66 protein-coding genes (1 of these 66 running past the window's edge) are annotated in these 82,593 nt (G+C 66.5%); 43 read left to right on the forward strand and 23 right to left on the reverse strand.

Annotated features, from left to right (window positions below):
- From ACTHN1_RS12625 to lpxC, 12 genes are all read left to right on the forward strand, one after another.
- Positions 1 to 1,405 carry the 3' portion of a peptidoglycan D,D-transpeptidase FtsI family protein gene (locus ACTHN1_RS12625; RefSeq protein WP_440471291.1) on the forward strand. Its footprint begins 464 nt before the window's first position, so 1,405 of the gene's 1,869 nt are visible here — the last part of the coding sequence; the start codon falls outside the window, past its left edge; it ends in the stop codon at positions 1,403 to 1,405.
- Positions 1,402 to 2,886: a UDP-N-acetylmuramoyl-L-alanyl-D-glutamate--2,6-diaminopimelate ligase gene (locus tag ACTHN1_RS12630; protein WP_440471292.1), complete on the forward strand. Its 1,485-nt coding sequence runs from the start codon at positions 1,402 to 1,404 to the stop codon at positions 2,884 to 2,886. Before ACTHN1_RS12625 ends, ACTHN1_RS12630 begins: the two co-directional genes overlap by 4 nt.
- Positions 2,883 to 4,250 (forward strand): UDP-N-acetylmuramoyl-tripeptide--D-alanyl-D-alanine ligase, encoded by a 1,368-nt coding sequence (locus tag ACTHN1_RS12635; RefSeq protein ID WP_440471293.1) that lies wholly within the window; start codon positions 2,883 to 2,885, stop codon positions 4,248 to 4,250. The genes ACTHN1_RS12630 and ACTHN1_RS12635 overlap by 4 nt, the downstream gene beginning before the upstream one ends.
- Positions 4,240 to 5,325: a phospho-N-acetylmuramoyl-pentapeptide-transferase gene (gene mraY / locus ACTHN1_RS12640; protein WP_440471294.1), complete on the forward strand. Its 1,086-nt coding sequence runs from the start codon at positions 4,240 to 4,242 to the stop codon at positions 5,323 to 5,325. Before ACTHN1_RS12635 ends, mraY begins: the two co-directional genes overlap by 11 nt.
- A complete protein-coding gene (ftsW, locus tag ACTHN1_RS12645; RefSeq protein WP_440471295.1) occupies positions 5,325 to 6,647 on the forward strand; it encodes a putative lipid II flippase FtsW in 1,323 nt (440 codons plus the stop codon). Before mraY ends, ftsW begins: the two co-directional genes overlap by 1 nt.
- Positions 6,644 to 7,726, forward strand: coding sequence for an undecaprenyldiphospho-muramoylpentapeptide beta-N-acetylglucosaminyltransferase (gene murG, locus ACTHN1_RS12650; protein ID WP_440471296.1), 1,083 nt, complete (start codon positions 6,644 to 6,646; stop codon positions 7,724 to 7,726). The genes ftsW and murG overlap by 4 nt, the downstream gene beginning before the upstream one ends.
- A gap of 105 nt (positions 7,727 to 7,831) precedes the next feature.
- A complete protein-coding gene (gene murC / locus ACTHN1_RS12655; RefSeq protein ID WP_440471297.1) occupies positions 7,832 to 9,301 on the forward strand; it encodes a UDP-N-acetylmuramate--L-alanine ligase in 1,470 nt (489 codons plus the stop codon).
- Positions 9,298 to 10,263, forward strand: a complete 966-nt coding sequence (locus ACTHN1_RS12660) for a D-alanine--D-alanine ligase (protein WP_440471298.1) — start codon at positions 9,298 to 9,300, stop codon at positions 10,261 to 10,263. Before murC ends, ACTHN1_RS12660 begins: the two co-directional genes overlap by 4 nt.
- Positions 10,263 to 11,090, forward strand: a complete 828-nt coding sequence (locus ACTHN1_RS12665) for a cell division protein FtsQ/DivIB (RefSeq protein WP_440471299.1) — start codon at positions 10,263 to 10,265, stop codon at positions 11,088 to 11,090. The genes ACTHN1_RS12660 and ACTHN1_RS12665 overlap by 1 nt, the downstream gene beginning before the upstream one ends.
- Complete coding sequence (ftsA, locus tag ACTHN1_RS12670; RefSeq protein WP_141455691.1) at positions 11,087 to 12,322, forward strand: cell division protein FtsA; 1,236 nt, start codon at positions 11,087 to 11,089, stop codon at positions 12,320 to 12,322. The genes ACTHN1_RS12665 and ftsA overlap by 4 nt, the downstream gene beginning before the upstream one ends.
- A 232-nt stretch (positions 12,323 to 12,554) precedes the next feature.
- Positions 12,555 to 13,784 carry a cell division protein FtsZ gene (ftsZ, locus tag ACTHN1_RS12675; RefSeq protein WP_440471300.1) on the forward strand — a complete coding sequence of 410 codons (1,230 nt, stop codon included), beginning with the start codon at positions 12,555 to 12,557 and terminating at the stop codon, positions 13,782 to 13,784.
- 239 nt (positions 13,785 to 14,023) lie between these two features.
- Positions 14,024 to 14,941: a UDP-3-O-acyl-N-acetylglucosamine deacetylase gene (gene lpxC / locus ACTHN1_RS12680; RefSeq protein ID WP_440471301.1), complete on the forward strand. Its 918-nt coding sequence runs from the start codon at positions 14,024 to 14,026 to the stop codon at positions 14,939 to 14,941.
- Between the two features lie 183 nt (positions 14,942 to 15,124).
- Here the strand turns inward: lpxC and ACTHN1_RS12685 are convergent, their stop codons facing one another.
- On the reverse strand, positions 15,125 to 15,598 hold the full coding sequence (locus ACTHN1_RS12685) for a DciA family protein (protein ID WP_440471302.1): 474 nt from the start codon (positions 15,596 to 15,598) through the stop codon (positions 15,125 to 15,127).
- Positions 15,599 to 15,606: 8 nt separating this feature from the next.
- On the opposite strand from ACTHN1_RS12685, the gene ACTHN1_RS12690 reads away from it, so the two are divergent.
- The 3 genes from ACTHN1_RS12690 (at position 15,607) to ACTHN1_RS12700 (ending at position 20,829) form a co-directional block, all read left to right on the forward strand.
- A complete protein-coding gene (locus ACTHN1_RS12690; RefSeq protein ID WP_440471303.1) occupies positions 15,607 to 16,557 on the forward strand; it encodes a peptidoglycan DD-metalloendopeptidase family protein in 951 nt (316 codons plus the stop codon).
- A gap of 160 nt (positions 16,558 to 16,717) precedes the next feature.
- Entirely contained in the window at positions 16,718 to 19,456 is a 2,739-nt protein-coding gene (gene secA, locus ACTHN1_RS12695) for a preprotein translocase subunit SecA (RefSeq protein WP_440471304.1), read from the forward strand.
- Positions 19,457 to 19,869: 413 nt separating this feature from the next.
- Positions 19,870 to 20,829, forward strand: coding sequence for a Nudix family hydrolase (locus ACTHN1_RS12700; RefSeq protein ID WP_440471353.1), 960 nt, complete (start codon positions 19,870 to 19,872; stop codon positions 20,827 to 20,829).
- Between the two features lie 150 nt (positions 20,830 to 20,979).
- Here ACTHN1_RS12700 and coaE read toward each other — a convergent pair whose 3' ends face one another.
- The 4 genes from coaE to pilB all read right to left on the reverse strand — a co-directional run bounded on the left by coaE (position 20,980) and on the right by pilB (position 25,825).
- Positions 20,980 to 21,609: a dephospho-CoA kinase gene (gene coaE, locus ACTHN1_RS12705; RefSeq protein WP_440471305.1), complete on the reverse strand. Its 630-nt coding sequence runs from the start codon at positions 21,607 to 21,609 to the stop codon at positions 20,980 to 20,982.
- Positions 21,610 to 21,792: 183 nt separating this feature from the next.
- The gene (locus tag ACTHN1_RS12710; RefSeq protein WP_440471306.1) at positions 21,793 to 22,656 is read right to left on the reverse strand and encodes a prepilin peptidase; all 864 of its coding nucleotides are present in this window, start codon (positions 22,654 to 22,656) and stop codon (positions 21,793 to 21,795) included.
- A gap of 3 nt (positions 22,657 to 22,659) precedes the next feature.
- Complete coding sequence (locus ACTHN1_RS12715) at positions 22,660 to 23,925, reverse strand: type II secretion system F family protein (protein WP_440471307.1); 1,266 nt, start codon at positions 23,923 to 23,925, stop codon at positions 22,660 to 22,662.
- Between the two features lie 160 nt (positions 23,926 to 24,085).
- The gene (pilB, locus tag ACTHN1_RS12720) at positions 24,086 to 25,825 is read right to left on the reverse strand and encodes a type IV-A pilus assembly ATPase PilB (protein ID WP_440471308.1); all 1,740 of its coding nucleotides are present in this window, start codon (positions 25,823 to 25,825) and stop codon (positions 24,086 to 24,088) included.
- A gap of 215 nt (positions 25,826 to 26,040) precedes the next feature.
- Between pilB and ACTHN1_RS12725 the strand changes: the two genes are divergently transcribed.
- The 3 genes from ACTHN1_RS12725 to ACTHN1_RS12735 are packed head-to-tail and all read left to right on the forward strand — an operon-like array spanning position 26,041 to position 29,411.
- Positions 26,041 to 26,892 carry a glycosyltransferase family 2 protein gene (locus ACTHN1_RS12725; RefSeq protein WP_440471309.1) on the forward strand — a complete coding sequence of 284 codons (852 nt, stop codon included), beginning with the start codon at positions 26,041 to 26,043 and terminating at the stop codon, positions 26,890 to 26,892.
- A gap of 24 nt (positions 26,893 to 26,916) precedes the next feature.
- Positions 26,917 to 28,140 carry a glycosyltransferase gene (locus ACTHN1_RS12730; protein ID WP_440471354.1) on the forward strand — a complete coding sequence of 408 codons (1,224 nt, stop codon included), beginning with the start codon at positions 26,917 to 26,919 and terminating at the stop codon, positions 28,138 to 28,140.
- On the forward strand, positions 28,137 to 29,411 hold the full coding sequence (locus tag ACTHN1_RS12735; RefSeq protein WP_440471310.1) for a lipopolysaccharide biosynthesis protein: 1,275 nt from the start codon (positions 28,137 to 28,139) through the stop codon (positions 29,409 to 29,411). The genes ACTHN1_RS12730 and ACTHN1_RS12735 overlap by 4 nt, the downstream gene beginning before the upstream one ends.
- On the opposite strand, the gene ACTHN1_RS12740 is transcribed toward ACTHN1_RS12735, so the two are convergent.
- Genes ACTHN1_RS12740 through ACTHN1_RS12750 form a run of 3 tightly spaced genes read right to left on the reverse strand, consistent with a single transcriptional unit; the run spans position 29,344 to position 32,234 of the window.
- Positions 29,344 to 30,510 carry a glycosyltransferase gene (locus tag ACTHN1_RS12740; RefSeq protein ID WP_440471311.1) on the reverse strand — a complete coding sequence of 389 codons (1,167 nt, stop codon included), beginning with the start codon at positions 30,508 to 30,510 and terminating at the stop codon, positions 29,344 to 29,346. The genes ACTHN1_RS12735 and ACTHN1_RS12740 overlap by 68 nt on opposite strands.
- The gene (locus ACTHN1_RS12745; protein WP_440471312.1) at positions 30,507 to 31,406 is read right to left on the reverse strand and encodes an FkbM family methyltransferase; all 900 of its coding nucleotides are present in this window, start codon (positions 31,404 to 31,406) and stop codon (positions 30,507 to 30,509) included. The genes ACTHN1_RS12740 and ACTHN1_RS12745 overlap by 4 nt, the downstream gene beginning before the upstream one ends.
- A gap of 6 nt (positions 31,407 to 31,412) precedes the next feature.
- Positions 31,413 to 32,234, reverse strand: coding sequence for a class I SAM-dependent methyltransferase (locus tag ACTHN1_RS12750; RefSeq protein WP_440471313.1), 822 nt, complete (start codon positions 32,232 to 32,234; stop codon positions 31,413 to 31,415).
- A gap of 110 nt (positions 32,235 to 32,344) precedes the next feature.
- Here ACTHN1_RS12750 and ACTHN1_RS12755 point away from each other — a divergent pair, with 110 nt between their 5' ends.
- Complete coding sequence (locus ACTHN1_RS12755; RefSeq protein WP_440471314.1) at positions 32,345 to 33,442, forward strand: glycosyltransferase family 4 protein; 1,098 nt, start codon at positions 32,345 to 32,347, stop codon at positions 33,440 to 33,442.
- 2 nt (positions 33,443 to 33,444) lie between these two features.
- Here the strand turns inward: ACTHN1_RS12755 and ACTHN1_RS12760 are convergent, their stop codons facing one another.
- The 5 genes from ACTHN1_RS12760 to ACTHN1_RS12780 form a co-directional block, all read right to left on the reverse strand.
- Positions 33,445 to 35,406 (reverse strand): hypothetical protein, encoded by a 1,962-nt coding sequence (locus ACTHN1_RS12760; RefSeq protein WP_440471315.1) that lies wholly within the window; start codon positions 35,404 to 35,406, stop codon positions 33,445 to 33,447.
- Between the two features lie 90 nt (positions 35,407 to 35,496).
- The gene (locus ACTHN1_RS12765) at positions 35,497 to 35,859 is read right to left on the reverse strand and encodes a pilin (RefSeq protein WP_440471316.1); all 363 of its coding nucleotides are present in this window, start codon (positions 35,857 to 35,859) and stop codon (positions 35,497 to 35,499) included.
- 792 nt (positions 35,860 to 36,651) lie between these two features.
- A complete protein-coding gene (locus ACTHN1_RS12770; protein WP_440471317.1) occupies positions 36,652 to 37,089 on the reverse strand; it encodes a pilin in 438 nt (145 codons plus the stop codon).
- A gap of 557 nt (positions 37,090 to 37,646) precedes the next feature.
- Positions 37,647 to 39,059, reverse strand: a complete 1,413-nt coding sequence (locus tag ACTHN1_RS12775; RefSeq protein WP_440471318.1) for a sigma-54-dependent transcriptional regulator — start codon at positions 39,057 to 39,059, stop codon at positions 37,647 to 37,649.
- A gap of 163 nt (positions 39,060 to 39,222) precedes the next feature.
- Entirely contained in the window at positions 39,223 to 40,839 is a 1,617-nt protein-coding gene (locus tag ACTHN1_RS12780) for a sensor histidine kinase (RefSeq protein WP_440471319.1), read from the reverse strand.
- A gap of 190 nt (positions 40,840 to 41,029) precedes the next feature.
- On the opposite strand from ACTHN1_RS12780, the gene sucC reads away from it, so the two are divergent.
- The 4 genes from sucC (at position 41,030) to ACTHN1_RS12800 (ending at position 45,395) form a co-directional block, all read left to right on the forward strand.
- Positions 41,030 to 42,196 carry an ADP-forming succinate--CoA ligase subunit beta gene (sucC, locus tag ACTHN1_RS12785; protein WP_141455713.1) on the forward strand — a complete coding sequence of 389 codons (1,167 nt, stop codon included), beginning with the start codon at positions 41,030 to 41,032 and terminating at the stop codon, positions 42,194 to 42,196.
- 26 nt (positions 42,197 to 42,222) lie between these two features.
- Positions 42,223 to 43,095, forward strand: a complete 873-nt coding sequence (sucD, locus tag ACTHN1_RS12790; RefSeq protein WP_440471320.1) for a succinate--CoA ligase subunit alpha — start codon at positions 42,223 to 42,225, stop codon at positions 43,093 to 43,095.
- A 265-nt stretch (positions 43,096 to 43,360) separates the two neighbouring features.
- Positions 43,361 to 43,735: an endonuclease domain-containing protein gene (locus ACTHN1_RS12795; RefSeq protein ID WP_440471321.1), complete on the forward strand. Its 375-nt coding sequence runs from the start codon at positions 43,361 to 43,363 to the stop codon at positions 43,733 to 43,735.
- Positions 43,736 to 43,757: 22 nt separating this feature from the next.
- Entirely contained in the window at positions 43,758 to 45,395 is a 1,638-nt protein-coding gene (locus tag ACTHN1_RS12800; protein ID WP_440471322.1) for an NAD+ synthase, read from the forward strand.
- A 250-nt stretch (positions 45,396 to 45,645) separates the two neighbouring features.
- Here the strand turns inward: ACTHN1_RS12800 and ACTHN1_RS12805 are convergent, their stop codons facing one another.
- A complete protein-coding gene (locus ACTHN1_RS12805; protein ID WP_440471323.1) occupies positions 45,646 to 46,527 on the reverse strand; it encodes an outer membrane protein assembly factor BamD in 882 nt (293 codons plus the stop codon).
- Between the two features lie 110 nt (positions 46,528 to 46,637).
- Here ACTHN1_RS12805 and rluD point away from each other — a divergent pair, with 110 nt between their 5' ends.
- Genes rluD through ACTHN1_RS12825 form a run of 4 tightly spaced genes read left to right on the forward strand, consistent with a single transcriptional unit; the run spans position 46,638 to position 49,300 of the window.
- Positions 46,638 to 47,612, forward strand: coding sequence for a 23S rRNA pseudouridine(1911/1915/1917) synthase RluD (gene rluD, locus ACTHN1_RS12810; RefSeq protein ID WP_440471324.1), 975 nt, complete (start codon positions 46,638 to 46,640; stop codon positions 47,610 to 47,612).
- Positions 47,609 to 48,361, forward strand: a complete 753-nt coding sequence (pgeF, locus tag ACTHN1_RS12815; protein ID WP_440471325.1) for a peptidoglycan editing factor PgeF — start codon at positions 47,609 to 47,611, stop codon at positions 48,359 to 48,361. The genes rluD and pgeF overlap by 4 nt, the downstream gene beginning before the upstream one ends.
- The gene (locus tag ACTHN1_RS12820; protein ID WP_440471326.1) at positions 48,346 to 48,891 is read left to right on the forward strand and encodes a DUF4166 domain-containing protein; all 546 of its coding nucleotides are present in this window, start codon (positions 48,346 to 48,348) and stop codon (positions 48,889 to 48,891) included. Before pgeF ends, ACTHN1_RS12820 begins: the two co-directional genes overlap by 16 nt.
- A complete protein-coding gene (locus ACTHN1_RS12825) occupies positions 48,881 to 49,300 on the forward strand; it encodes a thiol-disulfide oxidoreductase DCC family protein (RefSeq protein WP_440471327.1) in 420 nt (139 codons plus the stop codon). Before ACTHN1_RS12820 ends, ACTHN1_RS12825 begins: the two co-directional genes overlap by 11 nt.
- 288 nt (positions 49,301 to 49,588) lie before the next feature.
- On the opposite strand, the gene ACTHN1_RS12830 is transcribed toward ACTHN1_RS12825, so the two are convergent.
- Positions 49,589 to 52,012: a TonB-dependent receptor plug domain-containing protein gene (locus tag ACTHN1_RS12830; protein WP_440471328.1), complete on the reverse strand. Its 2,424-nt coding sequence runs from the start codon at positions 52,010 to 52,012 to the stop codon at positions 49,589 to 49,591.
- A 313-nt stretch (positions 52,013 to 52,325) separates the two neighbouring features.
- Between ACTHN1_RS12830 and ACTHN1_RS12835 the strand changes: the two genes are divergently transcribed.
- Both ACTHN1_RS12835 and ACTHN1_RS12840 read left to right on the forward strand, forming a co-directional pair.
- On the forward strand, positions 52,326 to 52,799 hold the full coding sequence (locus ACTHN1_RS12835; RefSeq protein ID WP_440471329.1) for a DUF3574 domain-containing protein: 474 nt from the start codon (positions 52,326 to 52,328) through the stop codon (positions 52,797 to 52,799).
- Positions 52,800 to 53,081: 282 nt separating this feature from the next.
- Positions 53,082 to 54,659 carry a hypothetical protein gene (locus ACTHN1_RS12840; protein WP_440471330.1) on the forward strand — a complete coding sequence of 526 codons (1,578 nt, stop codon included), beginning with the start codon at positions 53,082 to 53,084 and terminating at the stop codon, positions 54,657 to 54,659.
- A gap of 60 nt (positions 54,660 to 54,719) precedes the next feature.
- Here ACTHN1_RS12840 and ACTHN1_RS12845 read toward each other — a convergent pair whose 3' ends face one another.
- A complete protein-coding gene (locus ACTHN1_RS12845) occupies positions 54,720 to 54,992 on the reverse strand; it encodes a GIY-YIG nuclease family protein (protein ID WP_440471331.1) in 273 nt (90 codons plus the stop codon).
- 114 nt (positions 54,993 to 55,106) lie between these two features.
- On the opposite strand from ACTHN1_RS12845, the gene clpB reads away from it, so the two are divergent.
- The gene (gene clpB / locus ACTHN1_RS12850; protein ID WP_440471332.1) at positions 55,107 to 57,692 is read left to right on the forward strand and encodes an ATP-dependent chaperone ClpB; all 2,586 of its coding nucleotides are present in this window, start codon (positions 55,107 to 55,109) and stop codon (positions 57,690 to 57,692) included.
- Positions 57,693 to 57,822: 130 nt separating this feature from the next.
- Positions 57,823 to 60,081: an EAL domain-containing protein gene (locus ACTHN1_RS12855; RefSeq protein ID WP_440471333.1), complete on the forward strand. Its 2,259-nt coding sequence runs from the start codon at positions 57,823 to 57,825 to the stop codon at positions 60,079 to 60,081.
- 18 nt (positions 60,082 to 60,099) lie between these two features.
- On the opposite strand, the gene ybaL is transcribed toward ACTHN1_RS12855, so the two are convergent.
- Complete coding sequence (ybaL, locus tag ACTHN1_RS12860; protein WP_440471334.1) at positions 60,100 to 61,788, reverse strand: YbaL family putative K(+) efflux transporter; 1,689 nt, start codon at positions 61,786 to 61,788, stop codon at positions 60,100 to 60,102.
- A 145-nt stretch (positions 61,789 to 61,933) separates the two neighbouring features.
- On the opposite strand from ybaL, the gene ACTHN1_RS12865 reads away from it, so the two are divergent.
- Positions 61,934 to 62,329: a DUF4087 domain-containing protein gene (locus ACTHN1_RS12865; RefSeq protein ID WP_440471335.1), complete on the forward strand. Its 396-nt coding sequence runs from the start codon at positions 61,934 to 61,936 to the stop codon at positions 62,327 to 62,329.
- Between the two features lie 99 nt (positions 62,330 to 62,428).
- Here ACTHN1_RS12865 and ACTHN1_RS12870 read toward each other — a convergent pair whose 3' ends face one another.
- On the reverse strand, positions 62,429 to 64,810 hold the full coding sequence (locus ACTHN1_RS12870; RefSeq protein ID WP_440471336.1) for a TonB-dependent receptor plug domain-containing protein: 2,382 nt from the start codon (positions 64,808 to 64,810) through the stop codon (positions 62,429 to 62,431).
- A 288-nt stretch (positions 64,811 to 65,098) separates the two neighbouring features.
- On the opposite strand from ACTHN1_RS12870, the gene abc-f reads away from it, so the two are divergent.
- Positions 65,099 to 66,973: a ribosomal protection-like ABC-F family protein gene (abc-f, locus tag ACTHN1_RS12875; protein WP_440471337.1), complete on the forward strand. Its 1,875-nt coding sequence runs from the start codon at positions 65,099 to 65,101 to the stop codon at positions 66,971 to 66,973.
- A gap of 22 nt (positions 66,974 to 66,995) precedes the next feature.
- The gene (locus ACTHN1_RS12880) at positions 66,996 to 68,261 is read left to right on the forward strand and encodes a cation:proton antiporter (protein WP_440471338.1); all 1,266 of its coding nucleotides are present in this window, start codon (positions 66,996 to 66,998) and stop codon (positions 68,259 to 68,261) included.
- Here the strand turns inward: ACTHN1_RS12880 and ACTHN1_RS12885 are convergent.
- On the reverse strand, positions 68,258 to 69,130 hold the full coding sequence (locus tag ACTHN1_RS12885) for a LysR substrate-binding domain-containing protein (protein ID WP_440471339.1): 873 nt from the start codon (positions 69,128 to 69,130) through the stop codon (positions 68,258 to 68,260). The two genes, ACTHN1_RS12880 and ACTHN1_RS12885, sit on opposite strands and share 4 nt — an antisense overlap.
- 100 nt (positions 69,131 to 69,230) lie before the next feature.
- Between ACTHN1_RS12885 and bla the strand changes: the two genes are divergently transcribed.
- Positions 69,231 to 70,124, forward strand: a complete 894-nt coding sequence (gene bla / locus ACTHN1_RS12890) for a class A beta-lactamase (RefSeq protein ID WP_440471340.1) — start codon at positions 69,231 to 69,233, stop codon at positions 70,122 to 70,124.
- A gap of 82 nt (positions 70,125 to 70,206) precedes the next feature.
- A complete protein-coding gene (locus tag ACTHN1_RS12895; protein WP_295383250.1) occupies positions 70,207 to 70,515 on the forward strand; it encodes an FmdB family zinc ribbon protein in 309 nt (102 codons plus the stop codon).
- Between the two features lie 49 nt (positions 70,516 to 70,564).
- Here ACTHN1_RS12895 and ACTHN1_RS12900 read toward each other — a convergent pair whose 3' ends face one another.
- Positions 70,565 to 71,515 (reverse strand): DUF3011 domain-containing protein, encoded by a 951-nt coding sequence (locus ACTHN1_RS12900; RefSeq protein WP_440471341.1) that lies wholly within the window; start codon positions 71,513 to 71,515, stop codon positions 70,565 to 70,567.
- 141 nt (positions 71,516 to 71,656) lie between these two features.
- On the opposite strand from ACTHN1_RS12900, the gene aspS reads away from it, so the two are divergent.
- The 3 genes from aspS (at position 71,657) to ACTHN1_RS12915 (ending at position 74,338) form a co-directional block, all read left to right on the forward strand.
- Positions 71,657 to 73,417: an aspartate--tRNA ligase gene (gene aspS / locus ACTHN1_RS12905; protein ID WP_440471342.1), complete on the forward strand. Its 1,761-nt coding sequence runs from the start codon at positions 71,657 to 71,659 to the stop codon at positions 73,415 to 73,417.
- 118 nt (positions 73,418 to 73,535) lie between these two features.
- On the forward strand, positions 73,536 to 73,814 hold the full coding sequence (locus ACTHN1_RS12910) for a DNA primase (protein WP_440471343.1): 279 nt from the start codon (positions 73,536 to 73,538) through the stop codon (positions 73,812 to 73,814).
- Positions 73,815 to 73,816: 2 nt separating this feature from the next.
- Complete coding sequence (locus ACTHN1_RS12915) at positions 73,817 to 74,338, forward strand: N-acetyltransferase family protein (protein WP_440471344.1); 522 nt, start codon at positions 73,817 to 73,819, stop codon at positions 74,336 to 74,338.
- A 9-nt stretch (positions 74,339 to 74,347) separates the two neighbouring features.
- Here the strand turns inward: ACTHN1_RS12915 and ACTHN1_RS12920 are convergent, their stop codons facing one another.
- The 3 genes from ACTHN1_RS12920 to ACTHN1_RS12930 are packed head-to-tail and all read right to left on the reverse strand — an operon-like array spanning position 74,348 to position 77,081.
- Positions 74,348 to 75,502: a metallophosphoesterase gene (locus tag ACTHN1_RS12920; protein WP_440471345.1), complete on the reverse strand. Its 1,155-nt coding sequence runs from the start codon at positions 75,500 to 75,502 to the stop codon at positions 74,348 to 74,350.
- 41 nt (positions 75,503 to 75,543) lie between these two features.
- On the reverse strand, positions 75,544 to 76,545 hold the full coding sequence (locus ACTHN1_RS12925; RefSeq protein ID WP_440471346.1) for a FecR family protein: 1,002 nt from the start codon (positions 76,543 to 76,545) through the stop codon (positions 75,544 to 75,546).
- A complete protein-coding gene (locus ACTHN1_RS12930) occupies positions 76,542 to 77,081 on the reverse strand; it encodes an RNA polymerase sigma factor (protein ID WP_440471347.1) in 540 nt (179 codons plus the stop codon). Before ACTHN1_RS12930 ends, ACTHN1_RS12925 begins: the two co-directional genes overlap by 4 nt.
- A gap of 209 nt (positions 77,082 to 77,290) precedes the next feature.
- Between ACTHN1_RS12930 and ACTHN1_RS12935 the strand changes: the two genes are divergently transcribed.
- From ACTHN1_RS12935 to ruvC, 4 genes are all read left to right on the forward strand, one after another.
- Entirely contained in the window at positions 77,291 to 80,341 is a 3,051-nt protein-coding gene (locus ACTHN1_RS12935; RefSeq protein WP_440471348.1) for a TonB-dependent receptor domain-containing protein, read from the forward strand.
- Positions 80,342 to 80,416: 75 nt separating this feature from the next.
- Positions 80,417 to 81,139: an esterase/lipase family protein gene (locus tag ACTHN1_RS12940; protein WP_440471349.1), complete on the forward strand. Its 723-nt coding sequence runs from the start codon at positions 80,417 to 80,419 to the stop codon at positions 81,137 to 81,139.
- A gap of 38 nt (positions 81,140 to 81,177) precedes the next feature.
- The gene (locus ACTHN1_RS12945) at positions 81,178 to 81,897 is read left to right on the forward strand and encodes a YebC/PmpR family DNA-binding transcriptional regulator (RefSeq protein WP_440471350.1); all 720 of its coding nucleotides are present in this window, start codon (positions 81,178 to 81,180) and stop codon (positions 81,895 to 81,897) included.
- A 132-nt stretch (positions 81,898 to 82,029) separates the two neighbouring features.
- Positions 82,030 to 82,551, forward strand: coding sequence for a crossover junction endodeoxyribonuclease RuvC (gene ruvC / locus ACTHN1_RS12950; RefSeq protein WP_440471351.1), 522 nt, complete (start codon positions 82,030 to 82,032; stop codon positions 82,549 to 82,551).
- Positions 82,552 to 82,593 lie beyond the last annotated feature (42 nt).

Consider the following 82,593-nt stretch of genomic DNA (forward strand, 5'->3'; position numbering starts at 1 on the left):
GCAGCGCGAGTTCCGCCGCTTCTATCCGCAGGGCGAAGCGATGGCGCACGTGCTGGGCTTCACCAACATCGACGATCGCGGCCAGGAAGGCCTGGAACTGGCGTTCGACGAATGGCTGCGCGGCAAGGCCGGCGCCAAGAAGGTGATCCGCGACAACCGCGGCCGCATCGTCGAGAACGTCGATCTGGTGCGCTCGGCGCAGCCGGGCAAGGACCTGACCCTCAGCATCGACCGCCGGATCCAGTTCCTGGCCTTCCGCGAGCTGCGCAACGCGCTGATCGAACACCAGGCCAGCAGCGGCTCGATGGTGATCCTGGACGTGGCCACCGGCGAAGTGCTGGCGATGGTCAGCCTGCCGACCTACAACCCGAACGCGATCGGGCAGGTGGGCGCCGAGACCCGGCGCAACCGCGCGGTGACCGACGTGGTCGAGCCGGGCTCGACGATGAAACCGATCACGGTGTCGGCCGCGCTCAAGGCCGGGGCGGTGACCCCGAACACGCTGATCAACACCTCGCCGGGCTACATGTCGCTGGGCCGCTACACGATCCGCGACGTGCCCCGGAACAATGGCGTGCTGACCGTCACCGGCATCATCACCAAGAGCTCGAACATCGGTTCGGTGAAGCTGGCCGAGAAGCTGCCCAACGACTACTTCTATTCGGTGGTGCGCAGCTTCGGCTACGGCAGCGCGCCCGGCAGCGGGTTTCCGGGCGAGGCGGTCGGCATCCTGGCGCCGCCCGCGCGCTGGAACGGTCTGCAGAAGGCGACGATGTCCTACGGCTATGGCCTCTCGGTCACGCCGCTGCAACTCGCGCGGGCCTACGCCGCGCTAGGCAACGGCGGCCGCCTGGTGACGCCGACCTTCGTCAAGGGCGAGCACCACGACGCGCCGCAGGTGCTGGATCCGGCCATCGCCCGGGAAGTCGTCGGCATGATGGAAACCGTCGTCACCCAGGGCGGCGCCAAGCGCGCCGGCGTGCTGGGCTACCGCGTCGCCGGCAAGACCGGTACCGCGCGCATGGCGTCCGGTGGCGGCTACGCGCGCGGACGCTACGCCTCGCTGTTCGCCGGCCTGGTGCCGGCCAGCAACCCGCGCTTCGCCGCGGTGGTGGTGATCAGCGATTCGCAGGAAGGCGGCTACTACGGCGGCCTCGTGGCCGCGCCGGTGTTCCACAACGTCATGGATGGCGCGCTGCGCCTGATGGACGTGCCGCCGGACGACATCGAGACTTGGCTGGCCGTGCAGGCCAAGGCCGAGGGCAAGCTAGCCGGCGGCAAGCCCGCCGCCGCCGCCGCCACCGCCCTGCCGGCGAGCCTGGACGATGCCGCCGACATCACCGACTCGCCCACCTTCGACGCGCCGCCTCCGGTCGCCGCGCAGGGCACGGGAGGCGTGCGATGAGGCGCATGATGGCCCTCGCCGAACTGCTGCCCGACGTGGACGTGCCGCGCGACATCGTCGTGCGCGGCCTGGTCCAGGACAGCCGCGCGATCGAGCCGGGCGATGCCTTCGTGGCGATTGCCGGTTTCGGCGCGCATGGCCTGAACTTCGTCGATCAGGCCCGGCAGAAGGGCGCCAGCGCGATCCTGTACGAACCCCCGGTTCCGGCCGGCATGGAAGTTCCGGGCGATGCCATCGCCGTGCCGGGCCTGCGCGCGCGGATGGGCGCGATGGCCGATCGCTTCCACGCCTTTCCTTCGCGCGACATGAAGGTCGTGGGCGTCACCGGCACCAACGGCAAGACCTCCACGGTGCAACTGTTGGCGCAGGCCTGGCATATCCGCGGCACGCGCTGCGGCAGCGTCGGCACGCTGGGCGCCGGCATGTACGGCGAAGTCGTGCCGACCGGTTTCACCACCCCGCTGGTGCTGCAGATGCACGCACTGCTGGCGCAGCTGCGCGACGCCGGCGCCAAGGCGGTGGCGATGGAGGTCAGTTCGCACGCGCTGGATCAGGGGCGGGTGGACGGTATCCATTTCGATGTCGGCGTGTTCACCAATCTCACCCGCGATCATCTCGACTACCACGGCGACATGGCGACCTACGGCGCCGCCAAGGCGCGCCTGTTCGCATGGCCGGAACTCAAGGCGGCGGTGATCAATCTGGACGACGAGTACGGTCGCGTGCTTTATCCGCACCTGCCACCCGCGGTGCAGGGCGTGGGCGTGAGCTCGCGGGGCCAGGAGGCGGCCACGCTGCGCGCGGAAGCGCTGCGCCTGGACGCTTCCGGCATCGCCTTCGATCTGGCCGCGGCCGGCGAATCGCACCCGGTGCAGTCGCGCCTGCTGGGGCGCTTCAATGTCGACAACCTGCTGGCGGTGGCCGGCGTGCTGTACGCGCTGGGCGAAACGCCGCTGGAAATCTCGCGCACGCTGTCGCGTCTGCAGCCCATCCACGGCCGCATGAACCGGCTGGGCGGCAACGCCGACGAGCAGGGCCGCCGCCTGCCGCTGATCGTGATCGATTACGCCCACACGCCCGACGCGCTGGAACAGGCGCTGGCCAGCCTGCGCGACCACGTCGCCGGCCGCCTGATCTGCGTGTTCGGCTGCGGTGGCGAACGCGACACCGGCAAGCGTCCGCAGATGGCCGCGGTCGCCGAGCGGCTAGCCGACCGCGTATTCGTCACCGACGACAACCCGCGCAACGAGGACGGCGACCGCATCGTCGCCGACATCATGGCCGGCTTCGCGAAGCCCGACGCGATCACCGTGCTGCGCGATCGCCGCCAGGCGATCGAACGCGCGGTCGGCGAAGCGGACGAGGACGACATCGTCCTGATCGCCGGCAAGGGCCATGAGCCGTACCAGGAAATCAATGGCGTGAAGCATCCGTTCGACGACACCGCGGTGGCCCGCCAGGCGCTGGAGGGACGCGCATGAAGCGCCTGCCGCTCTCGCTGCTCGCCCACTGGGCCGGAGGCGAACTCCAGGGCGACGACGCCGTGGTGGACGCGATGACCCAGGACACCCGCGCCCTGCAGCCGGGCAGCCTGTACGTGGCGCTGCGCGGCGAACGCTTCGATGGCCACGACTTCGCCTACGACGCGGCCATGCGTGGGGCCAGCGCCGTGCTGGTCGAACATGCGGTCAAGGTGGATCTGCCGCAGATCGTGGTCGGTGACAGCCAGCTGGCGCTGGCCCGGATCGCCGCCGGCATCCATCAGGATCAGTCGGGCAAAGTCGTCGCCATCACCGGCAGCAACGGCAAGACTTCGGTCAAGACCCTGTTGGTCGCGATCCTGCAGCGCGCTGGCGTGACCTATTTCAATCCGGGCAACCGCAACAACGAAATCGGCCTGCCGCTGGCCGTCATCGATGCGCCGGACGACGCCGATTTCGCGGTCTACGAAATGGGCGCCGGCCAGCCGGGCGACATCGCCTACCTGACCGACATCGTCGCCCCCGATGTGTCGCTGGTGAACAACGTGGCCGCCGCCCATCTGGAGCGGATGGGATCGCTGCTGGGCGTGGCCGAGACCAAGGGCGCGATCTACGACGCGCTGCCCGCGTCCGGCACCGCGGTCATCAACGCCGACGATGCGTTCGCCGAGTATTTCGCCGAGCGGGTCGCCGACCGCCGCATCCTGCGCTTTGGCCTGGAGGCCAGCGCCGACGTGGGCGCGCGCGATATCCGCGCGGACGCGGCGGGTTCGCGTTTCGTGCTGGTCACGCCGCAGGGCGAAGTGCCGGTCGAGCTGCACCTGCCGGGCCGCCACAACGTGCTCAACGCGCTGGCCGCGGCGTCGCTGGCGCTGGCCTGCGACGTCTCGCTGGCGACGATCGCCGAGGGATTGGCCGCCGCCCAGCCGGTGGCGGGCCGCCAGATCGCGCACACGCTGGGCAACGGCGCCGTGTTGATTGACGACAGTTACAACGCCAACCCGGGTTCGCTGGCCGCGGCCATCGACGCGCTCGCCAGCGCGGGCGGCGAAGCGTGGCTGGTGCTGGGCGACATGCGCGAACTCGGCGCCGACGCCGAGGCGCTGCACGCCGACGCCGGCAGCCGCGCCCGCACCGCCGGCATCCGCCGCCTCTACACGCTGGGCCCGCTCAGCCAGCACGCCGCGCAGGCGTTCGGCGACGGCGCCCGCCATTTCGACACACACAAGACCCTGGCCGAAGCGCTGCGCGCCGATCTCCATGCCGGCGTGCGCTGCCTGGTGAAGGGTTCGCGCGGCAGCGCCATGGACAAGATCGTCACGGCGCTGCTGGCCGAAGGGGAGGGGAAACCGCATGCTGCTTGAACTCGCGCGTTGGCTGCAGAGCCTGGAGAATTTCTTCGGGCTGTTCGGCTATCTGACCTTCCGCGGCATCCTGGCCGCGCTGACCGCGCTGTTCCTGTCGCTGTGGTGGGGACCGGCGGTGATCCGCCGCCTGGCCCAGTTCAAGGGCGGCCAGCCGATCCGCCAGGATGGTCCGCAGACGCATTTCTCCAAGGCCGGCACGCCGACCATGGGCGGCGGCCTGATTCTGATGACGGTGCTGGCCGCCGTGCTGCTGTGGGGCGACCTGCGCAACAAGTACGTGTGGGTGGTGGTGCTGGTGATGCTGGCGTTCGGCGCCATCGGCTGGTACGACGACTGGATCAAGATCGTCCGGCGTGATCCCAACGGCCTGAAGTCGCGCTGGAAGTACCTGCTGCAGTCCATCTTCGGCCTGGCCGCCGGCCTGTACCTGTACCTGTACGCCGACGTGCCCGCGGCGACGACCTTCTATGTGCCGTTCTTCAAGTCGATCGCGTTGCCGCTGGCGGGCATCGGCTTCGTCGCCATCGCCTACTTCTGGATCGTCGGTTTCTCCAACGCGGTCAACCTGACCGACGGCCTGGACGGCCTGGCGATCATGCCGACCGTGCTGGTCGCCTGCGCGCTGGGCATCTTCGCCTACGCCTCGGGCAACGCGGTGTTCTCCAACTACCTGCAGATCCCGCAGGTGCCGGGGGCGGGCGAACTGGTGATCATCTGCGCGGCCATCGCCGGCGCCGGCTTGGGCTTCCTCTGGTTCAACACCTATCCCGCGATGGTGTTCATGGGCGATATCGGCGCGCTGGCGCTGGGCGCGGTGCTCGGCACCATCGCGGTGATCGTCCGCCAGGAACTGGTGCTGGTGATCATGGGCGGCATCTTCGTCATCGAGACGCTCTCGGTGATGATCCAGGTCGCCTCGTTCAAGCTCACCGGCAAGCGCGTGTTCCGGATGGCGCCGATCCACCATCACTTCGAACTGAAGGGGTGGCCGGAGCCGCGCGTGATCGTGCGCTTCTGGATCATCTCGGTGGTGCTGGTCCTGGTCGGACTGGCCACGTTGAAGGTGCGCTGATGAACGAGCGCGTGCGCCAGGCAACGCGACTGGAGGCCATCGGTGGCCGCTACGACCCGTGGCTGCTGGGCGCGGCGCTGGCGCTTGCCTCGCTGGGCGTGGTGATGGTGGCATCGAGTTCGATCTCGCAGACCGCCACGCCGTTCTATTACCTGGTCCGCCACCTGATGTTCCTGGCCGGTGGCCTGGGCCTGGCGATCTGGGCGATGCGGACCGAACTGAAGACCGTCGAACACTACAACCAGCTGTTGCTGCTGGGCTGCGTGGGCCTGCTGCTGCTGGTGTTCGTGCCGGGGCTGGGCGTGAGCGTGAAGGGCGCGCATCGCTGGATCAACCTGGGTGTCTCCAATTTCCAGGTGGTCGAAGCGGTCAAGGTCTTCTTCATCGTCTGGCTGGCCAGCTACCTGGTCCGTTTCCGCGACGAGGTCAACGCGACCTGGATCGCGATGCTCAAGCCGCTGGGCGTGGTGGTGGTGCTGGTGGCGCTGCTGCTGATGCAGCCCGACTTCGGTTCGTCCTCGCTGCTGCTGGCGATCACCGCCGGCATGCTGGTGCTGGGCGGCGTCAACATGCCGCGCATGTTCGGCCCGGTCCTGGTCGGCCTGCCGGTGCTGGCGGTGATCGCCATCGCCGAGCCCTATCGCATGCGCCGGCTGACCTCGTTCGCCGATCCGTGGGCGGATCCGTTCGGCTCCGGCTACCAGCTGACCAATGCGCTGATGGCGATCGGTCGCGGCGAATGGGCCGGCATCGGCCTCGGCGGATCGGTGCTCAAGCTCAACTACCTGCCGGAAGTGCATACCGACTTCATCTTCTCGGTGATCGGCGAGGAGCTCGGTTTCGCCGGCATCTGCCTGGTGATCGGCCTGTACGCGCTGCTGGTGGGCCGCGCGTTCTGGGTGGGCCTGCGCTGCGTCGAGATGCGTCGCCATTTCGCCGGCTACTGCGCCTTCGGCATCGCGCTGTGGATTGGCCTGCAGAGTTTCGTTTCGATGGGCGTGAACCTGGGGCTGCTGCCGACCAAGGGCCTGACCCTGCCGCTGATTTCCTCCGGCGGCTCCAGCGTGCTGATGACCTGCGCCGCCATGGGCCTGCTGCTGCGCGTTTCCTATGAACTGGAGCGCGCGCAACGCCAGGTGGCGCTGCGCGGGGAGCTGCAGGCGGGCGGGGATCCGGTCGCCGCATCGGCGGAAGCGCCGGTCGCCGCGCCGATGCCGGCAGCCTCCGCCGCGTCGCCGGCAACGCCGGAGCCGGCGCCAGTGCGCGGCACCAGTCGCCTGCGCCAGCGCATCGAGCCGATCTTCGGCGGGAGGACCGCATGAGCGCGGCCCAGCCCGTGATGATCCTGGCCGGCGGCACCGGCGGCCACATCTTCCCCGCGCTGGCGGTGGCCAAGGTGCTGCGCGCGCGCGGCGTGCCGGTGACCTGGCTGGGTGCCGACGGCGCGATGGAAACCCGCCTGGTGCCGCCCCACGACATCCCGCTGGACACGCTGCCGATCGCGGCCCTGCGTGGCAAGGGCAAGCTGGCGCTGCTGGGTGCGCCGCTGCGGGTCGGTCGCGCGATTGCCGGCGCCATGCGCCTGCTGCGCGCGCGGCGTCCGCGCGCGGTGGTCAGTTTCGGTGGTTTCGCCGCCGGTCCGGGGGGCGTGGCCGCGCGCCTGCTGGGCATGCCGCTGCTGGTGCATGAGCAGAACCGCGCGCCCGGTTTCACCAATCGGGTGCTGGCGCGCTTCGCCCGCCGGGTCCTGAGTGGCTTCCCGGGCAGTTTCGCCACGGGCGAGGAATACGTCGGCAACCCGGTGCGCGAGGAGATCGCCGCGGTGGCGCCGCCGCTGCAGCGCATGGGCGGCCGGCAAGGCCCGCTGCACGTGCTGGTGCTCGGCGGCAGCCAGGGCGCGCGCGCGCTCAACCAGGCGGTGCCGCGCGCGGTGTCGATGCTGGGCGCGGAAGTGGCGGTGGAGATCCGCCACCAGTGCGGCGAAAAGATGCGCGATGAAGCGGTGAAGGCCTATGCCGACGCAGGCGTGTCCGCGAGCGTGGAGGCTTTCATCACCGACATGGCGGCCGCCTACGGCTGGGCCGATCTGGTGGTCTGCCGCGCCGGCGCGTCCACCCTGGCCGAGCTGTGCGCGGTCGGTGTCGGCAGCGTGCTGGTGCCGTTCCCGCAGGCGGTGGACGACCACCAGACCCGCAATGCCGAATTCCTGGTCGAACGCGACGCCGCCGTCCTGCTGAAGCAGGACGACTACCTGGCCGAACGACTGCATGGGGTGCTGAGCGATCTCGCGCAGCATCCGGAAAAAAGAACCGCCATGGCAGAGGCCGCGCGCGGCCTGGCCAGGACCGATGCGGCCGACCGCATCGCCGACATCATTCTGGAGGAAAGCCGTGATTCGTGATTGTGGATTCGGGATTCGCAACAGCGGCGCCGCCGGCGGTGCCCGCGCGTGCGCGCGCATGAACCCCGGATCGCGGATGTCGAGTCGCGGCACCGGAGGTGCCCCATGATGGCCGCCGCACGCGAACGCCGCCTGCAGCACACCGGCAACCTGGCGCGCGAATTCCGCCGCGTCCACTTCGTCGGCATCGGTGGATCCGGCATGAGCGGCATCGCCGAAGTGCTGTGCACGCTGGGCTATGAAGTATCCGGCTCGGACAACGCCGACAATGCCGCGACCCGCCGGCTGACTTCGCTCGGCGCGCGGGTCATGCGCGGCCACAACGCCTCCAATGTGCTGGGAACCGACTGCGTGGTCGTGTCCAGCGCGATCAAGCACGACAACCCGGAACTGATGGAAGCCCGCTCGCAGCGGATTCCGATCGTGCCGCGCGCGGCGATGCTTGCCGAACTGATGCGCTTCCGCCGCGGCATCGCGGTGGCCGGCACGCATGGCAAGACCACCACCACCAGCCTGACCGCGGCGGTGCTGAGCGAAGGCGGGCTGGATCCGACCTTCGTGATCGGCGGCCAGCTGCTGGCCGCCGGCGCCAACGCCAAGCTTGGCGATGGCCAGTGGCTGGTGGCCGAGGCGGACGAAAGCGATGGCAGCTTCCTGCGCCTGAATCCGCTGATCTCGATCGTCACCAACATCGATGCGGATCACCTGGAGAACTACGGCAACGATTTCGAGCGGGTCAAGGCCGCGTTCGCCGAGTTCCTGCAGCGGCTGCCGTTCTACGGCCTGGCGGTGCTGTGCATCGATGATCCCGAGGTCGCCGCGCTGGCCGCGGAAACCCCGCGCCACGTGATGACCTATGGCTTCGCCGACAATGCCGACGTGCGTGCCGAGGATGTCGCCCAGGAAGCCGGGCGCATGCGCTTCACCCTGCGCCTGCCGGAGGACGTCAGCATTCCGGTGACGTTGGCGTTGCCGGGTCGCCACAACGTGCTCAATGCGCTGGCCGCCGCCACCGTCGGCTGGCAGCTGGGGGTGTCGCCGGAGAACATTGCCGCCGCGCTGGAAAAGTTCGCCGGCATCGGCCGCCGCTTCAACGATCTGGGCGAAGTCGCCACCGCCAATGGCGCGCGGGTCCGCCTAGTCGACGACTACGGCCATCACCCGAAGGAACTGGCCGCGGTGTTCGCGGCCGCGCGTGGCGGCTGGCCGGACAAGCGCCTGGTGGTGGCGTTCCAGCCGCACCGCTACAGCCGCACGCGGGATCAGTTCGACGCGTTCGCCGCGGTCCTGTCGGAAGCCGACGCGCTGGTGTTGAGCGAGGTGTATCCGGCCGGCGAGGCGCCGATCGCCGGCGCCGACGCCAAGTCGCTGGCGCGCGCCATCCGCGCGCGTGGCCGCAACGAACCGGTGGTGGTGAGCCAGGTCGCCGACCTGGTCGACGTGCTGCCGGACGTGCTGCGCGACGGGGATCTGCTGTTGCTGATGGGCGCCGGCGACATCGGCCACATCTCGCAGCAGATCGCGGCGCATGGTTTCGTGGATCCCAACAGCGCGAAGGCGCAACAACACTCATGAGCAAGTTTTCGTTCCCGCCGCCACGCGTCACCGACCCGGCCCGCTTCGGCCGCGTCGCGGTGCTGCTCGGCGGTACCTCCAGCGAGGCCGAGGTTTCGCGTGATTCCGGCCGCAACGTGCTGGAGGCGCTGCGCTCGCGCGGCATCGACGCCACCGCCGTGGACGGCATTCCCGCGTTGGCCGAGGCGCTGGTGCAGCGCCGGTTCGACCGCGTGTTCAACATCTTGCACGGCCACAAGGGCGGTGGCGAGGACGGCATCGTGCAGGGTCTGATGGAAGCCTTCGGCATGCCGTACACCGGCTCGCCGGTGCTGGGCTCGGCCCTGAGCATGGACAAGGTGCGCACCAAGCAGGTGTGGTTGTCGCTGGGCCTGCCCACGCCGCGCTACGTGCGCCTGCTGAAGGGCGACGACGTGCATGCGGGCGCGCGCGAGTTGGGCCTGCCGGTGATCGTCAAGCCGGCCAACGAAGGCTCCAGCGTGGGCGTGACCCGGGTTTTCCAGGACAGCGATCTCGACAGCGCGGTGGAACTGGCCGCCCGCTACGACGGTGAACTGCTGATGGAACAACTGGTCGAGGGCGACGAACTGACCGTGGGCATCCTCGGCGACGTCGCGTTGCCGTCGATCCGGATCGTGCCCAAGGGCCAGTGGTACGACTACCACGCCAAGTACGTGGCCGAGGACACCCAGTACCTGTGTCCTGGCCTGGAAGGCGACGACGAGGCCGAGATCCGGCGCATCGCACTGGCCGCGTTCCGTGCCGCCGGATGCCGTGGCTGGGGGCGCGTCGACGTGATGCGCGATCGCGCCAGCGGGCGCTTCTACCTGCTGGAAGTGAACACCGCGCCGGGCATGACCAGCCATTCGCTGGTGCCGAAGGCCGCCGGCCAGGCGGGCCTGGATTTCGCCGATCTGTGCTGGCGCATCCTGGAACAGACGCTGCCGGAGGTGGACGGCTGATGAACGCCGTGCTGCGCATCCTCGCCTGGCTGCTGGCCGTCGCGCTCGTCGCGCTGCCGGTGGTGGCGGTGGTCAACGGCTGGATCGGCGCCGATCGCTGGCCGCTGACCCGGCTGCGCCTGCACGGCGAATTCGAGCGCGTGGAGCCGGCGCAGCTGCGCTCGGTGGTGCTGCCCTACGCGAAGCGCGGTTTCTTTGCGGTCCGCCTGCAGGAAGCCCAGGACGCGGTGGAAAAGCTGCCCTGGGTCGAGCGCGCGGAAGTGCGCAAGCGCTGGCCGGACGTGATGGAGATCAGCATCGTCGAGCATCGTCCGTTCGCGCGCTGGGGCAAGGACCGCCTGCTGTCCGAGCATGGCCGCCTGTTCCCGACCCCGAAGGCGCTGCAGGCACTGAAGCTGCCGCAACTGGGCGGGCCGGATTCGCAGGTGCAGGAAGTGATCGCGCTGTACAACGAGGCGCGCCAGCTGTTCGCGCCACTGGGCCTGAGCGTCGAAACGCTGGTCATGGATCGTCGCGGCAGCTGGACGCTGACCCTGGGCAACGGCACCGAAGTGGTCATCGGTCGCGCCGATGCCCGTCCGCGCCTGAGCCGCTTCGTGCGCATGCTCCCGCAGATCCTCGCGCGCCAGGGCCAACCGCTGGTGCGCGCGGACCTGCGTTACACCAACGGTTTCGCGCTCAGCTGGGGCGCGGCGAAGCCGGGGCTGGAAATCGGGGACTCGGGAGCGCGCGTGGCAAGCCCACCGTTGGCGATGCATCGCCTGATGCCGGTTCCGGTTCTTTCCAATCCCCCATCCCCCCTATCAAATCTCGGTTTTTCGACATGAATCGCAAGGGCGACAAATCGCTGATCGTCGGTCTCGACATCGGCACCTCCAAGGTCACCGCACTGGTGGGCGAGTACGCCCCCGGCAATCCGATCGAGGTGATCGGCATCGGCTCGCATGAATCGCGCGGGTTGAAGCGGGGCGTGGTGGTCGACATCGAATCGACCGTGCAGTCGATCCAGCGCGCGGTCGAAGAGGCCGAACTGATGGCCGGCTGCGAGATCCGTTCGGTCTACGCGTCGATTTCCGGCAACCACGTGCAGTGCCGCAACTCGCCGGGCATCGTGCCGATCCGGGATGGCGAAGTGACCTGGGGGGATCTGGATCGGGTGCTGGAGGCGGCCAAGGCCGTCGCCATTCCCGCCGACCAGAAAATCCTTCACGCCATTCCGCGCGAGTACAAGCTGGACAACTCGCAGGAAGGCATCCGCAACCCGGTCGGCATGACCGGCGTGCGCCTGGAAGTGGACGCGCACCTGGTGTTCTGCGCGCAGTCCGCGGCGGCCAACATCAGCAAGTGCGTGCAGCGCTGCGGCCTGCAGATCGATGATCTGATCTTCTCGTCGCTGGCCTCCAGCGTCGCGGTGCTGACCAGCGACGAGCGTGAACTCGGCGTGGTCCTGGTCGATCTGGGCGCGGGCACCACCGATCTGGCGGTGTTCATGCAGGGCGCGATCTGCCACACCGCCTCGCTGCCGATCGCCGGCGATCAGGTCACCAACGACATCGCGCACATGCTGCGCACGCCGACCCCGGAAGCCGAGCAGATCAAGGTGCGCTACGCCTGCGCGCTGGCGCAGCTGGCCACCGCCGAGGAAAGCATCCAGGTGCCGAGCGTGGGCGATCGTCCGCCGCGCCGCCTGCCGCGCCATTCGCTGGCGCAGGCCGTGCAGCAGCGTTACGAGGAAATTTTCGAGATGGTCCAGGCCGAACTGCGCCGCTCCGGTTTCGAGGAGCGGGTGCGTGCCGGCATGGTCCTGACCGGCGGCGCTTCCAAGATGGAAGGGGTGGTCGAACTGGCCGAGGAAATGCTGCAGATGCCGGTGCGCGTGGGCATCCCGCAGCACGTCACCGGCCTGGGCGAAGTGGTCGGCAATCCGGTCCACGCCACCGGCGTGGGCCTGCTGCTGATGGGCAGCCAGATCGAACACCCGCGGCGGCCTTCACTGCCGACGGGCAAGGCGGGCAGCTGGTTCAAGAAGATCCAGAACTGGTATCGCGGGGAGTTCTGAAGACCGGGATGGATGATTCGGGATTCGGAACTCGCAAAAGCGGAAGAGAGCAAAGAGCGGAGTAGCGGAAAGAAAGCGGCAGGTAGAGACGAATTGCAGTAGTGCGGTACGCAACAACCACTAAAACACAACAACTCGCTGGTAGAGGACGAGGGCTGAAGGAACCGGAAGGCAGTTTTTTCCGAATCCCCGATCCCGAATCCCCGATCCCGGCTCAAAGAGGACAACGGACATGGCACATTTTGAACTGGTTGAGAAGATGGCTCCGAATGCGGTGATCAAGGTCATTGGCGTGGGCGGCGGCGGCGGCAACGCCGTGGCGCACATGGTCAACGGCAGCGTGGATGGCGTTGAGTTCATCACCGCCAATACCGATTCGCAGGCCATCAAGAACTGCGGCGCCAAGCTGCAGCTGCAGCTCGGCGGCAACGTCACCAAGGGCCTGGGCGCGGGCGCGAATCCGGAAGTCGGCCGCCAGGCCGCGCTGGAAGATCGCGAGCGCATCATCGAGGCGCTGGACGGCGCCGACATGGTGTTCATCACCGCCGGCATGGGCGGCGGCACCGGCACCGGCGCCGCGCCGGTGGTGGCGCAGCTGGCCAAGGAGATGGGCATCCTGACCGTGGCCGTGGTCACCAAGCCGTTCCCGTTCGAAGGCCGTCGCCGCATGCAGGTGGCGCTGAAGGGCATCGAGGAACTCAGCCACCACTGCGACTCGCTGATCACCATTCCGAACGAGAAGCTGATCACCGTGCTGGGCCGCAACGCGACCATGATCCAGGCCTTCCGCGCCGCCAACGACGTGCTGCTGGGCGCCGTGCAGGGCATCGCCGATCTGATCGTGCGTCCGGGCCTGATCAATGTCGACTTCGCCGACGTGCGCACCGTGATGAGCGAGATGGGCCTGGCGATGATGGGCACCGGTCACGCCCGCGGCGATGACCGCGCGCAGGCCGCCGCCGAAAGCGCCATCCAGAATCCGCTGCTGGACGACGTCAACCTGTCCGGCGCCAACGGCATCCTGGTCAACATCACCGCCGGTCCGGACTTCACCATGGCCGAGTTCGACGAAGTGGGCCGCACCATCGAAGGCTTCGCCTCCGAGGACGCGACCGTGGTCGTCGGCACCGTGCTGGATCCGGACATGCAGGACGAAGTGCGCGTGACCGTGGTCGCGACCGGCCTGAACCGCGCCGTCGCCCGCCAGCCGGTGGGCCGCGGCCTGGATCGCGAGCCGGTGCGCGCGCCGATCAAGCTGGTCCGCGACGCCACCACCGGTCTGCCGGCGTTCGACGCCATGGCCAACGTCGATCCGGTGGCCGATGCCGTCGGCGGCCTGGGCCTGCGCCGTGGTTCGGCGGCTCCGGCCACCGCGTCCGCGCCGTCCTCGGCGCCCGCCGCGGCCGACCTGCCGTCGGACTACCTGGACATCCCGGCGTTCCTGCGCCGCCAGGCGGACTGACCTTCGCCTTCCGAATCACCCTCCCGCCGGTCCGGGGGAGGGCGCGGTACCGCCATGTCCTTCGCTGCCGGGCCAGTCCGGGCCCGGCAGCCCTTTCCGACCCTGCGGGGGAGGGGACCGGCCAGTCTCGCGCGGCATTGTTTCAGCCGTGGGACAAAGCAATTCTTCCGTTAAGATTCAGCTAATTGCGTGCTATTCTCGCCACCCTTGGTCAGCACCTTCACCTCGGTCCCCCTCCGATGGCCCAGCAACGCACCCTCAAGAACGTGATCCGCGCCACCGGCGTCGGCCTGCACAGCGGCGAAAAGGTTTACATGACGCTGCGTCCGGCCCCGGTGAACACCGGCGTCGTGTTCCGGCGCGTGGATCTGGATCCGGTGGTGGAAATGCCGGCCAGCGCCGAACTGGTCACCGAGACCACGCTGTGCACCGGCCTGAGCTGCGACGGCGCCAAGGTGCAGACGGTGGAGCACCTGATGTCCGCGCTGGCGGGCCTGGGCGTGGACAACGTCTACGTGGAACTGTCCTCGGCCGAGTTGCCGATCATGGACGGTTCGGCCGGCCCCTTCGTGTTCCTGCTGCAATCGGCCGGCATCATCGAACAGAACGCGGCCAAGCGCTTCATCCGCATCAAGTCGCCCATCGAGGTGACGGAAGGCGACAAGGTCGCGCGGTTCGAGCCTTATGACGGTTTCCGGGTCGGCTTCACGGTCAAGTTCGACCATCCGATGATCCCGGCATCGCAGTCGCGGGCGGAAGTGGAGTTCTCCACCGGCGCCTACATCAAGGAAGTGTCGCGGGCCCGTACCTTCGGCTTCATGCGTGATCTTGAATACATGCGCGAGCGCAACCTGGGCCTCGGCGGCTCGATGGACAACGCGATCGTGCTGGACGAGTTCCGCGTCCTCAATGACGACGGCCTGCGTTATGCCGATGAATTCGTCCGCCACAAGATTCTCGACGCGATCGGTGACCTGTACCTGGCCGGACGCCCCATCCTGGGCGCCTACGAGGGCTACAAGTCCGGCCACGCGCTCAACAACAAGCTGGTGCGCGCCCTGCTGGCCCGGCCTGAAGCCTGGGAAGAAGTGACCTTCGAGGACGCCGGGCACCCCTCGCCGGTGCTCTACGGCACGCCGGCGACCGCGGCGGCCTGACCACCCGTCCATCACCCCGATCGCTTTCATCTGAAACCGTATCCGCGAGGATGCGACGGAAGCGCATTGTCATTTGTGTGATTCAGGTCAAATTTCAGTCCTGAATTTAACTTATTCCTAACTTCCGTCTAACGACCCGGGCCGCCATGCCCGGTACCATGCCTTGCCTTCGCGTCGCGGGACCTAGCGCTTTCGCCCGCCGCGCCGGTTGTCAGGAGCAGTACCTCCTCCGGCGGAGTCCGGAGATTCCAAGGACGCCAGGACAGCCGCAAGCGCTTTACGTGAGGCTTCCGGAACAGGTGGTGCCGCGGTTTCTGCCCGGGGATTCGGGTGGAGCGGGGCGGTTGTTGTTTTGACGGCCACTTCGGTGACCGTCAGTCCGACGGATCGGGCGGCATCAAGCAGTTCGACGGAGGCGAGCCGGAGTTTGGCGCGCCAGACGGGGGAGTCGACGATAAAAACGAGCCGTTCGCCGGCCACATTCGCCAGACGGCAATGCGGGGCCAGGGCGGGCGGGAGACAGGGGCGGAGTTGCTGTTCCAAGGCGTCGAGCCAGAGCGCACGACGAACCGGGTCGGCGGCAGCGTCCGTCAACGCGGCCTGGAGGGCCGGTTGCGGAGTGCTTGCGCCACGCGGCTTGGACTTCGAATCAGACATCGGTATCTATGGCTTTTCAAAACATCGTAAACAATTCGCGCGCCTGGTGGGCCCAACACCTCGCCGGCCCCGCCTACAAGGCGCGCAGACTGGTCCACGCAAGACCGCTCACCGCCGCCTCCTGCCTGCTCGCCATCGGCCTGATTGCCGGTCTGGCCGGGCGCAGCGCCATGGGCATGGCCCAGGTCTCGCTGCTGCAGGCCAAGGCCGATCGCCAGGATGCCGAGCTGGAACAGGTGCGCCGCGGCGCCCAGCAGGAAATCAATGCGATGGCCGCGCGCCTGGGTGAACTGCAGGCCCAGGCCAACCGCCTCAACGCGCTCGGCGACCGCCTGACCCGGATGGGCCAGCTGCAGGACGGCGAGTTCGATTTCGAGGAGCCGGTGGGCGTCGGTGGCAACGACGCCGTCTATGACATGTCGCCTGCTGAACTGGACCAGGGCGTGACCCAGCTGGAGCGCCAGTTCGCCGCTTCCGGCCAGCAGCTGTCGGTGCTTGAAGCGCTGCTGTTCAACCGCGAACTGGACAAGAACGCGACGCCTTCGCGCATGCCGATCGCCAACAGCTACATCACCTCTGGCTTCGGCGGCCGCGCCGATCCGTTCGGCGGCGGCGGGCAGTACCACAAGGGCATCGATTTCAAGGCCAGCGTCGGGGACCCGGTGCTGGCGGTGGCGGACGGCGTGGTCAGCTTCGCCGGGATCAAGGGCGGCTACGGCAACGTGGTCGACGTGGATCATGGCAACGGCTACGTCACCCGCTACGCGCACAATTCGCGCCTGGTGGTGAAGGCCGGCGATCTGGTGCGGGTCGGCCAGGAAGTGGCCAAGGCGGGTTCGACCGGCCGCTCGACCGGCGCCCACGTGCACTTCGAGGTGTGGGAAAACGGCCGAGTGGTCAACCCGCGCAAGTTCCTCGGTGACGGCCCGACCCCGGTCGGGAAGATCACGCGGGGCTGAGCCGCGGCGGGGAAGGTCCGGCAGGGTTGATTCCCCCGGGGGCGCCCCAAGCTACAATACGGTGTTGCCAGACAGGGCGCATAGCGCCCTGTTTCGTTTTGGGGTCCCCGCCCGGGGATTCGCGGCGGCCCCCGACGCTCATTTCCAACCGGTTCCTTACATGATCAACAACTTGCTTACCCGTGTCTTTGGCAGCCGCAACGAACGCCTGCTGAAGCAGCTCCAACGCAGCGTCGGCAAAATCAATGCCCTGGAACCGGAGATGGAAAAACTCTCCGACGACGAGCTCAAGGCCAAGACCCCGGAGTTCCAGAAGCGCATCGCGGACGGCGAGCCGCTGGACAAGATCCTGCCGGAGGCCTTCGCGGTCTGCCGTGAAGCCAGCCGTCGCGTGCTCGGCATGCGCCACTACGACGTGCAGTTGATCGGCGGCATGGTGCTGCACCTGGGCAAGATCGCCGAAATGCGCACCGGTGAAGGCAAGACCCTGGTCGCGACCCTGCCGGTCTACCTCAACGCGCTGGAAGGCAAGGGCGTCCACGTCGTCACCGTCAACGACTACCTGGCGCGCCGCGACTCGGCCTGGATGGGCCGCCTGTACAACTGGCTGGGCCTGTCGGTCGGCGTGGTCTACCCCGGCATGCCGCACAGCGACAAGCACTCGGCCTACGCGGCCGACATCACCTACGGCACCAACAACGAATTCGGTTTCGACTACCTGCGCGACAACATGGCGATGGCCAAGGAGGACCGCTTCCAGCGCGGCCTGCATTACGCCATCGTCGACGAGGTCGACTCCATCCTGATCGACGAAGCGCGCACCCCGCTGATCATTTCCGGGCCGGCCGACGAATCCCCGGAGCTGTACCTGCGCGTCAACCAGATCGTGCCGAAGCTGACCAAGCAGGAAAGCGAGGAAGGCGAGGGCGACTTCTGGGTCGACGAGAAAGGCAAGCAGGTCCATCTGTCCGAAGCGGGCATGGAGCATGCCGAAGCGCTGCTGCTGCAGGCCGGCATCCTGAAGGACGAGGAAGACAGCCTCTACGGCGCCAACAACCTCACCGTGGTGCACCACCTCAACGCCGCGCTGCGCGCGCACGCGATCTACCAGCGCGACGTGGACTACATCGTGCGCGACGGCGAAGTGGTGATCGTCGATGAATTCACCGGCCGCACGCTGCCGGGCCGCCGCTGGTCCGATGGCCTGCACCAGGCGGTGGAAGCGAAGGAAGGCGTGCCGGTCCAGCGCGAGAACCAGACGCTGGCCAGCATCACCTTCCAGAACCTGTTCCGCATGTACAAGAAGCTGTCCGGCATGACCGGCACGGCGGACACGGAAGCCTACGAATTCCAGAGCATCTACGGCCTGGAAGTGATCGTCATCCCGACCCATCGCCCGACCGTGCGCAAGGATTCGCCCGACCAGGTGTTCCTGAACCGCAAGGGCAAGTTCAACGCGGTGCTGGCCGACATCCAGGACTGCTACCAGCGCGGCCAGCCGGTGCTGGTCGGCACCACCTCGATCGAAACCTCCGAGATGCTGTCGGAGTTCCTGACCAAGTCCGGCGTCCCGCACGAAGTGCTCAACGCCAAGCAGCACGAGCGCGAAGCGCACATCGTCGCCCAGGCCGGTCGCTCCGGCGCGGTCACCATCGCCACCAACATGGCCGGCCGCGGCACCGACATCGTGCTGGGCGGCTCGCTGGAAGCCGAGCTGGAGCAGCTGGCGGAAGATGCCAGCAGCGCCGATCGCGAGCGGGTCAAGGCCGAATGGCAGCAGCGCCACGAAGCGGTCAAGGCCGCCGGCGGACTGCACATCATCGGCACCGAACGCCACGAGTCGCGCCGTATCGACAACCAGCTGCGCGGCCGCTCCGGCCGCCAGGGCGATCCGGGCTCGTCCCGCTTCTACCTGTCGCTGGAAGACAACCTGATGCGCATCTTCGCCTCGGACTGGGTCCAGAAGGCGATGAAGCTGATCGGCATGAAGGAAGACGACGTGATCGAGGATCGCCTCGTCAGCCGCCAGATCGAGAAGGCGCAGCGCAAGGTCGAGGCGCACAACTTCGACATCCGCAAGAACCTGCTGGATTTCGACGACGTCAACAACGACCAGCGCAAGGTCATCTACGCCCAGCGCGACGAACTGCTGGAAGCCGAGTCGGTGAAGGACAACATCGATGGCATCCGTGGCGACGTGGTCGCCGAAGTCGTGGCCCGTTTCGTGCCGCCGAACTCCGTTGACGACCAGTGGGACCTGGCGGGCCTGGAGCGTGAGCTGGCCGATGAAATGGCGCTGGCCCTGCCGGTCTCCCGTTGGCCGAAGGAAATCGAGGAGCTGGATGCCGAGGCCATCGAACGGCGCGTGCAGGAAGCGATGGATCGCCACTTCGAGGAGAAGGAAACGGTCATCGGCGGCGAGACCATGCGCGCGCTGGAAAAGCACATCATGCTGACGGTGCTGGACAAGAACTGGAAGGAACACCTGGCCCGCATGGATTACCTGCGCCAGGGCATCCATCTGCGCGGCTACGCGCAGAAGCAGCCCAAGCAGGAGTACAAGAAGGAAGCCTTCGAGCTGTTCTCCGAGATGCTGGAGCGGGTCAAGCGCGAAGTCGTCACCCTGCTGGCGCGCGTGCGCATCCGCACCGAGGAGGAAGTGGCGGAACTGGAAGCGCAGGAGCGCGCGATGGCCGAGGCCCAGGCCCGGCAGATGCAGTTCCAGCACGCCGACGTGGGTGGTTATGGCGCCGACGAGGAAGCCGCGCAGGCCCAAGCGGCACTGGCCGGCCGGCCGATGGCGATGCCCGCCGACGCCGGCCCCAAAGTCGGCCGCAACGATCCCTGTCCCTGCGGCAGCGGCAAGAAGTTCAAGCACTGCCACGGCCAGCTGGCCTGAACCCGGCGGTGAGGTCAAAGAAACAGGCGCCCATGAGGCGCCTGTTTTTTTGGGGAATCGAGGTGTCGCCTTGCCCCGTCCGTCTTCGTCATCGCGGAGAAGGGCGGGAGTGCGTCGATTCCGGTCCGCCCTTGGAAGACTGCAGCAGGTTGGTCGTCATTCCCTTGCGTCGATGCGGCCAGCGGGCTGGTGGGGAGTTGAGTGGGCGGTGCTGGGCGAGGCGACCTGACAGGGTCGCAGCGGCGACCGAGCGCACGCCGACCCGCTGTCCCTTCCCCCGCATGCGGGGAAGGCGCCGAAGGCGGATGGGGGCGAGCCCGGAAAACGTCCCCGCGCGCTTCGCCTCCTCCTCCGCCTCCCGACATGACCCACCGCATTTGCATTTGCGCGGAAATACCCGGCAAGCTTCGGCCATGTCCTCCGAACCTCTGCGATCCATCCATGTCGTCGCCGGCGTCATCACCGATGCGCGCGGTCGTATCCTGCTGGCTCGGCGCACCGAAGGCCGGGATCTGGCCGGGCGCTGGGAATTTCCCGGCGGCAAGCGCGAACCAGGCGAAACCGAGGCCGAGGCGCTGATCCGCGAATTGCAGGAAGAACTGGGGATCACCCCCGAGGTGGGCGAGCCCATCATCAACGTTCCCCAGCAGTATCCGGACAAGCGCCTGCGACTGGACGTCCGCCGGGTGCTGTCGTGGAAAGGTACGCCGCGTGGGCACGAAGGCCAGGCCCTGGCCTGGGTGGCGCCGGAAAAACTGCCGCGCTATGCCATGCCGCCGGCCGATCGGCCCGTGGTCGCGGCCCTGCTGCACCCGGACCGGTATCTGGTGACGCCGTCACCGGCGGAGGTGACGGATGACGCCTGGCTGGCCGCCCTGAGACGGAGTCTGGCCAGCGGGCAGGTCCGTCGGATCCAGTTGCGCATGCCCGGCGTGGAGGAAGGCAGGCGCCGGCGATTGGCGCAGGCTGCCGTGGATGCCTGCCGCGCGGCGGATGTGGATGTCCTGATCAATGCGGACATCCGCCTTGCCCGTGAACTCGGCACCGGTGTGCATCTGCGGGCGGCGCAGTTGCCGGAGCTTTCGATCCGGCCCTTGCCGGATGACCAGCACGTGGCCGCCTCCTGCCATAACGCCGAGGAACTGCGTCGGGCCGAAGATCTCGGCTGCGACTTCGCGGCACTGGGCAGCGTGCGCGAAACCGCCAGCCATCCAGGGGGGAACCAATTGGGATGGGAGGGCTTCGCGCGCCTGCGCGAAATCGTATCGTTGCCGCTCTACGCCATTGGCGGCCTGCACGCGGATCACATCGGCGAGGCGCGCCAGCATGGCGCGCAGGGTATCGCGGCGATTCGGGGTCTCTGGGGCGGGTAGAGGGTTCGGGTGTCGGGGTTTGCCCCCATCCGCCTTCGACACCTTTCCCCGCGCGCGGGACAGGGAGAATGGCGCGCGGGTGTGGAACCCGGGGCGGGCGAAGAAAATCAGGCGCAGCAGTCGTGCGCGAACGGAGCGGCGGTTTCCTGCCTAGCGGGCAGGTTCAGTGATGGCGGTCGCCAGATGGCGATAACGGGCGTCGAGCTCGCCGACCGCGCGCTCCAGATGGGCGATGTCACCATCGTTGACCACGACGTCGTCGGCCAGCGCCAGGCGCTGATGCCGGCTGGCTTGCGCATCCAGCATGCGTTCGGCGAGCGCCGCATCGATCCCGTCGCGGAGCATCAGGCGTTCCTTCTGTACGTGACGCGGCACGTCGACGACCAGTATGCGCGCGAGCCACGGGTAAGCGGCCCGGCCGCCCCCTTCGCTCAGCAGGGGAATGGTGGCGATGGCGTACGGACTCTCGGCCGCCTGGCAGAGCGCCTGCATGCGCTGGCGGATACGCGGATGGAGAATGGCTTCCAGCGCCCGCCGCTCCCCTTGGTCGCCGAACACGCGCGCGCGCAGGGCGGCACGATCCAGCCGGCCGTCGGGTCGCAGCATCTCCGCGCCGAAGCGGGCGACAACCTCGGTCAGCGCGGGCTGGCCGGGCTCGACGATTTCCCGCGCCACCACATCGGCGTCCGCGATGCCCACGCCGCGCGCCGCGAAGGCCCGCTCCAGTGCGCTTTTACCCGACGCCACGCCGCCGGTCAGTCCGATCACGTATTCGCTCATGCGCGCATTATTGGCTGCAACGCCCCGTAATAGAACGGAGCCCGCTCCACGCGTCATGGCCGCCGGTCAAATCCGGCCTGCACGGGCATTTCCTCCCCCCGTGTGCGGGGGAAGGTGCCGAAGGCGGATGGGGGCATTTTCGGAAGCGCGAATCCGGCGGCCGGCAGACCCGCCGCCACGAGGCTACTTGAGGCCGGCGAAACGCAGGTAGGCGTCGATGAGGTCCTGGCCCCAGAAGAATACCACCCAGCCGGCAACGGCCAGATAGGGTCCGAACGGGATGGGGGTCGCCCGGTCGCGGCCCTTCGCGGCCAGCCAGACGGAGCCGATGATGGCGCCCACCAGCGAGGACAGCAGGATGGTCGGCAGCACGCCCTTCAGACCCACCCATGCGCCAATGGCCGCCAGCAGCTTGAAGTCGCCGTGGCCCATGCCTTCCTTGCCGGTCAGCTGCTTGAACAGCCACCACACCGACCACAGCGAGACATAACCGGCAATCGCGCCCAGCACGGCCGCCTTGGGCACCATGTAGAGGTTTTCCAGGCTGGCGATCAGGCCCAGCCACATCAACGGCAGGGTCAACTGGTCCGGCAGCAGCCGGGTGCGCAGATCGATGCCCGACAGTGCCACCAGGAAACAGCTGAGCAGCGCGGCGCCGAAGCCCTGCCAACCGAAACCGAAACGCCAGACCGAAGCGACCACAAGCAGCGCGGTCAGCAGTTCCACCAGGGGATACTGCGCTGAAATCGGCGTCTTGCAGTAGCGGCACTTCCCACGCAGGGCGAGCCAGCTCACCAGCGGAATGTTCTCGAACCAGGCCAGCTTGTGCTTGCAGTGCGGGCAATGCGAGCTCTCGACCACGATGCCGGGCGGCGGCGGGTCGTAGATTTCCGGCTCTTCCAGAATCTCGCGGGCATCACGCCGCCATTGCCAGTCCAGCTTGCGCGGCAGGCGCAGGATGACCACGTTGAGGAAGCTGCCCACCATCAGGCCCAGGCCGGCCGCGATGGGAAAGCCCAGGCCGGGGTGTTGATCCAGGAATGCCACGTCTTATCCGACCGTCATCGCCAGCTTGAAGATGGGCAGGTACATGCCGATCACCATGCCGCCGACCAGAATGCCGATCACCACCATGATGAAGGGCTCGATGAGGCTGGAAAGGGCATCGACGGCATTGTTCACTTCCTGCTCGTAGTACTCGGCCACCTTGAACAGCATGGTGTCCAGCGCGCCGGCCTCTTCGCCGATGGCGGTCATCTGCACCACCATGTGCGGGAACAGCGCGGTCTGCTTCATACCCATGTTCAGCGGGTAGCCCACCGCCACGTCGTCGCGCATCCGGTGCACGGCCTTCTCGTAGACAGTGTTGCCGGTGGCGCCGGCGACGGTGTCCAGCGCCTCCACCAGTGGCACGCCGGCCCTGAAGGTCACCGCGGTGGTGCGGGCGAAACGCGCGATGGACGAATTGTGCATGATCTGGCCGACCACCGGCACCTTGAGGATCATGCGATCCATGAAGTGCTGGAATGCCGGTGAACGCTTGAAGGCGAACACGGCCGAGATGATACCCCCCAGCGTCACCAGCAGGATCAGCCACCACCAGGACACCATGAAGCGGGAGGCCGCGACGATGAGCTTGGTGAAGGCCGGCAAGTCGGCGCCGAAACTCTTGAAGGTCTCCTCGAACTGCGGCACCACGAAGATCAGCAGGATGGCACTGACGAGGATCGCCACCGCGATGACCATCGCGGGGTAGAACAGGGCCTTCTTGATCTTGCCCTTCAGGGTTTCCAAGTTTTCCTTGTAGCTGGCGATGGTGTCCAGCACCGTTTCCAGCACACCGGCGCCTTCGCCGGCACGGACCAGGTTGCGGTAGAGCTCGTCGAACTGGACCGGGTGCTTGGAGATGGCCTCGGTCATCGAGGAGCCGCCCTCGATGTCATTCCGGATCTGCTCGACCATCTTCTTCATGCGCGGGTTTTTCTGCCCGCCGCCGATGATTTCCAATGAGGTCACGATGGGCACGCCGGACTTCATCATGGTCGCCATCTGGCGGCTGAAGAAGGCGATTTCCTTCGGACTGATGGTCCGCCCGGTGGAGCCGAACAAGGGCTTGGGCTTGACCTTGACCACGTTGGGGGTGATGCCCTGCTTGCGGAGCTCGGCCCGCAGCATGTTGGCGTTCTTGGACGCCTGTTCACCCTTCATCTTGACGCCGCGCTTGTCGACCCCCTCCCAGACGAACAGGCTGAGCGGGTTCTCCCGGGGCGCCGTGGCGGTGGCGGTCTTCTTGGCGGCGGAGCGGCTGATGGCCATTGGATATCCCCGTCCGGTTTCCCCGACCGGACTTCATTCCGCATGGTAGCGGTTTACGGCGTGAAGGGAACTCCCCCGGCCTGTGACGCGGGGCAGGGTTTGGCGTCCTGCTTCCGGCAACGGAGGAAGCGGGACAGGCATCCGGGCATCCGGGTCCGGCTCAATCCTTGGTGACGCGGTTGATCTCGGCCAGGCTGGTGACGCCGTTGCGGACCTTCATCAGCGCCGATTGGCGCAAATCGCGAACCCCCGCCTTCTGGGCGGCCTCGGCGATCTGCAGGGCGTTGCCGCCTTCCAGCACGATCGAGGCGATTTCGTCCGACATCGGCATGACCTGGTAGATGCCGGTGCGGCCCTTGTAGCCCTCGGTGCATTCCTCGCAGCCGACCGCGTTGTACAGGGTGAAACCCGCGCTGATCTCCTCCTCGCTGAAACCCTCCGCGATCAGGGCGTGGTGGGGGAGTTCCTCCGGACGCTTGCACTTGGGGCACAGCCGGCGCGCCAGGCGCTGGGCGATGACCAGGGTCACCGAACTGGTGATGTTGTAGGGCGCGATGCCCATGTTCATCAGGCGGGCGATGGTCTGCGGCGCATCGTTGGTATGCAGGGTGGACAGGACCATGTGGCCGGTCTGGGCGGCCTTGATGGCGATCTCGGCCGTTTCCAGATCGCGGATTTCGCCGACCATGATGATGTCCGGATCCTGGCGCAGGAAGCTGCGCAGGGCGGCGGCGAAGGTCATGCCGCGCTTGGTGTTCTGCTGGACCTGGTTGACGCCGGGCAGGCGGATTTCGACCGGGTCCTCGACCGTCGAGATGTTGCGGACCTCGTCGTTCAGGATGCCCAGCGCCGTGTACAGCGACACCGTCTTGCCCGAGCCGGTGGGACCGGTGACCAGCACCATGCCATAGGGTTTGTGGATGGCGTCCTCGAACAGCTTCTGCTGGTCCTTCTCGTAACCCAGTTTGTCGATGCCCAGCTTGGCGGCGCTGCCGTCGAGGATACGCAGCACCACCTTTTCGCCGAACAGGGTGGGCAGGGTGCTGACACGGAAGTCGACCTGCTTGGTCTTGCTCAGGTTGAGCTTGATGCGGCCGTCCTGCGGTACCCGCTTCTCGGCGATGTCCAACTGCGCCATCACCTTCAGGCGGGCGGCGATGCGCTGGCTCAGCTTGACCGGCGCCTTGGCGACCTGCTTGAGGATGCCGTCGATGCGCAGCCGCACCCGGTAATCGGTCTCGTAGGGCTCGAAATGAATGTCGGACGCGCCGCGTTTGATGGCGTCGATCAGCACCTTGTTGACGAACTTGACCACCGGGGTGTCGTCGCCCTTGGCGTCCACGCCGCTGTCGTTGCCCGCCAGTTCGTCGTCGTTGCCGACTTCGAGGTTGTCCAGGCCTTCCTCGTCGTCGCCGCCGAAGGCGCCGCTGAGGTTGCTGCTGGCGTTGATCCACTGCTCCAGCGCCCGGCGCAGGGAATCGTCGTCGATCAGGATGGGTTCCACCACCAGATTGGTGTGGAACTTGATCTCGTCCAGCGCGTGCATCTTGTTGGTCGGGTCGGAGACCCCCACGAACAGCTTGCTGCCACGCTTGAACAGGGGCAGGACCTGGTGCTTCTGCAGCAGTTCCTCGCTGACCAGCTTGATCGCGTTGTGGGCGGTATCGAAATTGGACACGTCCAACAGCGGCATGCCGAACTCGATGGCATTGGCGGCCGCCATCTGGGGCGCGGTGACGAGCTTCTTCTCGACGATCCACTGGGCCAAGGGCACACGGGCATCCGCGGCGCCGGCCATCGCGGCCCGGGCGGCGGTCTCGTCCAGGGCCCCGTCCTGGACCAGGCGGCGGGCAATGCCGGTGATGCCAACCAGATTGGCGGAACTGACGACGGCGCTCATGGCTTGGACTCCCTGACCTGTTGCGGCAATGTCCCGCAAAAAGCGGGCCAGCGGGCACTTTACCGCAACGCCCTTGAAACCGTCCCCGTTCGCCGGCCCGGAGGGAGGCAATTGGTCACAACCTGACGCAGCGTGTCGGCCCGCGGCCGCCCGGGCATCACGGTGGAGAATGTGATTGCAGTAAGCTGGGCGGGGGAAAGCAGCCTGGGGTGGAAATGAGGATCAGTGTCGTGTTGCCGGCCAAGAACGAAGCCGGCGGTTTGCCACGGACGCTGGAGCGCCTCCGCGAAGTCCTGCCGGAAGCGGAAGTCATCGTCGTGGACGATGGTTCCACCGATCAGACCGCGGCCCTGGCCGCCGGCCTGGGCGCGCGGGTATTGAGCTCCCCCTACTCCATGGGCAATGGCGCGGCCATCAAACGAGGGGCGCGTGCCGCCACCGGAGATGTCATCGTCTTCATGGACGCTGACGGGCAGCACGACCCGGCCGACGCCCGAAGGCTGCTGGACAAACTGGCCGAGGGCTACGACATGGTGGTCGGGGCACGGAACTGGGAAGGACAGGCAGGGGTCAGCCGTGGCCTGGCCAACACCTTCTACAACTGGTTGGCGAGTCGGATGACCGGGGCGAGGGTCCGGGACCTTACTTCAGGTTTTCGGGCGGTAAGGGCGGACAAGTTCCGCGAATTCCTGCACCTGCTCCCCAACGGCTTTTCCTATCCGACCACCAGCACGATGGCGTTTTTCCGCAGCGCTTACTCGGTTGCCTACGAACCTATCCCGGTGGCCAAGCGGATTGGCAAAAGCCATATTCGGATTTTTCGCGATGGCGTCAGGTTTTTGCTCATTATTTTCAAGATCGCGACGCTGTACTCACCGCTGAAACTCTTCGCACCCGTTGCCGGGGCGTTCTTCATGCTCGGGCTTGGTTACTATCTCTATACCTTCATTACCCAGCATCGATTCACCAACATGAGCGCATTGCTGTTCAGCGCCTCTGTAATCGTGTTCTTGATCGGATTGATTTCCGAGCAGATCACTGCCCTCAACTATCGTCGCGACGCATAGCAGGGCGTCCGGCTTCTTATGAACATGACGAAGGGCGGCCTTCCCACATTGCTTGTGCTGGCGTCCACGTACCCCCGCTGGTCAGGTGATCACGAACCTGGGTTCGTGCATGAGCTCAGTAGGCGACTCACTGATCGCTTCCGAGTGATTGCACTGGTGCCGGGAGCACCGGGAGCCCGTGACCGGGAGATTCTGGATGGCGTGGAAGTACATCGCTATCGATACGCGCCGCGAGCGTGGGAAACTCTGGTCAATGACGGCGGGATAGTGACCAATCTTCGCCGTTCGCCATGGAAAGTTCTACTGGTGCCTGGATTCGTCCTCGCGCAGGCCTGGTACGCATGGCGTCTAACGCGAAAGTCGACCATTGATGTCATTCATGCGCATTGGCTGCTACCCCAAGGGATTATCGCCTGGTTCCTAGCGGGTGCATGGGGAAATCAAAGGCCCTACGTGGTTACTTCACATGGTGCCGATCTATATGCTTTGCGTGGGAAAGCCATGGATGCCTTGAAGCGTATGGTGTTGCGTAGAGCGGCATGTGTGACAGTCGTCAGCCGAGCTATGCGTGATTCGATTGGGCGACTGGAAAGCAATATAGGCGAGGTCCAGGTAATGCCGATGGGGGTTGACCTGGCAGAGCGTTTTACGCGAGATGAAAGCACCGCTCGGTCACAAAATGGAGTCCTCTTCGTTGGCCGGCTCGTAGAAAAGAAAGGACTCCGCTTCTTGATTGAAGCGATCCCGCACGTATTGAAGAGAGTGCCTGACGCATCCTTGACCGTCGTCGGCTTCGGTCCGGAGGAGGAGGCCATCCGCAAGCAGGTCGAAGAACTGGGCATCTCAGGTAGGGTCTGCTTTGTAGGCGCCGCGTCGCAGCAGGAATTACCATCATTCTATCGACGAGCGAAAGTCCTTGTAGCTCCGTTCGTTCAGGCAAATTCCGGCGACCAAGAAGGGTTGGGATTGGTCGTGGTAGAAGCCATGGGATGCGGATGCCCGGTAATTACTTCAGACCTTCCCGCGCTCCGCGAGGTAGGGACTTGCTTCTCGGGCTTTGTGAAATTACCACCCGGTGATCCGCTGAAGCTGGCGGATGCCTTGATTCATATGCTACAGACTGACGCCCAGTTGGACTTTCCCGATATATCTAAATTTGACTGGAATGCAGTGGCATCGGGTTATCGAAAAGTTTTGGATGCCGCAAGAAGGAGCCGGACCACCAGCAAGACAGATCTGCCCACATGAGAAAGAAGTGGTCCTTTGAGCCGGTTGGCATGCGTTGGTTCCGGCCGCCCGGGGCATTGGCACGTGGGACGTTGGGTGTGACCGCATGGAACGGCGCGCGGATTCTGGTTCAGCTTATCTGGATCGTAATGGCCGCGCGCTTGCTTGGCGCAGACGGATATGGCCTGTTCTCGGGTATCGCCGGATTAGCCGTGACGATCGGAGGCTTCATCGGGCTGGGTATGGGCTTGCGGATGTACCAGGATGTTGCAAGAGAACCAACCCTATTCGCGACGCGCTGGTCACAAGCGTGTAGTGGCATGGTCTTGAGTTTCCTGCCGTTGGGAGCGTGTTACTTGCTGCTCTCCGCAGTGATTTTTCCAGGACTGGACTGGGGAGTTCTGCTACTGATTGGAGGCGCTGAGTTGTTGGGAGCGCCGCTCGTGTCGCTGGTTGCATTCGCGTATGCGGCAAAGGGAAGAGTAGTGTTGGCGGCAGCCGTCCCAGTGGCCATGGCAGGTGCACGTGTACTAGCCGTCGTCGCAATGATGGCGATCCAGCCGCATCCTGATCTGCGGAGCTATGCATGGTTGCATGTGCTAATGACGGGTACTGCGGCCTTCTGCATGTTGATCGGAGCAGCGAGATTACTGGACGCACATTGGCAGCCATCGCGCTTGAGTTGGTCCGATATCAAGTCAGGTCTCGGATTCTCCAGCTTGTGGGCGAGTGGTCTTGCCTTTGGTTCATTCGATAAGACACTTGCGTTGAGATATTCGAGCGCCGTGGAGGCCGGCACCTATGCAGCGTCTCAGCGCTTCGCCAGTATTGTGGCCATGCCAGTTGAAGCTCTGGTTTCTGCGGCGCTGCCGCGCCTGTTCCGTGACGGTGCAGGCATGCGCGAGCACCCCAGATTGCTCCCCATGTTGTTTCTCGCAACATTCACATACGGTATGGCTGCGGGAGCCTGCCTGTGGTGGAGCGCGGGAGCATTAGTCTGGGTACTGGGGCCTGCTTTTGAATCCACCATCGGGGTGACGAAAATTCTGGCGCTGTACGTTCCGCTCTATTGCATGCGTATTCTGGCTGCCCACGTTCTGCTTTCGCGTGGAGCCGTCAGGTATAGGGTAATGTCCGAAATCATTGCGATAGCAACGATGGCACTGACCATGAGTCAGTGGGTGTCACGAGACGGCGCCATGGGAGCGGCGAAAGCCATCCTCGCTACGGAGTTGACTCTGGTGCTTCTGTTTTCGTTCGGGATCTACCTGCGCCGACGTTTCCCGCATTAAGGGAATTTGCGACCTCGGCATAGGCATCAACTGCCCGAGCTAGGTTGAATTCATTTGCGCGTCGGCGAAGGTCTGGCGGAGAGAATCGGATCTCGCCTGTCACCGCTCCCAACAAGGCTGCCACCAGTGCATCCATATCGCCCGGCGGGACAAGTTGACCATACTTTCCGTGAGCGATGACCTCGGCAGGGCCATCGGGGCAATCCGTGGAAACCACTTGAGTGCCGCAAGCCATGGCTTCGACCAGAACGTTGCCGAAACCTTCATAGTCAGAGCAGAGGGCGAGAACCGTGGATGCTTTGATGTATGGCAGGGGATTGGGAGAAAACCCGACCAGTTTGCAGTGCTCGGAAAGCCCATTTCGCTCAACGCTGCGCTGAGTCGGAACCACCTGATCGCCGGTGCCGACAATGAGCAGGCGGCAGTCCACGTGCCGGCGTACCCGGACGAAACTTTCTAGCAAAAGGTCGAGCCGCTTCTCCAATGACAAGCGACCCACGAAGACAATCGTGGGTAGCCGATGATCGGGCCACGGCCATGGGACGGCTTGTCTGATCATGTCGTCGAAGGTTGGCAGGACGATGGGGTTGTGGATTACCCGTATGGATTCCGGCTCCAGGCCCAATTCAATCTGCATGTCATTCGCGACTGCGTTCGAGACAGCGATCAACTGATCAGCTCTCGGATAGAGGTGTCGCATAAGGAACGATAGCACTTGTAGTTTGAGACGCCGCAGACCCCGAGCAAGGCGGCGAGGAGCCGAGAGTGAAAGATGTTGAGTCACTACGACCTTAGTCCGGAGACGAAGTATCTTTCGCAGCAGGACCATGACACACGCGAGGTCGTTGGCAGTTGTGAAGACTGTTGCAGGCCGCTTGCTGGTAAGCATCCTGGCAAGCCTATACGGAAAAAATACCCGGCCATCGGTCGCTATTTCACGGAAGGCAACGCCTGCTGGTAGTTCTGCTGCAGAATTGGCAATTCTTCGTCCAACCCAGATCTCAACAGTATGGCCACGACGTGATAGCTCGGTAGCCAGGTTCAGTTGAACCCGTTCCAGCCCGCCATGTTCCAGTCGGCTGAGGAGAAGAACGATCATTGCTGAAGCGCCTTAAGCTCATGTCTCCAAGGCGGAGGAACGGCCAGGACATTCTGGTACTTGGCCAAGTCTGCGATGGTCAAAATATCGAGCTTTCCTTTCCAGCCGATGCGGTAGGTCTCATATCCAATCCCATGCAGAAAGCGAAGAATGTCATGGGCTTCATAACCGGCGACATTGGCCGATTCTTGTTGGACTTCGATGATGATGAGAGGTTGGTATTTCTGCAGTGTTCTTCGGGAACCCAATAGGCATGGAAGTTCGGCGCCTTCGATGTCAATCTTGATCAGATCTATGCGGTTGAGCTCGGCGGACTCTACCAATTTGTCCAGCGTCGTGATCTCAATTTCCTCGATCGCCTGCTGATGAACGGAGCTTCCGTAGATGCTTCCGAGACCAGCATGGTCGTCACCCTGAATACCTTGGCCACAGGATTCAAAGATGGGTACTCTGGCACTCCTGTCGGATAGTCCCATCCTGTGTAGCGTGATCTGACCGAGATTGTTGCTTCTTGCATGTGATTGAAGAATGTCAGCAACGGCGCTCAGCGGTTCGAATGCATGTACCTGGCCACGCTTCCCCACGCGGCGGGCGGATGCCAAGGCGATTTCCCCAACATTGGCTCCAACGTCGATAACTGTCATTCCTTCGCGAAGGAATTTATCGAGTAGCGCTACAATCTCTCTGCTGTAGTAGCCCATCCAGAAAATTCTACGCTGCATGTGATCCGACAGGCTGAGCTCCATGGAAAGCTCACCGTCGAAGTCGTCAATGCGAACTTTTGCTTTGGAATGGCGGAATGTCCGTCGTAGCATTGACGACGCCAAGTGTGACCGCCCCCCGAACGAGAGGGCGAATCCAAGCCTCCGAAGTGCTAACAGCATCTTCTCATTCATGATGGATCAACGCTCGTTCGAGCGAAGGAGGTATATCGTGCATGAGGAACCAAGATATCCAGACAGTTTGATTCTGGTTGAAATTTCAATCCGATCGGTCATCACATTCGACATCGTATAGAAGAGGTGATTGGGTTCCATTCGTGCGACCACGAACCCATTCCGTTGAAAGGTCCTCTTCCACCAGTGGCGCGAGAAATACCAGGCCTCGGTCAGTACGTTGCCCCGCTCGCCATGTCGTGTAGGGAAGAGAGTCGCCAGCCATTCATTCAGATTGGCTGGCGTGCGCGGAACGTCCGGTTGCCGCACGGCGGAATCATCTGATTGCGCAGTGTGAACACCTCGCTGGAAAGCTCGCTTCAACAACCAGAGATAGTGCGCAGGCAAGCTCCATAGTCTGCAGGCCGTACTGGGAAGGACATGAATCGCGATACCTCCAGGCGCAAGTACTCGTCGCGTTTCCGCTAGGAATTCATCGATATGCGCTACATGCTCAAGCACGTTGGAGGAAAACACGATGTCAGCCGAATGATCGGGCATTGGAATGTTTATTCCGTCATACTCCTGAACCATATGGACGCGTGCGTCCCGATAATGACTATCGGCGAGATCGATGGCGACGACATCGTATCCGGCGTCATGCAGTTGGGCGGCCTGTTGCCCCGTTCCCGCCCCAATTTCAAGCACCCGATATCGTCTCGATGAGGAAGGGGACGGAAAGTGGCGCATGGCCGACCCAAGCTCATGGGTGCGAATGAGGGCGAGGGCACGCAGGTGCCCTGGATTGGGTAGGCGGCCGGGTGGTGGCTCATTGGTGTAAGCAGGCATGGGCGCCAAGAGGTCTATGGTGGTATCGCACCAGAGCCGCTAGATTACTGAATCGGAAGATGGCCTGACCAGTGCGTTAAGGAATCTTGGAGTTCGGAGAACAAAGCGGCATGCGGATTCTGGTGCTGACAAAACGGCAATATACGGGCAAGGATTTGCTTGCCGAGCGGTATGGGCGAATTTTCGAGATTCCGGCCGCACTTTCCCGTCGAGGGCATGACGTCCGGGGAATCGCGCTGAGCTATCGAAACCGTGGTCAGGAGGATTTCGCATGGCCGGATCTTCCAGGCATGCGCTGGCGTTCCGTAGATGCATGTCCTCAGGGGGTTCTCCGCTACGCGCGAGTACTGGATGATTGGACTGAGGATTGGCGGCCTGACGTGATCTGGGCAAGCTCGGACATGCCGCATGCTGTGCTCGCCGAGCGATGGGCGCGGACACGACAGGTACCCTTGGTCCTGGACTTGTATGACAACTACGAGAGTTTTGGGCTTTCGAAGTTTCCTGGATTGAAGGCGGCCTTCCGCCGTGCCTGTCGACGCGCTCAAGCTCTTACGGTGGTAAGCCATGCGTTGAACGGTTACATATCGTCCTCCTATGCGCTGAGCTGTCCAGTGACAGTGCTCCAAAACGGGGTCCGGCTGGATCTCTTTCAACCACGAGATAAACGCGCCAGCCGTGTCGCCATTGGGTTGCCGGTAGAAGCGCGCGTCATTGGGACGGTAGGGGCCATCTCAAGTAGACGGGGTATCGAGATGATGTTCGAGGCTTTTATGGAAATGGCCGATTCAGATCCGGAACTGTGGTTGGTCCATGCCGGGCCTGTGGACGCTGCCATTGCGAAGAGATATCGGCATCCACGCATTCGCGATCTTGGCGTGCAGCCGGCCGATCAGGTTCCACAGATACTGGCTAGTCTGGATGTAGCAATAATTTGCAACCGCGACTCTGATTTTGGCCGTTATTGCTTTCCGCTGAAGCTTCACGAGATTTTGGCGATGAAGATACCATTCGTAGCGGCAGCAGTTGGGGACGTGGTCGAAGTAATGAGTCCGTATCAGCAGCTTCTCTTCGCGCCCGGAGATGTGACGCAATTGAAAAGCCGCATCGCTATGCAATTGCGAGATCCATTGGTGCCAGGATTGAAGGCTCCGGGTTGGGATGATTGCGCCGATTCGCTGGAAAAAGTGTTGAAAGACGCGATGTGATTTTACTGGGAAGGAACGGCATGTGAGGGACTAGAAGCGCTACTTGCGTTCTTCGCACGACTTATCTCTTGCCTCAGCCATCTCAAATGACGTTGTTCTTCTTCGTTGTTTTCCTCGGAGCGGGCTAGTGCTTCCTGAAACGTTACTTCTGCGGCATCGATTTTGCCGACTGCCAGTTGCGCCTGGATGAGTGGAATGGCTACCGGCGTCTGCGCCTTCGAATGCCATGCGAGCTGGCCCTGGACCATCGCGTTGGTCCAGTCCTGGTCCCGCGCATAGAAGCTGGCTGCCTGGTATCGCAGGCGTGATTTTTCACGAGAAGCATCAGGTTGATACTTCGCGCGGTCCGCCAGTTTTGCAAGCGCGTCGCCGATCATCCCGTCGGTTACGGCGCCGCAGCCTTTCTCGCGGGTGGCTTCATAGATGGTATCGAAGGGCTGAACCTCGGCAAGCGTCAGTGGTAATGGTGTTTGGTTGACAAAGGCTTCCAGATCAAAGGGGCTGCCCTGATGTCGATATACACACCCCACAAACAATCGGAATGCGTATCCCATTGACCGATTGCGCGGTCTAGGAGAGGCAAGCAGATTCGAAAGGATTTGGTCTGCACGTTGCATGTCGCCATGATCCAACGCGATTCCGAGCAGATATGCGTTCGCCCTCAGCGAGTCAGGATGAGATTGGAGACTGGATTCAGCGATCAATGCATCACTGCGCCATACCCTGGCACGACCATGTGTCCCCGCTACAAGCAAAAGCAGCACACCAGACAGAAGAACAAGACCTAGACGACGACTGTTCAATCCTCGTTGCGCCAGCAGATCCCCAAAGAAGGACACTAGAGCGACGATTGCAAGCAGCAGTCCCATGGAAGGCAGATAGTTCCGGTGCTCAAAGTAGAGCTCCAACGCGATGACACCAGACTCGAGGCTGTGCGCCACAAGATAGAAGTACCAGCCAAAGAACACCGCGGGAAATCGTTTCCGCCAATGCCATGTCGCCAGGCTGATGCTGGCAAGTACGAGCAGAGCCCAGAACGTGCTGTGGGGGGAGAACAGGCTCGTCGACGCCATGAAGTCGTCGGTGTATACGCCCATTTGTGGCGGATTAGGAAGTAGGATCTTGCCTATGTAGTCGCAAAGGGCGCGTCCTTGGCTGAGCAGCCGTTCGCCAAGAGTGAACTCCCTTCCGACGTATCCTCCGACGATCCAGCCGGGCTTCAGAAGGAAACCGATCAGCGCGGCGATACATGGCAGTGCGATGTACCCATATAGAAAGATGCGGGCTACGCGTGGTCTATTTTGGCCATTCGAAGGTGTGAAGTAGGCGATCTCTAGGACGGCGCATAGCAAGGGGAGAAGAATGCCGTTCTCTTTCGCCAAAAAAGCCAGAAAGGTCATCAGCGGCAGGCCGATGAGGATGGTTGTGGTTGGAACGAAAGGGGATGAATTTTGTAGACGTTCTCTCGCCCAGAGGTATACCAACAAGCCCAGTAGAATGAGCAATGTGGATAGCTGTGCCATGCGCTGCACCACATACAGCACGGTGCTGGCGTGTAACGGGTGCAGGAGCCAGATGGCAGCAACGGTGGCGGCGGTGGCTTTTGCTCGGTGGCTCAAACGCGTGTCCAGCTTCAACAGACGCTGAAGGAACGCGAAAAGCACAATCCCGCAGAGGAGATGGATGAGCAGATTGCCCATCTTCATCGAGAACGGGGTATATCCACCCACCCACGCGTTGAACACGAATGTGGCCATCGATAGCGGGCGTCCGAGAATGCCGGCGCCGCGTTCAAACAGGACCGTCTGCAGGTCCAACTTGTTATCAAGCCAGACAGCGATGGCGTCCAGGTTCGAGGGGTCGTCCAGCAGATATGGGCCACGCAGACCGGTCCAGTAGATCAACACGGCGACCAGGCAGGCAGACAGGACGGAAAGCAGCGCTAGCTGCGGGCGGATGCTCAACAGAGAATACTCATAGGACAGGCACAAAAAAGGAAACCCCGGCAATGCCGGGGTTTCGCGTCAAACTCCTGCAGATGCCGCTCCACGATATCAGCGGCAGGCATCCGGGGTATTGCTGCTGGTCACGCCGGAACCCGAAGCAGAGCAACGCCAGTTGATGCGGCCACCAGTGGTATTCGGGGTCAACACGGCGCTGTAGCCCTGGAAGGAGCCAGTCAGTACGCCGCTGCCCGTGCAAACGCCGGAAGCCGTGCCGGAACACAGCGGCGCGCCGGAACCGTAGTTCTCACCGACCTTGATCTTCTCGCCGGCGACGGAGCCGATGGCGTTGGTGATCTTGGCCTTAATGGTGTAGTCGCGGTACAGCGGCAGCGCGATGGCGGCCAGGATGGCGATGATGGCGACCACGATCATCAGTTCGATGAGGGTGAAACCCTGCATGTTCTTCTTCATGAACTTCCCCTTTCAGGATTGGCTTGGATGGTTAAGGACACTCCAGCCCCCGTGTCCTTAAGCGTTGGACCGTGGGCGCCGTGCAAGACGACGCACGTGCTATTAGTCACGTGCAGGATGTGTGCCAACTGTAAGCGCCCCTCTCCCCGTCCCCTGTGGTTCGCGGGAAAGACCCCAGACACCTAAGTCGAGATAACTATGACATCAATCTCGTTGAAGCGGTATCGGGAAAAAGGGGGATCAACCGCGGGAATGATCACAATCTGACAATTTGGCTGTGCAGCAGCCGGCCTCCGGAAGGGAAGCCGGTCAGTGAAAATATACGACACAAAGTGACAATTTGCGTCACTTTCCGGGTCGGAACATTGACGCGAGGATGCCCGAGAATGGAGTGGCTAGGCAGGAGTGCGAGGAAATCCAGCCGGCCTGCCCGTCAAGCGGTCGTCGCTTCTTAGCTCGTGCTTGCTGGATGACCTACGGCGAATTCAGATAGAAGGAGCTATCGCTTTGGGGCTGCGCTCCAGCGACATGGGCCTGAATGTGTTACGCCTTGAGGGCCATTCTGATGGCTGGACGGCATCGCCCGTAGTCATGTCGCGGACGGTGGAGGCCAGGGAATGCCAACGGTGGTGACCGAGGGAGTGGGGGGGCATCGAAGCGGGTGCTATGTGCTGACGAGGCCCCTGCACAACAAACCCCGCTTTAGCGGGGTTTGTTGTGCAGGGGCGCTAGTTGAGAAACGTCACAGAGTTATGACGTTTCTCCATTGAGGCAATGGGATGGGGATACTCGTCAACCGCCGTTGCCACCACCACCATTACCGCCAACTGCGCCACAGCCGGCAGGGCGATACTTCTCTTCGATATCAGTTTCGCATTTCCATTCGCCGCTATCGCTGCGGACAAGATTGAGTGCTTTCGGTGCAAACTCGGCGGCACCGCCCTTGGTTGTGCACTTGATGCCCCCGGTCAGAGTGATTGCGGAGCAGTACGTACCCACTTTGATGTTGATGTAGCCAGGATTGTCCGCGTCCAGTGATGGTGTTTTTCCATTTGCCAAGGCTAGCTCATAGCCAGTCTTGCCGGGCGCGATTTCTGCCAACGCAGCAGTGGCTTGGGTTTTGATGGTGTAGTTCTGGTAGATGGGTACTGCGATGGCAGTCAGGATGGCAATGATGGCCACCGTGATCATCAGTTCGATCAGGGAAAAACCCTGCATGTTCTTCTTCATGTGTAACTTCCCCATGTTGCTTGGCTTGGTGAATGAAGGCGTATCCGTTGCCGATTCCGGGAGATGCCGGTGACGCGGCAAATGGGCGGAAGCCCTTCTGGAACCGCGAACGGAAGCCTGGTTGGGCGCCTTCATTCGCATCCACGGAATTGGAAGGTTCGGAATACGAACATCGAGCGCGGCGGGAAGATATCGACGGCGCCAAAGCCGTTGGCTGGGCGAAGTTCACACTCCTTTTCAGCGTGAGAAGGTTCGCGCTTCTGACGACAAGAATCGTCAAGCGAAGTGGGATGCTCGGTGCTTCAGGACGCTATGGCGATGTGAGTCGAGTGATGGGGCGAGTTTGTGGGTCTCTTCTTTCGACGTCTCCGCCTGGGTGTGAAGAGAGCGGAAGCGCAAATCCCCCTCGGTCCCCCTTTTTCAAAGGGGGAGGATCTTGATGTCAGTTGAGTAGGGGGCTTTTGAGATCGCGGATACGGGCGGTCGGCATGCCGGCGCCCGGAGTGCCTGCGATGCCCGTGGGAAGCGGCGGGACGGCAAACGCGGCCCGCAGGCCGCTACTCCATGCCGAGCTTCTTCAGCTTGTAGCGCAGGGCGCGGAAGGTGATGCCGAGCTGGGCGGCCGCGCGGGTCTTGTTCCAGCGGTTGTCTTCGAGCGCCTTCTGGATGGCCGCGCGTTCCAGCTGCTCGATGTAGTTGGGCAGCGGACCGCCCGAGGGATCGATGTCGACCGGAGGCGCGCCGGGAACGGCGCCGGGCGCGGCGGGCGCACCCGGACCTTCGGCAATGCCCGCGCGGGGCGTGGCGCTGGGCTGGGGCAGGTAGAGGTCGCCGATTTCGATGCTGTGGCCGTCGGCCATCGCCAGCGCGCGCTCCAGGATGTTTTCCAGTTCGCGGACGTTGCCGGGAAAGGGATAGCGGCGCAGTTCGGCCATGGCGTCGGGCGACACCGAGGGGGCGTTGCGTCCGTGGTGTTCGGCCAGACGGTCGAGGATGGCGCTGGTCAGCTGCGGGAGATCGCTGGCGCGTTCGCGCAGTGGCGGCACCCGCAGTTCGATGACGTTGATGCGGTAGTACAGGTCGTGGCGGAAACGGCCGTCGCTGGCCAGTTCGCCCAGATCCTTGTGGGTGGCCGAGAGGATGCGCACGTCCACCTGGGTTTCCTGGGAGGCGCCGACCGGGCGCACCGCCTTTTCCTGGATGGCGCGCAGCAGCTTGACCTGCATGGGCAGGGGCAGCTCGGCGACCTCGTCCAGGAACAGGGTGCCGCCATGGGCGGCCTGGAACAGGCCGGCCTTGTCGGCATGGGCGCCGGTGAAGCTGCCCTTCTTGTGGCCGAAGAACTCGCTTTCCATCAGCTCGGCGGGAATCGCGCCGCAATTGACCGGCACGAACGGGCCGCTCGCGCGGGCGCCCTGTTCGTGGATGGTGCGGGCGACCAGTTCCTTGCCCACGCCGGACTCGCCGCGGATGTAGACCGGCGCCTGGCTGCGGGCGACCTTGCCGATGGTGTCGCGCAGGGTGGCCATGGCCGGCGAGCTGCCCAGCAGCCGGCTGGCCTGCTCGGGCGGCGGTGCGGGCGCCGGCGCGCGCTCGGCGTTGTTGAGCTCCAGGGCGTGCTTGACCAGCCCGCGCAGCACGGTCAGGTCGACCGGCTTGCTGACAAAATCGAAGGCGCCGGCCTTGAGGGCTTCAACCGCCAGTTCGATGTTGCCGAAGGCGGTGATCATGGCGACCGGGGTGCGGGGGTAGTTGCGGGATATTTCGCCGACCAGTTCGATGCCGTTGCCGTCGGGCAGGCGCATGTCGGTGAAACACAGGTCGTAGCTGTTGCGCGACAGGAGTTCGCGGGCTTCGCCCAGGTTGGCCGCGGTATCGATGCGCAGGCCCATGCGGCCCAGCGTCAGTACCAGCAGTTCGCGGATGTCACGTTCGTCGTCGACGATCAGGGCGCTACGGTTTTCGCTCATGGATCCCCCTTCAGCCCCTGTCCGTTCAGTGTACCGGCTGAACAGGAGTGCCCGCTAGTGTGACACCGCTGATATGAAGCTCGTGCAGGGACCGGGGCGAGGGCCGAGCGGCATGTGATGGCGGACACCCTTGTGTCCGAGGATCACGTGGAAGCCGGCTCGTTCACGCCGGCAGCAGGGCATGCGGACCGGGCAGGGTGATGCGGAAGCAGCTTCCGCCGCCGGGAACCGGCACGTACTCCAGGGTGGCCTGGTTGGCCCGGCACAGCTCGCGGGCGATGTAGAGGCCCAGGCCGGTACCGTGCTCGGAGGTGGTGAAGAAGGGACGGAACAACTGGGCGGCGACCGCTTCGGGAATCCCGGGGCCGCGGTCCATGACGTCGATCATCGGGCGGTGATCGGCCTGGAACACCCGCACCCGGACCCGCGCCGACTCGCCGGGCAGGCGACCATAGTTCATCGCGTTCTGGACCAGGACCGTCACCACCTGCTGGAGGTGACGCAGGTCGACCAGCGCCGGCACCGGACGCGGGCCGATGACCGCTTCCAGGGTATCGGTCTCGATGGACAGCGATTGCTGGTACTCGTCGATGAAGCGGCGGACGAAGGTATTGAGATCCACATGCTCGGGATTGGCGCGCTCGCGCCGGGCCAGGCCGAGCACGCTTTCGACGATGCCGTTGGTGCGCTGGCACTGCTGGTGGATGATCTGCAGCAGGCGGCGATCGCCGTCGATGATGTGGCGCGATTCCTCCAGCAACTGCACCGCGTAGTTGATCGCGGCCAGGGGATTGCGGATCTCGTGGGCCAGGCTGGCGGAAAAGCGCCCCAGCGCGGCCAGGGTCAGCGATTCGGCGCGGCGCGAGACCACGGTGGCGTCGTCCAGGAAGATCAGCGAGGTCTCGCTGTCGGCCAACAGGCGCGCGAACCGCGGCTGCACCTCGGGCTGGTCGGGCGACAGCTGCATCGGCGTGTCGTCGGCCTGCCAGCCATTGCGCCAGCGCTGCAGCCGGCGGGCCAGTTCCGGCGCGGTGTGGGTGAGCAGGACGCCGACGCCGTCGCTGGCGCCCTCGCCGCCATCGCCCAGCAGCAGGCTCGCGGCCTCGTTGGCGAGCTTGATGTGGTTGTCCGCATCCACCACCAGCACGCCGGTGCGCATGCGGCGGATGATCAGTTCGTTGATTTCCACCAGGTTGGCGACCTCGGCGCCGCGCTGGTCGGCGAGGGCTTCGCTGCGGCGGGCGCGCTGGCCGGCCTGGTGGGCCAGGTAGCCCACCGCCAGGTAGCTGATGGCGAACATCACCACCTCGGCCGCGGAACGGTCGCTGCCGCCATCGTGGAGCAGGGTGAAGCCGTACTCGGCGAACTGCGCCGCCACGCTCAGGGCGACCATGCCCAGCGCCCAGCGTCGGGACGGCAGCAGCAGCGCCCCGGCGGCGACGTTGAACAGCAGCATCATCGCCACCCCTGCGGTGGTGGCGGGCAGCGCATGGGTGATGACGGCCGCGACGGTGATGTCCACCGCCAGCCCGATCACCACGGTCAGGGTCATCCAGCGGGGGCTGCGGACCAGCAGCAACAGGACCGAGGCGACCAGGTAGACGATGGTGACGACCAGGCCCAGGGTCGGGTGGCGCTGCGAGCCCAGCAGGTCGGACAGGGGGCTGAACACCAGGCCCGCCAGCACCGCCGCTTCCAGGGTGCGGTACAGGGCAAAGAAATACAGCTCGCGCCGAGGGGCGGATTCGATGCGTCCCAGGATCGAATGGCTTTGCGGCAAGCGCGGGCTCCCCCCTCGGCAGTGGCCACAGTATAGGCAGGGCCGGCCCCGCCGGCCGGTTTTGCGCCGTCCGGCCCGGTGGGCGACAATAGGGGGCTGGCTGGCGCCCTCTCCGGTGGCCCATGCACGTCCTGACGCGGTTTTCAGGGACGTCCGGCCTCGCTTACCTGTTCCCTACCCACGGTGACGCATGAATTTCCACGAATACCAGGCAAAACAACTGTTTGCCGAATATGGCATTGCAGTTCCGGCCGGGCGCGTCGCGCGCACGCCGGAAGAAGCGGTTGAAGCCGCGAAGTCCATCCCGGGCGACCTCTGGGTCGTGAAGGCCCAGATCCACGCCGGTGGCCGCGGCAAGGCTGGCGGCGTCAAGCTGGCCAAGACCCTGGACGAAGTGAAGCAGTACGCCGCCGCGATGCTGGGCACCCGTATGGCGACCTACCAGTCGGCCGGCGTGGCCCTGCCGATCGACGCGGTGCTGATCTCCGAAGGCACCGACATCGCCAAGGAACTGTACCTGTCGGTGCTGGTCGACCGCGCCACCAAGGCCGTCACCTTCATCACCTCCAGCGAAGGCGGCGTGGAGATCGAAAAGGTCGCCGCGGAAACCCCGGAACTGATCCACCAGCTGGACGTGAACTTCGTCCAGGGCCTGCAGCCGTACCAGTGCCGCGACATCGGCTTCAAGCTGGGCCTGAACGCCAAGCAGGTCAACCAGCTGACCAAGATCATGATGGGCCTGTACAAGCTGTTCAACGAGAAGGATCTGGCGCTGGTCGAACTGAACCCGCTGGCCATCCTCACCAACGGCGATCTGGCCGTGCTGGACGGCAAGGTCAACTCCGACGACAACGCCTCGTTCCGCCATCCGGACCTGGTCGCCATGCGCGACAAGGCGCAGGAAGACGAGACCGAAGTGCTGGCCTCCGAGCACGATCTGAACTACGTGACCATGGACGGCAACATCGGCTGCATGGTCAACGGCGCCGGCCTGGCGATGGCCACCATGGACGTCATCAAGCTCAATGGCGGCGAGCCGGCGAACTTCCTGGACGTCGGCGGCGGCGCCACCAAGGAGCGCGTGACCACCGCATTCAAGCTGATCCTGTCCAGCGACAAGGTCAAGGCGATTTTCGTCAACATCTTCGGCGGCATCGTCCGCTGCGACATGATTGCCGAAGGCATCATCGCCGCGGTCAAGGACGTGGGCGTCAAGGTGCCGGTGATCGTGCGCCTGGAAGGCACCAACGTGGAAGCCGGCAAGGCGCTGCTGCGCGATTCCGGTCTGGCCATCATCCCGGCCGACGACATCAACGACGGTGCCAAGAAGGCCGTCGCTGCGGTCAAGGCCGCCTGATCCCACGACGAGACTAGGAATAATTCATGAGCGTTTTGGTCAACAAGAACACCAAGGTCCTCGTCCAGGGCTTCACCGGCCAGCAGGGCACCTTCCACGCGACCCAGATGGTCGAGTACGGCACCCAGGTGGTCGGCGGCGTGACCCCCGGCAAGGGCGGCACCACCCACATCGACCTGCCGGTCTACAACACCATGCGTGACGCGGTGCAGGACACCGGCGCCGACGCCTCGGTCATCTACGTGCCGCCGCCGTTCGCGGCCGACGCGATCCTGGAAGCGGCCGATGCCGGCATCAAGGTGATCGTGGCGATCACCGAAGGCATTCCGGTGCTGGACATGCTGCGGGTCAAGAACACCCTGAAGGGCTATCCGGGCGTCACCCTGATCGGCCCGAACTGCCCGGGCATCATCACGCCGGGCGAGTGCAAGATCGGCATCATGCCGGGCCACATCCACAAGCCGGGCAAGATCGGCATCGTCTCGCGTTCGGGCACGCTGACCTATGAAGCGGTCAAGCAGACCACCGACGTGGGCCTGGGCCAGAGCACCTGCATCGGCATCGGCGGCGACCCGATCAACGGCCTGAACTTCGTCGAGGCGCTGACCCTGTTCAACAACGATCCGCAGACCGAAGGCATCATCATGGTCGGCGAAATCGGTGGTTCGGCCGAGGAAGAAGGCGCCGAGTACATCGCCAAGCACGTCAAGAAGCCGGTCGTCGGCTTCATCGCCGGCGCGTCGGCTCCGGCCGGCAAGCGCATGGGCCACGCGGGCGCCATCGCCTCCGGCGGCAAGGGCACGGCGGAAGGCAAGTTCGCGGCGATGGAAGCCGCGGGCGTCACCACCGTCCGTTCGCCGGGCGACCTGGGTGCCGCGATTGCCGCGCGCCTGAAGTAAGCAAGAACCCGTTCCGCTTCGGCGGGAGGAATGAAAAGCCGCCTTCGGGCGGCTTTTTGTTTGGCAGTGGGTTGGCCGGCTTCGGCAGGCCCCCCACCCCGGCCCTCCCCCGCAGGCGGGGGAGGGGGTATTTTTTGGGAAGCGCGCTATTTGTCCTGATTTATCGATTTACCAGCGGGCAGGGCTTTTTGCCCCGTCCCCCGCTTGCGGGGGAAGGCTGGGATGGGGGCAAGATGCCCACCCCAGACGAGCACAGGACGTGCGCATGCGAAAGGGACAGAAACGCGATCGGGCGCGCGAACTGCGCAAGGACATGACCCCGGTCGAGCGCCGCCTGTGGGGCATCCTGCAGCGGCGTCAGGTCGAAGGCTTCCGATTCCGGCGCCAGTGCTCCATTGGCCCATACATCGCCGTCTTCGCATGTCTGGAGGCCAACCTGCTACTCGTCGAAGTGGACGGCGGCCAGCATGTGGACGCCGTCGTGGATGTACGGCGGGATACCTTCCTGCGGCGTGAAGGCTTCCATGTGCTGCGCTTCTGGAATAATGAGGCGATGACGAACCTCGAGGGTGTTCGCGCGCTGATCGTCTCGCGGCTGGCGGACTCCCATCCCTGTCCCGCCTTTGCCGCGCGCCGGTGAAGGGCCGAACCCGAAGACCGACATGCCCCAGACCCTGCGCATCGCCCTGGCCCAGTTCGATTTCCCCGTCGGCGACGTTACCCGCAACGCCGAGCGCATCGCCGCGCTGATCGCCGAGGCGCGCGACGAATATGGCGCGGACGTGGTGTTGTTTCCGGAACTGGCGATCAGCGGCTATCCACCGGAGGATCTGCTGCTGAGGCCGCGATTCCTGGCCGACTGCGAGACCGCGCTGCGCCAGCTGGCCGCGACCACCCACGGCATCGTCGCGGTGGTCGGTTGGCCGGAGTCGGCGGGCAGCGTGGTCTACAACTCGGCCAGCGTGCTGCGCGACGGCCGCCTGGAAGCGACCTACCGCAAGCGCGAACTGCCGAACTACGCGGTGTTCGACGAACGTCGCTACTTCGACGTGGACCCGAACGGCGAGGCCTGCGTGTTCGAGGTCAAGGGCGTGCCGGTGGGGCTGATCATCTGCGAGGACCTGTGGTTTCCCGAGCCGCTGGCCGCCACCGCGCGCGCCGGCGCCCAGCTGGCGCTGGTGCCGAATGCCTCGCCGTACGACCGCGACAAGCACGCGCAGCGCGATGCCCTGCTGGCCGAACGTACCCGTGACACCGGCCTCGCCCTGGCGTATCTGAACGTGGTGGGCGGGCAGGACGCGCTGGTGTTCGATGGCGCGTCCGTGGTCGCCGACGGCGATGGCACCGTGCATCCGGCGGCGGCGGCCTTCACCGATCAATGGCTGGTGGTGGATTACGACCCGGAAGGCCGCCGCTTCAGCCCGGTGCAATGGATGGATGACGGCGACGAGAGCCGCGATGCGCTGGCCTGGCGCGCGATCGTGCGCGGACTGCGCGATTACTGCGGCAAGAACGGTTTCCAGAAGGTCTGGCTGGGCCTGTCCGGCGGCATCGATTCGGCGCTGGTGCTGGCGCTGGCGGTGGATGCGCTGGGCGCGGAGAACGTCACCGCCGTGCGGCTGCCTTCCCGCTATACCGCCGGGCTGTCCAACGATCTGGCGGCCGAGCAGTGCGAGGCGCTGGGCGTACGGCTGGAGACGATTCCGATTGAAGCGCCCTTCAAGGGATTCCTGGATACGCTGGGACCGTTGTTCGCCGATCTTCCGCCCGATACCACCGAGGAAAACCTGCAGTCGCGCAGCCGCGGCGTGATCATGATGGCGCTGAGCAACAAGTTCGGCGGCCTGTTGCTGACCACCGGCAACAAGAGCGAGTACGCGGTGGGTTACGCGACCATCTACGGCGACATGTGCGGCGGCTATGCGCCGATCAAGGATCTGTACAAGACCGAAGTGTTCGCGCTCGCGCGCTGGCGCAATACGGTCGGCGGGGCGCCGGTGATTCCGCCGGCGGTCATCAGCCGTCCGCCGTCGGCCGAACTGCGCGAGAACCAGACCGATCAGGATTCACTGCCGCCGTACGACGTGCTGGACGCGATTCTGTTCCGCTACGTCGATCTGGAGCAGTCGCGCGACGAAATCGTCGCCGCCGGGTTCGATGCCGCCACGGTGGACCGGATGCTGCGCCTGGTCCGGATCAACGAATGGAAGCGCCACCAGGCCGCGCCGGGACCGAAGATTTCACGCCGCGCGTTCGGTCGTGAACGGCGGTATCCGATCACCAACAAGTACGGGAATTGAGCGCTTTGGAAGCTCCCGGTCGGGCGGGGGATGGAGTCTCCAGCTTCGGAGACTTTCCGCAGGCCGAGGCGGGCGGGCTTCGATTGCCCCCTGCACGCGAGAGAGGGAGCGTGCTTCTGCTCCATCCTCCAAGCGGGGGACTGCTTTTGCTCCTTCCCCCGCTTGCGGGGGAAGGCTGGGGGCGCTAAACACCTCCAACAAAAAAGGGCCTCGCGGCCCTTTTTCGTCAATGCATCCAGCGGAAAGCGCGTCAGTCCTTCTTGTGGAGCGAGGCGCCGCTGGCCGGCGACTTCTCGCCCGCGAACGGATTGAGCTTGCGGATCGCCCACGGGTACTTGGGCCAGTCGCCGGTCAGCCAGGGGTGCTTCGGATCGTTCAACTGCAGGACCCGGCGGGCGTCGTCGGCGAGGGTCTTGTTGCCCAGATGGGTGTAGGCCTCGCCCAGCACGGCGACCGCGTCGTTCTGGTATTCGCTCTGCGGATAGGTCTCCAGCAGGTAGCGGGCGCGGGTGGCGGCGGAAATCCACGCGTCGCGGCGCAGGTAGTACAGCGCGGTGTCCATTTCATGGCGCGCGAACTGGTTGCGCAGGTAGACCATGCGCTGGCGGGCGTCGGCGGCGTAGCGGCTGTTGGGGTAGCGCTCGGCGACGATGCTGAAATCGTTGTAGCCCTGCATCGGCGTGGACAGGTCGCGGCGGCTGGAGTCGAGCTTCCAGACCCGCTGCAGGAACACTGCGTCGCGGGTCGAGTTGGACAGGCCGCGCAGGTAGTACATGTACGGCACGTTGCGGTGGGTCGGGTAGGTGCGCAGGAACTTGTCGATCGAGGACACCGCGTCGTCCAGCTTGCCGGCCTTGTACTGGGCGTAGGCCGATTCCATCAGCGCCTGCTCGGTGTACGGGCCATACGGGTACTGGGCGACCAGCGCGCGGAAGTTGGTCTGGGCACGCTCCCAGTTGCCGTTCTTCATGGCCTGGTGGCCGGTTTCGAACATCTGCTCGACCGGCTGGGCTTCCACGGGGCCCTTCTTGCGCTTGAACATGCCGCAGCCGGTGCCGGTGGCGACGATGACGAGCAACAGCAGGCCGATGCGGGCGACGGCGGTGAAACGGGTGGAAGCACGCTGGGTCATGGGCTGGCGGCGAGGCCGCGGCAGGGAAACAGGCTGTCGATGATAGCCTAGGCGGTGCCCAAGCCATGAACAATCGGCGAACATCCCCGGTTTCCGCCGCCCCACCCCCGATGACCGACACCCTTCCTGCCGACGCCCCGCGCACCGCGCGCGTGCCCGAATCCGCCGCCGGCCGCCGTTTCGACGCCGTGCTGGCCGAGCTTTTCCCCGAATTCTCCCGCTCCCGCCTGGCCGAGTGGATCAAGTCCGGCGATGCCCGCCTGGACGGGCAGGCGGTCAAGCCGCGCGACCCGGTCCGCGGCGGCGAGCTGGCCAGCCTGGCCGTGGTGCTGGAAACCCAGACCCATGCCGAGCCCGAAGACATCCCGCTGGACGTCCTGTACGAAGACGAGCACGTGTTCGTGCTGGACAAGCCGGCCGGGCTGGTCGTCCATCCCGGTGCCGGCAACCCGACCGGCACCCTGGTCAACGCGTTGCTGTTCCGGGATCCCTCGCTGAACACGCTGCCGCGCGCCGGCATCGTCCACCGGCTGGACAAGGACACCTCCGGCGTCATGGTGGTCGCGCGCAACCTGCCGGCCCAGACCGCGCTGGTGGAGCAGTTGTCCTCGCGCGAGGTGCACCGCCAGTACCTGGCGGTGGTGGTCGGAGCGATGGTCTCGGGCGGCACCGCCAATGCCCCCATCGACCGCCATCCCCGCGACCGCCTGAAGATGGCGGTGCGCGACGACGGCCGCGACGCGGTGACGCATTACCGCCTGCGCGAACGCTTCCGTGCCCATACCGCACTGGAGTGCCGGCTGGAAACCGGGCGTACCCACCAGATCCGCGTGCACATGGCGCATATCCGCTACCCCATCGTCGGCGATCCGCTGTACGGCGGCCCGCTGAAGCTGCCGAAGGGCGCCAGCGAGGAGCTGGTGGCGGCGTTGCGCGGATTCCGCCGCCAGGCCCTGCACGCCGAGACGCTGGAGTTCCGCCACCCGATTACGGGCGAGCCCGTCCGGGTCTCGGCGCCGGTGCCGGCGGACATGCTGGCGCTGATGGCCGCGCTCCGCGCCGATGCCGAGACGCATCGCGGATGAGCGCCATTCTTGCGGCGGACTGGGCGGCGCCGGTCGGCGTGCACGCGTTCACCACGCTGCGCCACGGTGCGGGTCGTTCGCAGGCGCCGTTCGACAGCTTCAACCTGGGCACCCGCTACGGCCAGTACCGTGACGACCCGGCGGTGGTCGAGGCCAACCGGGCCGAGCTGATCGAGCGCTTCGGCCTGCCGTCGCCGCCGCGCTGGCTGCATCAGGTCCATGGGACCGGGGTCGTGCGGTTTTCACGGGACGCGACGCAGGACGAGCCTGACGGCGACGCCGCCGTCACCGCCGAACCGGGCGTGGTCCTGGCCATCCTCACCGCCGACTGCCTGCCGGTGGTGTTCGCCAGCGACGATGGCCGGGTGATCGGCGCGGCCCACGCCGGCTGGCGTGGCCTGGCCGGCGGCGTGCTGGAAAGGACGGTGGAAGCCATGCAGGTGGATCCGGGCCGGTTGCTGGCCTGGCTCGGACCGTCTGCCGGGCCGCAGGCCTATGAAATCGGCGCCGAAGTCCGCGATGCGTTCGTGGGCGGCGACGCACGCGCGGCCCCGGCATTCGTGGCGACCCGGCCGGATCACTGGCGGGTGGATCTCTATGCGTTGGCGCGTTTGCGCCTGGCCGATGCCGGCGTGCTTCGGGTGCGGGGCGGCGGGCTGTGCACGATTACCGATGCGCAACGGTTTTATTCGCATCGTCGCGATGCGCAGACCGGGCGGATGGCGACGTTGATATGGATGGATCGCTGAGCGGCGGATTCACGCCGCTGTTCGCGCGCCTGCTGGGCCGCGATTTCGAATCATTGCCGACGGCGGTGCGATGCCTGCATCTGCGCACCGGTCCGGCGCGGTATCAGGGAGAAGTGACGGTGCGGCGCGGCGAAGGCTGGCTGTCGCGCCTGTGCGCCGCGGCGACCCGCTTGCCGCCCGCGGGGCGGGGACCCATCACGGTCGACATCGACATCCAGCCGGAGGGCGAGCGCTGGATCCGGCACGTGCATGGACACGCGATGCCCTCCCGGCTCTGGCGGCAGGACGGCCTGCTGTGCGAACGGCTGGGGCTGGTGAGGTTCGGATTCCGGTTGGGCGTCCGCGACGAAGGCATCGAGTGGACGGTCGAGCGCGTGCATGCGCTGGGGATTCCGCTGCCGGCGCGCTGGTTCGGTGGCGTGCGGGCGCGGGAATCGGCGCGGGACGGGCGCTACGCCTTCGACGTGCAGGCCGCGCTGCCCGGCATCGGCCTGCTGGTGCATTACCGGGGATCGCTGGATGTCGAATGACGCGGGCGTTGCCGCCGGCGGGGCGATCATCGTGTTCGACGGCACCTGCGTGCTCTGCAATGGCTGGGTGGATTTCCTGCTCCGGCATGATCGGCGTGGCCGCTATCGCTTTGCCGCGATGCAGGGAACCGCGGGACGCGCGCTGCTGGCCCGGCACGGGCTGGATCCCGATGACCCGGCTTCGTTCCTGCTGCTGGAGGATGCGCGGGCGTGGACCGACACGGATGCGATTGGCCGCGTCCTGGGCGGGTTGGGCGGTGTCTGGAAGCTCGCGCGCCTGATGGCGCTGGTGCCACGACCTCTGCGTGATGCGCTGTACCGATGGCTGGCGCGCAACCGCTATCGCTGGTTCGGCACCACCGCGTGCCGGGTTCCCGATGCAGCCGAGCGCGCGCGCTTTCTGGATTGATGGTTGCCGGCTGGTCGCCATTCCAGTGCAAGCTGGAAACCATCGAAAATCGGAGTGACAGCGGGCGTCGATGGCGGGCGTGAAAAAGACGGGCCCGGCGTTCGTCGGGACGACGGAAATCCATCGCCGGGCGAAGAGGAACAAGGTCTGATCGGACGGGCGCCCCGCCCATGACTCTGGCCAGCCAGCGTTCGTCGGGGGCGTGCGGTTGCCGCGCGGTCCCGTTCCGCGGCGCCCGCCCGATCAGTGCGGTGAAGCCTCCCGCGCACGGCGCGGGAGGCCGGTACCTCAGAAGCTGTAGCGCACGCGCGTGTAGTAGTACGCGCCGTTGCTGCCGATCGGGGACAACACGTCGTAGGGCAGGTTGCCGAAGTAGTAGATGTCCTGGTTCGACAGATCCGGATACTCGTCGGTCAGGTTCAGCCCGCCCAGCGCCACGCTCCATTTCGGGCTGAAGCGGTATTCGACTTCCGCATCCAGCTGCCACTTGGCCGAGTAGGTCTGTTCCGGTTCGAAACCGCCGCCGAAGTTGAAGATGCGCTTGGCGCTGCCGTGGCGGGTCGCACGGCCCAGCAGCGACCACCTGTCGTTGCTCCAGTTGGCGCTGAGCACGCTGCGGGTGCGCGGCGCAGCGTCGGTGAGGGTGTTGCTCTCCTCGATGCCGAACAGGACGTAGGACGGGTCGATTGCCAGCAGTTCCGCCGGGGTGGCGGTGATGCGCTTGATTTCGGTCTTGGCGTAGCTCCATGTGCCGGTCAGCAGCAACTGTCCGCCGCCCAGTCCCTGCCGCCAGTTGGCGACCAGTTCGCCACCCTCGGTGCGGGTGTCGGCGGCGTTGATGAAGAAGTTGACGCTCTGCACGCCGGGCACGCCGAAGTTGTCCTGCACGAACTCGGTGAGGGCATCGCCGCTGATGCGTTCGGTCAGCGCCACGCGGTCATCGATGTCGATGCGGAACACGTCGAACGACAGGTCGAAATGCTCGCCGATGCGGCTGGTGAAACCCAGGCTCAGATTGACCGACTTTTCCGGCTGCAGGTCGCGGGCGCCGAGCGCGCGCGCGATCGGGTTGTTGACCGACAGCAGGCGGCCCTGCAGCAGCTGGCCGGAGGCGTCGTAGCCGGTGGAGGTGGATTCGAAACCGATCTGGCTCAGCGACGGGGCGCGGAAATTGTTCGACACCGAACCGCGCAGGGCGAAGGCCGGGACGAATTCGTAGCGCGCGGCGATCTTGCCGGTCAGCTCGCCGCCAAAGTCGTCGTAGTGTTCATAGCGCGCCGACACGTCGGTGAAGAACTTCTCGCCGAACTGGCTGCTCAGGCTGGCGTAAACGCTGCCCACCTCGCGACTCAGATCCGCGGTGTCCTGCGGGGTCAGGCCGCCACCGGCCTGCGAGCCGGTCGGGCGGTCGGTGTAGGGACCGGCGGCGTAGGACGCCGGATCGCCGGCGCCGGTCTCGTAGTCCTCGCGCCGGAATTCGACGCCCGCGGCAAACGTGTGCGCGCCGAACACGCGGCTGACGTCGAAGTTGAACAGCGCCTGCCGGAACTCGTAGTCACCGGTGCGGAAGCGGGTCGGACTGGTCGGGCCGAGCGAGGCGTTGAGCGAGTTCTTAAGGCGGTAGGTGAATGCGTTGCGGCCATGGTTCAGGCTGGCGTCGTAATCCCATTCGCCCCACTGGCCGCGCAGGCCGGCGACCACGGCGGTGTCGCGGTTCTCGCCCAGCGACAGCGGGCGGTAGCCGTTCGGATACACCTCTTTCCAGTTGGCCACGCCATCGGGATAGCGGAAGTAGTTGGCGCCCTGGGTGTCGCTCTGGTGGAACGTGCCGAAGGCGTAGAGCTCGGCGCTGTCGCCCACCGGCAGTTCGGCGTTGAACCACCCGTTGATGTCCTTGGACTCGCCGTCTCCCAGCCAGTAGTTGCGCTTGCCGGCCAGGGCCAGGTTGTCGGGGGTCTGCTCCTCGAAGAACGGGATCTGATCGAAGCCGGCGCGGTTGGTGCCGTTGCGCTGCTTGTACTCCAGGCCCACCCGCAGAAAGCCGCCTTCGCTGCCCAGCGCGGTGCCGATCTGGCCGCTGAAGAATCCGGCCTGGCCGTCGGTGACGGTGCGGCGGATCGGTTCGACGTCGGTGTGGTGCGCGCCATAACTCAGTTCCAGCGCGCCGCCCTCGGGGGCGTCGTTGAGGATCACGTTGATCACACCGGCCACCGCGTCGGAGCCGTATTGCGCACCGGCGCCGTCGCGCAGCACCTCGATGCGCTTGATCGCGCTGACCGGGATGGCGTTGAAATCGACCGGCGTATTGCCCTTGCCGATCTTGCTGTCGGTGTTGACCAGCGCGCTGGTGTGGCGGCGCTTGCCGTTGACCAGCACCAGCACCTGGTTGGGGCTGAGCCCGCGCAGCTGCGCGGCGCGCACGTGATCGGCACCGCCGGAGTTGGACTGGCGCGGGAAGTTGAAGGAAGGCAGCAGCGCCTGCAGGGCGCTGCCGAGTTCGCCGTTGAGCACGCCGGCCTTGCGGATGTCTTCGGCGGTCAGCACGTCGACCGGGGCGGTGGATTCCAGCACCGTGCGATCCCGGGCGCGGGTGCCGGTGACGATGACGGTGTCCAGATCGGTGGTGCCGGCGCCGGCGTCCTGGGCGAAGGCGGGAGCAGAGAGGGCGAGTGCGATGGCGACGCCGAGCGGCGCCACGAGGGGGCGGGACATGGAAACTCCTGAAGCGATACGGGAAATCGGGTGGGGGAATCGCGCCCGGCGCGGCATCGTGCCGGCGGCGCGGGTCGACGGCGGCGGGCCGTCAACAGGAACAGCGGAAGGGCTGGCGGTGCATGGGGAGGCCTGTGGGGGAGGCGGGACAGTCTAGATCTAACTATCCATCCGGATAAAGCGATATATTAACGCCCCGGCCGGGACCTGGCCGCGTTGCGGTCATGGCCGCTGCCCATCTGCTCATGCCGACGGGTTATTTCGACGCGCGGGTTTCCCGGCCGACAGTACCGTTCCCCCACGGAGTCGTTCCATGCGCCTGCGCGTCACGTTGTTGTTGTCCCTGGTCCTGGCGCTTGGCGCCTGCGCCACCACCCCCACAGGTACCGCGCCCTCCGCCGCGTCCCAACCGGTCACCGCGACCTTCGAGGGCGATGCCACCCGCCCGGCCCAGGCCCATGGCTGGGTCCGCAGCGAGCTGTACTTCGGCGTGGGCACGGAAGGCGATGCCGCCAGCAACATCAGCGAGGCGCAATGGCGCGCGTTCCTGGACAAGGAAGTGACCCCGCGTTTCCCGGACGGCCTGACCGTGTTCGACGCCTACGGCCAGTGGCTGTTCCGCGGCAAGGACGGTCCGGAGCGGCTGAATTCGAAAGTGCTGGTGATCCTGCACGAGGACAGCCCGCAGCGCCGCGCCGACATCGAGGCGATCCGGCTGGCGTGGAAGCAGGCGACGCGCCATCAGTCCGTGTTGTGGTCGCGCCAGCCCGCGGAAGTTTCGTTCTGAGGGCATCGCTGGTCCTTTCCTCGTAGGAGCGACGTAAGTCGCGACCCGGGATGACGGGACATCCACGCGGCCATGCGCCCGAACATTCCGCGTTGGTTTGTTCCAGGATGGTGGTGCGCTTTTTCTTTCTTGCTCCAAGAAGATCTGCCGGCGGAACCGATGCTTGCGATATATCGAAATCCTTGTCGCGAATCACGTCGCTCCTACAGGGGCGGACCGCGCGGGCGACACCTCGGCAACCGGTTCTGACACTATGACTTCCTCTTCCGGCCCCTTTTTCCCATGACCGCTCACACCCGCCCGCGCTGGTTCGTTCCCGGCGATCTCAATGGCTTCTTCGGCCTGGTGGTGGACAACCTGTCCATCCTCGGTTTCATTTCGGCCGCGCTGATCGGCATCTTCCAGTTTCCCGCCGAGGTCGTGTTCACCCGGATGTTCCCGGGCACCGCGCTGGGCGTGCTGGTGGGCAACCTCATCTACACCTGGATGGCGCACCGGCTGGCCGCGCGCACCGGGCGCGACGACGTCACCGCGATGCCGCTGGGCCTGGACGCGCCGACCAGCATCGGCATGGCGCTGCTGGTGCTGGGACCGTCGTTCGTGGCGTTCAAGCAGCAGGGACTGGATCCGCAGGCCGCCGCCATCGCGACCTGGCAACTGGGCATGGCCTCGCTGGTGGTGATGGGCGTGCTGAAGCTGGTGCTGTCGTTCTGCGGCGACGCCATCACCCGCGCGGTGCCGCGCGCGGCGCTGCTGGGATCCATCGGTGGCGCGGCGTTGACCCTGCTGGGCTTCCTGCCGCTGATCGAGACCCTGCGCTCGCCGGTGGTGGGCTTCGTCACCTTCGGTTTGCTGCTGTACGTGCTGATCGCCAAGGGCAAGCTGCCGGTGAAGATTCCGGGCGTGCTGCTGGCCTTCATCGTCGGCACCGCGCTGTATTACGGACTGGGTCTGTCCGGACTGGGCACGCCGGGCTTCAAGCTGCCCGACGCGGTGCCGTTGAGCTTCACCCTGCCGCTGCCGACGCTGGGTTTCCTCGAAGGCCTGCCGCATACCGTGCCCTACCTGCCGTTGCTGCTGCCGTTCGGCCTGCTGATGGTGGTGGGCGGCATCAACGTCAGCGAAAGCGCGCGCGCGGCCGGCGACGACTACCGCACCCGCGACGTCCTGCTGGCCGAGGCGATCTCCACGCTGGTGGCCGGCTTCTGCGGCGGCGTGGCGCAGACCACGCCGTACATCGGCCAGCCGGCCTACAAGCACATGGGCGCGCGGCTGGGCTACACGCTGCTGACCGGGTTGTTCATTGGCCTGGGCGGCATCCTCGGCTACGTGTCGGGACTGGTGCAGTGGCTGCCGATCGCGGTGCTGGCGCCGATCATCGTCTACGTCGGCCTGGACATCACCGTGCAGGCTTTCCATGAAAGTCCGCGCCCGCACGCGCCGGCGGTGGCGCTGGCGTTCCTGCCGTCGATCGCCTACCTGCTGGTGATCAAGGTCGGCAATCCCGCCTGGATCGCACCGGACAATTTCGCCGCGCTCTACAACGGCGTGGACGGGCACGGGCTGCCGGACCTGGCCGCGATCGTGACCCTGGGCAACGGCTTCATCATCACCGCGATGATCTGGTCCACCGCGCTGGTGGCGATGATCGACCAGCGTTTCCGCCGCGCCGCGGTGGTCCTGCTGATCGGTGCGGTGCTGACCCTGTTCGGCTTCATCCATTCGGTGGATCCGCGCGGCAGCATCTACCTGCCCTGGGACGTGCAGGGCTTGCCGAAGGCGATTCTGTGGCAGTTCTTCGGCGCCTATGTCGCGCTGGCGACATTGCTGGGACTGCTGTCGCTGCAGAAGCGCCAATAGCGTCGGCGTCGATCCGAAGGCGGCCGGCTGCGAGGTGCCGGATACGATCCAGGCAAGGGGTCAGGCGCCGCCGGCCGACGCCAGCAGCCAGGCCAGCTTGCGCGCCTTGGGTAGCCGCTTGATCTCCCACTCCGCGCGCGAGGCGCTGGCGCGGTCGGGATAGGCGCGGCTGCCCAGGAGCCGTTCCGGCGGGTGGGAACGGGTGTAGCGGGCGCCCTTGCCGGCCAGATGAGCCTGGAAGCGGGCCTCCAGATCCGTGGTGATGCCGGCGTAAAAGCTGCCGTCCCGGCACAGCAGCAGGTACAGGTGCCAGCAGGGGGACGGATCGGCCATGGCGGGATTATGGCCGCTGAACTTCCGTCTCAACAGACCTTGAAACAGCCCCCGCCAACCGCATCTGGGTACCATTGCCGGTGCTCGCCGGCCTCTCTTCCCGAGGTATTCCCGATGCGGATGGACAAGCTCACCTCGCGTTTCCAGCAGGCGCTGGCGGACGCGCAGTCGTTGGCCGTGGGCCGCGACAACACCATGATCGAACCGGTCCACGTGCTGACCGCGCTGCTCGACCAGAATGGCGGCAGCACCCGGCCGCTGCTGGCCCAGGCCGGCGCCAACATTCCCGTGCTGCGCGAGCGGCTGGGCGAGGCGCTGGACAAGCTGCCCAAGGTCAGCGGCCAGCCCGGCAACCTGTCGATCGGCAATGATCTGGGCCGGCTGCTCAACGTGACCGACAAGCTGGCGCAGGAGAACGGCGACCAGTACATCGCCAGCGAATGGTTCCTGCTGGCGGTGCTGGACGACACCGGCGCGGCCGGGCAGGAACTGAAGTCCGCCGGCGCCGACAGGCAGAAACTGCGCGCGGCCATCGACAAGCTGCGGGGAGGCGAGAAGGTGCAGTCGGAGAACGCCGAGGATCAGCGCCAGGCGCTGGAGAAATACACCATCGACCTGACCGAGCGCGCCGAGAGCGGCAAGCTGGATCCGGTGATCGGCCGCGACGAGGAAATCCGCCGTACCATCCAGGTCCTGCAGCGCCGCACCAAGAACAATCCGGTGCTGATCGGCGAGCCCGGCGTGGGCAAGACCGCGATCGTCGAAGGCCTGGCCCAGCGCATCGTCAACGGCGAGGTCCCGGAGGGCCTGCGCGGCAAGCGCGTGCTGTCGCTGGACATGGGCGCATTGATCGCCGGCGCCAAGTTCCGCGGCGAGTTCGAGGAGCGCCTGAAGGCGGTGCTCAATGACCTGGCCAAGAATGAAGGCCAGATCATCCTGTTCATCGACGAACTGCACACCATGGTCGGCGCCGGCAAGGCCGAGGGCGCGATGGACGCGGGCAACATGCTCAAGCCGGCGCTGGCGCGCGGCGAACTGCACTGCATCGGCGCGACCACCCTGGACGAGTACCGCAAGTACGTGGAGAAGGACGCCGCGCTGGAGCGCCGCTTCCAGAAGGTGTTCGTGGGCGAGCCGAGCGTCGAGGACACCATCGCCATCCTGCGCGGCGGGAAGGAAAAGTACGCCGTTCACCATGGCGTCGAGATCACCGATCCGGCCATCGTCGCCGCCGCCACGCTGTCCCACCGCTACATCGCCGACCGTCAGCTGCCGGACAAGGCCATCGATCTGATGGACGAGGCCGCCAGCCGCATCCGCATGGAAATCGACTCCAAGCCGGAAGAAATGGACCGGATGGAGCGCCGCCTGATCCAGCTCAAGATCCAGCGCGAGGCGCTGAAGAAGGAGAAGGACGCGCAGTCCAGGCAGCGCCTGGCCGACCTGGAAAGCGAGATCGACAGCCTGCAGAAGGAATTCAGCGATCTGGAGGAAATCTGGAAGGCCGAGAAGGCCACGCTGACCGGCGCCACCCGGATCAAGGAGCAGATCGAGCGCGCCAAGCTGGATCTGGAAGCCGCCCAGCGCCGCCAGGACTATGCGCGCATGAGCGAAATCCAGTACGGCCAGCTGCCGTCGCTGGAGAAGCAGCTGACCGCCGCGCAGGAAGCCGAGCAGAAGGGATTCAAGCTGCTGCAGGACAAGGTCACCGACGAGGAGATCGCCGAGGTGGTGTCGCGCTGGACCGGCATCCCGGTCAGCAAGATGCTGGAAGGCGAGCGCGAGAAGCTGCTGAAGATGGAGGACGTCCTGCGCCATCGCGTGATCGGCCAGGAAGAGGCGATCAAGGTGGTGTCCGACGCGGTGCGGCGTTCGCGCGCCGGCCTGTCCGATCCCAACCGTCCGTCCGGCAGTTTCCTGTTCCTGGGCCCGACCGGCGTGGGCAAGACCGAGCTGTGCAAGGCGCTGGCCGAGTTCCTGTTCGACTCCGCCGACGCGATGGTCCGCATCGACATGAGCGAATTCATGGAGAAGCACGCGGTCAGCCGCCTGATCGGCGCGCCTCCGGGCTACGTCGGCTATGAGGAGGGCGGCTACCTGACCGAGGCGGTGCGTCGCCGTCCGTACAGCGTGATCCTGCTGGACGAGGTGGAGAAGGCGCACCCGGACGTGTTCAACATCCTGCTGCAGGTGCTGGACGATGGCCGCCTGACCGACGGCCAGGGCCGCACGGTGGATTTCCGCAACACCGTGATCGTGATGACCTCCAACCTGGGTTCCAGCCTGATCCAGGAGCTGTCCGACGACAGCCCGGAGAGCTACACCCAGATGAAGGCGGCGGTGATGGGCGTGGTGCAGGCGCACTTCCGTCCGGAGTTCATCAACCGGCTGGACGACATCGTGGTATTCCACCCCCTGGACAAGGCGCAGATCCGCGAAATCGCCCGCATCCAGACCCGCTACCTGGCCAAGCGCCTGGCCGAACGCCAGATCAGCCTGGACATCGACGATTCGGCGCTGATGCTGCTGGGCAACGTCGGTTTCGATCCGGTGTACGGCGCGCGGCCGCTCAAGCGCGCCATCCAGACCCAGCTGGAGAACCCGCTGGCGCAGAAGATCCTGTCCGGCGAGTTCGGTCCGGGGGATGCGGTGCGGATCGCCGCCGAAGGCGGCCATCTGGTGTTCCACAAGCACGGCTGAGGCCGGACGAGCCGGTCACGGGGAATGCATTCCCCGTGGCCGGGCCTGCCGTCGTGTCCGGTTCCGGGGTTCGATTGCGTTCCGGAGGTAGTGGACGTGCCCGATGCGCGTCCCTCTACCAGGGAAGCAAGTGAGCCCACAGCCAGCGACAGGATGGTGGCGAAGCCGGACCGGCAAGATCCTCCTGTGGGGGCTGCTGTGCGTGCTCGCGCAGCAGGTGGCCGTCAGCTATCGCATCGACTTCTTCGGCAACACGGCCAATGCGTCGCTGATCCACCTGCACGCGGGCCTGCTGCTGGCGCTGGCGTTGCTGGAGCCGGATCGCCGCGTGGTGCTGGCCACTCTGGCGATCACCGCGATGGGCTGGGCGGTGCGCCAATGGTCGATGGAACCCGGACAGATCGCCCCGCTGGTGTGGGGTGCGCTGATGTGGGTGCTGGTGAGCGCGTGGACCCTGGCCTGCGCGCGCTGGGCCGGCGGACCGGAGCCGCATGGCCGGTTGGACCGGCATGGACTGAGCCGGCTGGCGCTGTACGGCCTGCTGGTCTATCCCGCCGGTCTGGCGATGCTGGGCGGCACCATGGCGGTGATCGCGCCGCCGGTCGAGGCGCTGAGCGCCGCATTCCAGATGTTTTTCGCCAAGCAGTTCGGGGTGGCCGTGATCACCCTGCCGCTGGTGGTGGCCTGGCGCGAGGGCCGGCAATCGTTCCGGCGCGGCCGCGCCGCCGGCTGGGCCTGGCCGCTGGCGCTGATCGCCGGCCTGGGCCTGAGCCTGTGGGCGTCGCAGGCGGTGCGGGGCGGGCTGGCGGATCGGCCCGCGGTGGTGCTGATGGACTACCGCTTCGCCCTGTTCGTGGTGCTGGCCTGGTTCGTGCTGCGGTTGCCGCCCCGGCGGTCGATGCTGGCGCTGTCGGCGGCGTTGTTCTGCCTGGTGCTGGCGGTGTCCGAGAGCGCCGCGTACGGCAGCACCGTGCTGGGGCTGTTCAACCTGCTGCACCTGGCCGCCGAGGTGAACATCCTGCTGCTGGCCATGCTGTACCTGTGGGTGATCAGCCGCGATCGGCGCGAGCTGTCGCGGCGGCTGGCGGAGGAAATCCAGCGTGACACCCTGACCGGATTGCCCAACCTGCGCGCGCTGCGCCGGCGGATGGCGGTGGCGCCGCCCCGGCGGCGCGAGCTGGGCTTCCTGTTGCTGGACAAGAGCGATTCGCTGGTCACCGGCTACGGCCTGGACATGCAGGCCGCGGTGGTCGGCAGCATGGCCGCGCGGCTGTCGGACCTGGCCGATGTCTACGTGCTGGGCACCGGCCAGTTCGCGTTGATTCCGGCCACCGACGCCGACGACGATGTCTGGGAGCGACTGATCGCGCGGGTGGAACACGCCGAGTTCGTGGCCGACGGCCAGCCGGTGCGATTGCTGCCTTACCTGGGGGTGGCCTCGCTGCCGGAATCGGCGACCGAGCCGCTGGCCGACGTGGTGGACACCGCGCTGCTCAATGCCTCGCATCTGGCGTTCGACGCGCGCCAGCATGGCGAAGTGCGGCCACGCTACAGCGACATCGACGATGGCCGCCTGCGCCGCGCCCATCGCCAGCAGCTGCAGGACGCGGCGACCGCGCTGGCCTGCCTGCGCAACGAGCGGCTGGTCCTGCACTTCCAGGCGATCCGCCGGCTGGAACATGCGGCCGAGCCGGCGCTGACGATTTCCGGCGAGGTGCTGTGCCGCCTGCGCGACGAGGAGGGCAGGCTGATACCGCCGGCCCGCTTCATGCGTCCGATCGAGGCCGCCGGCCGTGGCGCGGAACTGGATCTGGCGGTGATCAAGGCGTTGTTCCGGTTGCTGCGGAAGTATCCGGAAGCCCTGCCGTACTGCGAGCGCATCGCCATCAACCTGACCGGCCAGAGCCTGGCCTCGATGAGCTTCCAGGTGGAACTGCGCACCCTGCTGGCGGACTCGCCGCTGCCGTTGACGGCGCTGTGTTTCGAGGTCACCGAGTCCGCCGCCATCTCCAGCACCTCGGCGGCGAGCCGGCTGCTGCGCGATCTGCGCGCGCGCGGCTGCCAGATCGCGATCGACGACTTCGGCACCGGCATGCAGAGCTTCGCGCGGCTGAAGGAGCTGCCGGCCGACGTGATCAAGATCGACGGATCGTTCATCCGCAACGTCGCCCAGCGCGGCAGCGATCACGCGCTGGTGCAGGCGACCGTGGCGGTGGCGGGCGTGTTCGGCGCCGAGACGGTGGCCGAATTCGTGGAAGACGAGGCCACCGCCGACTGCCTCAGGGAACTGCACGTGGACTGGGTGCAGGGCGATCTGTATGCGCCGCCCCGGCCCCTGTCGGAAATACTTGCCGAGGCGCTGCCGCGCGAACTGCAGTACGCGCCCTGAGCTGCCGGCCCGCCGAGATCAGCCGGTCGTGCGCAGCGCGCGGTAGGGCGGCGTGGCCATGACCATTTCCGCCAGCGAGAACGCCAGTTCGCGTTCGGCCAGCACCGCGCCGTCGGCGCCATGTTCCAGCAGGTGGCGCACTTCGGCGTCGCTGTGTGCGCGCGCCAGCAGGGTCAGGCCGGGATTGATGGCGCGCAGCTTGGCGATGGCTTCGCCGGCTTCCAGCGGCTGGGGGATGGCGAGCACCGCGATCTTGGCCTTTTCCGGATGCGCCTCCGCCAGCACCTTGTCGGCGGCGGCGCTGCCGCGGATCGCGGGGATCCCCGCCGCGTGCGCGCGCTCGACGTGCTCGCCGTTGTCGTCGATGACGATCAGCGGCACGCCGCGCTCGTGCAGCACGTGCGCCAGCGAGCTGCCCACCCGGCCATAACCGATGATGATGGCGTGGTCCTGCACGTCCAGCGAAGGGCCGGGTGGCGGTTCCGGTTCGACTTCCTTCGGCATGGCCGCATCCTGGCGCGCCTGCCAGCGGTCCAGCAGGCCGAAGATCAGCGGGTTGAGCATGATCGAGATCAGCGCGCCGGCCAGCACCAGGTCATGGCCCTCCTTGGGCAGGATTTCCAGATCCATGCCGAGGCCGGCGATGATGAAGGCGAACTCGCCGATCTGGGCCAGGCTGGCCGAAATGGTCAGCGCGGTGCTGTTGGGATGCCCGAACGCGCGCACGATCAGGTAGGCGGCGGCGGACTTGCCGAACAGGATGATGAAGGCGGTGCCCAGCACCTCGAACGGATGTTCGACCAGTATGTTGGGATCGAACAGCATGCCGACCGAGACGAAGAACAGCACCGCGAAGGCGTCGCGCAGCGGCAGCGAGTCGTTGGCGGCCTTGTGGCTGAGCTCGGACTCGTTGAGCAGCATGCCGGCGAAGAACGCGCCCAGCGCATAGGACACGCCGAACAGGGTGGCCGAACCGAACGCCACGCCCAGCGCGATCGCCAGTACCGAGAGGGTGAACAGCTCGCGCGATCCGGTGCTGGCGGTGCGTTCGAGGATCCACGGAATCACCCGCCGGCCGACCACCAGCATCACGGTCACGAACAGCGCCAGCTTCAGAAGCGTCCAGCCCAGGCTGGCGATGATCGCGCCGGCCGTCAGACCGCCGGTATCGCCCTGCTGGCCGGCCAGCCCGCCGATCACCGGCATCATCACCAGCGCCAGGACGCAGGCCAGGTCCTCGACGATCAGCCAGCCCACCGCGATGCGCCCGCGCGAGGTGTCCAGCAGGCGCCGTTCCTCCATCGCCCGCAGCAGCACCACGGTGCTGGCGGTGGCCAGCGAGAAACCGAAGACGATGCCGTACAGCGTGGGCCATCCCATCAACGCCGCCAGGCCCCAGCCCAGCAGCGTGGCGGCGCTGATCTGCACCAGCGCGCCGGGGATGGCGATCCATTTGACCTCCATGAGGTCTTTCAGCGAGAAGTGCAGGCCGACGCCGAACATCAGCAGCATCACGCCGATCTCGGCGAGCTGCTTGGCCAGTTCCTGATCCCCCACGAAGCCGGGGCTGAAGGGCCCCACGCAGATGCCCGCCACCAGATACCCGACCAACGGAGACAGCCGCAAGCGATTGGCCACCGCGCCGAGGACGAAGGCGAGGGCGAGGCCAATGGCGACGATGTTGATCAGGTCGGTGTCATGGTGCATCGAGGCTCGCATTTTCCAGGGGAAAGGAGGTCGAGTTTCGCCGATGCGGCGCCGCTGCGGCAAACGGAAAACTGAGTGGCCTGTTCAGTTCCTGTCGCGAGAAAGCTTCAACAGATGCCGGATGGTTACTATGGTTCTCCCTTTTTTGCGCAGCAAGACCGTGTCACATAGAACCTGGATTCTTCCGACGACCGGGTGGCTGTTCGCATGCCTGGCCGTATCCGCGATTGCCGCGCCCGCGAGAACCGAACGCCGCTGCGGCTGGTTCGAGAACCCGACGCCGGCCAATGTCACCCTGACCGACCGTGACGGGGTCTGGGAAATCGCTACCCAAGGGGGGTACCAGGCCAACGGCGACTGGCCGCGGTTCGACGATGCGCGGTGGATCAGGACCAATCGCCACTATGGATACGGTTGTGCGTGTATCACCGCCGACGTCGATGCGCGCAACCGCAGGCTGGACAATCTCAGGCGGGCCAGCAGCCGTCCGCTTGAAGTCTGTCGCGAGGACAAATACCTGAGGGAGCCCGGAAGGCCCTGAGATCTCAGGCACGGGGAGGGACGCGCGAAGTCGGTGTCGAACAAGAAAAAGCCCCGCGATGGCGGGGCTTTTTTTACGCATGGGCACGGAGCCCCGGCGTCACCACTTGTAGCCGATGCGCCCGTACACGTAGGCGCCGTTGAAACCCGAAGGCGACTGGCTGCTGTAGGGGAACTGGCCGCTGTTGGAGTTCGGGAAGATAGTGCGATCCGGATACTCGTCCAGCAGGTTGTCCGCGCCCAGGGTGAAGGTCCAGCCATCCAGGCGGTAGCTGGCCGAGGCGTCCACGGTCCAGATGGCACCGTATTTCTGGTCGTTGATCGGATTGCCGGTTTCGCTGACCCGGGTGGTGAATCCGCCGTAGCGGGTGGCGCCCAGGGCGAAGTCCCACGACGCGAGGTTCCAGACCGCGTTGAAGGTGAACTTGTCGCGTGGATAGCCCTCCTCGATGCGTCCCTGTTCGTCGCGGCCCACGCGCCAGAGGTTGGCGCCGAGCGCGGTCAGCTCCGGCGGGTTGGCGGCGATGCGGGTGATCTCGGTCTTGTTGTGGTTGTAACCGGCGGTGAGATTCAGCGTGCTGGCGGTCAGCGGGATCGAATAGGTGCCGACCACGTCGACGCCGCGCGTGCGGGTGTCGATGGCGTTGTTGAAGTAGCGCGCGCTGGTCACGCCGTTGATGCCCAGGCTGGCGAGCAGCGCCTGCGCGGCCGCGTTGTTGCCCAGCAGCAGGTTGGACGACAGCACGATGCGGTCGTCGATGTCGATCTGGTACGCATCGATGGTCACGTACAGACGGTCGACTGGCTGCAGCACCAGGCCCAGGCTGTAGGACAGCGAGGTTTCCGCCTTCAGCGCCTCGGCGCCCAGCGCCTGCGCCACCGCGCTGGTGGCCGGGAAGGTGCCGGATTCGAAGAAGCGATCCACGCTCGCGTTGTACTGCGAGGTCACCACCTGGTAGTACTGCTGGGCCAGCGCCGGGGCGCGGAAGCCGCTGGCGACGGTGGCGCGCAGGGCCACCTTGTCGGTGAAGGCGTAGCGGGCCGACAGCTTGCCGGAAGTTTCGCTGCCGAAATCCGAATAGTCCTCGTAGCGGGCGGCGATGCCGGCGGAGAACTTGTCGGTGAAATCGGCTTCCAGTCCCACGTAGGCCGCGTAGCTGTCGCGATCCTGGTGGACCGCGTTGGCCGGGGTGAAGCCGCCGAAGCCCTGGGCGCCGCCGTTGCTGTAGGAATTCGGCGCACCGGGAGACTGGTTCCACTTCTCGCGACGATATTCGGCGCCGAAGGACAGCGTGGCCGGATAGGCCAGGCCCCAGTCCAGGGTCTTGGTGAAGTCGGCGTTGAACAGGTTCTGGGTGTATTCCAGCGCGCCGTCGTAGAAGCGGTGCGGACTGTTCACGCCCAGGCTGTAGTTGATGCTGTTCTGGGTGTAGAAGAACAGCTTGTTGTAGCCGTAGTTGTAGCTGACGTCCCAGGTCCAGCCGCTGTCGGTGCTGCCCTTGAGGCCGGCGACGAGCGAGCGGTCCTTGGAGATCTGGTTGATCTCGGGCACATAGCCGTTCGGGTAGACCTGCGGCACCAGCGCGTTGTGGCCGGGCGACCGGTAGAACGCGAACGAGGTGATGTCGCGGTTGCTCAGGATTGTGGTGGCGTAGGCGCTGAGGTTGTCGCTGAAATCGAAGCCGGCGTTGGCCGACACCGCTTCGGCGTCCACCTTCGGGTCGCCATAGACATAGGCGACTTCGCCGACGTCGGGATTGTTGCCGGTGTTGGGCGCGGTGCCGCCATACGGGCCGGCGCGGTCGGTCTCGTCCTGGCGGGTCACCTGGCCGGCCACGTGCACGAAGCCGCGACCGTCGCCGAAGCCGACGCCGGCATCGCCGGACAATTGGTACTGGCGGCCGTCGCCGGCCGAGTACTGGCCCAGGTCCAGGACCAGGCTGCCACCCTTCTCCGAACCCTTGAGCACGATGTTGACCACGCCGGCGATGGCATCGGAGCCGTACTGCGCCGAGGCGCCGTCGCGCAGCACTTCGACGCGGGCGATCGAGGACACCGGGATGGCATTGAGATCCACCGCCGAGGACCCGCGTCCGATGGTGCCGTTGACGTTGACCAGCGCCGACAGGTGGCGGCGCTTGCCGTTCACCAGAATCAGCACCTGGTCCGGCGACAGGCCGCGCAGCTGCGCCGGGCGCACGCCGCTGGTGCCGTCGGTGATGGCCGGACGCGGGAAATTCAGCGAGGGCAGGGCGCGCGCCAGCGCGGTCGCCAGTTCGGTGGTGCCGGTGGCCTGCAACGCTTCCGGGGTGAGGATGTCGATGGGCGACTGGGATTCGGCCGCGGTGCGGTCGGCGACGCGCGTACCGGTGACAATCAGGGTATCCAGGGTCTGCGGCTTCTGTTCGCTCTGGGCGAAGGCGGGCGCGGAGGCCAGGGCGAGGACGATGGCGGCGGACAACGGGGAAATCGTGCGGATCATGGGTACTCCAGTACGCGGAACGGGATGTAGCGGCCTTGATGCAGCGATGGCTGCCGGGGACGGCAGGGCAAACCGGGAGGTTTGTTGCACCACAACATAACGTCAATTATTCGTTAACGGGTAGAATCGCGTCGCAGAACTTCTGCTTATGTGCTTATGCCGGTCGGCGCGGACCGGGGTTCGTGATAGCCGGCGGCACAGCGCGTGTCAACGATTTATTAACAAATGTGAGGCCGGCGTGGCGCGGTACGGGCCTGGCACCCGGTTTCCAAGAACGGACTTTCCATCGTGATTTCCCTGCGTAATTTCGCTCTCCGGCGCGGCGAGCGCCTGCTCCTGTCCAATGTCGATCTGGCCCTGCACGCGGGCTACCGCGTCGGCGTGGTCGGCCGCAACGGCACCGGCAAGTCCAGCCTGTTCGCGGCCATCCGCGGCGAGCTGGAAGCCGACAAGGGCGATGTCGATCTGCCCGGCAAGGTGCGCATCGCCAGCGTCGCCCAGGAAACCCCGTCGCTGCCTGATCCCGCCATCGACTTCGTGCTGGGCGGCGATACCGAGGTCGCCGCCGCGCTGAAGGCCGAAGCCGACGCGCTGGCCGCGGAGGACTGGGAAGCGGTGGCCGCCGCGCACATCCGGCTGGAGGAAGTCGGTGGTTACGACGCCACCGCCCGCGCGGGCAAGCTGCTGCATGGCCTGGGCTTTCCCGCCGATACCCACCAGCGCGCGGTGTCCGCGTTCTCCGGCGGCTGGCGGGTGCGCCTGAACCTGGCGCGCGCGCTGATGATGCCCAGCGATCTGCTGCTGCTCGACGAGCCCACCAATCACCTGGATCTGGATGCGGTGCTGTGGCTTGAACAGTGGCTGCTGAAGTATCCGGGCACGCTGCTGCTGATCTCGCACGATCGCGAGTTCCTCGACAACGTCGCCACCCACACGCTGCACCTGCATGGCGGTGGCGCCAAGCTCTATACCGGCGGCTACACCGACTTCGAGCGCCAGCGCGCCGAGCAGCTGCGCCAGCAGCAGATCGCGTTCGAGAAGGAACAGGCCGAACGCGCGCACCTGCAATCGTTCATCGATCGCTTCAAGGCCAAGGCCAGCAAGGCGCGCCAGGCGCAGAGCCGGATGAAGCGGCTGGCCAAGCTGGCCGGCACCGAGGCGGTGCGCATGGAGCGCGAGTTCCGCATCGAGTTCGCCCAGCCCAACCGCCTGCCGCATTCGCTGATCCGCATCAACCACGGCGAAGCCGGTTATCCGCTTCCCCCGCAGGCAGGGGAAGGCGCGACGATCATCCTGCATGACGTGGGCTTCGGTCTCGAGGCGGGCGATCGCATCGGCCTGCTCGGCCCCAACGGCGCCGGCAAGTCGACCCTGGTGAAGACCCTGGTGGGCGAGCTGCCGCTGGTGGCCGGCGAGCGCAGCGCGCATCCGGATCTGCGCATCGGCTACTTCGCCCAGCACACGGTGGAATCGCTGCACGAGGGCCAGTCGCCGATCGATCACTTCCGCGAACTGTCGCCCGACGCATCGACCCAGTCGTTCCGCGATTTCCTCGGCAAATGGAATTTCCCCGGCGATCGCGCGTTCGAGTCGGTGGACGGATTCTCCGGTGGCGAGCGCGCGCGCCTGGCGCTGGCGCTGATCGCCTGGCAGCAGCCCAACGTGCTGCTGCTCGACGAGCCGACCAACCACCTGGATCTGGAAATGCGCGAGGCGCTGGCCGAGGCGCTCAGCGATTTCGACGGCGCCATCGTGATGGTCTCGCATGACCGCCATCTGATCGGCCTGGTCTGCGACACCTTCTGGCGGGTGGCCGACGGCCAGGTGGAACCCTTCGCCGGCGATCTGGACGAATACGCGGCCTGGCTGCGCACGCGTCCGGCCGCGCAGGGCACCAAGACCCGCATGGCCGAAGCCGCGCCCACGCCGCCGCCCAAGCCGGCGCCGGCGCGCAAGCCGCCGAATCCGCACAAGCTGGCCCAGGCCGAAGCGCGCATGACCGGACTGGAAGAGCAACTGGCGGCGGTGGATGCGGAAATGGCCGATCCGCGCAGCTACGCCGACGCCGCGCGCGCGGCGGAACTGGCGCAGCAGCGCACGCGCCTGCAGCAGGAACTGGAGCAGGCCGAGCAGGCCTGGTCGGCGTTGTACGAAGCGGGCTGACCCAAGCGCACGGGGGCGAGGCATGAACCAGGAACTGATCTATCTGGGGTTGATCTTCGGTCTGCTGGTGATCCCGCGCGCCTTGCAGCGATTCAAGCTGCCGGCGCCGCTGACCTGCCTGGTGCTGGGCATCGCCGCGATGCTCTGGCTGGGCGAACGTTCCCACGATGGCGTGGTCGCGCTGCTGGCCACGCTCGGCATTTCCTCGCTGTTCCTGTTCGCCGGCCTGGAAGTGGATCTGCGCGCGCTGCGGCGAGGGTTCTGGCCCTTGCTGTCGCATCTGCTGATCCGCAGCGCGACCCTGTTCGGCGCCGGCTGGCTGGCGTGGCGCTACGGTGGCCTGTCCTGGCAGGCGGCGGGACTGCTGGCGCTGGCGCTGCTGACGCCGTCGACCGGTTTCATCATCGACACGCTGGGCCGGCTGGGGCTGGACGAACAGGAACGTTTCTGGGTCACCAACAAGGCCATCGCCGGTGAACTGCTGGCGCTGGCGGCGCTGTTCCTGGTGCTGCAGGCGGATCAGCCGATGAAGATGGCCATCTCGTCCAGCATCCTGATCGCGCTGCTGGTCGGTCTGCCCCTGCTGTTCATCGCCTTGGGCCGCTGGGTCGCGCCGCACGCGCCAGGATCCGAGTTCTCGCTGCTGGTGATGGTGGGCCTGATCGCGGCCTTCACCACCTACAAGCTGGGCGTCTATTACCTGGTGGGGGCGTTCGTCGCCGGCCTGATCGCGCGGCTGCTGCGGCAGAAGATGCCGCGCCTGGCCTCCGACGAGAACCTGCATGCCGTGCGCCTGTTCGCGACCTTCTTCGTGCCGTTCTATTTCTTCAATGCCGGCACCAAGGTGCCGGCGGGCGCGCTCAGCTGGGAGGCGCTGGGCCTGGGCCTGCTGATCACGCTGGCGATCCTGCCGTTGCGCATCGGCGTGATCTGGGTGCAGCGGCGGCTGATGTTCGGAGAGGACATGCGCAGCAGCCTGCGGGTGTCGCTGGCGCTCACCCCGACCCTGATCTTCACCCTGGTGCTGGCCGGCATCCTGCGCGAGCGCTTCCACATTCCCGATGCCCTGTTCGGCGCGCTGCTGCTGTATGCGGCGCTGACCACGCTGCTGCCTTCGCTGGTGTTCCGCACGCCCTTCGACGTGGATCCGATGGCGGCGCCGGAAACGCTGCCTCCGGAAATGGCGCCGCCGGCAACCACTGGCGCCGTCGCATTGGCGCAGGCGTCGGCGGACGCGGATGGCATCGCCCCCGTCACCGACGCGGATGCCGGCACGCGGCCGGTCTAGCCCGCGTCTCCTTCGGCCTGCAGCCACAGGCGCAGCCGGCCGGCCGCCTCGGATTCGCGCCGCGAGCGCAGCCGGGTGAGCCAGTAGCGGCCCAGATCCAGCGTCTGCGCGAACGGTTGCAGCAGACGCCCGGCCGCCAGTTCGTGTTCGAACATCGCCAGCGGCAGCAGCGCCACGCCCGCGCCGCGCGAGACCGCGCTGGCCAGGGTCAGCGAGGAATCGAACTGGGGACCGCGCGCCTGCAGGCCGGTGAGGCCGGCGGCGGCCAGCCAGCGCGGCCATTCATCGGCGCGGAACGAGCGCAGCAGCGGCACGTGGGCAAGATCGCGCGGTTGCCGCAGGGCATCGGCCAGCGCGGGCGCGCACACCGGCGCGAACGGCGTCGGCCACAGCGGCGTGCAGACCTCGCCCGGCCAGTCGCCATCGCCGAAGCGGATCGCCATGTCCAGCCCTTCGCCGGCCAGATCGGCGCGGTTGTTGTGGGTGGAAACGCGCAGTTCGATATCCGGATGCGCGGCGGCGAAGGCAGGCAGGCGCGGCAGCAGCCAGCCGATGGCGAAGGTGCCGACCACCCCGACGGTCAGCACTTCGCGCGCATCGCCGCCGGCCAGCCGATCCAGGCTCAGGCCGATGCGATCGAACGCCTCGGTCAGAACCGGCAGCAGCGCCGCGCCCTCGTCGGTCAGGGCCACGCCGCGCGGCAGGCGCTGGAACAGGACCGTGCCGAGCCGCTCCTCAAGCGCCTTGATCTGATGACTCAGCGCCGCCTGGCTGACACACAGCTCGTCGGCCGCGCGGGTCAGGTTCTGGTGGCGGGCGGCGGCCTCGAAGGCGCGCAGCGCGTTGAGCGGCAGTTGGGGCCTGAGCATGGACGGGTATGAGGCTGGCTAATGGATGGCATTGAATAACCTCGCTGGTGACTCCGGGTCAACGCGGGAACAATCAGGTTTTCTCACAGGGAGCCACCCGATGATTGCCCGCCGCCAGTTCCTGCGACTCACCGCCGCCACCCTGCTCGCCGCGCCCGCCGCGCGGCTGCTGGCCGGAGAGGAAACCGTCGGCAGCGCGGACGCCGGCTTCGCCGGAACCCTGGCCGCGCTGGAGCGCGACAGCGGCGGGCGCCTGGGCGTCTGCCTGCTGGACAGCGCCAGCGGGCGGCAGTGGGGATGGCGCGGGGACGAGCGTTTCCCGATGTGCAGCACGTTCAAGTTTCCGCTGGCGGCGACCGTGCTGCGGCAGGTCGAGCGCGGTGGGCTGACCCTGGACCGGCGCGTGCCGATCCGCCGCGAGGACATGATTCCGCACGCGCCGGTGACCGAAAAGCACGTCGGCGGCCACCTGAGCGTGGAGGAGCTGTGCCAGGCGACGATGATCTGGAGCGACAACCCGGCCGCCAACCTGCTGCTGCCGCTGGTGGACGGCCCCGCCGGCGTCACCGCGTTCCTGCGCGCCAGTGGTGACGCGGTGACCCGCAACGACCGCGACGAACCGGACGTCAACCGCTTCCATCCCGATGATCCGCGCGACACCACCACCCCCGAAGCGATGGCCGGGACCTTGCGCCGGCTGCTCCTGGGCGAGGTGCTTGGCACCGATTCCCGCCGGCGCCTGACCGGCTGGCTGGTCGACAACCGCACCGGCGACCGTCGCCTGCGCGCCGGCCTGCCGGCCGGCTGGACGGTCGGCGACAAGACCGGCAGCAACGGGCAGGACACCACCAATGACATCGCCATCGTCTGGCCGGATCGCGGGCGGGCGCCGTGGCTGCTGACCGGCTATCTGCAGGGCGCGAAGGTCGACGCGGACGCCCGCGATCAGGTGCTGCGGCAGGTCGGGGCGGCGGCGGCGCGGTTCATCGCCTGAGGACGAGGCCGGTCCCCGACCGTTGAATCCCCGGCGCCAGGCCCCAGAATAGGGGCCTGCGTTTCCCTACCGCGTTTCCGTCATGCCGATCTATGCCTTCGAGTGCGCCGAATGCGGCCACGCCTTTGACCGACTGCAGAAGCTGTCCGACCCGGATCCCGATGCCTGCCCGTCCTGCGGCCGGCCGGCGGTCAAGCGCCAGCTGACCGCGCCCGCCTTCCGCCTGGCCGGCGGTGGCTGGTACGAAACGGATTTCAAGAAGGACGGCGACAAGAAGCGCAACCTGGCCGAGGGCGGCGGCTCCGGCGGGACGGGCGCTTCATCCTCCGCAGACAGCGCAACGCCCGCCAAGACCGAAGCCAAGCCGGCGAGCCCGTCTTCCGCCAGCTGAGCCCGACCGGGGGCGGAACATTCCCGCCCCTGGCCTGCAACCCGCTCGCCTAGCGCGCGCCGAAGCGCGCGTTGCAGCCGCCGCGTACCCAGATTTCCTGGCGATTGGCGTCATAGCCCCAGCCGCGTCCTTCCGCGCCGCACACTCGCTGCGAGTATTCCTGTTGCAGCCGCGGGCGCCCCTGGCGGCCGTCCCAGCGGCACCAGTTGAGCCGCGGATCCCCCGGTTTGCTGGCGCATTGGACGCCGTAGCCGGGATTGCCGCCGCCCCAGTCGCCGCCACCGCCGCCGGCCACGCCGAAGCGCGCGCGGCAGCCGTGGTTGACCCAGATGGCGTTGCGTTGGTGGCCCCAGTTGCTGCCTTCCTGGCATCGGGCCTTGGACAGGTTCTGCACCACCACCGGACGGCCGCGGCGATCGTCCCAGGCGCAGGTGCGGTAGCGGGCGTCCTCGCTGGCGCAGGTCACCGTGTAGCCGGCGTTTCCGCCGCCGTTGCCCCACCCCTGGTTGGTTTCCGTGAACTCTCCCCGGCAACCGTTGCGGACCCGGATCACCCCCGGCTGCTGCTGCCACGACTGGCCTTCGATGCAGGCGCCGCTGGACAACTGGCGGGACAGCCGGGCGCGGTTGGCGAAGCCGGTCTGGCAACTGCGTTCGCGCTGATCCTGGCTCTCGCAGCGCACGGTGCGTCCGGGCGCCGGGCCGGGATTCCAGCCGCCGTTGCCGCCGCCCAGCGAGGTGGCGATGTCCTGCTTGATCCGGCTGAAGGTCCAGCCGGACAGGCGCACCTGATCCAGGTAGAAACGCAACTGGTCGTCCGGGATGCGGCGACCGCGTGATTGCTCGCTGTACTCCAGGCCGATGACCCGGGTCTGCTCGGCCACGGTCAGGGTCCGCAGGTTTTCCGGGGCGTAGGCCCGGGTCTGGGCCTGGGCCAGGGCAAGGCTGGCCGGCAAGGCCAGGAAGAGTGCGCACAGCAACTTCATCAAAGCCTTGTTCATGGTGGTCTCCCGTCGGGAGCGGCAAGCTTAATCCTCCCGGGGGAGGGCTTGGGAAGGCCCCGGCGGCGGGGTGGGGGAAGCCCGTACGGGTTAGACTATGCGGCTTTCCGGCACTCGCCGGATGCAACTCGCGGAGCCCCCATGCGTACCCATTATTGCGGCCTCATCAACGAGGCCATGATCGGCCAGACCGTCACCCTGTGCGGCTGGACCGACGTTGCCCGCAACCTCGGTGGCGTGTGCTTCATCGACCTGCGCGACCACGAAGGCATCGTGCAGGTGACGGTGGAGCCGGACAACGCCGACGTGTTCGCCGTGGCCGCGGATCTGGGCTACGAGGACGTGCTGCAGGTGGAAGGCGTGGTGCGCGCGCGCCACAGCGTCAACGAGAAGATCCGCACCGGCAAGGTGGAAATCGTCGCCACCCGCATCAGCGTGCTCAACAAGGCGCAGCCGCTGCCGTTCCATGCCCATGAGAACGCCGGCGAGGACATCCGCCTGAAGTACCGCTACCTGGACCTGCGTCGTCCGGAGATGCAGCGCATGCAGCGCACCCGCATCCGGCTGGTGCAGGCGCTGCGCCGCTGGCTGGACGCGCGCGGCTTCCAGGACATCGAGACGCCGATCCTGACCAAGGCCACGCCGGAAGGCGCGCGCGACTTCCTGGTGCCGGCGCGCCTGCATCCGGGCGAGTTCTACGCGCTGCCGCAGTCGCCGCAGCTGTTCAAGCAGATCCTGATGGTCGCCGGCTTCGACCGCTACTACCAGATCGCGCGCTGCTTCCGCGACGAGGCGCTGCGCGCCGATCGCCAGCTGGAATTCACCCAGCTGGACATGGAATTCGCCTTCGTGCGCGAGCGCGACGTGCAGGACACCGTGGAAGGCATGATCCGCGACATCTTCAAGGAAGTGATGTCCGTCGATCTGGCCGATCCCTTCCCGCGCATGACCTGGGCCGAGGCGATGCGCCGCTACGGCTCGGACAAGCCGGACCTGCGCATCGATCTGGAACTGGTCGACGTCGCCGGGCTGGTCAAGGGCAGCGAGTTCGCCGTGTTCTCGGCCGCCGCCGCCGATCCGGACGGCCGCGTCGCCGCGCTGCGCATCCCCGGTGGCGCCAGCCTGTCGCGCAAGCAGATCGACGAGTACGCCGCGCATGCCGCCAAATACGGCGCCAAGGGCCTGGCCTACATCAAGATCGCCGACAACGGCGAGATCAGCTCGCCGATCCAGAAATTCTTCGGCGAGGACGCGTTCGCCGCGCTGCTGGCGCATGTGGGCGCGAGCAACGGCGACATCGTGTTCTTCGGCGCCGGCGGCTACAACAAGGTGTCCGACTTCATGGGCGCGCTGCGCCTGAAGGCCGGCAGGGACTTCGGCCGCGTCGCCGAGGGCTGGCGCCCGCTGTGGGTCACCGACTTCCCGATGTTCGAGTGGGACGAGGAGGCGCAGCGCTATGTCGCCCTGCATCACCCGTTCACCGCGCCGGCCGTGGACGACATCGCCGACCTGCGCGCCAACGCCAAGACAGCGGTGTCGCGTGGCTACGACATGGTGCTCAACGGCAACGAGATCGGCGGCGGTTCGATCCGCATCCATCGTCCGGACATGCAGAGCGCGGTGTTCGAGCTGCTGGGCATCGGCGCGGAGGAGGCGGAGGCCAAGTTCGGCTTCCTGCTGGACGCGCTGAAGTTCGGCGCGCCGCCGCACGGCGGCATCGCCTTCGGCATCGATCGCATCGCCGCGCTGATGGCGGGCACCGAATCGATCCGCGACGTGATTCCGTTCCCCAAGACCACCACCGCGCAGTGCCTGATGACCGGCGCGCCGTCGCCGATTCCCGACGAGCAGCTGGCCGAACTGCACATCCAGGTTCGGCCGGTCGCGCCCAAGGCGCAGTGATCCGCCGCCCGGCTCCGCGTTCCGGGGCCGGGGGCCGCGCATCCTTTTTTTCAGTTGTCCGGCGGCAATCGCCGCCGGATTCCCCGCCAGGGGTTTTTCTTTCTTAGAGAGTATTGGCATGACCGAGTTTGCGTTCGCGCTGCAGTGGGAAAAGCTGGGCAATGAAGGAACCGACGCCGGCCTGGTGACCGAGCGCGCCCGCGTGTTCGGCGGCTGGGTGGTGCGCATCGGCACCTCGCCGGCGGCGATGGCGCTGACCTTCGTGCCCGACGGCGAAGGCCGCTGGGACGGCGAGGACTTCGGCGAGGACGACTACGAGTACGAAGACGAGGAAGAGGGCGACGACGACGAGGACGCCGACGAGGAAGCGGCGGACGAGGACGACGAGGAAGAGTGAGCGTGCGCATCCGCCGCGCCACCCCGGCCGATGCCGAGCTGCTTTCGGGACTGGCCGCGCGCACGTTCACCGAAACCTTCGGCCATCTGTATCCGGCCGAGGATCTGCAGGCGTTCCTCGCGGACGCCTACGCGGTGGACAAGCAACGGATCATCCTGGCCCATCCCGATTACGCGGTGTGGCTGCTGGAAGCCGATGGCGTGGCGGTGGGCCACGCCGCGGCCGGCCCCTGCGGGCTGCCGCATCCGCAGGTCGCCGCCGGCGATGGCGAACTGAAGCGGTTGTACGTGCTCGCCAGCCACCAGAACGGCGGCTGGGGCGCGCGCCTGTGCGACACCGCCCTGGCCTGGCTGGAACGCGACGGCCCGCGCACGCTGTGGATCGGCGTGTGGTCGCAGAATCACGGCGCCCAGCGCTTCTATGGCCGCTACGGCTTCGAGAAAGTGGGCGACTACGAATTTCCGGTCGGCCGCGTGCGCGACCACGAGTTCATCCTGCGGCGGAGTGCCGCCAGCGGCGCCTGATCCGGTTCGTCAGCGGTCGTCGTCCGCCGGGGCCACGACCTGCGCACGCAGCGGCAGGCGTCTGCCGTCGAGGGTTCCGCGGCTGAGTTTCCCGTTCTCGATGAACAGCAGTTCGCCGGATTCGCCCCGCTTGATACTGCTGTCGATCGCGATCACGCGGCCATCGTGATAGCTGCCGACTTCGTCCATCGAGGTATGGCCGACCACGATCCGCTTCACCCCCAGGCGCTGGACGAGCGACACGACTTCCGGTGTGGTCAGGCGTCCGTCGAAGTAGCCGCGATACCAGATGGGGCTGGTCTTGCCGCTGTACAGCCGTGACAGCAACGGATCCTGTTTCAGCTGCTCCTTGGGCGTGCCCAGCGAGGCCTGGTAGGCGGCGTTGATGGCCGCGTCGTCCATGTCCAGATCGAAGTGCCCGGGCTCGATGCCGCCATGCACGAACAGGGTGTCGCCAATCCGCGCCATCACCGGTTGCCGGCGCAGCCAGCCCCCGATCACGCTGTCGCGCCCGTACAGATCCGGATACGGGCGCGCCAGCAGCTCCGCCACCCGCAGGTATTTGGGGTTGACGTAGCGCAGATCGTTGTAGAGCACCATGGTCTCGTGGTTGCCGAGCAGGAAGCGCACGCCGCCCCCGGCCTTGCCCGCCTGCTGCTGCAACTGGTGCAACAGCCAGAACGTCTCGGTGACGCGCGGGCCGCGATCGAAGACGTCGCCGTCCACCACCAGCACGCCATCGCCATAGCGCCAGCGCAGCTTGCGGTCGATCACCCCGTTGGCCCGCAGCAGGCGCACCAGCAGGTCGTACTGGCCATGGATGTCGGAGACCGCGACCAGGCGTGCCGGCGCGGCGGGCGGAACGGGCGCCTGGGCATCCGGCGCGGGCACGCGGATCGCCTGCGGATAGCCGCACACGGCGGGCACCGTGACCGGCCAACGGCGAGCCGGCAGTTCACGTCGGACGACCCGTCCGTCGCATACCCATTCGGCATGAAGCGTCCCTGCGTCCCGGCGCAGGTAGGGACCATCGTCCAGCGGCGTGACGACGGCGTTCGCGCCATCGCCATTTGCGCGGGGAGCAGGCTGCTGCGCCGCCACCGGCATGGCGCAGAGCACCGACAGCAGCAGCGTGCTCCAGCGGGTGAGGAGGGAACCGGGCATGCGGGTCTCGTGGATGGACGGAAGAGGTGAACGCGGAGGCATCACGGCGCGGCGGTCAACTCGAAAGCACCGGCGTCGTCGGTGCGCACGGAGACGCCATAGACCGAACGCAGCGCTTCGACGAAGCCGCTGGGGTCGTCGCTGCGGAACACGCCCGACACCCGCAGCGCGCCCACCTCGGCATCGGTGGCGCGCAGCCGGCGGCCGCCGTAGCGGTTGAACTCCTCGATGGCGATCGCCAGCGGCTGGTCCTCGAATACCAGCCGGCCACTGATCCAGCCCGGCGCATCGGCCGCGTTGAACGCCTCCACCCGCAGCGGCGCGCCGGTCCTGACCTGGGTGCGCTGGCCCGGCGCGAGCGTGCCCAGCACCCGGGCGGCGCCGTCGCGCCCGCTCGACTGCAACTGCACCTTGCCCTCGAACAGGGCCACGTCGGTGGCGCGCGGGCGGCGATACACCTCGAACTGGGTGCCGATCGCCCGCACGCTTCCCTCCGGGGTGTCCACGTGCAGCGGCCGGGCCGGATCCCGGGCGACCCGGAAGAACGCGCGTCCGCGATCGAGCGTGATCCAGCGCTCGCGTTCGGTATATCGGACCCGCAGGCGGGTATCGGTATCCAGGTCGACGCGGGTGCCGTCCGCCAGCGCGACGCTGCGTCGTTCGCCGACGGCGCTGGCATACAGCACGTCCGGCGCCGGCACCGGCGCCAGCAGTTTCCAGCCCGCGACCACCGCCAGCGCGACCGCCGCGCCGCCGGCCAGCCAGCGCAACGCGCGCGCCGGCGCACGGGAACGCGGGTAGGCCCGTCGCTGCGGCAGGCGGCGCGTGATCTCCGCCGACGGCGCGAAGTCGCCCAGCGCCGACCACAGCCGCTCGAAGCGCTCGTAGGCGTCGCGATGGCGTGGATCGCTGTCCAGCCACGCCCGCCAGCGCAGGCGATCGCCTTCGCTGACGTCGTCGGCGCGCAGGTGCGCGAACCAGGCGGCCGCCTGCGCGCGGATGGGATCGCCACCCTCGATGACTTCCAGCATGTTCTCCTTCATGGCGACTCCCACCGCGTCTGGAAATGCAGCAGGGCGCGCATCATCTGTTTTTCCACCGCGCTCACGCTGATGCCCAGTTGCCGGGCGATGGCGCTGTAGGTGAGGCCTTCGTAGCGTTGCAGCAGGAACACCTGCTGGCAGCGCGGCGGCAGTTCGTCCAGCACCTTCAGGAAGCCGCGCAGCCGCTCCCTGTCCTGGTAGACGCGCTCGCCGCAGATTGCCTCAGTGGGCCAGCCTTCGGCGTGCTCGTCGAGGGGGACATGCAATCCGCTGTGGCGGGTGCGATCGCGGCGGAAGCGATCCCGCAGCAGGTTGCCGGCGATGGTCAGCAGATAGGCTTCGACGTTGCCGACGGTCGCGGCCTGCGGGTCGCGCATCATCCGCACCAGCGTTTCCTGCGCCAGATCCTCGGCGTCCTCGATCGAATCCAGGTGGCGGCGGAAGTACCGGATCAGCAACGGCCGGTAATGCTGCGCCAGCGAGGCGGCGTCGCGGGCGTCGTCGGGTTCGGCGTGCGGAGGGGGCGGGGCGTTCATTCGCGGGCGGCGGCGGGCGGATTTGGCCATGCGAGCTTGCGACAACGCGCGCGGATGCGCCAGATGAGGAATCCGCGCGGCGCTGCGTCTGCAATGGGAACAGGGATGGTCATGCCGGTCAGGGACGACTTCATACGAGCCTGGGGGAAGCAGTCAGAATGAGCCGCAACATGCATGCAGCACGGCCGGGGGTATTCCGGCGCAGCACCTTGTCCGTCGCGTTGGGCACCCTGCTGGGGGCGGGTTTCGCGATGGCGACGCCGGCCGCGCAAGCGCAGACGGAAACACGCACCTACGCGATCGCCGCGCAACCCCTGGGCGGCGCGCTCAACCGGCTGGCCGAGGCCGCGGATCTGCAGATCCTGGTGCCGCCCGGGCTGGTCAAGGACAAGACCGCGCCGGCGTTGAACGGGCGCTACACGGTTGCGCAGGCCCTGCAGGCGCTGCTGGCCGGCAGCGGGCTGGGCTATCGCACGACCTCCGGTGGCGTCATCACCATCGTGGCCGCGCCCGCTTCCGCGCCACCGCCGCCGCCGCGCAAGCCGGCGCCGAAAGCCTCGTCCGCGGCCCCAGCGGAACAGGCCGGGCCGACCGAGCTGGCCTCGGTGCAGGTCACCGGTTCGCGCATCAAGCGCGCCGAAGTCGAGGGCCCCTCGCCGGTCACGGTGATCAGCGCCGAGCAGATCGAGAATGAAGGCCACGCCACCGTTTTCGAGGCGCTGGAAACGCTGGTGATGGCCAGCGGCGCGGTGGAGACCGAACTGTCCGGCGGCTTCTCCGCGAACGCGCATCCGCTGAACCTGCGCGGCCTGGGCCCCGGCCGTTCGCTGTTGCTGATCGACGGCAGGCGCGCGGCGGACTACCCGTTTCCCTACGAGGGACGCAGCAACTTCCAGAACTTCGGCAACATCCCGTCCGGCGCGGTCGATCGGATTGAAGTGCTGGCCGGCGGCGCATCGGCCATCTACGGCGCCGACGCGGTGTCGGGCGTGGTCAACGTGGTGCTCAAGCGCAACTACGACGGCGATCAGGTGAAGCTGCGCGCCGGCACCAGCACGATGGGCGGCCGCGACCGCGTGGATCTGCAATGGACCGGCGGCAAGACCGGCGAGCGCTGGGGCGTCACCTATGCGTTCCAGTACTACAACCAGGAACTGCTGTACGGCTTCCAGCGCGATTCCTGGGATCTGCGCGCGAATCCGGCCGCCGATCCGCGCCTGGGCGTCCAGCCCGACGCGGGCCTGCGCATCCGCCTGGGCGGCACCAGCAGCAGCAACCGCCTGGCCGCGCCGCCGCCGGGCACCTGCGAGCGCTGGAACGGCGAGTTCGTCAACTGGACCTACCGGCGCATCAGCGGCGGCAACGTGCAGGCGCTGGGCAACGGCTGCGGCACCTGGAACGACGCGCGCTACCAGCACCTGAGCAAGGGCAAGAACGAAGCCGCCGCTTATGTGTTCGGCACCTGGGACTTCAACGAGAACCTGCAGGGCTGGGCATCGGTGCAGGCGTGGTGGTCGAAGGCCGAGTCGCTGGGCGGGTTCGAGAGCATCACCGGACCGCACACCGACGGCGTCGGCCGGCGCGGTGATTTCTACGATCCGCAGTTCGCCAACACCATCGCGCCCAATCGCCTGCTGACCCCGATGGAAGTGGGCGGCGTGAAGAACATGAACCAGCACTATCGCGAGCGTTCGCTGGATCTGGCCGCCGGCCTGCGCGGCCGGCTGGGGGATCGCTTCGACTGGGACGTCACCGTGAGCCGCGCGGACTACTACTTCGAGCGCAACCGCCGGCGCATGATCGGCAACAAGGTCAACGAGTTCTTCTTCGGTCCGCAGATCGGCACGCGCCCCAACGGCACGCCCATCCATCGGCTCAACCTGGAGCGCTGGTACCGGCCGATGACGCCGGCCGAGTACGCCGCCATTTCCACCACCGCCCACTACGAGGCGGAGTCGTGGGTGAACACCGCTTCATTCGTGCTGTCCGGCGATCTGTTCGAATTGCCGGCCGGCCCGCTGGGCATGGCGGTGGTGGTGGAAGCGAGCCACCAGGGCTACGAGCTGGACAGCGATCCGCGCGTGCAGCCCGGCGTGGTGCAGCTCTACAACCTGACCGGCACCAACGGCGGCGGCGAGCGTGATCGCTACGCGGCCGGACTGGAGTTCAGCATTCCGCTGACCTCGACCCTGAAGGCCAGTCTGGCCGGCCGCTTCGACAAATACGACGACATCACCGCCGTCGATGACGCCAAGACCTGGAACGCGGGGCTCGAATGGCGGCCCACCGATCGCCTGCTGATCCGCGGCGCCTACGCCACCAGCTTCAAGGCGCCGGACATGCATTGGGTCTTCAGCGAGGGCAGCGGCAGCTTCGGCAACCAGACCGATCCCTGGCGCTGCATCGCGGCCGGCGCCAATCCAGGCTGTTCCGGCTACAGCTATTCGATGTTCAGCATCACCGAGGGCGATCCCAATCTGGAGGAGGAGACCGGCAAATCGTGGAGCGCCGGTTTCGTCTGGGACGTCATCGACGGACTGTCGATGAACGTGGACTACTGGAACATCGAACTGGAAGGCGCCATCGAACGCCTGTCGACTTCGCGCATCCTGGCCGACGAGGCGGGATGCCGCACCGGCCGCCGCCTGGACGGCGCGCCGTTCAAGTACGGTCCGGATTCGGGTTACTGCCAGCAGGTGACCGCGCTGGTGACCCGCCGCCCCGAGGAAGGCGAGCCCATCGGCCGGATCACGGAAGTGCGATCGGCGCCGGTCAACCAGTCCTACCGGCGCGTGGCCGGCATCGATGCCGGCCTGAGCTGGCGGTTGGAGACCGAGCGCCTGGGCCGCTACAACTTCCGCCTCGACTGGTCGCACACCCTGGCTTCCGAACAGCAGGTGTACGCCACCGAGGCGGTGGAGAAGGACTGGCGTGACGATTCGGACAATCTGGACTTCCGCAGCCGGGTCCGCACCGGCGTCGACTGGCGCGCGGGAGACTGGACCGCGAGCCTGTTCGGCACCCGCTACGGCAGCCTGCCGCGGGCGAACGGTGGCGGCCGCATCGGTCCGCATTTCCTCTGGAACGCGAACATCGGCAAGCGCATCACCGAGCGCGCGACCATCAAGCTGTACGTCAACAACCTGTTCAACAGCCTGCATCCGCGCGATCCCAGCAACAACAGCTTTCCGTATTTCTACGACGCCTACAGCCCGGTGGGCCGGGAGATCGCGGCGCAGCTGGACTACCGCTTCGACTGAACCGGCCATGGCCGCCGCCGGATGCTTTTCCGCATCCGGTTGGTGGCGGCGACGGGGATCGGACAGACTGGCCGCATGTCCGCCCCATCGACTCCAGGTCCCCGCGTCCTCATTCTGCATGGCATCTGGAACGCCCGATCCTGGGTGGCGCCGCTGGCCTGGCGGCTGCGCGCGGAGGGGTTCGACGCCGAGGTGTTCGGTTATGACAGCGTGTTCGGGGGCCCCGAGGCCGCCATCCCGCGCCTGATCGACCATTTGCAGGCCAGTGATGGCCCCATCGGCCTGGTCGGCCACAGCCTGGGCGGGGTGATCGCCCTGGAAACCCTGCGCCGGCAACCGGACCTGCCGGTGTCGCGGGTGGTCTGCCTGGGTTCTCCGCTGCGCGGCAGCCTCACCGCGCGCAATCTCGCCCGCCATCCCTGGAGCGCGCACGCGCTGGGCCGCAGTGGCCCGCTGCTGCTGTCCGGCTGCGCGGAATGGCGGGGAACGGCGCAGGTGGGCATGGTCGCCGGCAATGTCGCGCGCGGCTTCGGCCGCCTGCTGGCCCGTTTCGAGGGAGATTCGGACGGCACCGTGTCGGTGGAGGAAACCCGGCTGCCCGGTCTGAGCGATCACTGCATCGTCGCCGCCAGCCACACCGGCCTGGTGTTCTCCGCCGAAGCCGCGCATCAGGCCGCCAATTTCCTGCGCCATGGACGCTTCACCCATCCACAGGCCCGTGAAACCGGCGCCGCGACCGGCGCCGGAACGAACCGTGGAACCCCCGCCAGTAACGGCCGGACCGGCGCGATGGAGTAGAATCGCCGCCCCGTCAGCAGCCTTGTTCCGGAAGACCCATGGGTAGAGGACCCTCGATCGAAGCCCGCAAGAACGCCAGCGACGCCAAGCGCGGCAAGATCTTCACCAAGATCATCCGTGAAATCGGTGTGGCCGCGAGGGCGGGCGGGGGCGATCCCAACAACAATCCGCGCCTGCGGGTGGCGATGGACAAGGGCCTGGCCGCCAACATGTCCAAGGACGTGATCGAGCGCGCGGTCAAGAAAGCCACCGGTGAACTGGAAGGCGTGGTCTACGAGGAAGTGCGCTACGAGGGCTACGCGCCCGGCGGCGTCGCGGTGATCGTCGACTGCCTGACCGACAACCGCGTGCGCACCGTGGCCGACGTGCGCCACGCCTTCTCCAAGTTCGGCGGCAACCTCGGCACCGAGGGCTCGGTCGCCTTCATGTTCCACAAGACCGGCGTACTGTCCTACGCCGCCGGCGCCGACGAGGACAGAGTCACCGAGGCGGCGATCGAGGCCGGCGCCGACGACGTGGTCGTGTACCCCGAGGACGGCGCGATCGACGTGCTGACCTCGCCCGAGGCCTTCGCCGACGTGCGCCAGGCGATGGAAGCCGCGGGCCTCGCGCCGGACCTCGCCGAGGTGACCATGCGCGCCGACAACGACGCCGAAGTCTCCGGCGAGACCGCCGAGCAGGTCGCCAGGCTGCTGCGCTGGCTGGAGGACATGGACGACGTGCAGAACGTCTATTCCAACGCCAGCGGGCTGGGCTGAGCGGATCCGTCACGACACCCGCCGGCATCCGCCGGTCCCGCTGTTGTCATTCCGCGCGGAAGCGAGGACTCTGGTTTCCATGGCCAACAGGCACGCGTTCCGCGCCCGCACGGGCGCTAGGTGTCGCCGCGCATGATCCGGGTGCTCGGCATCGATCCTGGTTCGCAGCGCACCGGCGTCGGCGTGATCGACGTCGCCGACGACGGCCGTTGCCGCTTCGTCCACGCGCAGGCGCTGGTGCTGCTGCAGGCGGACAGCTTCGCCGAACGCCTGGGCCTGCTGTGCGAGGGGCTGGAGGCGCTGCTGGATGCGTGGCGGCCGCAGGAGGTCGCGATCGAGACGGTGTTCATGGACAAGTCGGCGACCTCCGCGCTCAAGCTCGGCCACGCCCGCGGCGCCGCGCTGGCGACGGTGGTGCGCCGGCGCTTGCCGGTCAGCGAATACGCGCCGCGGGTGATCAAGCAATCGCTGGTCGGCCGGGGCGCGGCCGACAAGCCGCAGGTGCAGCACATGGTGCGGCTGCTGCTCAACCTGCCGGACGCGAAGCTGCAGGCGGACGCGGCCGACGCGCTCGCGGTCGCCTTGACCCACGCCCACATGAGCGCCACCGCGCGGCGCACCGGCGCCAGCGTCGCGGCATTGCGGAGGAGATGACGTGATCGGTCGCCTGAAGGGCATCCTGGTGCACAAGCAGCC

The organism is Pseudoxanthomonas sp., assembly GCF_051953815.1.
Taxonomy (GTDB): Bacteria; Pseudomonadota; Gammaproteobacteria; order Xanthomonadales; family Xanthomonadaceae; genus Pseudoxanthomonas_A.

Excerpts from the sequence above, each read along its gene's own strand:
- ACTHN1_RS12630 (WP_440471292.1), top strand. The coding sequence starts at position 1,402 with ATGAGGCGCATGATGGCCCTCGCCGAACTGCTGCCCGACGTGGACGTG.
- ACTHN1_RS12635 (WP_440471293.1), top strand. The coding sequence starts at position 2,883 with ATGAAGCGCCTGCCGCTCTCGCTGCTCGCCCACTGGGCCGGAGGCGAA.
- mraY (WP_440471294.1), top strand. The coding sequence starts at position 4,240 with ATGCTGCTTGAACTCGCGCGTTGGCTGCAGAGCCTGGAGAATTTCTTC.
- ftsW (WP_440471295.1), top strand. The coding sequence starts at position 5,325 with ATGAACGAGCGCGTGCGCCAGGCAACGCGACTGGAGGCCATCGGTGGC.
- murG (WP_440471296.1), top strand. The coding sequence starts at position 6,644 with ATGAGCGCGGCCCAGCCCGTGATGATCCTGGCCGGCGGCACCGGCGGC.
- murC (WP_440471297.1), top strand. The coding sequence starts at position 7,832 with ATGATGGCCGCCGCACGCGAACGCCGCCTGCAGCACACCGGCAACCTG.
- ACTHN1_RS12660 (WP_440471298.1), top strand. The coding sequence starts at position 9,298 with ATGAGCAAGTTTTCGTTCCCGCCGCCACGCGTCACCGACCCGGCCCGC.
- ACTHN1_RS12665 (WP_440471299.1), top strand. The coding sequence starts at position 10,263 with ATGAACGCCGTGCTGCGCATCCTCGCCTGGCTGCTGGCCGTCGCGCTC.
- ftsA (WP_141455691.1), top strand. The coding sequence starts at position 11,087 with ATGAATCGCAAGGGCGACAAATCGCTGATCGTCGGTCTCGACATCGGC.
- ftsZ (WP_440471300.1), top strand. The coding sequence starts at position 12,555 with ATGGCACATTTTGAACTGGTTGAGAAGATGGCTCCGAATGCGGTGATC.
- lpxC (WP_440471301.1), top strand. The coding sequence starts at position 14,024 with ATGGCCCAGCAACGCACCCTCAAGAACGTGATCCGCGCCACCGGCGTC.
- ACTHN1_RS12685 (WP_440471302.1), bottom strand. The coding sequence starts at position 15,598 with ATGTCTGATTCGAAGTCCAAGCCGCGTGGCGCAAGCACTCCGCAACCG.
- ACTHN1_RS12690 (WP_440471303.1), top strand. The coding sequence starts at position 15,607 with ATGGCTTTTCAAAACATCGTAAACAATTCGCGCGCCTGGTGGGCCCAA.
- secA (WP_440471304.1), top strand. The coding sequence starts at position 16,718 with ATGATCAACAACTTGCTTACCCGTGTCTTTGGCAGCCGCAACGAACGC.
- ACTHN1_RS12700 (WP_440471353.1), top strand. The coding sequence starts at position 19,870 with ATGTCCTCCGAACCTCTGCGATCCATCCATGTCGTCGCCGGCGTCATC.
- coaE (WP_440471305.1), bottom strand. The coding sequence starts at position 21,609 with ATGAGCGAATACGTGATCGGACTGACCGGCGGCGTGGCGTCGGGTAAA.
- ACTHN1_RS12715 (WP_440471307.1), bottom strand. The coding sequence starts at position 23,925 with ATGGCCATCAGCCGCTCCGCCGCCAAGAAGACCGCCACCGCCACGGCG.
- pilB (WP_440471308.1), bottom strand. The coding sequence starts at position 25,825 with ATGAGCGCCGTCGTCAGTTCCGCCAATCTGGTTGGCATCACCGGCATT.
- ACTHN1_RS12725 (WP_440471309.1), top strand. The coding sequence starts at position 26,041 with ATGAGGATCAGTGTCGTGTTGCCGGCCAAGAACGAAGCCGGCGGTTTG.
- ACTHN1_RS12730 (WP_440471354.1), top strand. The coding sequence starts at position 26,917 with ATGACGAAGGGCGGCCTTCCCACATTGCTTGTGCTGGCGTCCACGTAC.
- ACTHN1_RS12735 (WP_440471310.1), top strand. The coding sequence starts at position 28,137 with ATGAGAAAGAAGTGGTCCTTTGAGCCGGTTGGCATGCGTTGGTTCCGG.
- ACTHN1_RS12740 (WP_440471311.1), bottom strand. The coding sequence starts at position 30,510 with ATGATCGTTCTTCTCCTCAGCCGACTGGAACATGGCGGGCTGGAACGG.
- ACTHN1_RS12745 (WP_440471312.1), bottom strand. The coding sequence starts at position 31,406 with ATGAATGAGAAGATGCTGTTAGCACTTCGGAGGCTTGGATTCGCCCTC.
- ACTHN1_RS12750 (WP_440471313.1), bottom strand. The coding sequence starts at position 32,234 with ATGCCTGCTTACACCAATGAGCCACCACCCGGCCGCCTACCCAATCCA.
- ACTHN1_RS12755 (WP_440471314.1), top strand. The coding sequence starts at position 32,345 with ATGCGGATTCTGGTGCTGACAAAACGGCAATATACGGGCAAGGATTTG.
- ACTHN1_RS12765 (WP_440471316.1), bottom strand. The coding sequence starts at position 35,859 with ATGAAGAAGAACATGCAGGGTTTCACCCTCATCGAACTGATGATCGTG.
- ACTHN1_RS12770 (WP_440471317.1), bottom strand. The coding sequence starts at position 37,089 with ATGAAGAAGAACATGCAGGGTTTTTCCCTGATCGAACTGATGATCACG.
- ACTHN1_RS12775 (WP_440471318.1), bottom strand. The coding sequence starts at position 39,059 with ATGAGCGAAAACCGTAGCGCCCTGATCGTCGACGACGAACGTGACATC.
- sucC (WP_141455713.1), top strand. The coding sequence starts at position 41,030 with ATGAATTTCCACGAATACCAGGCAAAACAACTGTTTGCCGAATATGGC.
- sucD (WP_440471320.1), top strand. The coding sequence starts at position 42,223 with ATGAGCGTTTTGGTCAACAAGAACACCAAGGTCCTCGTCCAGGGCTTC.
- ACTHN1_RS12795 (WP_440471321.1), top strand. The coding sequence starts at position 43,361 with ATGCGAAAGGGACAGAAACGCGATCGGGCGCGCGAACTGCGCAAGGAC.
- ACTHN1_RS12800 (WP_440471322.1), top strand. The coding sequence starts at position 43,758 with ATGCCCCAGACCCTGCGCATCGCCCTGGCCCAGTTCGATTTCCCCGTC.
- ACTHN1_RS12805 (WP_440471323.1), bottom strand. The coding sequence starts at position 46,527 with ATGACCCAGCGTGCTTCCACCCGTTTCACCGCCGTCGCCCGCATCGGC.
- rluD (WP_440471324.1), top strand. The coding sequence starts at position 46,638 with ATGACCGACACCCTTCCTGCCGACGCCCCGCGCACCGCGCGCGTGCCC.
- pgeF (WP_440471325.1), top strand. The coding sequence starts at position 47,609 with ATGAGCGCCATTCTTGCGGCGGACTGGGCGGCGCCGGTCGGCGTGCAC.
- ACTHN1_RS12820 (WP_440471326.1), top strand. The coding sequence starts at position 48,346 with ATGGATGGATCGCTGAGCGGCGGATTCACGCCGCTGTTCGCGCGCCTG.
- ACTHN1_RS12825 (WP_440471327.1), top strand. The coding sequence starts at position 48,881 with ATGTCGAATGACGCGGGCGTTGCCGCCGGCGGGGCGATCATCGTGTTC.
- ACTHN1_RS12830 (WP_440471328.1), bottom strand. The coding sequence starts at position 52,012 with ATGTCCCGCCCCCTCGTGGCGCCGCTCGGCGTCGCCATCGCACTCGCC.
- ACTHN1_RS12835 (WP_440471329.1), top strand. The coding sequence starts at position 52,326 with ATGCGCCTGCGCGTCACGTTGTTGTTGTCCCTGGTCCTGGCGCTTGGC.
- ACTHN1_RS12840 (WP_440471330.1), top strand. The coding sequence starts at position 53,082 with ATGACCGCTCACACCCGCCCGCGCTGGTTCGTTCCCGGCGATCTCAAT.
- ACTHN1_RS12845 (WP_440471331.1), bottom strand. The coding sequence starts at position 54,992 with ATGGCCGATCCGTCCCCCTGCTGGCACCTGTACCTGCTGCTGTGCCGG.
- clpB (WP_440471332.1), top strand. The coding sequence starts at position 55,107 with ATGCGGATGGACAAGCTCACCTCGCGTTTCCAGCAGGCGCTGGCGGAC.
- ybaL (WP_440471334.1), bottom strand. The coding sequence starts at position 61,788 with ATGCACCATGACACCGACCTGATCAACATCGTCGCCATTGGCCTCGCC.
- ACTHN1_RS12870 (WP_440471336.1), bottom strand. The coding sequence starts at position 64,810 with ATGATCCGCACGATTTCCCCGTTGTCCGCCGCCATCGTCCTCGCCCTG.
- ACTHN1_RS12880 (WP_440471338.1), top strand. The coding sequence starts at position 66,996 with ATGAACCAGGAACTGATCTATCTGGGGTTGATCTTCGGTCTGCTGGTG.
- ACTHN1_RS12885 (WP_440471339.1), bottom strand. The coding sequence starts at position 69,130 with ATGCTCAGGCCCCAACTGCCGCTCAACGCGCTGCGCGCCTTCGAGGCC.
- bla (WP_440471340.1), top strand. The coding sequence starts at position 69,231 with ATGATTGCCCGCCGCCAGTTCCTGCGACTCACCGCCGCCACCCTGCTC.
- ACTHN1_RS12895 (WP_295383250.1), top strand. The coding sequence starts at position 70,207 with ATGCCGATCTATGCCTTCGAGTGCGCCGAATGCGGCCACGCCTTTGAC.
- ACTHN1_RS12900 (WP_440471341.1), bottom strand. The coding sequence starts at position 71,515 with ATGAACAAGGCTTTGATGAAGTTGCTGTGCGCACTCTTCCTGGCCTTG.
- aspS (WP_440471342.1), top strand. The coding sequence starts at position 71,657 with ATGCGTACCCATTATTGCGGCCTCATCAACGAGGCCATGATCGGCCAG.
- ACTHN1_RS12910 (WP_440471343.1), top strand. The coding sequence starts at position 73,536 with ATGACCGAGTTTGCGTTCGCGCTGCAGTGGGAAAAGCTGGGCAATGAA.
- ACTHN1_RS12920 (WP_440471345.1), bottom strand. The coding sequence starts at position 75,502 with ATGCCCGGTTCCCTCCTCACCCGCTGGAGCACGCTGCTGCTGTCGGTG.
- ACTHN1_RS12925 (WP_440471346.1), bottom strand. The coding sequence starts at position 76,545 with ATGAAGGAGAACATGCTGGAAGTCATCGAGGGTGGCGATCCCATCCGC.
- ACTHN1_RS12930 (WP_440471347.1), bottom strand. The coding sequence starts at position 77,081 with ATGAACGCCCCGCCCCCTCCGCACGCCGAACCCGACGACGCCCGCGAC.
- ACTHN1_RS12940 (WP_440471349.1), top strand. The coding sequence starts at position 80,417 with ATGTCCGCCCCATCGACTCCAGGTCCCCGCGTCCTCATTCTGCATGGC.
- ACTHN1_RS12945 (WP_440471350.1), top strand. The coding sequence starts at position 81,178 with ATGGGTAGAGGACCCTCGATCGAAGCCCGCAAGAACGCCAGCGACGCC.
- ruvC (WP_440471351.1), top strand. The coding sequence starts at position 82,030 with ATGATCCGGGTGCTCGGCATCGATCCTGGTTCGCAGCGCACCGGCGTC.